101 protein-coding genes and 1 tRNA gene (1 of these 102 running past the window's edge) are annotated in these 95,146 nt (G+C 64.0%); 55 read left to right on the forward strand and 47 right to left on the reverse strand.

What is annotated here, in order from left to right:
• Positions 1-58 carry the end of an SRPBCC family protein gene (locus tag MUB52_RS09845; protein ID WP_263844043.1) on the forward strand. 410 nt of this gene lie to the left of the window's left edge, so the window shows 58 of its 468 coding nt (coding positions 411-468); the start codon falls outside the window, past its left edge; its stop codon occupies positions 56-58.
• Positions 59-84: 26 nt separating this feature from the next.
• Here MUB52_RS09845 and MUB52_RS09850 read toward each other — a convergent pair whose 3' ends face one another.
• Complete coding sequence (locus tag MUB52_RS09850) at positions 85-930, reverse strand: prephenate dehydratase (protein ID WP_263844044.1); 846 nt, start codon at positions 928-930, stop codon at positions 85-87.
• 119 nt (positions 931-1,049) lie between these two features.
• On the opposite strand from MUB52_RS09850, the gene MUB52_RS09855 reads away from it, so the two are divergent.
• The 5 genes from MUB52_RS09855 (at position 1,050) to MUB52_RS09875 (ending at position 7,445) form a co-directional block, all read left to right on the forward strand.
• On the forward strand, positions 1,050-1,553 hold the full coding sequence (locus MUB52_RS09855) for a c-type cytochrome (protein ID WP_263844045.1): 504 nt from the start codon (positions 1,050-1,052) through the stop codon (positions 1,551-1,553).
• 181 nt (positions 1,554-1,734) lie between these two features.
• Entirely contained in the window at positions 1,735-3,663 is a 1,929-nt protein-coding gene (locus MUB52_RS09860; RefSeq protein ID WP_263844046.1) for an extracellular solute-binding protein, read from the forward strand.
• A gap of 7 nt (positions 3,664-3,670) precedes the next feature.
• On the forward strand, positions 3,671-4,762 hold the full coding sequence (locus MUB52_RS09865) for a microcin C ABC transporter permease YejB (RefSeq protein ID WP_263844047.1): 1,092 nt from the start codon (positions 3,671-3,673) through the stop codon (positions 4,760-4,762).
• Positions 4,762-5,868 carry an ABC transporter permease gene (locus MUB52_RS09870; RefSeq protein ID WP_263844048.1) on the forward strand — a complete coding sequence of 369 codons (1,107 nt, stop codon included), beginning with the start codon at positions 4,762-4,764 and terminating at the stop codon, positions 5,866-5,868. Before MUB52_RS09865 ends, MUB52_RS09870 begins: the two co-directional genes overlap by 1 nt.
• Positions 5,865-7,445, forward strand: coding sequence for an ABC transporter ATP-binding protein (locus tag MUB52_RS09875; protein WP_263844049.1), 1,581 nt, complete (start codon positions 5,865-5,867; stop codon positions 7,443-7,445). The genes MUB52_RS09870 and MUB52_RS09875 overlap by 4 nt, the downstream gene beginning before the upstream one ends.
• Positions 7,446-7,501: 56 nt before the next feature.
• Here MUB52_RS09875 and hemN read toward each other — a convergent pair whose 3' ends face one another.
• Positions 7,502-8,857, reverse strand: coding sequence for an oxygen-independent coproporphyrinogen III oxidase (gene hemN, locus MUB52_RS09880; RefSeq protein ID WP_263844050.1), 1,356 nt, complete (start codon positions 8,855-8,857; stop codon positions 7,502-7,504).
• 63 nt (positions 8,858-8,920) lie between these two features.
• Here hemN and fnrL point away from each other — a divergent pair, with 63 nt between their 5' ends.
• On the forward strand, positions 8,921-9,664 hold the full coding sequence (gene fnrL / locus MUB52_RS09885; protein ID WP_263844051.1) for a transcriptional regulator FnrL: 744 nt from the start codon (positions 8,921-8,923) through the stop codon (positions 9,662-9,664).
• A 15-nt stretch (positions 9,665-9,679) separates the two neighbouring features.
• On the opposite strand, the gene MUB52_RS09890 is transcribed toward fnrL, so the two are convergent.
• Complete coding sequence (locus tag MUB52_RS09890; RefSeq protein ID WP_263844052.1) at positions 9,680-10,516, reverse strand: universal stress protein; 837 nt, start codon at positions 10,514-10,516, stop codon at positions 9,680-9,682.
• Positions 10,517-10,709: 193 nt separating this feature from the next.
• On the opposite strand from MUB52_RS09890, the gene ccoN reads away from it, so the two are divergent.
• The 8 genes from ccoN (at position 10,710) to ccoS (ending at position 18,456) form a co-directional block, all read left to right on the forward strand.
• Entirely contained in the window at positions 10,710-12,323 is a 1,614-nt protein-coding gene (gene ccoN / locus MUB52_RS09895; protein ID WP_263844053.1) for a cytochrome-c oxidase, cbb3-type subunit I, read from the forward strand.
• 12 nt (positions 12,324-12,335) lie between these two features.
• A complete protein-coding gene (gene ccoO, locus MUB52_RS09900; RefSeq protein WP_263844054.1) occupies positions 12,336-13,061 on the forward strand; it encodes a cytochrome-c oxidase, cbb3-type subunit II in 726 nt (241 codons plus the stop codon).
• Positions 13,062-13,075: 14 nt separating this feature from the next.
• A complete protein-coding gene (locus MUB52_RS09905) occupies positions 13,076-13,261 on the forward strand; it encodes a cbb3-type cytochrome c oxidase subunit 3 (RefSeq protein WP_263844055.1) in 186 nt (61 codons plus the stop codon).
• Positions 13,258-14,121: a cytochrome-c oxidase, cbb3-type subunit III gene (ccoP, locus tag MUB52_RS09910; protein WP_263844056.1), complete on the forward strand. Its 864-nt coding sequence runs from the start codon at positions 13,258-13,260 to the stop codon at positions 14,119-14,121. Before MUB52_RS09905 ends, ccoP begins: the two co-directional genes overlap by 4 nt.
• An 87-nt stretch (positions 14,122-14,208) precedes the next feature.
• Positions 14,209-15,642: a cytochrome c oxidase accessory protein CcoG gene (ccoG, locus tag MUB52_RS09915; protein ID WP_263844057.1), complete on the forward strand. Its 1,434-nt coding sequence runs from the start codon at positions 14,209-14,211 to the stop codon at positions 15,640-15,642.
• Positions 15,639-16,112, forward strand: coding sequence for a FixH family protein (locus tag MUB52_RS09920; protein WP_263844058.1), 474 nt, complete (start codon positions 15,639-15,641; stop codon positions 16,110-16,112). The genes ccoG and MUB52_RS09920 overlap by 4 nt, the downstream gene beginning before the upstream one ends.
• Complete coding sequence (locus tag MUB52_RS09925) at positions 16,109-18,298, forward strand: heavy metal translocating P-type ATPase (RefSeq protein ID WP_263844059.1); 2,190 nt, start codon at positions 16,109-16,111, stop codon at positions 18,296-18,298. Before MUB52_RS09920 ends, MUB52_RS09925 begins: the two co-directional genes overlap by 4 nt.
• Positions 18,295-18,456, forward strand: a complete 162-nt coding sequence (gene ccoS / locus MUB52_RS09930; RefSeq protein WP_263844060.1) for a cbb3-type cytochrome oxidase assembly protein CcoS — start codon at positions 18,295-18,297, stop codon at positions 18,454-18,456. Before MUB52_RS09925 ends, ccoS begins: the two co-directional genes overlap by 4 nt.
• 111 nt (positions 18,457-18,567) lie before the next feature.
• Here ccoS and MUB52_RS09935 read toward each other — a convergent pair whose 3' ends face one another.
• Together MUB52_RS09935 and MUB52_RS09940 are read right to left on the reverse strand one after the other, a co-directional pair.
• Positions 18,568-20,028: a D-alanyl-D-alanine carboxypeptidase family protein gene (locus MUB52_RS09935; RefSeq protein ID WP_263844061.1), complete on the reverse strand. Its 1,461-nt coding sequence runs from the start codon at positions 20,026-20,028 to the stop codon at positions 18,568-18,570.
• 221 nt (positions 20,029-20,249) lie between these two features.
• The gene (locus tag MUB52_RS09940) at positions 20,250-20,957 is read right to left on the reverse strand and encodes an HAD family hydrolase (RefSeq protein ID WP_263844062.1); all 708 of its coding nucleotides are present in this window, start codon (positions 20,955-20,957) and stop codon (positions 20,250-20,252) included.
• 87 nt (positions 20,958-21,044) lie between these two features.
• On the opposite strand from MUB52_RS09940, the gene clpS reads away from it, so the two are divergent.
• From clpS to hemF, 4 genes are all read left to right on the forward strand, one after another.
• Positions 21,045-21,386 carry an ATP-dependent Clp protease adapter ClpS gene (gene clpS / locus MUB52_RS09945; RefSeq protein WP_263844063.1) on the forward strand — a complete coding sequence of 114 codons (342 nt, stop codon included), beginning with the start codon at positions 21,045-21,047 and terminating at the stop codon, positions 21,384-21,386.
• A 4-nt stretch (positions 21,387-21,390) separates the two neighbouring features.
• On the forward strand, positions 21,391-22,398 hold the full coding sequence (locus tag MUB52_RS09950; protein ID WP_263844064.1) for a class I SAM-dependent methyltransferase: 1,008 nt from the start codon (positions 21,391-21,393) through the stop codon (positions 22,396-22,398).
• 21 nt (positions 22,399-22,419) lie between these two features.
• The gene (locus MUB52_RS09955; RefSeq protein WP_263844065.1) at positions 22,420-23,220 is read left to right on the forward strand and encodes an SDR family NAD(P)-dependent oxidoreductase; all 801 of its coding nucleotides are present in this window, start codon (positions 22,420-22,422) and stop codon (positions 23,218-23,220) included.
• A gap of 74 nt (positions 23,221-23,294) precedes the next feature.
• A complete protein-coding gene (gene hemF / locus MUB52_RS09960) occupies positions 23,295-24,188 on the forward strand; it encodes an oxygen-dependent coproporphyrinogen oxidase (protein ID WP_263844066.1) in 894 nt (297 codons plus the stop codon).
• 13 nt (positions 24,189-24,201) lie between these two features.
• On the opposite strand, the gene hemC is transcribed toward hemF, so the two are convergent.
• Entirely contained in the window at positions 24,202-25,155 is a 954-nt protein-coding gene (gene hemC / locus MUB52_RS09965; protein ID WP_263844067.1) for a hydroxymethylbilane synthase, read from the reverse strand.
• Between the two features lie 80 nt (positions 25,156-25,235).
• Here hemC and hemE point away from each other — a divergent pair, with 80 nt between their 5' ends.
• From hemE to MUB52_RS10030, 13 genes are all read left to right on the forward strand, one after another.
• Positions 25,236-26,291, forward strand: coding sequence for a uroporphyrinogen decarboxylase (gene hemE, locus MUB52_RS09970; RefSeq protein WP_263844068.1), 1,056 nt, complete (start codon positions 25,236-25,238; stop codon positions 26,289-26,291).
• A gap of 53 nt (positions 26,292-26,344) precedes the next feature.
• Positions 26,345-26,421 (forward strand) — tRNA-Met (locus MUB52_RS09975).
• A 185-nt stretch (positions 26,422-26,606) separates the two neighbouring features.
• Positions 26,607-27,647: a TRAP transporter substrate-binding protein gene (locus MUB52_RS09980; RefSeq protein ID WP_263844069.1), complete on the forward strand. Its 1,041-nt coding sequence runs from the start codon at positions 26,607-26,609 to the stop codon at positions 27,645-27,647.
• Positions 27,648-27,711: 64 nt separating this feature from the next.
• Positions 27,712-28,212, forward strand: coding sequence for a TRAP transporter small permease (locus MUB52_RS09985; RefSeq protein ID WP_263844070.1), 501 nt, complete (start codon positions 27,712-27,714; stop codon positions 28,210-28,212).
• A 9-nt stretch (positions 28,213-28,221) separates the two neighbouring features.
• Positions 28,222-29,541, forward strand: coding sequence for a TRAP transporter large permease (locus MUB52_RS09990; RefSeq protein ID WP_263844071.1), 1,320 nt, complete (start codon positions 28,222-28,224; stop codon positions 29,539-29,541).
• A gap of 103 nt (positions 29,542-29,644) precedes the next feature.
• Entirely contained in the window at positions 29,645-31,189 is a 1,545-nt protein-coding gene (locus MUB52_RS09995; RefSeq protein ID WP_404818215.1) for a benzoate-CoA ligase family protein, read from the forward strand.
• Positions 31,186-32,007, forward strand: a complete 822-nt coding sequence (locus MUB52_RS10000; protein ID WP_263844072.1) for an alpha/beta fold hydrolase — start codon at positions 31,186-31,188, stop codon at positions 32,005-32,007. Before MUB52_RS09995 ends, MUB52_RS10000 begins: the two co-directional genes overlap by 4 nt.
• On the forward strand, positions 31,991-32,455 hold the full coding sequence (locus MUB52_RS10005; RefSeq protein ID WP_263844073.1) for a DUF309 domain-containing protein: 465 nt from the start codon (positions 31,991-31,993) through the stop codon (positions 32,453-32,455). Before MUB52_RS10000 ends, MUB52_RS10005 begins: the two co-directional genes overlap by 17 nt.
• Positions 32,456-32,567: 112 nt before the next feature.
• Entirely contained in the window at positions 32,568-34,226 is a 1,659-nt protein-coding gene (boxC, locus tag MUB52_RS10010; RefSeq protein WP_263844074.1) for a 2,3-epoxybenzoyl-CoA dihydrolase, read from the forward strand.
• 99 nt (positions 34,227-34,325) lie between these two features.
• Positions 34,326-35,777 (forward strand): benzoyl-CoA 2,3-epoxidase subunit BoxB, encoded by a 1,452-nt coding sequence (gene boxB, locus MUB52_RS10015; RefSeq protein WP_263844075.1) that lies wholly within the window; start codon positions 34,326-34,328, stop codon positions 35,775-35,777.
• 225 nt (positions 35,778-36,002) lie between these two features.
• Entirely contained in the window at positions 36,003-37,199 is a 1,197-nt protein-coding gene (gene boxA, locus MUB52_RS10020) for a benzoyl-CoA 2,3-epoxidase subunit BoxA (RefSeq protein WP_263844076.1), read from the forward strand.
• Positions 37,200-37,238: 39 nt separating this feature from the next.
• A complete protein-coding gene (locus MUB52_RS10025; RefSeq protein WP_263844077.1) occupies positions 37,239-38,132 on the forward strand; it encodes a helix-turn-helix transcriptional regulator in 894 nt (297 codons plus the stop codon).
• Positions 38,129-38,725 carry a 3-hydroxyacyl-CoA dehydrogenase family protein gene (locus MUB52_RS10030; protein WP_263844078.1) on the forward strand — a complete coding sequence of 199 codons (597 nt, stop codon included), beginning with the start codon at positions 38,129-38,131 and terminating at the stop codon, positions 38,723-38,725. The genes MUB52_RS10025 and MUB52_RS10030 overlap by 4 nt, the downstream gene beginning before the upstream one ends.
• On the opposite strand, the gene MUB52_RS10035 is transcribed toward MUB52_RS10030, so the two are convergent.
• The gene (locus tag MUB52_RS10035; RefSeq protein WP_263844079.1) at positions 38,716-39,204 is read right to left on the reverse strand and encodes a DUF2165 domain-containing protein; all 489 of its coding nucleotides are present in this window, start codon (positions 39,202-39,204) and stop codon (positions 38,716-38,718) included. The two genes, MUB52_RS10030 and MUB52_RS10035, sit on opposite strands and share 10 nt — an antisense overlap.
• A gap of 70 nt (positions 39,205-39,274) precedes the next feature.
• Positions 39,275-40,939, reverse strand: a complete 1,665-nt coding sequence (locus MUB52_RS10040) for an ABC transporter substrate-binding protein (protein WP_263844080.1) — start codon at positions 40,937-40,939, stop codon at positions 39,275-39,277.
• Positions 40,940-41,516: 577 nt separating this feature from the next.
• Here MUB52_RS10040 and MUB52_RS10045 point away from each other — a divergent pair.
• Positions 41,517-41,909 (forward strand): RidA family protein, encoded by a 393-nt coding sequence (locus MUB52_RS10045; protein WP_263844081.1) that lies wholly within the window; start codon positions 41,517-41,519, stop codon positions 41,907-41,909.
• Here MUB52_RS10045 and MUB52_RS10050 read toward each other — a convergent pair.
• The 5 genes from MUB52_RS10050 to MUB52_RS10070 all read right to left on the reverse strand — a co-directional run bounded on the left by MUB52_RS10050 (position 41,903) and on the right by MUB52_RS10070 (position 44,717).
• Entirely contained in the window at positions 41,903-42,124 is a 222-nt protein-coding gene (locus tag MUB52_RS10050; protein ID WP_263844082.1) for a hypothetical protein, read from the reverse strand. The genes MUB52_RS10045 and MUB52_RS10050 overlap by 7 nt on opposite strands.
• Entirely contained in the window at positions 42,121-42,657 is a 537-nt protein-coding gene (locus MUB52_RS10055; RefSeq protein WP_263844083.1) for a DinB family protein, read from the reverse strand. The genes MUB52_RS10050 and MUB52_RS10055 overlap by 4 nt, the downstream gene beginning before the upstream one ends.
• On the reverse strand, positions 42,654-42,782 hold the full coding sequence (locus tag MUB52_RS10060) for a hypothetical protein (RefSeq protein WP_263844084.1): 129 nt from the start codon (positions 42,780-42,782) through the stop codon (positions 42,654-42,656). Before MUB52_RS10060 ends, MUB52_RS10055 begins: the two co-directional genes overlap by 4 nt.
• Before the next feature lie 145 nt (positions 42,783-42,927).
• Positions 42,928-43,761 carry a spondin domain-containing protein gene (locus MUB52_RS10065; RefSeq protein ID WP_263844085.1) on the reverse strand — a complete coding sequence of 278 codons (834 nt, stop codon included), beginning with the start codon at positions 43,759-43,761 and terminating at the stop codon, positions 42,928-42,930.
• A 146-nt stretch (positions 43,762-43,907) separates the two neighbouring features.
• Positions 43,908-44,717, reverse strand: a complete 810-nt coding sequence (locus MUB52_RS10070) for a division plane positioning ATPase MipZ (protein ID WP_263844086.1) — start codon at positions 44,715-44,717, stop codon at positions 43,908-43,910.
• A gap of 234 nt (positions 44,718-44,951) precedes the next feature.
• Between MUB52_RS10070 and MUB52_RS10075 the strand changes: the two genes are divergently transcribed.
• Positions 44,952-45,251, forward strand: a complete 300-nt coding sequence (locus tag MUB52_RS10075; protein WP_263844087.1) for a hypothetical protein — start codon at positions 44,952-44,954, stop codon at positions 45,249-45,251.
• A gap of 61 nt (positions 45,252-45,312) precedes the next feature.
• Positions 45,313-47,085, forward strand: a complete 1,773-nt coding sequence (locus tag MUB52_RS10080) for a methyl-accepting chemotaxis protein (RefSeq protein ID WP_263844088.1) — start codon at positions 45,313-45,315, stop codon at positions 47,083-47,085.
• A gap of 102 nt (positions 47,086-47,187) precedes the next feature.
• On the opposite strand, the gene rpmE is transcribed toward MUB52_RS10080, so the two are convergent.
• Together rpmE and rplS are read right to left on the reverse strand one after the other, a co-directional pair.
• Positions 47,188-47,409, reverse strand: a complete 222-nt coding sequence (gene rpmE, locus MUB52_RS10085; protein WP_263844089.1) for a 50S ribosomal protein L31 — start codon at positions 47,407-47,409, stop codon at positions 47,188-47,190.
• A gap of 11 nt (positions 47,410-47,420) precedes the next feature.
• Complete coding sequence (gene rplS / locus MUB52_RS10090) at positions 47,421-47,804, reverse strand: 50S ribosomal protein L19 (RefSeq protein WP_263844090.1); 384 nt, start codon at positions 47,802-47,804, stop codon at positions 47,421-47,423.
• 355 nt (positions 47,805-48,159) lie between these two features.
• On the opposite strand from rplS, the gene MUB52_RS10095 reads away from it, so the two are divergent.
• Positions 48,160-48,705, forward strand: coding sequence for a hypothetical protein (locus MUB52_RS10095; protein WP_263844091.1), 546 nt, complete (start codon positions 48,160-48,162; stop codon positions 48,703-48,705).
• A gap of 39 nt (positions 48,706-48,744) precedes the next feature.
• On the opposite strand, the gene MUB52_RS10100 is transcribed toward MUB52_RS10095, so the two are convergent.
• The 16 genes from MUB52_RS10100 to MUB52_RS10175 all read right to left on the reverse strand — a co-directional run bounded on the left by MUB52_RS10100 (position 48,745) and on the right by MUB52_RS10175 (position 58,400).
• Complete coding sequence (locus MUB52_RS10100) at positions 48,745-49,047, reverse strand: hypothetical protein (RefSeq protein WP_263844092.1); 303 nt, start codon at positions 49,045-49,047, stop codon at positions 48,745-48,747.
• A gap of 139 nt (positions 49,048-49,186) precedes the next feature.
• Positions 49,187-49,978, reverse strand: coding sequence for a tRNA (guanosine(37)-N1)-methyltransferase TrmD (gene trmD, locus MUB52_RS10105; protein WP_263844215.1), 792 nt, complete (start codon positions 49,976-49,978; stop codon positions 49,187-49,189).
• Between the two features lies 1 nt (position 49,979).
• Complete coding sequence (rimM, locus tag MUB52_RS10110) at positions 49,980-50,486, reverse strand: ribosome maturation factor RimM (RefSeq protein ID WP_263844093.1); 507 nt, start codon at positions 50,484-50,486, stop codon at positions 49,980-49,982.
• Positions 50,483-50,626 (reverse strand): hypothetical protein, encoded by a 144-nt coding sequence (locus tag MUB52_RS10115; protein WP_263844094.1) that lies wholly within the window; start codon positions 50,624-50,626, stop codon positions 50,483-50,485. Before MUB52_RS10115 ends, rimM begins: the two co-directional genes overlap by 4 nt.
• 86 nt (positions 50,627-50,712) lie before the next feature.
• Positions 50,713-51,123 carry a 30S ribosomal protein S16 gene (gene rpsP, locus MUB52_RS10120; RefSeq protein WP_263844095.1) on the reverse strand — a complete coding sequence of 137 codons (411 nt, stop codon included), beginning with the start codon at positions 51,121-51,123 and terminating at the stop codon, positions 50,713-50,715.
• Positions 51,124-51,171: 48 nt separating this feature from the next.
• On the reverse strand, positions 51,172-51,468 hold the full coding sequence (locus MUB52_RS10125) for a chorismate mutase (protein WP_263844096.1): 297 nt from the start codon (positions 51,466-51,468) through the stop codon (positions 51,172-51,174).
• 93 nt (positions 51,469-51,561) lie between these two features.
• A complete protein-coding gene (locus tag MUB52_RS10130) occupies positions 51,562-52,164 on the reverse strand; it encodes a GNAT family N-acetyltransferase (RefSeq protein ID WP_263844097.1) in 603 nt (200 codons plus the stop codon).
• 88 nt (positions 52,165-52,252) lie between these two features.
• Positions 52,253-52,783 carry a GNAT family N-acetyltransferase gene (locus MUB52_RS10135; protein ID WP_263844098.1) on the reverse strand — a complete coding sequence of 177 codons (531 nt, stop codon included), beginning with the start codon at positions 52,781-52,783 and terminating at the stop codon, positions 52,253-52,255.
• Complete coding sequence (locus MUB52_RS10140) at positions 52,780-53,337, reverse strand: GNAT family N-acetyltransferase (RefSeq protein ID WP_263844099.1); 558 nt, start codon at positions 53,335-53,337, stop codon at positions 52,780-52,782. The genes MUB52_RS10135 and MUB52_RS10140 overlap by 4 nt, the downstream gene beginning before the upstream one ends.
• A complete protein-coding gene (locus MUB52_RS10145) occupies positions 53,334-53,834 on the reverse strand; it encodes a GNAT family N-acetyltransferase (RefSeq protein ID WP_263844100.1) in 501 nt (166 codons plus the stop codon). Before MUB52_RS10145 ends, MUB52_RS10140 begins: the two co-directional genes overlap by 4 nt.
• A complete protein-coding gene (locus tag MUB52_RS10150) occupies positions 53,831-54,343 on the reverse strand; it encodes a GNAT family N-acetyltransferase (RefSeq protein WP_263844101.1) in 513 nt (170 codons plus the stop codon). Before MUB52_RS10150 ends, MUB52_RS10145 begins: the two co-directional genes overlap by 4 nt.
• A 4-nt stretch (positions 54,344-54,347) precedes the next feature.
• Positions 54,348-54,683 carry an NIPSNAP family protein gene (locus tag MUB52_RS10155; protein WP_263844102.1) on the reverse strand — a complete coding sequence of 112 codons (336 nt, stop codon included), beginning with the start codon at positions 54,681-54,683 and terminating at the stop codon, positions 54,348-54,350.
• Positions 54,680-55,219, reverse strand: coding sequence for a GNAT family N-acetyltransferase (locus MUB52_RS10160; protein ID WP_263844103.1), 540 nt, complete (start codon positions 55,217-55,219; stop codon positions 54,680-54,682). Before MUB52_RS10160 ends, MUB52_RS10155 begins: the two co-directional genes overlap by 4 nt.
• Positions 55,216-56,724: a signal recognition particle protein gene (gene ffh / locus MUB52_RS10165; RefSeq protein WP_263844104.1), complete on the reverse strand. Its 1,509-nt coding sequence runs from the start codon at positions 56,722-56,724 to the stop codon at positions 55,216-55,218. The genes MUB52_RS10160 and ffh overlap by 4 nt, the downstream gene beginning before the upstream one ends.
• 158 nt (positions 56,725-56,882) lie before the next feature.
• Positions 56,883-57,374, reverse strand: a complete 492-nt coding sequence (locus MUB52_RS10170; RefSeq protein ID WP_263844105.1) for a hypothetical protein — start codon at positions 57,372-57,374, stop codon at positions 56,883-56,885.
• Positions 57,375-57,821: 447 nt separating this feature from the next.
• Positions 57,822-58,400, reverse strand: a complete 579-nt coding sequence (locus MUB52_RS10175) for an FMN-dependent NADH-azoreductase (protein ID WP_263844106.1) — start codon at positions 58,398-58,400, stop codon at positions 57,822-57,824.
• Positions 58,401-58,527: 127 nt separating this feature from the next.
• Here MUB52_RS10175 and MUB52_RS10180 point away from each other — a divergent pair, with 127 nt between their 5' ends.
• Both MUB52_RS10180 and MUB52_RS10185 read left to right on the forward strand, forming a co-directional pair.
• The gene (locus MUB52_RS10180; protein ID WP_263844107.1) at positions 58,528-59,406 is read left to right on the forward strand and encodes a LysR family transcriptional regulator; all 879 of its coding nucleotides are present in this window, start codon (positions 58,528-58,530) and stop codon (positions 59,404-59,406) included.
• Positions 59,403-60,320 carry a DMT family transporter gene (locus tag MUB52_RS10185; RefSeq protein WP_263844108.1) on the forward strand — a complete coding sequence of 306 codons (918 nt, stop codon included), beginning with the start codon at positions 59,403-59,405 and terminating at the stop codon, positions 60,318-60,320. Before MUB52_RS10180 ends, MUB52_RS10185 begins: the two co-directional genes overlap by 4 nt.
• Before the next feature lie 104 nt (positions 60,321-60,424).
• Here the strand turns inward: MUB52_RS10185 and MUB52_RS10190 are convergent, their stop codons facing one another.
• Together MUB52_RS10190 and MUB52_RS10195 are read right to left on the reverse strand one after the other, a co-directional pair.
• Positions 60,425-60,757, reverse strand: a complete 333-nt coding sequence (locus tag MUB52_RS10190) for an ArsR/SmtB family transcription factor (protein ID WP_263844109.1) — start codon at positions 60,755-60,757, stop codon at positions 60,425-60,427.
• Between the two features lie 39 nt (positions 60,758-60,796).
• A complete protein-coding gene (locus tag MUB52_RS10195; RefSeq protein ID WP_263844110.1) occupies positions 60,797-61,018 on the reverse strand; it encodes a hypothetical protein in 222 nt (73 codons plus the stop codon).
• Positions 61,019-61,121: 103 nt separating this feature from the next.
• Between MUB52_RS10195 and MUB52_RS10200 the strand changes: the two genes are divergently transcribed.
• The 6 genes from MUB52_RS10200 to MUB52_RS10225 all read left to right on the forward strand — a co-directional run bounded on the left by MUB52_RS10200 (position 61,122) and on the right by MUB52_RS10225 (position 64,768).
• Positions 61,122-62,015 carry a LysR substrate-binding domain-containing protein gene (locus MUB52_RS10200; RefSeq protein ID WP_263844111.1) on the forward strand — a complete coding sequence of 298 codons (894 nt, stop codon included), beginning with the start codon at positions 61,122-61,124 and terminating at the stop codon, positions 62,013-62,015.
• 207 nt (positions 62,016-62,222) lie between these two features.
• The gene (locus tag MUB52_RS10205; protein WP_263844112.1) at positions 62,223-62,552 is read left to right on the forward strand and encodes an AtpZ/AtpI family protein; all 330 of its coding nucleotides are present in this window, start codon (positions 62,223-62,225) and stop codon (positions 62,550-62,552) included.
• A gap of 1 nt (position 62,553) precedes the next feature.
• Complete coding sequence (locus MUB52_RS10210; RefSeq protein ID WP_263844113.1) at positions 62,554-63,300, forward strand: F0F1 ATP synthase subunit A; 747 nt, start codon at positions 62,554-62,556, stop codon at positions 63,298-63,300.
• A 55-nt stretch (positions 63,301-63,355) separates the two neighbouring features.
• Complete coding sequence (locus MUB52_RS10215; RefSeq protein WP_011567586.1) at positions 63,356-63,580, forward strand: F0F1 ATP synthase subunit C; 225 nt, start codon at positions 63,356-63,358, stop codon at positions 63,578-63,580.
• Positions 63,581-63,662: 82 nt separating this feature from the next.
• Entirely contained in the window at positions 63,663-64,190 is a 528-nt protein-coding gene (locus tag MUB52_RS10220) for a F0F1 ATP synthase subunit B' (protein ID WP_263844114.1), read from the forward strand.
• A gap of 5 nt (positions 64,191-64,195) precedes the next feature.
• A complete protein-coding gene (locus tag MUB52_RS10225) occupies positions 64,196-64,768 on the forward strand; it encodes a F0F1 ATP synthase subunit B (RefSeq protein WP_263844115.1) in 573 nt (190 codons plus the stop codon).
• 246 nt (positions 64,769-65,014) lie between these two features.
• On the opposite strand, the gene MUB52_RS10230 is transcribed toward MUB52_RS10225, so the two are convergent.
• On the reverse strand, positions 65,015-65,785 hold the full coding sequence (locus tag MUB52_RS10230) for a FadR/GntR family transcriptional regulator (RefSeq protein ID WP_263844116.1): 771 nt from the start codon (positions 65,783-65,785) through the stop codon (positions 65,015-65,017).
• Between the two features lie 218 nt (positions 65,786-66,003).
• Here MUB52_RS10230 and smc point away from each other — a divergent pair, with 218 nt between their 5' ends.
• Positions 66,004-69,459 carry a chromosome segregation protein SMC gene (gene smc / locus MUB52_RS10235; RefSeq protein WP_263844117.1) on the forward strand — a complete coding sequence of 1,152 codons (3,456 nt, stop codon included), beginning with the start codon at positions 66,004-66,006 and terminating at the stop codon, positions 69,457-69,459.
• Positions 69,460-69,553: 94 nt separating this feature from the next.
• Positions 69,554-69,922: a hypothetical protein gene (locus MUB52_RS10240; protein ID WP_263844118.1), complete on the forward strand. Its 369-nt coding sequence runs from the start codon at positions 69,554-69,556 to the stop codon at positions 69,920-69,922.
• Between the two features lie 125 nt (positions 69,923-70,047).
• Here MUB52_RS10240 and MUB52_RS10245 read toward each other — a convergent pair whose 3' ends face one another.
• The 3 genes from MUB52_RS10245 to MUB52_RS10255 are packed head-to-tail and all read right to left on the reverse strand — an operon-like array spanning position 70,048 to position 73,084.
• The gene (locus MUB52_RS10245) at positions 70,048-71,211 is read right to left on the reverse strand and encodes a lytic murein transglycosylase (protein ID WP_263844119.1); all 1,164 of its coding nucleotides are present in this window, start codon (positions 71,209-71,211) and stop codon (positions 70,048-70,050) included.
• On the reverse strand, positions 71,211-72,134 hold the full coding sequence (gene cbiB / locus MUB52_RS10250; RefSeq protein ID WP_263844120.1) for an adenosylcobinamide-phosphate synthase CbiB: 924 nt from the start codon (positions 72,132-72,134) through the stop codon (positions 71,211-71,213). Before cbiB ends, MUB52_RS10245 begins: the two co-directional genes overlap by 1 nt.
• Positions 72,131-73,084 carry a threonine-phosphate decarboxylase gene (locus tag MUB52_RS10255; protein ID WP_263844121.1) on the reverse strand — a complete coding sequence of 318 codons (954 nt, stop codon included), beginning with the start codon at positions 73,082-73,084 and terminating at the stop codon, positions 72,131-72,133. Before MUB52_RS10255 ends, cbiB begins: the two co-directional genes overlap by 4 nt.
• A gap of 196 nt (positions 73,085-73,280) precedes the next feature.
• Between MUB52_RS10255 and MUB52_RS10260 the strand changes: the two genes are divergently transcribed.
• Positions 73,281-73,661 carry a response regulator gene (locus MUB52_RS10260; RefSeq protein ID WP_263844122.1) on the forward strand — a complete coding sequence of 127 codons (381 nt, stop codon included), beginning with the start codon at positions 73,281-73,283 and terminating at the stop codon, positions 73,659-73,661.
• Positions 73,662-73,675: 14 nt separating this feature from the next.
• On the opposite strand, the gene MUB52_RS10265 is transcribed toward MUB52_RS10260, so the two are convergent.
• A complete protein-coding gene (locus MUB52_RS10265) occupies positions 73,676-74,650 on the reverse strand; it encodes a glutathione S-transferase family protein (protein WP_263844123.1) in 975 nt (324 codons plus the stop codon).
• Positions 74,651-74,833: 183 nt separating this feature from the next.
• Here MUB52_RS10265 and MUB52_RS10270 point away from each other — a divergent pair, with 183 nt between their 5' ends.
• The gene (locus MUB52_RS10270) at positions 74,834-75,196 is read left to right on the forward strand and encodes a hypothetical protein (protein ID WP_263844124.1); all 363 of its coding nucleotides are present in this window, start codon (positions 74,834-74,836) and stop codon (positions 75,194-75,196) included.
• Between the two features lie 114 nt (positions 75,197-75,310).
• Here the strand turns inward: MUB52_RS10270 and MUB52_RS10275 are convergent, their stop codons facing one another.
• On the reverse strand, positions 75,311-76,504 hold the full coding sequence (locus MUB52_RS10275) for a MalY/PatB family protein (RefSeq protein WP_263844125.1): 1,194 nt from the start codon (positions 76,502-76,504) through the stop codon (positions 75,311-75,313).
• Positions 76,505-76,602: 98 nt separating this feature from the next.
• On the opposite strand from MUB52_RS10275, the gene def (MUB52_RS10280) reads away from it, so the two are divergent.
• The 4 genes from def (MUB52_RS10280) (at position 76,603) to MUB52_RS10295 (ending at position 78,865) form a co-directional block, all read left to right on the forward strand.
• Positions 76,603-77,121, forward strand: coding sequence for a peptide deformylase (gene def / locus MUB52_RS10280; RefSeq protein ID WP_263844126.1), 519 nt, complete (start codon positions 76,603-76,605; stop codon positions 77,119-77,121).
• Positions 77,118-77,615: a peptide deformylase gene (gene def, locus MUB52_RS10285; protein ID WP_263844127.1), complete on the forward strand. Its 498-nt coding sequence runs from the start codon at positions 77,118-77,120 to the stop codon at positions 77,613-77,615. Before def (MUB52_RS10280) ends, def (MUB52_RS10285) begins: the two co-directional genes overlap by 4 nt.
• A 94-nt stretch (positions 77,616-77,709) precedes the next feature.
• Complete coding sequence (gene fmt, locus MUB52_RS10290) at positions 77,710-78,615, forward strand: methionyl-tRNA formyltransferase (RefSeq protein WP_263844128.1); 906 nt, start codon at positions 77,710-77,712, stop codon at positions 78,613-78,615.
• A gap of 13 nt (positions 78,616-78,628) precedes the next feature.
• On the forward strand, positions 78,629-78,865 hold the full coding sequence (locus MUB52_RS10295; protein WP_263844129.1) for a hypothetical protein: 237 nt from the start codon (positions 78,629-78,631) through the stop codon (positions 78,863-78,865).
• A gap of 2 nt (positions 78,866-78,867) precedes the next feature.
• Here MUB52_RS10295 and MUB52_RS10300 read toward each other — a convergent pair whose 3' ends face one another.
• The 6 genes from MUB52_RS10300 to MUB52_RS10325 form a co-directional block, all read right to left on the reverse strand.
• A complete protein-coding gene (locus MUB52_RS10300) occupies positions 78,868-82,032 on the reverse strand; it encodes an efflux RND transporter permease subunit (protein ID WP_263844130.1) in 3,165 nt (1,054 codons plus the stop codon).
• A 1-nt stretch (position 82,033) separates the two neighbouring features.
• Positions 82,034-83,164, reverse strand: a complete 1,131-nt coding sequence (locus MUB52_RS10305) for an efflux RND transporter periplasmic adaptor subunit (RefSeq protein ID WP_263844131.1) — start codon at positions 83,162-83,164, stop codon at positions 82,034-82,036.
• Between the two features lie 117 nt (positions 83,165-83,281).
• Complete coding sequence (locus tag MUB52_RS10310) at positions 83,282-83,941, reverse strand: TetR/AcrR family transcriptional regulator (protein ID WP_263844132.1); 660 nt, start codon at positions 83,939-83,941, stop codon at positions 83,282-83,284.
• 1 nt (position 83,942) lies between these two features.
• Positions 83,943-85,484: a trimethylamine methyltransferase family protein gene (locus MUB52_RS10315; protein ID WP_263844133.1), complete on the reverse strand. Its 1,542-nt coding sequence runs from the start codon at positions 85,482-85,484 to the stop codon at positions 83,943-83,945.
• Positions 85,481-87,883, reverse strand: a complete 2,403-nt coding sequence (locus MUB52_RS10320; protein ID WP_263844134.1) for a GcvT family protein — start codon at positions 87,881-87,883, stop codon at positions 85,481-85,483. The genes MUB52_RS10315 and MUB52_RS10320 overlap by 4 nt, the downstream gene beginning before the upstream one ends.
• Before the next feature lie 110 nt (positions 87,884-87,993).
• On the reverse strand, positions 87,994-88,647 hold the full coding sequence (locus MUB52_RS10325) for a class I SAM-dependent methyltransferase (RefSeq protein ID WP_263844135.1): 654 nt from the start codon (positions 88,645-88,647) through the stop codon (positions 87,994-87,996).
• 93 nt (positions 88,648-88,740) lie between these two features.
• Between MUB52_RS10325 and MUB52_RS10330 the strand changes: the two genes are divergently transcribed.
• Entirely contained in the window at positions 88,741-89,643 is a 903-nt protein-coding gene (locus tag MUB52_RS10330) for a LysR family transcriptional regulator (RefSeq protein ID WP_263844136.1), read from the forward strand.
• Positions 89,644-89,720: 77 nt separating this feature from the next.
• Here MUB52_RS10330 and MUB52_RS10335 read toward each other — a convergent pair whose 3' ends face one another.
• The gene (locus MUB52_RS10335; protein WP_263844137.1) at positions 89,721-91,733 is read right to left on the reverse strand and encodes a peroxidase family protein; all 2,013 of its coding nucleotides are present in this window, start codon (positions 91,731-91,733) and stop codon (positions 89,721-89,723) included.
• 260 nt (positions 91,734-91,993) lie between these two features.
• On the opposite strand from MUB52_RS10335, the gene MUB52_RS10340 reads away from it, so the two are divergent.
• Entirely contained in the window at positions 91,994-92,779 is a 786-nt protein-coding gene (locus tag MUB52_RS10340) for a FadR/GntR family transcriptional regulator (protein WP_263844138.1), read from the forward strand.
• Here the strand turns inward: MUB52_RS10340 and MUB52_RS10345 are convergent.
• Positions 92,765-93,430 (reverse strand): DUF1028 domain-containing protein, encoded by a 666-nt coding sequence (locus MUB52_RS10345; RefSeq protein ID WP_263844139.1) that lies wholly within the window; start codon positions 93,428-93,430, stop codon positions 92,765-92,767. The two genes, MUB52_RS10340 and MUB52_RS10345, sit on opposite strands and share 15 nt — an antisense overlap.
• Before the next feature lie 104 nt (positions 93,431-93,534).
• Between MUB52_RS10345 and MUB52_RS10350 the strand changes: the two genes are divergently transcribed.
• A complete protein-coding gene (locus tag MUB52_RS10350) occupies positions 93,535-95,112 on the forward strand; it encodes an ABC transporter substrate-binding protein (protein ID WP_263844140.1) in 1,578 nt (525 codons plus the stop codon).
• Positions 95,113-95,146: the final 34 nt, after the last annotated feature.

Consider the following 95,146-nt stretch of genomic DNA (forward strand, 5'->3'; position numbering starts at 1 on the left):
GGTCCGCGTCGGCCAGCATATCGAAGAGATGGAACAACAGCACCGAGGGGCGGTCTGATCCTTTCGCCGCTCGGGCTCCGCTGGCTAGTGACGTCCTGGGTCGGCCGGGTAGACGCCAAGGACCTCTACCATATTCGTGAAATAGTCCAGCTCGTCCAGCGCGCGGCGCACGCCAGGATCATCGGGATGACCTTCGATATCGGCATAGAACTGCGTCGCCGTGAACGACCCGCCGACCATGTAGCTTTCCAGCTTCGTCATGTTGATGCCATTGGTCGCGAAGCCGCCCATGGCCTTGTAGAGCGCGGCCGGGATGTTGCGGACCTCGAAGACAAAACTGGTGATCATGCCGTGGCTGCCGCGGCGGGAATGATCGGCCTCCGGCGACATCAGCAGGAAGCGCGTGGTGTTGTTGCCCTCGTCCTCGATATGGCGGGCCAGCATATCGAGCCCGTAGATCTCGCCCGCCAATTCGCTTGCGAGTGCCGCCATCCCCGGCACGCCCTGGGCCGCGACTTCCCTGGCCGATCCGGCGGTATCGGCACCGGTCACCCGGGCGATCCCGTGTTGCGACAGGAACGCCTTGCACTGCCCCAGGAGCACGGTATGGCTCATGGCCGACTTCACGTCCTCCAGACGTGTGCCTGGCACCGCCAGCAGGTTGATATGCACCCGGACAAAGGCCTCCTCAATGATGTGAAGGCCCGACTTCGGCAGCAGCGAGTGAATGTCGGCGACCCGGCCATAGGTGGAATTCTCGACCGGCAACATCGCGAGTTCGGCTTTACCGCTGCGCACGGCGTCGATCGCGTCCTCGAACGTCGCGCAGGGAACCGGGGTCATATCGGGCCGGGCGACGCGGCAGGCTTCATGGCTGTAGGCCCCCAGTTCGCCCTGAAATGCGATGCGGGCGGAGGATGCGGTCGTCATTAAACGTTCCTTGGGTGTTTTCTTCTATGTGGGGTCGATTGGTCGCGGTAACTACACCTTGCCACCGCCAAGGTGAAGCAATAGATAGCGCGCAAACGCGCAGAAATGGATCGAAGAGAATGCTCGACACTATGACCTTCACTAAGGCAGCTGGCGCCGTCTGCGGCGCGCTGCTCGTGTTCCTGCTTGGCAAATGGGCCGCCGAAGAGCTTTACCACGTCGAAAGCCATGGCGAGGCTGCCTATGTGATCGCGGTCGAAGGCGGGGAAGAGGTTGCGGAAGTCGAAGAGGTGGATTTCGCCACGGTTCTGGCGTCGGCGGATCCCGAGGCGGGCGCGCGCGTGTTCCGTAAATGCTCTGCCTGTCACAAACTGGCGGATGGCGAAAACGGCACCGGCCCGCACCTCTATGCTGTCGTGGGACGTGAGAAGGGTGCCGTTGACGGGTTCAACTATTCCGACACGCTGGCCTCGATGGACGGTGCCTGGACGGCCGAAAACCTGAACGGCTTTCTGGAGCGTCCGTCGTCCTATGCGCCGGGTACCTCGATGAGTTTTGCGGGTCTGAGCAAGGTCGAGGAGCGGGCGGACCTGATCGCTTATCTCGACAGCCTCGACGACTGATCTTAACCACAAATTAACCAAAGAAGCCGCTTGTTAAGGAACAGGCGGCTTCTTTTATGGGCGAGATCCGGTCAGCGCGATCACATTTTCGCAACTTGTAACTTGGCGCGCTGTTCCGTTAGCTTACATGGTTAACGACGAAGATGCCGACAGGCACGGCACAAGACCGGAGGTATTCCAGATGACAGCGCTCCAGGCCCGAGCAGCCATATCATCCTGCATTGCTGATTTTCGCAGGATCGGCCTGGGTGCGCTGACCGCCCTATCAGCAGCCATATTGGCGCCGTCCGCGCAGGCCGAGGAAGAGACCATCGTCAGCCACGGCTATTCGTTCTATGGCGATCTGACCTATCCGGAGGACTACACGCACTTCAACTACGTGAATCCCGATGCACCCAAGGGGGGCGAGTTGTCGATCTCCTTTGTCGGGACGCTCGACTCAATGAACCCCTACGCACGCCAGGGCCGGGCACATGCGTTCTCGGTCTTCATGTATGAAAGTCTTTTGGGTGAGGGCGGTGCCGGCACGGCGGCCCCGGCAGACGTATATGGTGAATACTACGGCCTTCTGGCAGAGCGCCTGGAATACCCGCCCAGCAAGGACTGGGTCATCTTCTACATGCGGCCCGAGGCGCGGTTCTCCGACGGGACGCCGGTGACGGCGCATGACATCGCCTTCAGCCACAATTTGCTGCTCGATCAGGGCTTCAAATCCTACGCGGACAGCGTGCGCCGTGCGATCCCCAAGGTCGAGGTGATCGACGACCACACCATCAAATTCTACTTCGCGGAAGGCATCTCGCGCCGCAGCCTGATCGAACAGGTGGGCACAGTGCCGGCCTGGTCGAAGAAATGGTACGAGGAAACCGGCGCGCGCCTCGATGAAAGCCGGCTGGAGACGCCAACCGGGTCCGGGCCCTATGTGGTGGAAAGCGTGGATATCGCCCGCAGGATCGTGCTCAAACGCAACCCGGACTACTGGGGCAAGGATTTGCCGTTCAACCGCGGGCGGCACAATTTCGACCGTCTGCGTCTGGAAATCTTCGGGGATGACACCGCAGCCTTCGAGGCGTTCAAGGCGGGCGAGTACACCTTCCGAGCCGAGGCGGATCCAAAACGCTGGGCCACGGGGTACGATTTCCCCAAGACGCGCGAAGGCCAGGTGGTTCAGAAAGAACTGCCCAACGGCAATCCGCCGGTGCCCACGGGCATCGTCTTCAACCTTGCAAGCCCCGTGCTGCAGGACAAGCGGGTCCGTGAAGCGGTGGCTTTGGCCTACAATTTCGAATGGACCAATGAGAGCCTGCAATACGGGCTCTACAGACAGCGCGCCTCCTTCACGCAAGGATCACCACTGATGGCCGAAGGCGCGCCGACAGGCGCTGAACTTGAGCTGCTGACGTCTCTGGGCGATCTTGTGCCGCCGGACATGCTCACCCAGCAGGCGCGCATTCCGCATGTGTCAAACGCCGAACGGCTCTTCGACAGGCGTCAGGCGCGGATCGCCATGCGGCTTCTCGATGACGCTGGCTGGACGGTCGGGGACGACGGCGTGCGGCGCAACGCGGAAGGAACCGCGCTGACACTCAACTTCCTGTTCAATTCCGCAGCCGGCGCAACGCTCACCGCGGTGATGGAAAACTTCGTGTCGAATGCCCAGAAACTGGGGATCGACGTGACCTTCGAAAAGGTCGACCCGTCGCAATTCACCGCCCGCGAGCGCGACCGGGACTACGACCTGCTCTATGACAGCTATGCGGCTTTCCTAGCCGCGGGGACGGGGCTCACGCAGCGCTTTGGATCCGAGGATGCGGCCTTTTCGCTCTTTAACCCCGCAGGCCTCGCCAGTCCGCTCGTCGATGCTCTGATCGATGCGGCGCTGGACGCCGAGACACGGGAAGAGGAAACAGCGGCGCTGATGGGGCTGGACCGCGCGTTGCGTTATGAACTCATCATGATCCCTCTGTGGTACAACCCCTCTCATTGGGTGGCGTACTACGACCAGTACGAGCATCCCGATATCCCGCCCTACAATTTGGGCTACCTCGATTTCTGGTGGTACAATCAGGACAAGGCCGAGGCGCTGCGCGATGCAGGGGCGCTGAGGTAACCGCGCTATGGGCGCCTATATTGTCCGACGGCTTCTGCTGATCATTCCGACCCTGCTCGGGATCATGCTGATCAACTTCGCGCTCGTGCAGTTCGTCCCCGGCGGCCCTGTCGAGCAGGCGATCGCGCGCGCGCAGGGCGGCGGCGATGTCTTCGGCGGGTTTGCGGGCACGAACAACGATCCGGGCGCGGACGATCTCAATACCGCCTCCGACAGCCGGTACGTCGGCGCGCGAGGCCTGCCGCCGGAATTCATCGCGGAGTTGGAACGCGAGTTCGGCTTCGACAAACCCCCTGTCGAGCGCTTCCTGAACATGATCTGGAACTACATGCGGTTCGACTTCGGAGAGAGCTATTTCCGCTCGATCTCGGTCATTGATCTGATCAAGGAAAAACTGCCCGTCTCGATCACGCTGGGGCTCTGGTCCACCCTGATTGCCTATCTGGTGTCGATCCCGCTCGGCATCCGCAAGGCGGTGAAGGACGGCACCAGCTTCGACACCTGGACCTCGGGTGCCATCATCGCCGCCTATGCGATCCCCGGCTTTCTCTTTGCGATCCTGTTGCTGGTGCTCTTCGCGGGCGGCTCTTACTGGCAGATCTTCCCGCTGCGGGGGCTGACCTCGGACAACTTCGATCAACTGAGCCCGCTGGGCAAGGTCGCGGATTACTTCTGGCACATCACGCTGCCGGTGCTGGCCTCGACCATTTCCGCCTTTGCCACGCTGACGCTGCTGACCAAGAACAGTTTTCTCGATGAGATCAAGAAGCAGTACGTGATCACTGCCCGCGCAAAGGGCCTCGCCGAAGGGCGGGTGCTTTACGGTCACGTCTTCCGCAACGCGATGCTGATTGTGATCGCGGGCTTTCCGGCGGTCTTCATCGGCGTTTTCTTTGGCGGATCACTGATCATCGAGACGATCTTCAGCCTCGACGGTCTGGGGCGCCTCGGCTTCGAGGCCGCCGTGGCTCGCGACTATCCGGTGGTCTTCGGCACGCTCTTCATCTTCGGCCTGATCGGTCTGATCGTGGGGATCCTGTCGGATCTGATGTATGTGCTCGTCGACCCGCGCATCGACTTCGAGCGGAGGGAGGGCTGATGGCTCTGTCGCCGCTCAATCAACGGCGCTGGCGCAATTTCAAGCGCAACAGGCGCGCCTATTGGTCGCTATGGATTTTCGCGGTGCTTTTCGGGATTTCGCTGATGGCGGAGTTCGTGGCCTACGACAAGCCGATCCTCGTGCAGTACCGCGGCAGCTATTACACACCGATCTGGACCTTCTACCCCGAGACGGAATTCGGTGGGGATTTCCAGACCGAAGCCGTCTATCGCGATCCGGAAGTGCAGTGCCTGATCGCAACCGGGGGGTTGGATCTGTGCTTCGACGACCCCGAGGGCTATATCGAAGATGCTGAAGACGGCATCATCGAAGGTGAACCGATCCAGCGGGGGTGGACGATCTGGCCGCTGATCCCCTACTCCTTCGACACCGCGGTGGACCGGCCCGGCGCAGCCCCGTTGCCACCCAACGGCGAGAACCTTCTGGGCACCGATGGCACCAAGCGCGACGTTCTGGCCCGCGTCATTCACGGGTTCCGACTGTCGATCATCTTCACCCTGATCGTCACGGGGGCCGCCAGCCTCATCGGCATCATCGCCGGGGCCGTCCAGGGGTTCTTCGGCGGCAAGACTGACCTTATCTTCCAGCGGATCATCGAGATCTGGTCCTCGACCCCATCGCTTTACGTGATCATCATCATGTTCGCGATCCTGGGGCGCAGTTTCTGGCTCTTGGTGATCCTGCTGGTGCTCTTCAGTTGGACCTCGCTTGTCGGGGTTGTGCGGGCGGAGTTCCTGCGCGCGCGCAACCTCGAATATGTGCGTGCCGCCCGTGCGCTGGGTGTGAGCAACATGACCATCATGTTCCGCCATATGTTGCCCAACGCCATGGTCGCCACCTTGACGATGCTGCCCTTCATCGTCACCGGCACGATCTCGACGCTGGCGATCCTCGACTTTCTGGGTTTCGGGCTGCCGTCGTCCGCGCCGTCGCTGGGCGAGCTGACCCTCCAGGCCAAGCAGAACCTGCAGGCCCCGTGGCTCGCCTTCACCGCCTTCTTCACCTTCGCGATCATGCTGTCGCTGCTGATCTTCATCTTCGAGGGCATCCGCGACGCCTTTGACCCAAGAAAGACATTCACGTGACCGCGCTGCTCGAGGTGAAAGACCTGCGCGTGAGCTTCCGGCAGGATGGCGCGCTGACCGAAGCCGTGAAGGGCGTGAGCTTTGCCGTCGAACGTGGCGAGACGGTCGCGCTGGTGGGCGAGTCCGGCTCGGGCAAATCCGTCTCCGCGCTTTCGACCGTGTCGCTGCTGGGTGACAGCGCCGAGGTCTCCGGCTCGGTCACCTACGATGGCCAGCAGATGATCGGCGCGGGCGAGCAGCTGTTGCGCAAGGTGCGCGGCAACGACATCAGCTTCATCTTTCAGGAGCCGATGACCTCGCTCAACCCGCTGCACACCATCGAGAAGCAATTGGCCGAAAGTCTCGCGCTGCACCAGGGGCTCGCCGGTGCAGCGGCCCGTGCGCGCATTCTGGAGCTGCTCGATCAGGTCGGCATCGCGGATCCCGAGACACGGCTGACAAGCTATCCGCATCAGCTGTCGGGCGGGCAGCGGCAGCGGGTGATGATCGCGATGGCGCTGGCCAACGAGCCGGACGTCCTGATCGCCGATGAACCGACGACCGCGCTGGACGTGACGATCCAGGCGCAGATCCTCGATCTGCTGAAGGAGCTCAAGGATCGGATGGGAATGGGGCTCTTGTTCATCACCCACGACCTCGGCATCGTGCGCCGCATTGCGGATCGCGTCTGCGTGATGCAGCAGGGCGAGATCGTGGAGACCGGTCCCGTGGCCCGGATCTTTGATGCGCCGCAACATCCCTACACGCAGAAGCTGCTCAGCGCCGAACCCTCCGGCGCGCCGAGGCCGGTGGCGTCCGACGCGGAACGGGTGGCGGAGACCGAACATCTGAAGGTCTGGTTCCCGATCCATGCGGGGCTGTTGCGCCGCACGGTGGGGCACGTGAAGGCCGTGAACGATGCGAGCCTCTCGGTCCGTGCCGGCGAGACCATCGGGATCGTGGGCGAGTCAGGCTCGGGCAAGACGACGCTGGCCCTTGCCATGATGCGCCTCATTGCGTCCGAGGGCCAGATTGTCTTTCTGGGGCAGGACGTGCGCAAATGGTCCACGCGCGCGCTGCGCTCCTTGCGCAAGGACATGCAGATCGTCTTTCAGGACCCCTATGGGTCGCTCTCGCCGCGGATGACCTGCGCCCAGATCATCTCCGAAGGCCTTGGCATCCACAAGGTGGATGCTGACCGCGACCCGCGGGATCTGGTGCGCGAGGTGATGGTGGAGGTGGGGCTCGATCCCGCCACGATGGACCGCTACCCGCATGAGTTCTCGGGTGGACAGCGGCAGCGGATCGCGATTGCCCGCGCCATGGTGCTCCGCCCTCGCCTGCTGGTGCTCGATGAGCCGACCTCGGCACTGGACATGACCGTGCAGGTGCAGATCGTCGATCTGTTGCGCGACCTGCAGGCCAAATACGGGCTGGCCTATATCTTCATCAGTCACGACCTGAAGGTCGTGCGTGCCATGTCGCACCGGGTGCTGGTGATGAAACGCGGCGATGTGGTCGAGATGGGCGATGTCGATGCCATCTTCGACGCGCCGCAGCACGACTACACCCGCACGCTCCTGCAGGCTGCCGTCTGATCATCGGTCGGGCGGTTGTGACCGGCAGGTGGGGTGGGCCTTGGGCCACCCCCTGCTCAGATCGCCGAGGCGTGCCCCGCGCCTGACATGTCGTAGGCGTCGAAGAACCGCGCGATGATCCGGGTGAGCGGCCGGCCTTCGGGTCTGATCCGCAAGCCCGTCTCGCCCAGATGCACCATCTCGCCGAACTGGTCCGCGGCCGATTGCAGCAACTCGGCCAGATGCCGCGTCGCGCCGGGGAACCGCAGGGCCATATCGTCGAAGCGGACCTCGAAATCGCACATCAGTGCTTCGATGATCCGCGCGCGCAGAAGATCCTCGCCCGCAAAGGCGTGCCCCCGCGCGGCAGCAAACCGGCCCGACTGGATCGCCTTTGCGTAAGCGGATGTGGCGGAGGCGTTCTGCGTGTACCCTTGGCGGAAGCGTGAGATGGCAGAGGCGCCAAGACCCACGAGTGTCTCTGCCGGATCATCGGTGTAGCCCTGGAAATTGCGGCGCAACAGCCCTGCGCGCGCCGCGACCGCGAGGCTGTCATGTGGCGCGGCAAAGTGATCGATGCCAATCTGCGTATAGCCATCCCATTCGAAAAGCCGCGCCGCGGTCTCGAAGAGGCTCAGGCGCCGCTCGGGCGCGGGCAGCGCATCGCTCGGGATCATCGACTGGCGCCGCGCCATCCATGGCACATGCGCATAGCCATAAAGCGCCACGCGATCCGGGTTCAGCGTCAGCAGTTTCTGCACCGAGGCCGCGATCCGCGTCTCGTCCTGATGCGGCAATCCGAAGAGGATGTCGGCGTTCAGCGAAGTGATGTTTGATGCGCGCAGCATGTCGGCTGCATCGCGCGTGACCTCGAAGCTCTGGATCCGGCCGATGGTGGTCTGAACCTCGGGATCGAAATCCTGCACGCCGATGGAGGCGCGCGTCATGCCGACCCGGGCCAGCGCATCGACCCGCGCCGAATCGATTTCGTTCGGATCGACCTCGACCGAGAATTCCGCACCCGACGCGAGCGGTGCCACATCCGCCACCGCACCGGCAAGCTCGTCGATCATCCCGGACGAGAGCAGTGTCGGCGTGCCGCCGCCCCAGTGCATCCGGCTCAGCGTCACACCGTCGGGCAGCATCTGCCCCAGCATTTCGATTTCCTGGATCAGGGTTTCGAGATATCCGGCGACGGGCGTGAGCGTCTGCGTCCCTTGTGTCCGGCAGGCACAGAACCAGCAAAGCCGTCGGCAAAAGGGGACGTGCAGATAGAGCGAGATCTGCCCGCCGGGAGGAATGGCGCGCACCCAACTCTCCATCTGCGCGCCACCGATCTCGGGTTTGAACTGAGGCGCGGTCGGGTAGCTGGTGTACCGTGGCACCATCGCGTCAAAAAGACCCAGCTTTGCTAATTTGGATGTCATGTGCATACTGCTCGCATAAAGTGCGCTGTGTCACCTTTCCTTGACACAGATCAAAAGAGGAGCCTCAAGATGCAGCAGGTGGCAAGCCCTGCCTTCAAGTCCTGTTCGGACTGTCCAATCCGCCATCGGGCCGTATGTGCCAAATGCGACAGTGACGAACTCGAGCTGCTCGAGGATATCAAGTACTATCGAAGTTTCAGCGCCGGGCAGACAGTCATGTGGGCCGGCGATCATATGGATTTCGTCGCCTCCGTCGTCTCCGGTGTCGCAACGCTGACACAGACGATGGAAGACGGTCGGACGCAGATGGTGGGCCTGCTGCTGCCCTCGGATTTCGTGGGGCGCCCCGGCCGGGGCGAGGCGGCCTATACGGTGACGGCGACATCGGATCTGGTGATGTGCTGTTTCCGGCGCAAACCTTTCGAGCAGATGATCGGTACGACACCGCATATTGCGCATCGCCTGCTGGAGATGACGCTGGACGAGTTGGATGCCGCGCGCGAGTGGATGCTTGTTTTGGGACGCAAAACAGCGCGGGAGAAGATCGCGAGCCTGCTTTCGATCATCGCGCGGCGCGATGCGTTGCTCGGTCTGGCGCCGCCTGGCAAGGAGCTGCAGTTCGAACTGCCGCTGACCCGCGAGGCCATGGCCGACTATCTGGGACTGACGCTGGAGACGGTCAGCCGCCAGATGTCTGCGCTGAAGCGGGACGGTGTGATCATTCTCGCCGGCAAGCGTGTGGTGACGGTGCCCGACATGGACCGGCTGATGACCGAGGCCGGCGACGACAGCGACGGCGGCTACCTCGTGTAAACTGCGGCGTGCAGCTCAATGCGCCATGAAGACGGGCACCTTCGCGTGTTCCAGCGTCTCGCGGGTGGCGCCCCCGAGGATCGCCTCGCGAAAACGGGAGTGACCGTAGGCGCCCATCACCAGCATCTCGGCCCCCATTTCGGTGACGTGGCGCTGCAACCGCTCGCTGACCCGCGCGCCGTTGCGGGACATCACCTGTATATCGCAGTTGACACCATGGCGAGAGAGCATCACCGCCAGCGCGCCGCCCGGATCGGACCGGTTCGCGGCGTGTTCGGGCGGGTCGATGATCGCGATATGCACCTCCTTCGCCGCCATCAGGAAGGGCAGCGCGGAGCGGATCGCCCGCAGGGCTTCGGTGCTTTCGTTCCACCCGATGACGATGCGCTCGGGCCGTGCGATGGGCTCGACATCGGGCATCACAACCGTGGGGCAGGCCGCGTCGAACAGCATCGCTTCGAGGATCAGTGTCTCTTCGGGGCTGCTGTCCTTGCGGTAGGGCAGGGGCGCGACCCCGAGGTCTGCAAACCGCGCGGCCAGCGCCAGGGGCCGCCCCGCATCAGCGAGCGTTGCAACCGCATCGACCGCCGTCCACCGCAGCTTTGCGGTTTGCAGCCACGCCTCCACCTCGCCCCGTGTCTCTTCGGCCTTGCGGTGCGCCTCTTCGAGGGCCGTCTGCACCAGGATCGCATTCGCGCCGACCTCGTAGTAGTTGCTCCGCGACCGGTCCATGCCCACGCACATCACGTCGAGATGCGCATCTAGCGCTTCGGTCAGGGCCGCCGCCTGCGCGAGCGCGGCCGTGCTGGGGTCGAAGGAGGTCATCGCGGTGAAGATCGTCTTGAAGGTCATGACGCCGGTCCTTTGCAGTGGTCTTGCCGAAAACCCTAGCCTTCGCGTGTCGCGCGAACCTTGATCCGCATCAGTCAAAAACGGGCCGATGCTTGATGCAGATCAAAGCGCGCGCAGGGCCAAACCGGCACACCCGGATCATTGAGACGTTCCCACGCCCCGCGTGGGGCTAACCGGAAGGGAACCCGGAACAATGAATACCGGAACATCAAATTACATAAAGCTGGTGGTCCTGGCACTCGCCACGCTGTTTACGATGATCGCGGCGAGCTACGCCCGCGATCTGGCTTATCAGGTTCATATGATCATCTTCATGATCGTGGCGGCAGGGTTGTTTCTGACAACGCTGCGCGCAACGGACGAACCTGTCAAACCCATACCCACCAACGAATATTTCGACAGCGTCGTGCGCGCGGGCGTGATCGCGACCGCCTTCTGGGGCGTTGTCGGTTTCCTCGTTGGCGTTGTCATTGCCTTTCAGCTGGCGTTTCCGCAGTTGAACTTTGAATGGACGCAAGGGTATGGGAATTTCGGCCGCTTGCGTCCGCTGCACACCTCGGCAGTGATCTTTGCCTTCGGAGGCAATGCGCTGATCGCAAGCTCGTTCTACATCGTGCAGCGCACCTCGGCGGCCCGGCTCTGGGGCGGCAACCTCGGCTGGTTCGTGTTCTGGGGCTATCAGCTCTTCATCGTGCTTGCGGCCACCGGGTACCTTCTGGGCGGTACGCAATCGAAGGAATACGCCGAGCCTGAATGGTACGTCGACATCTGGCTGACCATCGTCTGGGTTGCCTTCCTCGCCTGTTTCCTTGGCACGATAATCCGGCGGAAAGAGCCGCATATCTACGTGGCGAACTGGTTCCTTCTGTCCTTCATCGTGACGGTGGCGATGCTGCATATCGTCAATAACATCTCGATCCCCGTCTCGATCTGGGGCAGCAAGTCGGTGCAGGTCTTCTCGGGTGTGCAGGATGCGATGGTGCAGTGGTGGTATGGCCACAACGCCGTTGGCTTCTTTCTGACCGCAGGGTTCCTCGGCATGATGTACTACTTCGTGCCCAAGCAAGCCGAACGCCCGGTGTTCTCCTATAAGCTGTCGATCATTCACTTCTGGGCGCTGATCTTCCTCTATATCTGGGCTGGTCCGCACCACCTGCATTACACCGCACTCCCCGACTGGGCGTCCACGCTTGGCATGGTCTTCTCGATCATCCTGTGGATGCCCAGCTGGGGCGGTATGATCAACGGCCTGATGACGCTGCAAGGGGCCTGGGACAAGCTGCGCACCGACCCGGTGCTGCGGATGATGGTCACCAGCCTTGCCTTCTACGGCATGTCCACCTTCGAGGGCCCGATGATGTCCATTCGCTCGGTCAACAGCCTCAGCCACTACACCGACTGGACCATTGGCCACGTGCATTCCGGTGCCCTGGGCTGGAACGGGTTGATCACCTTCGGCGCACTCTACTACCTGGTGCCCGTGCTCTGGAAGCGGGAGCGGCTTTACAGCCTCAGCCTTGTCAGCTGGCACTTCTGGCTCGCCACCATCGGCATCGTGCTCTACGCGGCCTCGATGTGGGTGACCGGGATCATGGAGGGCCTGATGTGGCGCGAAGTGGATGCCAACGGCTTCCTCGTGAACAGCTTTGCCGACACCGTGAGCGCCAAGTTCCCCATGTATGTGGTGCGCGGTCTGGGCGGCGTGCTGTTCCTCGCTGGTTCCATCATCATGTGCTACAACCTGTGGATGACTGTCCGCGCGGCGCCTGCCAAGGCTTCGCTCGGCACAGCCGTCCCTGCGGAATAGGGAGGGGCAACAATGTCGATCCTCAGCAAACATAAGATCCTCGAGACCAACGCCACCCTCCTGCTGATCTTCAGCTTCCTGGTGGTGACCATCGGGGGCATCGTGCAGATCGTGCCGCTCTTCTACCTCGAAAACACCATCGAGGAAGTGGAAGGGATGCGCCCCTACTCTCCGCTGGAGCTGGCTGGCCGTGACATCTACATCCGCGAGGGCTGCTATGTCTGCCACAGCCAGATGATCCGACCCATGCGGGACGAGGTCGAGCGCTACGGCCACTACAGCCTCGCCGCGGAGTCGATGTACGACCACCCGTTCCAGTGGGGCTCCAAGCGGACCGGGCCGGATCTGGCCCGTGTGGGCGGGCGCTACTCGGATGACTGGCACATCGACCATTTGCGGAACCCCAAGGCGGTCGTGCCGGAATCGATCATGCCGCCCTACGCCTTCCTTGAGGAAACGCTGATCGACGCGGATCACATCGAGGACCTGCTGCGCACGCATCGCATCGTGGGCGTGCCCTACACTGATGAGATGATCGAGCAGGCCGCGGCGGACTTCCGTGCCCAGGCCGACCCCGACAGCGATTTTGACGGGCTGCTCGAACGCTATCCGGGTGCGCAGGTGCGCAACTTCGACGGCCAGCCGGGCATTTCCGAGGCCGATGCGATGATCGCTTATCTGCAAATGCTGGGCACGCTGGTCGACTTCTCGACCTTCACGCCCGACGCAAGCCGCTAAGGGAGGGAGACAGCATGGAAACCTATTCGCTCCTGCGTGAATTCGCTGACAGCTGGATGCTTCTGGTTCTGTTCTGCATCTTCGTGGGCATCTGGTTCTGGGTCATTCGGCCCGGCTCCAGCGCCGCGCACGACGAGGCCAAGAACATGATCTTCCGCAATGACGACCGACCCGCGCCCCGAGAGGAGGCAGAGAAATGAGTAAAGTACCGCCGAAACAAGAGGGCGATCCGAACACCACCGGCCACAGCTGGGACGGGATCGAGGAGTTCGACAACCCGATGCCGCGCTGGTGGCTCTGGACCTTCTACGCCACAATTGTCTGGGGTGTGGCCTACACGATCGCCTATCCGGCCTGGCCACTGGTTTCCTCTGCGACCTCGGGTCTTCTGGGGTATTCCACCCGGGGAGAGGTGGCCGTCGACATCGCAGCGGTCGAGGAGGCCAACGCAGGCATCAATGCGCGGCTTGCCGAAGCGGAGCTCACCGAGATTTCCGCAGATGCCGAGTTGAACGGCTATGCCGTGTCCGCTGGTGCCGCCGTCTTCCGCACCTGGTGTGCCCAATGCCATGGCTCTGGCGCGGCAGGCTTCGTGGGCTACCCCAACCTGCTCGACGACGATTGGCTCTGGGGGGGCGACATCGAGGCCATTCACACCACGATCGCTCACGGGATCCGCAACGAGGACGACCCGGATGCCCGGTATTCCGAGATGCCCGCCTACGGTGACATCTTCGAGCCTCAGGAGATCTCCCAGGTCGTGAACTATGTCATGTCGCTCTCCGGCAGCGATCACGATGCTGGCCTGGCCGAACCGGGCGCCGAGCTCTTCGCCGACAATTGCGCGGCCTGTCATGGGGACGACGGTCTTGGAAACACCGAGCTCGGAGCTCCGAATCTCGCCGACGCGATCTGGCTCTACGGCGGTGATGAAGAAACGCTGACCGAGACTGTGACCTATAGCCGCTATGGCGTCATGCCACCTTGGACACAGCGCTTAGGCGAGGCAGAGATCAGGGCAGTCGCACTCTACGTGCACCAGCTGGGTGGCGGCGAGTAGCCGCTGCCCATCGGGCCGGGGGGCGCGGCAATCGCTGCAAACTCCCGTCGGCCCGGACCGCTTCAGAGTACATCCGCAAGGACAATCGTGACAGATCAAGCGCCGCCTCCCAGCCTCTACGCCGCCCGCGAGCCGATTTTTCCGCGGCGTGTCTCAGGCCAGTTTCGGAACCTCAAATGGGTGATCCTCGTGATCACCCTTGGTATCTATTACCTCGTGCCCTGGATCCGTTGGGATCGGGGGCCCGCGCTGCCCGATCAGGCGGTCCTGCTCGATCTGGCGAACCGCCGTTTCTATTTCTTCTGGATCGAGATCTGGAGCCACGAGTTCTACTTCGTCGCCGGTTTGCTGATCATGGCGGGGCTGGGGCTCTTCCTTTTCACGTCCGCCCTGGGGCGGGTCTGGTGCGGCTATGCCTGCCCGCAGACCGTCTGGACGGATCTCTTCATCCTCGTGGAGCGCTGGGTCGAGGGCGACCGCAACGCACGGCTCCGCCTGCACCGGCAAGAGAAGATGGACCTGCGCAAGCTGCGGCTGCGGCTCACCAAGTGGCTGCTCTGGCTGCTGATCGCGGTTGCGACCGGCGGCGCCTGGGTCTTCTACTTCGCCGATGCGCCCACGCTCTTCGTCGATCTCTTCACCGGGCAGGCCCATGCGGTTGCCTACATCACCGTCGCAATCCTGACCGCGACGACCTTCGTTTTCGGTGGCTTCATGCGCGAGCAGATCTGCATCTATGCCTGCCCTTGGCCGCGCATCCAGGCGGCGATGATGGACGAAGACACGCTGACGGTCGCCTACCGCGAGTGGCGGGGGGAACCCCGCAAACACAGCCAGGATGCGAAAACGCAGGAGCAGGGCGACTGCATCGACTGCATGGCCTGCGTGAACGTCTGCCCAATGGGCATCGATATCCGTGACGGGCAGCAGCTGGAATGCATCACCTGCGCGCTCTGCATCGACGCATGTGACGATGTAATGGAGCGCATCGGCAAGCCTCGGGGGCTCATCGACTACATCGCCCTGTCCGACGAGGAGCGCGAGCGTGCGGGCGCAGAACCCCGGGCGGTCTGGAAGCATATCTTCCGCCCCCGCACGATGCTTTACACTGCGCTCTGGAGCGGTGTGGGTGTGGCCCTGCTTGTCGCACTGTTCATCCGGGCCGAGATCGAGATGACGGTGGCCGCTGTGCGCAACCCGACGTTTGTCACCCTCTCGGATGGCTCGATCCGGAACACCTATGACATCCGGCTGCGCAACAAGAATAACGACGAGCGGCTGTTCCGCCTCTCTGTCGCGGGCGATCCCGCCTTGCGCATCCAGCTTGAAGGCACGCCCTATGGCTCGGTCGACGTACCGGCCGATACGTCCCTCTTGCAGAGGGTCTACGTGATCGCACCGCCGGGATCGACTCCCGCGGAAGCTGCCCGCACCGATCTTCGCTTCTGGGTCGAAGATCTCTCAAACGGCGATCGCGCCTACAAGGACAGTAGTTTTACCGGCACAGGAGATGAAGAATGACGACCGCACCCAAGCAATTGACCGGCCGCCATGTGGCCCTGATTTTCGTCTCGGCCTTTACCGTGATCATCGCGGTCAATCTGACGCTGGCTTACAGCGCGCTCAGCACCTTTCCGGGCCTCGAGGTCAAGAATTCCTACGTCGCGAGCCAGCACTTCGACAAGAACCGTGCCGCCCAGCAGGCCCTGGGCTGGTCAGTGCTGGCCCAAGCGCGGGGTGACGAGGTTGTGCTGTCGATCACGGATACCGCGGGGCGCCCTGTTCAGGTCGCGGAGCTTGACGCGACCCTTGGGCGGGCAACCCATGTGCGCGACGATCGGATCCCGGCCTTCGTCTACGATGGGGCCGATTATGTTGCACCGGCCGAGCTTGCACCCGGCAACTGGAACCTGCGGATGAAGGCGGTGGCAGCGGACGGGACCGTGTTCCAGCAGCGCGTCATCCTGCGCGTGCCAAAGGGCGCTTCGTGACGACGGCCAGCACAAATACGCCGGTGGGGTGCGCCGGATGCGTTGCGGCGGCGGCCCAGCCCGTTGCCGCGCCGCCTCGGGATGCGCGGATCATGCTGTCCTTGCCGACGATCCATTGCCAGGCCTGCATCGCGAAGGTCGAACGGGCGCTCAACGCGCACCCTGGCGTGACGTCCGCGCGGGTTAACCTCACTTTGAAACGCGCCCTGATTGACGCGGCACCCGATGTGACGCCCGCGGCATTGGCGGAGCTTATGATGCGCGAGGGGTTCGAGGCGCATGAGCTCGATCCCGCTGCGCTGAACGAAACCGCGACGGGCAGCGCGGGCCGCGATCTGCTGATGCGTCTGGCGGTGGCCGGCTTTGCCTCGATGAACGTGATGCTTCTGTCGGTCGCGGTCTGGTCCGGGGCCGAGGATGCAACGCGCGATCTCTTCCACTGGATTTCCGCCGCGATTGCCTTGCCTGCGATCGCCTTCTCGGCGCAGCCGTTCTTCGTGAACGCCTGGCATGCGCTGAAGGCCGGGCGGCTGAACATGGACGTGCCCATCAGCCTGGCGATTCTGCTCGCCTTGGTGACCTCCCTCTGGGAGACCTGGCTGTCCGGGCATCACGCCTACTTCGATGCGGCGCTGACGCTGACCTTCTTCCTGCTGGCAGGCCGCTGGCTGGACGCACGTGCCAGATCGGCGGCGCGGTCGGCGGCGGAGGAATTGACTGCCCTGGAGGTCCCCCGCGCGTGGCGTGTGACCGAGGAGGGGCCTGTCGAAGTCCCTGTCTCCGAGTTGCGGCTCGGCGATCACGTGCTCGTCCGCCCAGGAGGCCGCGCACCCGTCGACGGCCTTGTCATCGAAGGGCGGTCGGAAGTGGACCGGGCGCTGCTGACCGGTGAGACCTTGCCCGAAACGAAGGGGCCTGGCGACGCCATGAGTGCCGGCGAGGTCAATCTGACCGGCCCGCTCACGCTGCAGGCGACGGCGGTTGGTCAGGACACATCGTTGCAGCGCATGGCGGCGCTTGTCGCCATCGCCGAAAGCGGCCGGTCACGGTACACCTCTCTCGCGGATCGGGCGGCGAAGCTCTATGCGCCGGGCGTGCATATCCTGGCGGCGCTGGCGTTTCTGGGTTGGCTGATCTGGTCGGGGGACATGCGGGTCTCGCTGAACATCGCGGCGGCGGTGCTGATCATCACCTGTCCCTGTGCCCTGGGGCTGGCGGTTCCGGCGGTGACGACGGCCGCGTCTGGCAGGCTCTTCGGAAAGGGACTTCTGATCAAGAACGCAAACGCGCTGGAGCGGCTTGCGGAGATCGATACGGTGGTCTTCGACAAGACGGGCACGCTGACGACCGGGCAGCCCCGGCTGACCAATTGGGATGATCTCGATCCCACGCAGAAGGCGATTGCTCATGCGCTGGCGAGCGGGTCGCATCACCCGCTTTCGCAGGCCATCTGCGCAGCGGCGCAGGCGGAGGGGATGCTGCCTGCGGATCTCACGGACCGTGCCGAGCGACCGGGATATGGCGCCGAGGCTCGGCTTGGCGATCGGCCGGTGCGTCTGGGGCGCCCGGACTGGATCGGGCTGTCGTGCGGTGGATATGATATCTGCACTGCCCTGCAGGGTCCGGAGGGGGCGCCGGTTCTGCTGCGCTTCACCGACGCGGCCCGGAAAGGAGCATCGGATACGCTCGCGGCGCTCAAGGCCCAAGGATTGGACATAGTTCTGCTGTCCGGCGATCGGCCAGCGGCTGTCTCGACCTTCGCGGACCGGCTGGGCATCGCGGATTGGCACGCGGGGATGCTCCCCGACGCCAAGGCGCGGTTTGTCGGCGGGCTCGCAGATGAAGGGCGCAATGTGCTGATGATCGGCGATGGTCTGAACGATACAGCCGCGCTGGCTTCCGCGCATGTCTCGATCAGCCCGGCACAGGCGCTTGATGCCGCGCGCGCGGCATCCGACATGGTGTTGCTCGGCCAGGATCTGTCGCCCATCGCTGATGCGGTGGCCATGGCCCGCCGTGCAACCCGTCGAATTCGCGAAAACTTCCAGATCGCGACGCTCTACAACGTCGTCGCTGTCCCTCTGGCCGTAGCGGGCTTCGCCACACCGCTGATCGCGGCACTGGCCATGTCGACGTCTTCGATTTCCGTATCCCTGAATGCCTTGAGACTCGGAGGGCGCCGATGAACGTGCTGGCCTACCTGATCCCGATCTCGCTGGCCCTTGGCGGCCTCGGGCTGCTGGGTTTTCTCTATACCTTGAAGACCCGGCAGTACGACGACCCCGAAGGCGACAGCCGCCGGATCCTCAGCGACACCTGGGACGACCGGCCGAAGAGCGACTAGAACGTTTCGCCTTTAGCTTGAAACTAGATGTATCGCCTATGGCGTCAATTTTCATTGAAATCAGGCAGCGATAGGTGATTCAAGTTCAAGGCGAATTGTTTTGGCGCCTCGTTACGACGGGCCGACCATCTCGCAGTCGATGTTGCGGGCGGTCAGCCGGCGGCAGGCCAGATCCGCGCTGTCGCGGGTCATGCCGAGGAAGTTCGCCTCGAACCCGGTCGGCTTCTTGACGACCTTGCGCAATGTACCTTCCAGGGTCGTCATCTCTGCCAGAGCGGTCGTCACGAGAGCGCGTTCGGCATTGTACCGTGTGGTATAGCGCCCGACGTTGACGCCCCACTGATGCCCACCGGAGGTGGAAAGGCGTGTGACCACCTCATTTTCCGGCAAAGCCTCCGCGATGGCCCGCTCGATCGCACTGCCGGGCCGCATGACGGGGCGGACGTCGAGACCTGCGAGACTGCTGTTGGACAGCGCGGCGGTATCGTCGGCGACCGCCGGGGTCTCGCTTGTCTCTTGCGCGGCAACGAGCGCCATCTGAATATCAGACGACAGCACGCCGCTCGTGCTCGCGTGGGCGGCGGCCGGCGGCGGCGTCGCGGGCGTTTGCACCGAGGCGATCAGAGGCGTCGTGCCGGCCCGCATCCGGGGGCGGAGGCTGGTCCGCGTGATCCCGCTCACCCGCACTGTCTTCCCCGTTCCTCCAGCCACATAGGCAGGTTTTTTCGGTTTGCGCAGCGCGACGCGCGACGGTGCGCGCTTGAAGCCCATGTCGAGCAGTTCGGCAACGCGGGCATTTCGCGCGCTGGTGGAGGTGCCTCCGAACACAGTCGCGATGATCCGTTCGCGGCCACGCTCGGCGGACGCAACGAGATTGAACCCGGCCGCGCGGGTGTAGCCCGTCTTGATGCCATCCGCACCGCGATAGGCCGAGAGCAGCCGGCGGTTCGTATTCGCAACTTCGCGCACGCCGGCGTTGGTGGAGCGGCGCGAGAAGAGGTTGTAGTACTCCGGATAGTCGTAAAGCACGTGGCGGCCGAGTATCGACATGTCCCGCGCCGTCGAAAGATGTCCCGACTCGGTCAGCCCGTGCGCGTTCTTGAAGGTCGTCCGGGTCATGCCCATGGCTTTGGCGGTCCGGTTCATGCGGCGGGCAAAGGCGGCCTCGGACCCCTCCAGCGCTTCGGCGATGGCCGTCGCTGCGTCATTGGCCGATTTCACGGCGGCCGCACGGATCAGATAGCGAAGCGCAATGCGCTGGCCTGGTTTCAGCCCCAGCTTGGACGGAACCTCGGATGCTGCATGACGCGATATCTTCACCTTGGTGTCGAGCGTGATCTCGCCCCGCTCCACGGCCTGGAAGGCGACGTACAGCGTCATCATCTTGGTGAGCGATGCCGGATGCAGCCGCGTATCCGCATTGCGGGAGTGCAGCACTTCGCCCGATCGCGCATCCATGACAAAGGCGGCGTAAGGTGCCGCGAGCGCGCTGATCGGCACAATGACCAACATCCACAACGCTGCCAGAACAAATAGCCCGTACCGGGCCGGCACATAACGCCGAACCTTCATGATAACCTGCCTTTTCTGCCTCTCGCCGCCGATTTGTCCGACTGGCTGTTTTTGTCTGTGCGAGACTAACACAGCTTTGGATATCTATAAAGTCTTTGAATAAAGGTATTTGCGTTAAGTTTTGGTAACCAAGATCCACATATGGTGACCGTGTGGGGCCCAACACCCAGGCGGGCGGGTGTGACCAGAGTGCAAAGCGCCCGTTCCGCCTGCCGAGGGTATCAGAGCGACTCGATGTGTCCGATCAACGGCGCTAGATCTGCCAGAGATGGTAGCGCCTTGTAGCGTGCGTCATCCCGCGGCGGCGCGGCCTGCTCCAGATCCCAGGCATGCTCATGCGGGACAAAGACACCCCAACCGCCCGCCTCGATCATTGGCAGCACATCCGAACGCAGGGAGTTGCCGACCATCATGCCCTTGTCCGGTCCCGCGCCGTGACGAGCAAAGATGTCGACATAGGTTTCCGCGGTCTTGTCCGAGACGATCTCGACGCCGTCGAACAAATCCCCGAGGCCCGATTGTGCCAGCTTGCGCTCTTGGTCGAGCAGGTCGCCCTTTGTGATGAGAACGATCCGGTGGGTCTGACGGGCGCATTCCACGGCTTCGCGCGCATGGGGCAGCAGATCAACGGGATGGCGCAGCATCTCGCGCCCGGCGTCCAGGATTTCGGCGATCACCGGGGTCGCGACCTGTCCATCGGTGACATCGATGGCGGTCTCGATCATGGAGAGAGTAAAGCCCTTCACGCCGAAACCATAATGCTCGATATTGCGTTTCTCCGCGGCGAGCAGGCGCTCCATCAGGCTGGTCTTGTCGGTGAACTCGGACAGAAGCTCAGCGAAATGCGCCTGGGTCATCTGGAAGAAGCGCTCGTTGTGCCAGAGCGTGTCGTCGGCATCGAACCCGATGGTGGTGAGCCTCTGTGCCATTCCGACGGCCCCCTTTTCTAAATGTTCAGACAGTTTATATAGAGCGCTCAACGACTCACCACGACTTAACGCAGATCAGGAGCAGAAATGCACCGCGACGCAGTGATGATGGCGAACCGATCCGAGGACGACGGCGATACCTCGATCCTGACCGCGACCAAGCCGAAGACCAAGCGCCCTCCGCTCTATAAGGTCTTGTTGCTCAACGATGACTTCACGCCGATGGAGTTCGTGGTGCATGTGCTCGAGCGGTTCTTCGGCCTGAATCACGCGCAAGCCTTCGAGATCATGCTGACCGTGCACAAGAAGGGCGTGGCCGTCGTTGGCGTGTTTAGCCACGAGATCGCCGAGACCAAGGTGGCGCAGGTGATGGATTTCGCCCGCCGGCATCAGCACCCCTTGCAATGCACGATGGAAAAAGAAGACTGAGCGCGTGATCGACGCTCGACTTCCGCTCGCCCTGGATGGGGGCGGGCTGGTTTTTCCATCCGACGGCCGGATCGCCGTGTTTCATCCCACACCTGATGCTGCCCTGCCCGATCTGCCCAAGGACCGGCTCCAGATTGTCAGCGATTTCAAGCCGCATGTCGACGTGTGGCGCAGCCGTGGCTATGCCTGCGATGTCACCGCCGAGGACCGTTATGCCGCTGCAATTGTCTTGCTGCCGCGCGCGAAGGCCGAGGCGCGCGCCCTGATCGCCGAGGCTGCGGCCCGGACGCAAGGGCTGCTCGTGATCGACGGGCAGAAAACCGATGGGGTCGAGGGGCTGCTGCGCGAGATAAGGCGCGTGGCGACAGTGCGCGGGCCGGTGACCAAGGCACATGGCAAACTCTTCTGGCTGGAGCAGGCGGAGGCCGCCTTGTTTTCGGACTGGTCGGCCGGCCCGGCGCTGACCGAAGGCGGATTCTGGACGGCGCCGGGCGTTTTCTCGGCCGATGCGATTGATCCGGCGTCGGCGCTTTTGGCCGAGGCGCTGCCGGATGCGCTGGGGCGTCACGTGGCCGATCTGGGTGCGGGTTGGGGCTTCCTCTCGGCCCATGTGCTGACCCGCCCCGACGTGGAGGCTGCGCACCTGGTGGAGGCTGGCCATATGGCACTGGAGTGCGCGCGCCACAATGTCACCGACACCCGTGCGCAGTTTCATTGGGCTGACGCGACAACATGGCGACCGGATCAGCCGCTGGACACGGTTGTGATGAACCCGCCCTTCCACGGTGGGCGAGTTGCCGATCCAGCGCTCGGGCAGGCCTTCATCCGGGCCGCCGCTCGGATGCTGCACCGGCACGGGCAGCTTTGGATGGTGGCCAACCGGCACTTGCCTTATGAGGTGAGCTTGCAGAGCTTGTTCGCCACTGTGAAAGACTGCGGCGGCGACCGGCGCTTCAAGCTCTTTTGCGCGAGCCGCCCGCATCGCCAACCGGGCCGAAACCGGATAGACTAGACCGCGCGACAGGGGATCCAGATGTCATTTTCGATCAACGGCAAAACCGCAATCGTGACCGGCGCGGCCAACGGCATCGGCCTCGCGATCGCCCGGCAATTCGCCGACCGCGGCGCCAACGTGATGTGCGCCGACATGGACGAGAAGAAATTGGTCAGCGAATGGGGCGACCAGGCGGAAGACGGCAACCTGCGCTACTTTGCCGGCGATCTGCGGCAGCGCCTGACGATCGCCAACCTGGTCTCGGCCACGATTGATGCTTTCGAGCGCGTCGATATCCTGGTGAACGGATCGCGGCAGGTGATGCAGACCGATGCGCTGGATGTCGAAGACACGTCGGTCTCGGTTCTGCTGGATCAGAACCTCATCACCTCGCTGAGCCTCACACAGCAGGTTGCGAAGCGCATGATCAAGCAGGGCGCGGATCAGGCGGAGGGGCAGCTGGGCTCGATCATCAATCTCAGTTCCATTGCCGCGCAGCGCACCCGGCCCGAACTGATGGGCTATTCGATCGCCTGTGCGGCGCTGGAACAGATGACCCGCTCCATGGCGCTGGCCTTGGCGCCAAAGCGGATCCGCGTGAATGCTGTTTCTTTCGGGTCGGTGATGAGCGCCTCGCTCAAGTCCTCCATGATCGAGCATGGCGACTGGCGAGAAGACATCGTGGACCATACGCCGCTGGGGCGCATCGCCAGCCCGTCCGAGCTTGCCGATACGGTCCAGTTCCTGGCCTCTGAAGGATCGGGCTTCATGACCGGCGAGGTGATCACCGTCGATGGCGGCCGCAGCCTTCTCGATGTGGTGACGGCACCCGCGCACTGACGATTCCCGCTTTTCGTCCAGCTGCGTTCCGCGCTAGATATGGTGTCAGGACAGATTGACACATTGGACGACGGATGACCGACAGCCTTGAAACCGAAAAATCACGTGCGGCCGCATGGTTCCGCAGCCTGCGTGACGATATCGTCGCCGCCTTCGAGGCGCTTGAACAGGATCACACGGAGGGCCCGCTGTCGGAGGCGGCACCAAGCCGCTTCGAAGTGACCGAAACCAAGCGCACCAGCGATGACGGGTCCGATGCCGGGGGCGGTTTGATGAGCGTGATGCGCGGCGGCCGGGTTTTCGAGAAAGTCGGTGTGAATGTCTCCACGGTCTACGGCACGCTTGGAGAGCGTGCGCAGATGGCGATGGCCGCGCGGAAGGGTATCCCGGGAATGAAGGAGGATCCGCGATTCTGGGCCTCGGGCATCAGCCTCGTGGCGCATATGCAGAACCCGCATGTGCCCGCCGTGCACATGAACACGCGGATGTTCTGGACGCCGCACGCCTGGTGGTTCGGTGGCGGTTCGGATCTGAACCCCTGCATCGAGTACGACGAGGATACCGCGCATTTTCACGCCCAACAGCGCGAGAAGCTGGACCCGCACGGGGCGGAGTTCTACCCGCGCCTTAAGGACTGGGCCGATGAGTACTTCTTCATCCCCCATCGCAAGCGGGCCCGCGGCGTGGGCGGCATCTTCATGGATGATCATTGCACGGGCGATTGGGAGGCTGACTTCAGTCTCACCCAGGACATCGGCCGCGCGTTCCTGCCCGCCTTTGTGCCGCTGGTGCGCAAGCGCCGGGTGCAGGCGTGGAACGAGGCTGACAAGGATGCGCAGCTGGTGCACCGCGGGCTCTATGCCGAGTACAACCTCGTCTACGACCGTGGCACCAAGTTCGGGCTGGAAACCGGGCACGATGCGAATGCGGTGCTGATGAGCCTGCCGCCGCTGGCCAAATGGGTCTAGCCGGTCGCCGGTCTCACGACGCCTGGTGCCAATCGAAGAAGTCGGCGCCAGCCCTGGCCAGCAGTTCTTCAGCGAGATCCCGGCCCATGCGCTGACCATCCGAGATAGGGCCACGCCGTTCGCCAAAGATCGCCTCCGATCCGTCCGGGCGCAGCACTTCGCCGCGCAGATGCAACTGGCCGTCGTGGAGCTCCGCAAGCCCCGCAATTGGCGTCTCGCACGAGCCGTCCAGCGTCAGTAGGAAGCTGCGTTCGGCGACCAGTCGTTGCCCCGTCGGACCGTGGTGAATGGCGTCGAGCAGTGCGGCGGTGCGTTCATCCCCGATGCGGCGCTCGATCCCGATGGCGCCCTGTGCCACGGCGGGCAGCATGTCTTCCGCCGCGATCGGCGTTGCTGGAACGTCGGTCATCTTCAGCCGGTTGAGGCCGGCTGTCGCCAGGAATGTGCACTCCGCCACGCCGTCGCTCAGCTTCTTCAGCCGGGTCTGGACGTTGCCGCGAAACTCGACCACCTGAAGGTCGGGCCGCCGGTTGAGAAGCTGGGCCCGGCGTCTCAGGCTGGAGGTGCCGACGACAGCACCGGTTGCAAGATCGTCAAGTGTGCGCAGCCGCGGCGAGACGAAGGCGTCGCGCACGTCCTCGCGCGGCAGATAGGTCCCCAGAACCAGCCCCTCCGGCTGGACCGTCGGCATGTCCTTCATCGAATGCACGGCAATGTCGATTTTTCCCGACAGAAGATCTTCTTCGATCTCGCGGGTGAAGAGCCCCTTGCCGCCGATGTCCTTGAGCGGACGGTCCTGAATGGCATCTCCGGTGACTTTGATGACCACGATCTGAAACGCACCCTCCGGCAGATCAAAGGCCGACATCAACCGGGCGCGGGTTTCATGAGCCTGGGCCAGCGCGAGCGGCGAGCCGCGTGTGCCGATCTTGAGGGGCGAGTCGGGTGAAGGGAGATGCACTGTCATGGGTTTATCTTTTAGGTGTGTCAACTTAAGCTGACAACTGGAATGATCGGGATTCTCCAACTAGAAGCAGGACGTGCGCCATGAAAGATGGACCAGACGTGACAAGCGAGACCAAGACCATCCTGCGGGCCCTCGCAGGGGAAACGCTGCCGACGCCGCCGATCTGGATGATGCGCCAGGCCGGGCGATACCTTCCGGAGTACCGCGCGACCCGCGCGCAGGCGGGGGACTTCCTGTCCTTGTGCTACAACCCGGAACTGGCTGCGGAGGTCACTTTGCAGCCGATCCGCCGCTACGGGTTCGACGCGGCGATCCTCTTCGCCGACATCCTGCTGCTGCCGCAGGCTCTGGGCGCCGATCTGTGGTTCGTGACGGGCGAAGGGCCGCGGCTGTCAACGATCCAGACGCAGGCGGATTTCGACAAGCTGGGACCGGCGGAGGATATCCACGCCACGCTCAACCCGATCTACGAGACCGTGCGCATTCTGCGGCGGGAACTGCCAGCAGAGACAACGCTGATCGGTTTTGCCGGCGCACCCTGGACGGTCGCGACCTACATGATCGCGGGGCGCGGCACGCCGGATCAGGGCCCCGCCCACGCCCTGATGCAAGAGAACACTCCGCTTTTCGAAGCGCTGATCAGGCGCATCACTCAAGGCACAATCGACTACCTGGCGGCCCAGATCGACGCCGGTGCCGAGGTGGTCAAGATTTTCGACAGCTGGGCCGGGTCGCTCAAGGGCGATGCGTTCCGGAAATACGCGCTGGAGCCTGCACGCGAGATCACAGCGGCGCTCAAGGCGAGATACCCGGATATTCCGGTGATCGGCTTTCCGCGCGAGGCGGGCGACAACTATATCGGCTTTGCCAAGGCAACGGGCGTGGATTGCGTGGCGCTGGACAATTCGGTGAGTGCGACATGGGCCGCGCAGCACGTTCAGGTCGACGGCTGCGTCCAGGGCAACCTGGCCAGCCGTCACATGGTGACAGGTGGGCCGGCCCTGGTCGATGAGACCCGCGCCATCGTAAAGGCCTTCTCGAAAGGGCCGCATATCTTCAACCTCGGCCACGGGATCACGCCCGACGCCGACCCCGACAATGTGCAGCGCATGATTGATGCCGTCCGGGGGCAATAACCTCGATTTCAGCCTTGACGGCAGAAGCCTGCTATCCTAATTCACGCGCTCGTGGCGTTATAGCTCAGTTGGTTAGAGCGAACGACTCATAATCGTTAGGTCGGTGGTTCAAGTCCACCTAACGCCACCAACCTCCCTTCTTGTCCAGGCTGTGATCTGACTGCCTCGAGTAGGCTTTTGCGCCCGCCAATAGCGGTCAATTGATGACAAACACGGGTGACATCCCCCCTGATCTGCAATAGCAATTTGTCAGGGAAGACGAGTCCGGAGCCGCAACACAAGCGGCCCGGTGACGTTCAAAAGGGAGGATACGTAATGACGATCTCACGCAAGACATTTCTCGGCATGGCCGCTGCGGCGGCGCTGGCCGTGGGCTTCGGCGCGGCCCCGGCGGTTGCGCAGGATGTGACGCTGCGCCTGCACCAGTTCCTGCCACCGCAAGCCAATGTGCCAAAGCTGGTCCTGGATGTCTGGGCGGACAATGTCGAGGAAGACAGCGGCGGCCGGATCAAGGTCGAGCGGTATCCCTCGATGCAGCTGGGCGGCAAGCCGCCCGAGCTGATGGATCAGGCGATCGACGGTGTGGCCGATATCGTCTGGACGGTGGTGGGCTACACGCCCGGGCGGTTCCCCTCGACCGAGGTTTTCGAGCTTCCGTTCATGATGACGAATGCCCGTGCCGCTTCGCGCGCCTATTGGGAAATGTTCGAAAAGCACATGAAGGACACGGAGTTCAAGGATGTGCACATCCTGGGCACCTGGGTGCACGGGCCGGGCCTGATCCACGCCAACAAGGAGATCCGCACGCCCGCGGACATGGAAGGCCTCAAGATCCGTGGCGGCTCGCGGCTGGCCAATGCGCTGCTTGAGAAGATGGGCGCAACACCGGTTGGCATGCCGGTCCCGGCGGTGCCTGAAGGCCTGTCCAAGGGCGTGATCGACGGGACCACGATCCCCTGGGAAGTGACCGCGGCGCTGAAAATTCCTGAACTGGTCGACAATCACACCGAGTTCAGCGGCAATGCACTCTATGTGCTGACCTTCGTTCTGGCGATGAACAAGGATCGCTACGAGAGCCTGCCGGACGATCTGAAGAAGGTCATCGATGACAACTCCGGCCTTGAATTCTCGGTCTTTGCGGGCGGCACGCAAGCAGACAGTGACGGACCGGCACGCGAGGCGGCCGCGGCGCGGGGCAACAACATCGTGACCTTGACCGAGGAAGAGACCGCCGAATGGCGCGCCGTGTCGCAACCGATCTACGACGAATGGGTGGCCGAGATGAACGAGCGGGGCATCGATGGACAGGCCCTGATCGACGAAGCCCGCATGCTGATCGACAAATACACTGAGTAACAGCACCAAACAGGGCCCGCCGCACCACAAGCGGCGGGCCCTTTTTCCTGAAACGGAGCGTCTCATGCATCAGGCCGTGCATCTGCTTGCCCGCACCACCGCGATCATCGGCGGGCTGGTTCTTGTGGGGCTGGTGATCCTGACCACGGTCTCGACCGCGGGGCGTGAGATCGGGATCGGTGAGGTCAACGGCAGCTACGAGATACTCGAAGCCGGCGTCGCCTTCGCGATCTTCTCCTTCTTTCCGATTTGCCAGTTGCACGGCGCCCATGCGACAGTGGACATCTTCACGTCGCAACTGCCCAAGCGCATCAACCGTGCGATCATCGCCTTCTGGGAGGTGGTCCTGACGGCGGCGCTGATCCTGATCAGCTGGCGGCTCTACGAGGGAATGCAGCGCTATATCGGCAATGGCGAAACCACGTTCTTCCTGCAGTTTCCGGTCTGGTGGGGCTATGCGTTCAGCTTTGCCGCCTGCGTGGTCACCTGCCTTGTCGCGGTCTACTGCGCGGTCATGCGGGTGCGCGAGTGCCTGTCCGGCCGTGCCCTGTTGCCCACCGCCTAGGGACTGATCGTGAGCAACCTCGAGCTAGGTTTTCTATCCTTCCCGATCCTGCTGCTCATGGTGTTCCTGCGCGCGCCGATTGGCCTCGCGATGCTGCTCTGCGGGTTTGCGGGCTGGTACTTCGCGATGGGCGGCAACCCGAATGTGCTCCTCAACAAGCTGAAATCCGAGACCTACACGCAGTTCTCCAGCTATTCGCTGTCGATCATCCCGATGTTTCTGCTCATGGGGCAGTTCGCGACGCTCTCGGGTATGTCGTCGGCACTCTTCAAGGCGGCCGAGAGCTTTCTCGGGCATCGCCGTGGTGGTGTCGCCATGGCCTCCGTAGGCGCCTGTGCGGGCTTCGGCGCGATCTGCGGCTCGTCGCTGGCCACGGCTGCCACCATGTCGAAGGTCGCCTTGCCGGAGCTGCGGCGCTATGGCTATTCGGGCGGGTTTTCGACCGCCACCCTGGCAGCGGGCGGCACGCTTGGCATTCTGATCCCGCCCTCCGTCATCCTTGTGATCTACGCGATCCTGACCGAACAGAACATTGCCAAGCTGTTCCTCGCCGCTTTCATTCCGGGGATCATGGCGGCCTTGGGATACATGCTGACGATCTCGATCTACGTGCGGCTCTACCCCAAATCCGCCGGTACCCGCCCGGCCCAGCCGATGTCCGAACGCTGGGCCGCGCTGGCCGGGTGCTGGCCGGTGCTGCTGATCTTCGGCCTCGTTGTGGGCGGCATCTACCTGGGCTGGTTCACACCCACCGAAGGCTCGGCCATCGGAGCGGCGGGCACCGGGCTGGTGGCGCTGCTTTCGGGCAGCCTCAATTGGGCGGTGTTCCGCGACAGCCTGTTCGGGACCGCCCGCACCACGGCGATGATCTTCTTCATCGTCTTGGGTGCGAGCTTCTACAACAGCTTCCTCGCGCTCTCGGGCGTGCCGCAATTCATGGCGGACTGGGTGCTGACCCAGGGCTTCAGCCCGTGGCTGGTTCTGTCGGTGATCCTGATCTTCTACCTGATCTTCGGCTGCCTGATGGACAGCCTCTCGATGATCCTGCTGACCGTGCCGATCTTCTTTCCGGTGATCTCGGCGATGGATTTCGGCATGTCGCCCGAGCATCTGGCGATCTGGTTCGGCATCCTTGTGCTGATCGTGGTCGAAGTCGGGCTGATCACGCCGCCTGTGGGCATGAATCTCTTCATCATCAATGCAATGGACCGCGAGACACCGATGACCGAGACCTACAAGGCGGTCCTGTTCTTCGTCGGCTCCGACATTGTCCGGGTCATCATTCTCGTCATGTTCCCGGCCATCACCCTCTTCCTGCTGCCCGCCTGACGCACGGCGTGCACTATCGTGCAGCGTGCCCCGCCAGCGCTTGCGGCGCGCCTGAGGCCGTGCACTATGGCGCAGAGCTTTTGGTGTTTCGTGGGAGGGACAGGTGATCAGCACCTCGATGAACGCGGCCAGCTACTTTGTCGATCGTCACCTCGACGAAGGGCGGGGTGAAAGGGTTGCCTATCGCGAGGCGGGGTCTGGGCGCGAGATGACGTTTCAGCAGCTGGCCGAGGACGCGGGGCAATGGGCCGGTGCGCTGATCCGTGCAGGCCTTCGGCCGGAAGAACGCGTTGCCATGCTCATGCTGGATACGCTGGAGTTTCCATCTGTGTTTTTCGGCGCCCTGAAGTGCGGGGTCGTTCCGATCCCGATCAACACCTTGCTCGCAGCGCCGATCTACGCCGCCATACTGCAAGACAGTCGGGCCGTGACACTTGTGGTCTCGGCCGAGCTTTACGACGCGGTGAAGCCAGCCCTCGCCGAAGCGCCCCACCTGCGCAGGGTCGTTGTTATCGGTGGCGCGGCCCCGGACGGAACCCAGAGCCATACGCAGTTCCTGTCTGGTGCAGAGAGGCATCCGACTGCGCCGGTCTCATCCGATGACATTGCCTTCTGGCTATATTCTTCGGGGTCGACCGGCCAGCCGAAAGGTGTCCAGCATGTGCATTCCAGCATGCAGGCGACAGCGGACACCTATGGCGCCCATGTGCTCGGCCTGACGGAGGACGACACAGTTTTCTCCGCAGCCAAGCTCTTCTTTGCCTACGGGCTTGGTAATGCGATGACCTTCCCGCTGGCCGTGGGCGCCAAGACGATCCTCTTCGCAGGGCGTCCGACCCCGAGTGATATGATCGCCACGATCGAGGCCGAACAGCCGACGCTCTTCGGCGGGGTGCCGACGCTCTATGCCGCGATGGTGGCCCAGATGGATAGGACGGGCGCCCCGAGGGCGCCGTTGCGGCGGTGCATCTCAGCGGGTGAGGCGCTGCCGGAAGATGTGGGCAGGCGCTGGCAGGCGCTCACCGGCGTGGATATCCTCGACGGTGTAGGCTCCACCGAGATGCTGCACATCTTCCTCAGCAACAGCGCGGACAATCTGGCCTATGGCACCTCCGGTACGCCGGTGCCGGGATATGACGTGCGCCTCGTTGATGATGCGGGCCGGGATGTGGCCGACAACGAGATCGGTGAGATGCTGGTCAATGGCGCCTCGGCCGCCGCAGGCTACTGGAACCAGCGGGAGAAGTCGCGCCGGACCTTCGAAGGCGTATGGACGCGCACGGGCGACAAATACGAACGCCGCCCCGATGGGCGGTACGTCTATTGCGGGCGGACGGACGACATGTTCAAGGTCTCGGGCATCTGGGTCTCGCCCTTCGAAGTCGAACAGGCGCTGGCCAGCCACCCGGCGGTTCTGGAAGCGGCTGTTGTCTCTGCCCGGGATGACGCCGGGCTCGAGAAGCCGAAGGCCTTCATCGTGCTCGAGACTGACGCGCCGCCCGACCTCGAGGCGCAGCTGATCACACACGTGAAGTCACGGGTCGGTAAGTGGAAGTATCCGCGCTGGATCGAGATCGTGGACGACCTGCCCAAGACCGCAACCGGCAAGATCCAGCGGTTCAAGCTGCGGGAGATGGAGGCGTCGTGATCGACTGGAGCGTCACACCTGAGACGCGGCTGGCCGTGGGGGGTGTGTCGCTCGAATATGCCTGTCATGGCCCGCCACCGGGGCAAGGGCCGACGTTCGTCCTCCTCCATGAGGGCTTGGGGTCTGTGGCCCTCTGGCGCGATGTCCCGGCCGCGCTGGCGGCGCGCACCGGTCTTGGCGTCTTTGCCTACTCGCGGCACGGCTATGGCAGGTCGGACCCTGCGCGCCTGCCGCGCCCGCTGGACTACATGACGCGCGAGGCCAAGGCGGTTCTCGGCCCCTTAATGGATGCTGCGGGTCTGGGTGACGTGATCCTGCTGGGGCACTCCGATGGGGCAACGATCGTGGGGGAATACGCCGGATCTGTCAGTGACCAGCGGGTGCGTGGGCTGGTGCTGATCGCGCCGCATTTCTTTGTCGAGCCGAAGGGGATCGCGGCGATCAGGGCCGCCGGCACGGCCTTTGCCTCCGGTGACCTGCGCGCCCGGCTGGCACCCTATCACGACGATGTGGATGGCGCGTTTCGCGGGTGGCACGATGCCTGGACGGATCCTTCCTTCGCGGAGTGGAATGTGGCCGATGTGATTGAGTATTGGCGCATCCCGGCTCTGGTGGTCCAGGGCACGGAGGACGCTTACGGCAGCCTGGCGCAGGTCGATGAAATCGCGGCACGTGCCTATTCCCCGGTCGAGACACTTATCCTCGAGGGCTGCGGCCACACCCCGCACCTGGAGCAAACAGAGGCCACGCTCGAGGCGGTGCAGGACTTCGCCGCGCGACTTCTCCGGCTGGAGCGGGCCCATGTTGCGCTGGCCTGAGCTGTCGGCCGATCTGCGCCCTCCGCATGCCTACGTCCCCGGTCGGACGGCGCGCCACCCGGAGGGCTGGTTCGATCACATCAAGGCCTCTGCCCAAGACACTGCAACCCCGGACGCGCTGCGGCACACCGCGGCCTTCCGCACCGGTCTGGCTTATCTCGGAGCCGGATACTTCTGGGAGTGCCACGAGGTGCTAGAGGCGATCTGGCTCCGAACGCCTGACCCAAGTCCGGAACGTGAGCTTGTGCAGGCGCTCATCCAACTGGCCAACGCGCGGCTGAAGCTTGCGATGCGCCGCCCAAAGGCGGCAGGGCGGCTCTGCGACATGAGCGCGGCGCATCTGAGCAGGTGCGCAGGCCAAGCGACGGTTCTCGGCGTCGGAATCGTCGATCTTCAAGCCGAAGTCGATCAGACCCGATATGACCTAAATATGCACTATAAATTATAATTTGGATGTATCCGATCAATATCTTGGCATTATGATCGGTTTTCGATGCCCGGAAAATGTACTATAGTTCCCATGAGTGCTGCGTGATGTGGTGCGACGATAGAGGCCAGCCGTGAGCAAGCGCATAGATTTCCAAGTTGATCCGGCCGGGATGAAGCACTGGACCGTCGAGCATGACGGGCCAGTGGCTTATCTTTACATGGATGTGGACGAAGACGCCGGGCTCTTCGAGGGGTATCAACTCAAACTGAATTCATACGATCTCGGCGTCGACATCGAACTGGCGGATGTGGTGCAGCGCATGCGCTTCGAACACCCGGAGGTGAAGGTCGTCGTTCTGACGTCGGCCAAGGACAAGGTGTTCTGCGCCGGTGCGAACATCCGCATGTTGGGCAGCGCGAGCCATGCCCACAAGGTGAACTTCTGCAAGTTCACCAATGAGACGCGGAACACCCTGGAGGCGGCGCTGGAAGACAGCGGCCAGAACTACATCTGTGCGGTGCGTGGCGCCTGCGCGGGCGGCGGCTATGAGCTTGCGCTTGCGTGCAACCACATCATGCTGACGGATGACAGCACCTCCTCGGTGGCGCTGCCCGAGGTGCCGTTGCTTGCAGTGCTGCCCGGCACCGGCGGGCTGACGCGCGTGACCGACAAGCGCAAGGTGCGCCGCGATCTGGCCGATGTCTTCTGCTCGGTCGAGGAGGGGGTGAAGGGCAAGCGTGCGCAGGAGTGGCGGCTGGTCGACGAGGTGATCCCCAATTCACAGTTCGATGCGGGCGTGCGCGCCCGTGCCGAGGCCTTTGCTGCCACCTCTCGCAAGCCCGATGTCACGCAGGGGATTGAGCTCAAGCCCTTGCAGCGGCAGTTCTTGGCCGATGCGGTGATCTATTCGACGATCGATGTGGCGCTGGACCGGCCGGGGCGCCGCGCGGTGATTACCATCAAGGGGCCGGAGACGGATGCGCCCGCCGATGTGGCGGCTCTCACGGCCGAGGGCTCGGAGACCTGGATGCTGCGGTGCGCGCGCGAATTGGACGATGCCATTCTGCATCTGAGGACCAATGAAGATGCGCTGGGGCTGATCGAATTCCAGACCGCGGGCGATCCGGCGCGCGTTGTCGCCCATGAGGCGCTGCTGCTTGCCCACGCGGATCATTGGCTGGCGAATGAGGTACTGTGTCTGTGGAAGCGCGTGCTCAAGCGGGTCGACATGACCTCGCGCAGTCTCGTCGCAATGGTAGAGCATGGCTCCTGCTACGCGGGCGTTCTGGCCGAGCTGCTCTGGTCGGTGGACCGCAGCTACATGATGTTGGAACCTTTCGAGGAGGACGACCGGCCTCTGGCCTCTGTTCAGCTGACCGACGCGAACTTCGGACAGTATCGCATGGGCAATGGTTTGAGCCGGCTCGAGACCCGTTTTCTGGGTGCGCCCGATGACATCGCCGGTTTACGCGCGCAGATCGGAACGCCGCTGGACGCCGCCAAGGCGGAGACGCTGGGGCTTGTCACCTACGCCTATGACGACATCGACTGGGAGGATGAAATCCGCTTGTTCCGTGAGGAACGGGCGAGTTTCTCGCCGGATGCAATGACCGGGATGGAGGCCAACCTGCGCTTTGCCGGCCCGGAGACGATGGAGACGCGCATTTTCGGGCGTCTGACGGCCTGGCAGAACTGGATCTTCCAGCGGCCCAACGCGGTGGGCCCCGAGGGTGCGCTGCAACGGTACGGAACAGGAGTGCGGGGGGTGTTTGACATGCAACGTGTCTAGCACGGGTGGCCTGAAAGCCCACCCTACCTGCCAGCACGAACGGTCTGGACCGGCAGGTCGGGTGGGCTTTCAGGCCACCCCATCCGACAGGAGGACGGAATGCTCGATCTGATCAACGTGAGCTACGACAGCCAAATTCCCAACAACGTCGGCCTGAGTTCCGACAAGAAGGTGCTGAAGGCGCTTGAGAAATGGCACCCGGGCTACATCAACTGGTGGAATGACCTCATTCCGCAGAACTTCCAGGAGAGCATGGTCTATCTGCGCACCGCGGTCTCCGTAGACCCGAAAGGCTGGGCCAAGTTCGACTACGTGAAGATGCCGGAGTATCGATGGGGCGTTCTGCTGGCCCCTGCGGTCGAGGATCGGCGCATTGCCATGGGCGAGCATCTGGGCGAGCCGGCCTGGCAGGAGGTGCCGGGCGAATACCGCAATATGCTCAAACGCCTGATCGTGATCCAGGGCGACACCGAGCCCGGCTCGGTCGAGCAGCAGCGGTTTCTCGGGCTCACGGCGCCCTCGCTCTACGACATGCGGAACCTCTTCCAGGTCAATGTTGAGGAAGGCCGACACCTCTGGGCGATGGTCTACCTACTTCAGAAATACTTCGGGCGTGATGGGCGGGAGGAGGCGGATGATCTGCTGGTGCGCTCCTCGGGCTCGGAGGAGGCGCCGCGCATGCTTGGCGCCTTCAACGAAGAGACGCCCGATTGGCTCAGCTTCTTCATGTTCACCTATTTCACCGATCGCGACGGCAAAATGCAGCTGGAGAGCCTCGCGCAATCGGGCTTCGACCCGCTGAGCCGCACCTGCCGCTTCATGCTGACGGAGGAGGCGCATCACATGTTCGTCGGCGAGACCGGTGTCGGCCGCACCATTCAGGCGACGCTGGAGGCGATGACCAAGGCCGGCATCACAGACCCCACCGATATCAACAAGATCCGCGATCTTGGCGTGATCGACCTGCCCACGATCCAGAAGAAGCTCAACCTGCACTACACGCTCAGCCTTGATCTCTTCGGGCAGGAGGTCTCGACCAACGCCGCCAATGCCTTCAACGCCGGCATCAAGGGGCGCTACATGGAGCAGCGGATCGATGACGATCACAAGCTGCAAAACGACACATATCCGGTGACGTCGATCAAGGACGGCAAGATCCTGACGGAGGATGTGCCTGCGCTTACCGCCATCAACATGCGGCTGCGCGACGACTATGTGCGGGATGCCGCGGGCGGTATCGGGCGTTGGAACAAGATGATCGCCAAGGCGGGTATCGAGTATGAATTGAAACTGCCACACGAGGGCTTTCACCGTCAGATCGGCGTGTTTTCGACCGTCGCGGTGGATCCCGATGGGAACATCGTCTCCGCCGAGGAGTGGGCCAAACGGCGGGAGGACTGGCTGCCCACCAAGGCGGATGGGGATTTCATCCAGTCGCTGATGGTGCCCTGCTACGAGCCTGGAGAGTACGCCTCATGGATCGCGCCGCCGAAGGTCGGCATCGACAACAAGCCGGGTGATTTCGAATACGTGAAACTGCACATGGCTTGACCTGAATCAAAGCGCGCGGCGGTCGGGCCAGTTTCACTGGCCCGCATCACCGAACCCATCCCGATCACCGAGAGGAGACAGGACCATGAAGACGCAACCCGCAAAACCCCCCGCTTTCCCCAGCCTGAACTGCATCGGCTGTACCGATTGCAAAGGCTTGTGCCGTGACATCGTGGATCTCGCCGTATTGCCCGAGACGTTTCTGAGACGCGCCACCGCCAGCCCATGACGACACCTGTCAAACAGCATCTGATCGATCCGGAAATCTGCATCCGCTGCTACACCTGCGAGATGACCTGCCCTATCGGGGCGATCCAGCATGACGACACCAATGTCGTGGTCGATCCGGACATCTGCAATTTCTGCATGGACTGCATCCCGGTCTGCCCCACGGGCTCCATCGACGAATGGCGCGTGGTCGAGACACCCTACACGCTGGAGCAGCAGTACGCCTTCGATGAGCTGCCCGAGCAAGACGACATCGCGCTGCCGGAAGACGCCGGCGGCGAGGAGATCGAGGCGCATGACGATGTCGTCGTAGCGCTGTTGGCAGAGGCGCACAAGGGCACGGGCGGCAAGGCCCGGGCACCTGCGACGGCCTCCAAACCCACCATCAACCTCTATTCTCTGTCGAACCCGGCCAAAGCGACGGTGCAGGGCAACTACCGCCTGACCGATGCGGCGGGCGACAACGACGTGCGGCATATCATTCTCGATCTCGGCCGGGTGCCGTTTCCCGTCCTCGAGGGCCAGAGCATCGGCATTGTTCCACCGGGTGTCGATGCGGAGGGCAAGGCGCATCTTCCGCGGCTCTACTCGGTCTCGAGCCCGCGCGATGGCGAGCGGCCCGGCTTCAACAATGTCTCGCTGACGGTCAAGCGCGAGAAGATGGGGCTCTGCTCGAACTACGTCTGCGATCTTGCCAAAGGCGATGAGGTTCAGGTCACGGGACCCTTCGGGTCAACCTTCCTGCTCCCGTCCGACCCGGAGGCCCATCTTCTGATGATCTGTACCGGGACCGGCTCGGCCCCGTTCCGCGGGTTCACGATGCGGCGTCAGCGCGAAACGCCCGGTGCGCGGGACAGTCTGACATTGGTCTTCGGTGCCCGCAGCGCGCGCGACCTGCCCTACTTCGGTCCGCTCAAGAAGGTGCCGGATCAGTTCATGCGCAAAACCTTCGCCTTCAGCCGCGCCGAGGATCAGCCCCGCCAATACGTGCAGGACAAGCTGCGCGAAGAGGCCGATACGGTGGGCGCGCTTCTCAAAACAGAAAAGGCGCATGTCTACATCTGCGGGCTGAAGGCGATGGAAACCGGCGTCGAAGAGGCCCTTGGCGAGATCGCCGCTTCGGCTGGGCAGGACTGGGCAGAGCTGCGCAACAGGATGCGCGAAGAAGGCCGCTATCATGTCGAAACCTACTGAGACCGACCTGCGGCTCTCTCTGCTCCCAGGCGCGATTGCATGACCGAGACACCGCTGGCTGCTGCTGATCGATCTCGGCAACTGAAGGAGCGCGTGGCGGCCCGTGTGCGCAGCCAGCGCAAGGCGCAAAAGCTGCCCCGGCGCGTCCTGTCCGACAGGTCCGGGGTCTCGCCGCGTTATCTGGCACAATTGGAGGCGGGAGCGGGCAATATCTCCATCGCCTTGCTGCACCGCATCGCGGTCGCTCTCGACGTGCCGATCGAAAGTTTTCTGTCGGAGGACGCACCCGAGGATCGCGAGATCCAGCGGATCGCGTCCCTCTACCGCGACGCGCCGCAGGAGGTTCAGCGCGAGGTGCGCAGGCTGCTCGCCCCGCAAAACCCGGCCCTTCTGCGGGCCGGTCGCATCTGTCTGATCGGTCTGCGCGGTGCGGGCAAATCAACCCTGGGCAAGCTGGCCAGCGAGGCCTTGGGCCTGCCCTTCGTCGAGCTCAACCGCGAGATCGAACAGGAGACGGGCATGCCGCTCGCCGAGGTGATGGCGTTCTACGGTCAGGATGGGTATCGCGCGCTCGAAGCCGATGCGGTGTCGCGCGTGGTGGCAACCCACGACCGGCTGATCCTCGCCGTCGCCGGCGGGCTTGTGACTGAGGAGCCGACCTATCAACAGGTGTTGGAACGATTTCATACGATCTGGCTGCGGACCTCTGCCGCCGAGCATATGCGGCGGGTCCGCGCGCAGGGCGATCTGCGCCCCATGCGCGGCAATCCCGCCGCGATGGAACAGCTTCAGTCGCTGCTGGAGGCGCGCAGTCCGCTCTACGAGCGCGCGGACGCCGACATCGACACGTCGAACCGTACGGTCAAGGGCTCGCTCAACGATCTCATCAAGCTGATTGCCGCCAGAGGGTTCCTCAACGGGGCAGTGGGGTGACCAGCGATATCGCCGCCCGGCTGGCAGCTGGTCTCGACGGTGCTGCCGATCAATTGCTTTTCGAGGCGACGACCCCGTGGGACCTCGATGCGGCCATGACAGATTTCGGGTTCGAAACCGGTGTCTGCGCCGCACAGGACATCGCGGGTCTGGATCGCGTGCACGCGCGCATTCGCGCGGCCGGCGAAACCGCCACCCCGGTCCTGCCGCGCATGGTCGCCGAAGGGCGTCTTGGTCGGACGGCCGGTGTCGGGTGGTATCGCTATCCGGGCGGGGGCGGGTTGGTGATCGACCCGCTGGTCGAGGATCTTTTGCGGGAGGAAGCCCGGTTTGCCGGAGTGTCGCGCAGAGACCTTTCGGATGACATCTTGATCGCGCGCCTCCTACTCGGTCTTGCGAAGGCCGCCTTGGCGTTGCTGCGCGCGGGGGCGGACGCGGCCCTGATCGATCGCGTGAGCCAGCGCGCGCTGGGCTTTCCCGCGGCGCATGGGGGTGTTCTGAGTTACCTGCGAACAGCGGCCGCCAGGCTGCCGGAGACGGTGCTCGGACGGCTGTCAGAAGACGAGCGTGCAGGTCTGCTTCATCAGCCCTGACAGAGCAGCACCATGGTCGCGAGGCCCCAGAGCGTCATCTGGAAATGTGTGTTCTGCGCGCCCTCATGGCAGAACCAATAGCAGAAGTGATTGCCCACGATCAGGAAGGTGGCCCAGACGGTCGTGAAGCTCAAGGCGCCGAGCAGGGCGAGCATCCGCCCGGTTTCGGGCAAAGCGGTCCCGGCGAGCGCCATCAGCAACCCGATGGTCCCGATCCACAGCATCAGACAGGCGACGCTCTCGGCGAGGACCACGAGTTTGAAGGCGAGCGATTGCAGTCGGCGGTCGGTGATGGCGCGATGCGCGACCTGCTGGAACTCCTCGGGGTAGTCCGCCTGCATCCGGGTCATGGCGAGCACCTGGGCTGTGTAGGTCTCGTTCACCGACGGGTAGAGCAGGTTGTCCCGCAGACCCAGGGACAGCCACGCCGCGATGAGCCCGGTTGCGAGGGCCTGCGCGACCAACACTGCAGTTTCCATGCCGGAGCCTCCTGGCGGCACCACAAAGAAAAAGGGCCGCGCAATGCGCGACCCTCGATATCGGTTTGGGTCAGGTCCAGGCCATGCGGGCCGGATGGTACTCGAAGGCGATATGGTGTTCCGCGCCGACGAGCCCCTCCTTCGTGAAGTTGTAGAGCGAGCGCCAGTAGGGCTGGATCGTCACGCCCTCCTCCTGGATCAGCGCCTGCATGTCCTTCATCAGCTTGCGCCGTTCGTCGACGTCCGCGGTTGCAAGAGCCACGTCGAGCATCTTGTCGAACTCTTCGTTCGACCAGCCGAACTCGTTCCAGGCTTCGCCCGACCGGTAGGCGAGCGCCCAGATCTGCACGCCCAGCGGGCGGTGGTTCCAGTTGGTCGAGGAGAAGGGATACTTGACCCAGTCGTTCCAGAAGGTCGAGCCGGGCAGGATCGTCCGCTTGACGTTGATACCGGCGTCGCGCAGCTGGGCTGCGACCGCATCGGTGGTGTCCTTCCGCCAGGCGTCGTCGATCGAGATCAGCTCGTGCTCGAAGTCGCCCATGCCGGCCTCGTCCATCAGCGCCTTCGCCGCCGCGGGATCCACCTTGCGCGGGGGCAGCTCTGCGTAGTCGGGGTGCATCGGGCCCACGTGATGGTTTTCGGCTTCGATGCCGCGCCCGCCATAGCCGAGCTCCAGCAGCACGGCATTGTCCACCGCCATGGTCAGCGCCTGGCGAACGCGCTTGTCCGCGTAGGGTTTCATGCCATCGACCTCCGCCAGTTGGTTGGGGCGGATGACGATGGTCGCCGCAGTGGCGATGGAGTTTTCCACCCAGCCGTCCAATGTCGCGAAGATGTCGATGAAGTCGCCCTCGATGGAATAGATCGCGTCGATTTCTTCAGCCTCGGCAGCGGACACGAAGGCGGAGGGGTCGGTGCCGTAGTCGATGTACTCCAGCCGGTCGATGTAAGGCCCGCCAAAGACGTCAGTGCCCCACCAAGTGTGTTCGGTGTTCTTCACCAGCACGCCCTTGACGCCCACTTCCAGCGACTCGGGCAGGTAGGGCCCGGTGCCGATCGGGTTCTCGAGCATGGTGGCGGCATCGAAGCCGGCCGGCGTGATGGCAGCGGGATAGTCCGCCATGCCCGCGATGAGCGAGATATCCGGCTGCGGAAGGGTGAGTTTCACCGTATGGCTGTCGACGACGGTGACCGCACCGTCGATGGCCTGCCCGGTTTCTTCGTCGATCAGCACCGCGAAGCGGCCCGCCATCGAGTTCCCCTCAAGGCTCTTGTCGCACCAGCCGGAGATGTTGCGCGCCACATCCTCTGCCGTAAAGTCGCTGCCGTCGTTCCACTTCACACCCTGGCGCACATTCAGCGTGTATTCGGTCGCATTGTCATTGATCTCCCAGCTTTCCAGCAGGGCGGGCGAGAAGGTGCCGTCGTTTTCGTAAATCACGAGGTACTCAAGCCATCCACGCGAGAAATTCGCGATCTGCGACCAGTCGTAGGTGCGCGGATCCTTCAGCGCGCGCACTTCCATCTGCATGCGGACAACGCCGCCCTCCTGATGGCCTGCCGCGCGGGCGGGGGCGGCCATGCCGATCATCGAATAGGCTGTGGCCGTGGTTGCGCCGAATGCACTGGCGATGGCCAGAAACTCACGACGGTTGACCGGGTCGGTGCCGACCTTGGCCGCGGAGTCCACCACGGTCTTCGGCAAGGGTTTGCCGGTACGTGTGAAAAATGTCATTTTCTTCCTCTCTGTTTTTGCACGTCTTCCTGGCGTGCGGTTGCCGGACGATTGCCGGCGCGGTGATGCAGTTTGTCTGCTTTTTTGCAGGCCCTCACGGGGACGCCGAGAGTTTCAGGTGTCGTAGGCGTGGCGTCAACCCTTTCTCCGGGGCTCGCTGAGTGCCCACCTGCCGGTCGTCGGCGGTGCTGCCGCTTCTCGACATGCAACGTTCCGCGACCGCCGTGCCGTGCTCCAGCCAAATCGCTTTGGAAAACCGGCGAGACGGCCCAACTGTGCCGAATTCTTGACGTCTGATGTCGCTAACGCACAAAGCTTTTGCGTTTCGATGTGGCAGGCCGCCTCGCCGCGCCCTCTGGGCCGCACACGAAAAACGCCCCTGCCGGTGCGGCAACTTTTTTCCCGCGCGCGGTTTTGGCCCGCCCGATCCTGTGGCAAAGGGCTGCATCAGGGCCGGCATCCGAGGTTTCGCGAATCTTGCCCGTGGCTGGTCTAGGTGCGCCGCTTCGACATCGGCCGCTTGCGATGCGCGGTGCATCGGCGATCATGCGCCCGTTGAACGTGGAGGATAGAGCCCATGAAACCGCTGCAGCCGACAAGCATCGCTCCGCCCTTCGCGCGTTATTCCCACGGTGTCGAGCTGCCCGCCGGCGCGCGCCTGGTGCGCACCTCCGGTCAACTGGGGCTCGCCGGAGACGGCAGCGTCCCCGACGGCGCAGACGCGCAAGCCGAGATCTGCTTTCAGAACATCGCGGCCATCCTGGCCGAGGCTAACATGACTCCGGCGCATGTCTGTCACCTCAGCGCATATGTCACGGCCCGCGAGCATATGCAGGGGTACATGGCGGCTCGGGATGCCTTCCTGCGAGATGTGCCGGTTCTGCCGAGTTCAACCCTTGTGATCGTGTCGGGCTTCACCCGCCCAGAGTTCGTTGTCGAGGTCGAGGTCTGGGCCGCGTCGAATCAGTGATCGGAGGCGTCGGAATACTCCTTTCGGATCAGCTTCTTCAGGCTCCACAGGAACGTGCCGCCAAAGAACGCGCCCGCGATCCCGATGGTCTCGAACATGGCTGGGCCCTGAGGCATTCCGCGATAGGCGATGGCAGCGGCCATAAAGGCAAGCCCTGCGATGGAGACGTAGAGCCGGAACTTCAACTCCTTCCGGCCGGGTCCGTATCTGTTCATCTCCAGTAAGCCTCCGCTGTTGGGGCGCGTTCGAAAGAGAGGTGGAAGTCGTCAAGCTGTGGCGGGGCGATCCCGAGTGTCTGAAGCTGCACATGCGCCTGCCCGCGATGATGGACCTGATGCTGGAAGAGGTGCAGCAACAAGGCCTGGACGTTTTCCCGGATGGTTGTGCCCGGGCGCTCGGTGTCGCGCATCTCGATCAGCTTGTCCGCGGTCAGCGCCTGACAGAAGGCGATCAGGCGGCGGTCGAGGCTCGCTTGCAGCGCTGCAAGTGCGTCGAGTGATGTCACCTCTTCGCGCTCGAAAACGGTGTACCCTTTCCCGCCCTGTTCCAGAGCGTCCACGTAGTAGAGATCGACCTCGTAGATGTGGTTGAGCGTGGCCGCGAGTGTCGGGAAGAAACCGGGCACGGGATCTGTCTGCCGACCGTCCGGCAATCTGCGCGCTGCGTCGTAGAACGTGGCATTGGCCCAGGCATTGTTCTCGGCCATTCGCCGGAACGCATCGGCCGGTTGCGGGGCCTGCGCCGTCATCCCGCCTGATCGTCGGGGGGCGGGGCGCCGTTCCGCTTCTTGCGGGCCTGCAGCCAGCGGAACAGGAAAAACAGGGCGATGAAGAGCCCGGTCCAGAATAGCAGATCGATCAAAGCTGTGCCCATGCGGTACATGTAAGGCGCACCGGGCGGCCCGTCGAATGTTTTTTGGTGTCGCGGCGGGGAGAGGCCAGTTACGACCTGCACAAGCGGCGCGATGATCGACGGTCGGAACGCGAAAGGCCCGCGAAAGGCCTTTCGCGGGCAAGTATCAGCGGTGCGCCTTGCGGCGATGACGCCAGCCGAGGAAGCCCAGGGCCCCGAGCAGAAGCGGCGCGCTGGCCGGCAGTGGAACCGGCGCCACCTCCGAGATCTGGATGGTCAAAAGGCCGAACGCCGCCGGATCCGTGGTGAAATCGATCAGCGCCGGATCCAGCGTGTCGCCCGTGGCGAGCAGCACACCCGGTGCAACGAGCTCATTGGACAGTGGGATGCCCTGCTGGATGCTGCCTTCGCCAGCGGGGCTGTCGGCGATGTCAACACCCTGGATAAAGGCGGCACCTTCCAGACCGTTGGCTTCCGTGCCAGCATCGTAGATCTGGGCGCCGGTCACGCTGATCGTGCGATCACCGGTGAAATTGCCGCTGTCGTCGAAGATCTGGTAGGCGAGCGGATTGTCGTTGCCGATGAAATGATCGTTCGACGGCAACAGCATCGACAGAAAAGTGAAGAACAGCGGGCCGGTCGCGGTCACGTCGATTGTGTCCGTGACGATCTCTCCCGGCTGGATCGGAGGCGGGCCGCTGGGCGATGCCAAAACCAGAGGTTGCGAGTCCGGATCGACGGCGCGGCGCTCGGCCGCAACCGTGCCCGGCATTCCGGTTTCCGCGATCAATTCGATGCCCGGCGAGGCCATGCCGCCGAGGTCGAAGGCGTCAAAGCTGCCATCATGGAATGCGGTGTAGAGCGGCGTGATCGAAAGCCCGCCCTCGGCCTGAGTGTTCGTGACCGTGATTTTTAGGGTTGTCGCCTGCGCGGAAAGGCCCGCGCTGGCGCCAATGGCGGTCACCGCCAGAGCCAGCAGGTGTCTGGTTGCTGATTTCATGTCTTACTCCTGTCAGATTGGCCTCCGGACCCGGAGGCTGGCGCACCTTAGGAACAGGGCGCGATCAACAGGGACTCACACCTGCGTGAGAAGGCGGCGGCTCTGCAGGTTGTGAAAAAAACTGAAATTTCCGTGATTTGGCCGTGTCAGAACTCGATCGAGACACCGGGTAGGTTCAGCGCCTTCATCAGATCGCGCAGCTCTTGCCGCGCTGCGATGTTGGAGATGTTGAGCTGCTTGACCCCAATGTCCTTCAGATCGAGCAGTGTCAGCCCGCGCGGGAACAACTCGCGAAAGATGACCCGTTCCGAAAAGCCCGGCGCGACCCGAAAGCCGATCCGCTTGCTGAGGTTCTTGATGGCGCGCTCCATCTTCTCCTTGTTGACCATGCGCTGCGCGCCCATCCGGTTCCGCACGACCACCCAGTCGATGGGCGTCAGGCCGGCCTGGGCGCGCAACTGCCGGGCGTTCCACACCATCTCGGAATAGACTGAGGGGCCGAGGATCTTGTCGCCCGTGGAATCCGTCCGTGCCAGCAGGTCGAAATCGACAAAGCTGTCATTCAGCGGCGTAATCAGCGTGTCGGCCAATGAATGTGCCACCTGGCTGAGCCGGGTGTGCGAGCCAGGGCAGTCGATCAGGATGAAATCGTTGTCCGGCTCGAGCGAGGCGACAGCGGCGGAGAGGCGATGGTCATAGATGTTTTCGCCGGGTTTCAGGCTCTCGGGGGGGATTTCGGGCAGCTCCCGGGTGCTGGGGCTCGCAAGATCGAGACCGGCGCCGTCAAGAAAGGCTCTGCGGTTCTCGGTGTAGCGACCGAAGGTGCGCTGGCGCAGGTCGAGATCAAGCGCGCTGACCTTATGCCCCATCCGGGCCAGCGCAGTCGCCACATGCATCGAAACGGTGGATTTGCCGGCACCGCCCTTCTCATTCCCGACGACGATAATGTGCGCCATGGCCCGATCCTTTGCCCCGGCCGCTTTCTGCGGCTTATCTATTTGGCGGCACTATATGTAGTGTTTGGTACTTTGGGAAGGCGTGCAGCGGCCAAATCGCGTTGACGCCGACGAGGTGTTGCCTCGATGCCGGACCGGGGTCCGAAAGTGTCTCGTGATCCTGACATCTGATGTGTCTTAGGGGCTTGCAAACGCCCCACTGGTAAAGCCGCAGAAAGACCAGCAGGGGGAGCTATGCCGGTCTTCATCCATGTCTTCGCATTTGCCTTCGCGGCCCTCGCTGGGCCGGTGCTGGCGCTGGCGAGCGCCAAACCCGTCCCCGGCGAGATCATGTTGGCCATCGGCCCTGCGGCGGTGCTGCACGAGGCCGTCGCATTGTCGCACAGCGGACGCGTGCTGGGACCCGAACTCGCCCGTTTTGGGGTCTTGGTTCAGTCGGATCAGACGAATTTTGCACCGGTGCTCCTTGAGAATGGAGACTGGTTTGTGGTCGACGGCAGACGCATTGCCGCGATTTGTGGAGTAGACATATGATTACCCCCTGACCTTCCGTGATGAGGCGTGGAACGCGGCTGCAGACAAGGCAGCGCTTCAGGTGGCCCTTGGCAGCCTCGCGCTGGTGCCCTGCGTGCTGGTTGCCGCCTGGATCGCCGGCACATCCCTGCTGCTGCCTGGCGGTGTGTCCCTTGCCTTTGCTGGCATGGCTGTTCTTGGCGCGCGCATGCTCAACACGCAGGGTCGGATCCTGGCGACCGTCGGGCTCATCGGGCAGGCGATCTGCCTCACCGCGGCCCTGTCCGGCCATCCGTGGCAGCTGGACAGCCACATGCTGTTCTTTGCGTTGCTGGCGGTCTGCATGATCATATCGGAACCCATCGTAATCCTTGCCGCGGCTGGGGTCATCGCGGTGCACCACCTGAGCCTGTCCATCGCCCTGCCGGCGCTGGTCTACCCCTCGGTTGATCTTCTCACCAACCTCAAACGCACCGCACTCCATGGCGTCATCGTTGTGATCGAAGCGGCGGTGCTGTGGTTTGCTCTGCGCAACCGAAATCGCGCCTATGCCGAGACCCTTCACCAGAATGCGACGATTCTTGCCTCGGCGGAGGAAACGCGGGCGGCGCTGGCTAAGGCCGAAACTGCCCGGATCGAAACGGAAGGCGCATTGAATGACGCAAAGCTCGCTCAGGAAGAGGCTCTGGCTGCCCGAAAAACGGCTGAGCAGGAGACTCAGAACGCGATTGAAACAGATCGCAAGGCGCGCGAGGCCGAAGAATTGGCGCGTGAGAGAAGCGCCAAGGTCGAAGCCGAGCAATCGCACGTGGTCGAGACGCTGCGCGATGCGCTTCGCAGTCTTTCAGCGGGCGACCTCTGCAAGGAAATCGACACCCCTCTTCCCGAGAAATACGAAGAACTTCGTAAGGATTTCAACAGTGCGTTGACCGCGCTGCGGGAGGCGATGACAGTCGTCGATCAGAATGCGGAAACCATCGTTGAGGATGTGGCGTCTATCGAAGACGCGGCTGACACGCTTGCGAAACGGACCGAGGCGCAAGCCTCAACCTTGGAAGAGACTACCGCCGCCATTTCGCAGATCGCCACCAATTCGGGGAATTCGGCCCAAAGTGCGCGGCAGGCCAGCGATGCCGTTCTGACGGCGAAGTCCAATGCGGAGTCCTCTGATCAGATCGTGCAGAACGCCATTGCCGCCATGGCGGAGATCGAAGCCTTCTCCGGGCAGATCGCCAAGATCGTCGACGTGATCGAGGAAATTGCGTTCCAAACCAACCTTTTGGCGCTCAATGCGGGGGTCGAAGCGGCACGGGCTGGCGAGAGCGGGCGGGGCTTCTCGGTGGTCGCCTCGGAGGTCCGCGAGCTGGCGCGGCGGTCCTCCGAAGCGGCGCGGGAGATCGGCGGGCTGATCGAAGCGAGCGGCAAGCAGGTCGCAAACGGTGTGGAACTGGTCAGCGGGACCGGGTCGGCCTTGCAGAGCATCAACGCGGCGGTCGATGACATTGCGAGCTTCGTCTCGGTGATTGCCGCGGCGGCCGAGGAGCAATCGCTCAGCATCTCGGAATCGAATGACGCCATGCAGCAGCTCGAGGGCGTGACACAGCAAAACGCGGCCATGTTCGAGGAAACGAATGGGGTGACGCAGTCGCTGGCGCGGCAGGCGGAGAGCCTGAAGGCGGCCGTGGCGCGTTTCAGCATCGGCGCGGTACGGGACCGAGCGCCGCAGCCTGCGGCGCGGTCTGCCATGCCGGTCGGCGGTGAGAGGGCAAAACCAGTGTCGATGCCTGTCGCTGCGACACATGGCAACGCGGCGGCGGCAATGCCAGCGCAGGAGACCGGTTGGGAGGAGTTCTAGAGTCGCTCCGACGCCCTGCGCAGAAGGGCTATCAAAGACCGTTCGGCGAACAAAAAAGCCACCCGCACATGTGGGTGGCTTTCGGCGTTTCGGCGGTTGATCTTAGAACCCAAGACCGGCGTATTTGTTCTTGAACTTGGAAACACGGCCGCCGGTGTCCATCAGGCGGGACGATCCGCCAGTCCATGCGGGGTGCACGGTGGGGTCGATGTCCAGCGCGAGCTGGTCGCCTTCCTTGCCCCAGGTGGATTTCATCTGAACCACGGTGCCATCGGTCATCTTGACATCGATGATGTGATAGTCGGGATGTGTATCGGCTTTCATCGGTCAGATCCTTACGCTTCGGCGCCCGACTTGGGCTTGTAGTTGGTGTTCTCGGTGATCCGGGCGGATTTGCCCCGGCGGCTGCGCAGGTAGTAGAGCTTGGCGCGGCGCACGCGCCCCCGGCGCACGACGGTGATGCTGTCGATATTGGTCGAATGCAGCGGAAAGACGCGCTCCACACCTTCGCCGAACGAAATCTTCCGCACCGTGAAAGAGCCCGCAATGCCCGAGCCGTTGTTGCGCGCGATGCACACGCCTTCATAGTTCTGCACGCGCGTCCGCGTGCCTTCCGTGACCTTGAAGCCAACGCGGACGGTGTCGCCCGCACGAAAATCGGGAATATCCTTTCCCAGAGCGGCAATCTGTTCCGCCTCGATCTCTGCAATCAGATCCATCTGATCGTCTCCTATTCTGCTCGTGGTTGGTCCACGAAGGTTGTGCCGCGTCTCAGAGCTTCCGGTCTGTCGTCGGGTCCGCCTCTTGCGCCCGCCGGGAGGATTCAAACGTCATTCCTTGATGTCCGCCCCGCATCGGCGCCGACAGAGAGAGGCGCAGTGATCCACGAAGGACGGGTCCGGGGCCGCGTCGCAGCACCGAACCCGCGCCGTATAAGCGGGATCGATCTGGGGATCAAGGGGGCAAAACGACCTTCAATACTTCGTTAATGGTTTGAAGCGTAGCCTGTGCGCCGGCGCCCCGTGCGGAGAGCTGCGCGGAGTGTTTTGGTATAGGTACAAGGGTCGTTGGGTCATGGCACAGACGCAGGCATCGGGCAGAGGTCAGTCTCCTGAGCAGGAAGATCGCGCGCTCTTCAGAACATACGGCGGGCCGATCGAGGTCGAGCTCGTGCCCCGGCTCAGCCGAACGGCAGACGGCGATGTCATCATCAGTGGCTTTTTCAAGCGATCGACGGAGATTTCGGTGCTCTTTCCCGGACGGCGCGCCCGGGAGATCGGCCCGCTCGATGCGCATCTGCGCTGGATCGACAGTCAGGCCCGACGGGCGGCGGTCGCGGCGCGACGCCCGTCCCCGAACCCCGACCTGATCCGGTTGCCGGTAAAGATCAAGGGCGCGTGGCGGCAACGGTTCTGGCGTGATGCCGACGACAACGAGACCGGGATCTACCAGCTGGTGGCGGCCCGCTGGGCCTTCACCGATCAGACCGGAACGCTGGTGCAGTTCGGCGAGGCTCCGGCTTATGATGTGAGCGCCCGCCAGCGCCCGAAATCCTACATTCTGACCGCGCGGGAGATCGATGCCGTGCCGCGGTCCGCGCCCGCGACCCACTTGGAGTGACCCGCTGGCCCGCCGGGCCGGAACCTTTCGCAGGTCCGGTCAGCGGTTTTCGGCAAACCTCTGGGGCAAGGCGTTGCGCAGCACCGCCGTGGAGACACCGGCCTCCGAGTAGAGGTGCGCGTTCTCGTCAATGGGTGGCGCGACCGGTCTGGCAGTGGCCTGCATGGGACGCTCCGCCTGCGCGGGAACAGCGCCCAGACTGGTCTCATCCGCGGGTGTTCTGAACTCTTCCGCGGCGCCCTTTCGCGTCTTGTCGTGCCCGAACCGCGTGTACCGCAGGTCACTGGTTGCGTGACGACTCCGTCTGGAGGACGGCCCGAACGCCCCAAATAGTTTCATCATATCCCATCACCCCTGATTGACGCTGCCTGTCTCGTCGAGGGTCACTGTCGCAATGCGCCATCAAAAATGAAGGGTTTTGCCGGGATCCTGGGGTGGTTGGCGAAGAAAGGCCGACCGGTGCGCGAGGTTTCGCCGCCGATCAGTCCTTCTGCTCGAGTTTTGACCACAAATCCGGTCGCCGGCTGCGAGTGAGCGCTTCGGCCTGCGCTCGGCGCCAGGCCTCGATCTCGCCGTGGTGGCCCGACATCAGGACATCGGGGATAGCTCTGCCTTCCCAGGTTGCCGGGCGGGTGTACTGGGGATGTTCGAGGAGCCCGCGCGCATGGCTTTCGTCGGCGATGCTTTCGGCATTGCCCAGCACGCCCGGCAAGAGCCGCACGGTGGCATCGACCATCGCTTGCGCGGCAAGCTCTCCGCCTGTCATGACGAAGTCGCCGAGAGAGACCTCGGTTACCTGAAAATGCTCGAGCACCCGCTCATCAACACCCTCGAACCGCCCGCACAAGATCGTCACGCCGTCACAGCGTGCCAGGTCTCGGGCCATGCCCTGGTCGAACGGCTGTCCGCGTGGGGACATGTAGAGGATCGGCCACCGCCCGCGGGCGTGCTGTTGTGCATCCGCAAGCGCCGGACCGACCACATCGGCCCGCATCACCATGCCGGCGCCACCGCCCGCCGGCGTATCGTCAACATTGCGGTGCTTGCCGATGCCGAAGTGGCGCAGATCGTGCGTGTGCAGCTGCCAGCGCCCCTCCTGCAGTGCCTTGCCGGTCAGCGAGAGGCCCAGCACGCCGGGAAAGGCCTCCGGGAACAGCGTGACGATCCGGACCTGCCAGGCGCGCGCAAGCGTCTCTGCCTCGTCCATCAGGGATCGCGGTGTCAGCGTCGGGCGGAGGCTCTTGCGACCGTGGCTCTTGGGCGGGCGGGACATGTCAGAAGAGGCCATCCGGCGGGTCCGCCACGATCCGGCCGGCGCCGAGATCTACCGTCGGTACCGCCGCACGTGTGAAGGGCAATAGCACGGTTTCGGAGGAACCGGGGCGCTGAACTTCCAGCAGATCGCCAGCGCCGTGGTCGAGCACCGACTTCACCCGGCCCAGGGTCGTCCCGCCGGTGTCGAAGACCTCCAGCCCGATCAGATCGGCGTAATAGTATTCGTCATCCGGCAGGCTCGGCAGCTGATCGCGAAGCGCAAAGAGCTGCGTGCCTTTCAGCCCGTCCGCCTCTTCCTTGGTTGCCACCTCGGCGATGCGCGCGACAAAGCCATTCTTGATCGGACGAATGAGCGCAAGGTGAAAGGACCGCTCGCCCGTTTCGCTGGTCAGCGGGACGTAGGTTTCGATGTCTTCGGGGACGGCGCAGAAGCTCTTGACGCGCAGCTCGCCGCGCACCCCATAGGCGCCGCCGATCGCGCCGACACAGATCTTCTCTGCGCTCATTCCTCCACTCCTATACAGAGACCTTCTGACATCGCCCCGCCGCGATCAAGGCAGCCGTCGCGCTGGTTGGCCCGCTCGACGAAAAGGCCAGCGAGGAACGCGACAACCACCAGCATCAGTGTGCGGATCGGGCGGAACATGGGACACCTTTGCGCGGGTCGGCAGTATCGCCGCGCCAAGAGGAGCGTGGGCTGCCCGGTGATCGAGCAGCCCGAAACGCGGAGGCTTACTCGGCGGTTTCCTCGGTCGTCTCTTCTGCAGGTGCCTCTTCCGTGGGCTCCTCTGCAGGTGCCGCGGCGTCGGCAGCCTTCGCGGCCTTTTCCTCGGCGCGTTCCTGAGCTTTCTTGCCAGGTGTGCCCTTCTTGGGGTTGTTGCGCTCGGCTTTGTCTTTCAGGCCAGCGGCTTCCAGCATGCGGGCGACCCGGTCGGTGGGCTGGGCGCCCTGGCCCAGCCAGTGCTGGATGCGCTCGACATCCATCTTCACCCGCTCTTCGCTGTCTTTCGGCAGGAGCGGGTTGTAGGTGCCCAGCTTCTCGATGTAGCGCCCGTCGCGCGGCATCCGGCTGTCGGCCGCTACGATCCGGTAGAACGGGCGTTTCTTGGAGCCCCCGCGGGCAAGACGAATTTTCATAGCCATGGTGTATTTCCTTTTCAGTCGGCAGGTGGGGTGGGCTTTCAGGCCACCCTATTTCTGGTGTTGATGGTGGTGCTGAATGACTTCAGCGATGATGAAGTTGAGAAACTTCTTGGCGAATTCCGGGTCCAGATCGGCCCGCTTCGCCAGATCTTCGAGCCGCTCGATCTGTGCCGCTTCGCGGGCGGGATCGGACGGGGGAAGGTCGTGTGTGGCCTTGAGTTTCCCCACGGCCTGCGTGTGTTTGAAGCGCTCGCCCAGCGTATAGACCAGAATCGCATCGAGACGGTCGATGGAAGCGCGGTGCTCTTTGAGCACCTCTGCGGCGCGGGTGGTGGTGTCGATCATCAAAGGTCTCCAAACGGGCGCCGGCGGTCACCCGGTCTCGCGCCGGTCATGCGTCGGGGTGATGCCGGCGCGCGGCAGGTGTTGGGGTGGCACCTAGTCAATGGCCCAGCCTTTCGGTTTAAAGAGCGGATCGGCGTAGTGGCTGATCTCCATTTCGATCCCATGGGCCAGCTGTGAGCCGCGCAGATCATCGGGCGCAGGGTGGCGGTAGACCGCATCGTTGCCGTCGATGGTGGCGGCCTCGTGGTCCTTGACGGCGCCCAGGCGCTCGGCCAGCCGGATGCTGTCAAGGTTCTTGGGGTCGATGTAGCTCACCGCGGTGTCCCAACCCCGCTGGTCGTAGAGATATCCGCGCACGCGGTGGGTGGCCTCGAGCGCATAGCCCTTGCCGCCCCGGTCGGGCCAGATCACCCATGCAATTTCGGCTTCGGGCCATTTCGCGGGTTTCCAGCCGCCCGCCATGCCGAGCGTCTCGTCGCTCGCCTTGTCGTGGATCATCCACATGCCGTAGCCGCGGATCTGCCAGTGGCCGATCTCGGCGGCGTAGAGCATCCAGGCTTCATAGGCATTGAGCGGCCCGCCCATGAAGCGCGCGCGGTAGCTGGTGAAGGTGGCCTTGAAGTTCGGATAGTCCTCGGGCTCGGGGCCGCGCAGGACCAGGCGCCGGGTCTCCAGTGTCGGGATCTGCGTGGTCATGGCGCAGCTCGCTGATCGACGGCCGCGCGGGCTGTGAGCGCGGACCGCCTCCGGCGGGAGTATTTGCAGACGGGTGAAGGGGCCAGGCTCATGCCAGACCCTCCGGGCGCGGGTGGCGGTAGACGTAGCCGGGGGTGTCAGGTTTGGGCTGTTGGGCCGTTTCGTCGAGCGTGGCGCCGAGGCGTTTGGCCAGCGCCACGGAGGCGTCGTTGCCATGGGCGATGTAGCTGACGATGGTCGGCCAGTTCAGCACGTGCCAGGCGTGGTCGATACAGGCTTGCGCCGCCTCGAAGGCGATGCCCTGGCCTTCGCTCGCCGCGTCAAAGAGCACCCAGCCTACTTCTTTTTCGGGCCAGCCCCAGGGGTACCAGTGGCCGACGATGCCCAAGGGTGCGTCCGATCCTTTCTGTGTGACGACAAACATGCCAAAGCCGTGGATCGCCCAGTGGCCGATCTCGGTGCCGAAGAAGTTCCAGGCCTGCCGCGGCGCCATCGGCCCGCCCGTATATTGCGACCGGTCGGTGGCGTAGAACGCCATGAAGGCTTCGGCGTCCGAAGCCTTCGGGCCGCGCAGGACCAGGCGCTCGGTTTCGAGTGTCGGGAAGGTCGTTAGGTTCATGTCGCAAGCCCCGCGGTGCCATAGCGCCAGACCTGGGCGTCCTCGACCATGCCGTCCCGGACGCCTCCGAGCCGGTCGGCAAGGCGTTGCGCGCGCGTATTCGCCGGGTCGATGTAGCTGACCAGCGCGGTCCAGCCGAGGCTGTCGAAGGCATGGCTGCGCGCGGCGGTTGCAGCCTCGAACGCGATGCCTTCGCCCTCCGCTTCCGGCAACAGAAGGAAGCCCAGTTCCGGATCCAGATCACCCGGCTCGAAGCCCAGAAGCACGAAACCTGCAATCTCTCCGCTGCGTCCGATGGTCCAGACACCATGCCCGTGCAGCAGCCAGGTTGCGGTCATCTGGGTGAAATCGCTCCAAGCGTCTTCGCGCGTCATCGGACCGCCGAGGTACTGGCCGCGCGCGCTGCAGGCGATCCGGGCGAAGGCTTCGAAATCCTCGACCTTCGGCGCGCGCAGCAGCAGCCGATCTGTGACAAGCAGCGGCAATTCACCTTGCAGCTGCAATGCGAAGGCGGCGGCCGGGCCGGGGCGTGGTGTTTCGCAGGCAAATCTCACGCCGCCACCTCGTAGCGATAGACCACGTCGTCGGCGTCGTGGGTCTTGCCCGCGGGGTCGTGGGTCCCGCCGAGGCGCTTGGCAAGAGCGATGGAGCGGGTGTTGTCGCGGTGGATGTAGCTGACCAGCGAGGCCGGTTTCAGGTGGTTGCGTGCATAGTCGAGCGCGAGGCGCGCGGCCTCGAACCCGATGCCCTTGCCCTCAAAGCCTTCAAGCAGGAACCAACCCAGTTCCGTCTCCTCAAAATGCGGTGGGTGAATGATGGCGATCTGGCCTGCGAATGCGCCCTCCACGTCGATACCCCAGCCGCCCATGCCGGTGAGCGTCCAGGACCCCACTTCAGAGGCGAAGCCGTACCAGAGGTGGGTACGGTTGTTCGGACGATCCATGAACTGGGCGCGTGGGCTCTGATAGAAGGCCCAGAAGGCCTCCATGTCATCGATGACATGGGGGCGCAGGCGCACGCGGTCGCCGGTTATGACGGGGGCGGCACTCATGCGGCGACAGTCGCCTCCAGGCGGTAGGTGAGGCAGCCGGGGTACCATGCGGGCGCGTCTTCGTCCGTTTTCCGGGCGCCGACTTTCTCCGCAATTCGGCGGGAGCCGATGTTCTCGGGTTGTACAAGCACCAGCATCTCGGGCCAGCCCAGGTCTTCGAAGAGATGGGTTTTTACGGCCTGCGCCGCTTCGGTCGCGAAGCCACGTCCTTCGAAGGTGCCATCCCACAGCGTCCAGGTGAGTTCAGGCGGCGTGTCGGTGACGACGGCGAGAGGACCGACATGGCCGATGGCGCGGCCTTCGTATTCCATCACGTAGCGCCCGAAGCCGCGCAGGGTCCAGTGGCCGATGATGGCGGCGAATTTGTCGAAAGCTTCCTGCGCCGTGAACGGCCCGCGCACGAACCGCGAGCGCTCGCTGGCGCAATAAGCCGTGTAGGCGGGCAGGTCTGTCGCCTTCGGCATACGCAGCGTCAGCCGCGCGGTGGTGAGGGTGGGGGCCGCTTGCATCACATCATGCCCAGTTCAGTTCTGCGGGCGTCTGGCCTTCAAAGACCGGGCGGGTGAAAGAGCGGTCATAGCGGCGGATGCACTGCGTTTTGGCTGCGAAGGCGTAGGCGGCCTTGCATTCGTCATCCTCCCACATGCGGGTGCGGTAATCCTCATAGGCCGCGAGCGACGGGAAGGAAAAGTGGCAATAGGCGATGTCATTCGGCCCTTCATGCGGCATGTGATAGCCGTGATGCGTGCCGCCCAAGGCCGGGACCTTGTAAATCCAGAACCGCGCATAGCGCTCGAAGGCGTCGAGCTTGGCCGGGTCGATTTCGTATCGGACAGTGCAGGTGATCATCCGACGCTGCTTGCGGGTTGGTGGCGGTAGATCAGGAGTTCGCCAAGATCTTCATGCACGAAACTGCCCTCACGTGTGGCGGCCATCCGTGTGGCCAGAGCCTGGCTGCGGGTGTTGTCGGGCGGTATGCAGCTGATCACTGTGGACCATCCCAGCACGTCATAGGCATAGGTGCGCGCGGCCAGCGCGGCCTCGTAGGCCACACCCTTGCCCTCGGCGCCGCCAAAAACCGACCACGCGATTTCCGGCTCGGGCCAGGTGGGGGTGTTCATCAGGCCCACGACGCCCAACGGTGCGTCGTCTTCATCGGCCACCATCCAGCGGCCATAGCCCTCGACTTGCCAGTGGCCGACCAGCCCGCAGAGGCTTTCGTGGGCGTGCTCGCGCGAATAGGGCCCGCCAACGCCCACGGCGCGATCAGACGCCCGGAAGGCGGCATAGGCCTCGAAATCCGACGCCTTCGGGGCGCGCATCACAAAGCGCTCCGTCCGCAGGGTCGGAATGCGGATGAGGGTATGATCCTCGACCTGCATCATTTCTTCTTGCCGAAACCTGAGAGACCGGGAGGCAGTTGCATGCCGCCGCCCATCCCACCCAGACCGCCGGGGAGTTTGCCGCCCATGGCCTTGGCTGCGGCTTCGAGTTGCTTCGGATCCATCTGGCTGGGGTCCATGCCGGGGGGCATCCCGCCCTTGCCGAACATGCCCTTCATGGCCTGTTTCAACATGCCGCCTTTACCCATGCGGCCCATCTTCTTCATCATGTCACCCATCTGGCGCTGCATCTTCAGCAGCTTGTTGAGCTCGGAGACCTCGAGGCCCGCACCGGCAGCAATGCGTTTCTTGCGCGAGGCCTGCAGGATCTGCGGGTTGGCGCGCTCCTTCTTCGTCATCGACTGAATCAGCGCGATCTGGCGCTTCAGGATGGAGTCGTCGAAGCCCGCCTCCTGCACCTGTTTGGCCATCTTGCCCATGCCGGGCATCATGCCCATCATGCCTTCCATCCCGCCCATCTTGAGCATCTGTTCGAGCTGCATCTTGAGGTCGTTCATGTTGAACTGACCCTTGGCCATGCGCTTCATCATGCGCTCGGACTGTTCGAGCTCGAGCGTTTCCTGCGCCTTTTCGACGAGGGCCACGATGTCGCCCATGCCCAGGATGCGGCCCGCGATGCGCTCGGGCTCGAAGGTCTCGATGGCGTCCATCTTTTCGCCGAGGCCCACGAATTTGATCGGCTTGCCGGTGACCGCACGCATCGACAGCGCCGCACCGCCGCGCCCGTCGCCGTCCATCCGGGTCAGCACGACGCCGCTCACACCGATCTTGTCGTCGAACTCGGTCGCGACGTTCACCGCGTCCTGACCGGTGAGGCCGTCGACCACCAGCAAGGTCTCGCGCGGGTTGGCCACGTCGCGCACCGCCGCCGCCTGGGCGATCAGTTCCTGGTCGATGTGCAGCCGACCGGCGGTGTCGAGCATGTAGACGTCGTACCCGCCCAAGCCCGCCTGCGTCTTGGCGCGTTTGGCGATGGCCACGGGGTCCTCGCCCTTGACGATGGGCAGGGTGTCGACGCCGATCTGAGTGCCGAGGATGGCGAGCTGCTCCATCGCCGCGGGGCGGTTCACATCGAGCGAAGCCATGAGCACGCGCTTGCCCTCGCGGTCGGTCAGGCGCTTGGCGAGTTTGGCGGTGGTGGTTGTCTTGCCCGAGCCCTGCAGGCCGACCATGAGGATCGGTGCGGGCGGGTTGTCGATCTTCAAGGCCCCCGGTTCGCCTTCGCCTTTCAGCACGTCGATCAGTGCATCGTGCACGATCTTCACGACCTGCTGGCCGGGGGTCACCGATTTGGTCACGGCCTGACCGGTCGCCTTCTCTTGCACGGCTTTCACGAAGTCTCGGGCGACCGGCAGCGAGACGTCAGCTTCCAGCAGGGCCACGCGGACCTCGCGCAGGGCTGTCGCCACATCCTCTTCGGAGAGCGCGCCCTGTTTCGTGAGCCGGTCAAAGACGCCGCCAAGGCGTTCGCTGAGGTTTTCAAACATGGGCTTTTGGCCCCCTTCGATGTCGGTTGCGGGATGCTCCTGATGTAGGCGGCCCGCCGTGAATGCACAAACGCCTCCGTGGGCGCAACGCGCTGACGGAGGGCGATCCCGATGGGTTCGGGACCGGAAGGCTGGTGCTTCCGGATGTTGAAGGGCGTTTAGGGTGTGGCCCGGGCGGAGTCAAGCCACCTGTTGATCTGCCCGACGATCCGCTCGGCCTGGGGGCCACTGCGATAGCTGCGGGTCAGGCCTTGGCGATTTTCCCAGCGGTCCGCGCCGAGGACAAGCGCGACGCGATGAGTATCCGAGCTGTCGTGATCGCCCTTGCGGGTCTGGAGCATGGCGCGGGTCACCTGATCGAGCGAATACGTTTCGACCCGGTCGCCCGAGAGGCGCCGCACGCGCCATGTCACAGTGCCCGCGTGCCGGTCAAAGGTGACCTGCACGCGCTCCACTGCGAACCAGAAGGCTGGGCCCATGAGCGCGGCTGTAATGAAGAACACGAAGTGCCCGGTGGCGGCCCGGCCCTCGGCGTAGTGGATCATTGCGGCGTAGACCAAAAGCAGTGTCAGCGCCACAAGCCCTAATCCGAACAGAATGGGCCGATGCTCGAGCACGAGGCGGTCGGGGGTGTCGATCAGAACCTTCATGCGCCGAAAGCTGCCGCAAAAGAATGGTGGTATTGCGGCAGCATCCGAGCAGGAGGGTGGCGGTGGCGCCGCGTGGCCCGCGGCGTATTTGAGTATTTGGGGACGGGTGAAGGCAGGCGCCTCGCGAGAACGCAACTTGTGTTGATCTGGCTCAAGGCGGGGCGTCGCGATGCTCGTCAGAGTGAGCCCCGCGAACAGTGAGCTTTGGCGACGAGGGATAGGATGATTGGAAGACTGACCTTGGCCGCGGTCATTTGGGCCGCGACGTCAGCATGTGCGGGTCTGGCGGATCCGCCGCGCCCGGACAACACGGAAATCTCGCATGGGGGCGGGTGCCGCAAAAGCTCGCCGCCGGGGCAGTGCTGCCACGGCGGGTCGCAACCCTATCATTGCCACTGAGCCGGGACATCGGGGGTGCTGTTGTCCACCCCCGATCATCGTGACGTATCAGGCAGCGAGCGCGGCGACCTGGGCTGTGGCGTCGGCCATGGCTTTCTCTGCATCCGCCATCACCCGGTCTGCCGCGATGATCTCGACATCGGTGATGCCGATGAAGCCCATGATGTGGCGCAGATAGCCGCTTGCGAAGTCAATCTCGGACCCCACGGGCGTGCCGCCGGTGGCCAGGGCGATCACAGCGCGTTTGCCGTGCAGCAATCCAACGGGTCCGTTCTCGGTATATTGAAAGGTCAGCCCGGCGCGCGCGATCTGGTCGACCCAGGCTTTGAGCGCCGCGGGTACACCGAAGTTGTAGACCGGCACGCCGATCACGATGACATCGGCCGCCTTGACCTCCTCGACTAGGGTATCAGAGAGGGCCAGCGCGTCGCGTTGTGCCTGGCTGCGCTGATCGACGGGGGTGAAATTGGCGTTCACCCACGCCTCGTCAATCTGCGGAATGGCCTCGGTCAGATCGCGGCGGATGACGGTGCCGCCAAACTTGTCCACGATGGCGGCGGAGAGCTGGCGGGTGTTGGACCCGTCGAACCGGGCCGAGCTGTCGATGTGCAGGATGGTCTGTGTCATGTCGGGTGTCCTTTGCGGAGGCTGAAATCTCTTTGGCCTCGAATATGAGCATTGCAATTTCGAACGCAATTGGGGATGTTCCACATCAAGTGTGCGGTCTTGCACAGGGGGCGTGGAGCGGGGTCGGATGGAAAACTGGGACGAGATCAAGACCGCCTATCAGGTGGCGCGTCTGGGCACGGTCAGCGGGGCGGCGGATGTGCTGGGCGTGCACCACGCGACCGTCATCCGCCACATCGACGCGCTGGAGGGGCGGCTCGGCGTGAAGCTCTTTCAGCGGCACGCGCGGGGGTATACGGCCACCGAAGCCGGGCAGGACCTGCTGCGCGTCGCACAAGCGACGGATGACCAGTTCAGCCAGCTCGCAGGGCGCATCAAGGGGCTGGGTGACGAGGTCTCGGGCGATCTGGTGATCACCTCGCTGATCAGCCTCGCGCCCCGGATGGTGCCGCTGCTGGCGCAGTTCCAAGAGCAATATCCGGATGTCGTCGTGCGCTATCTGACGGGCGAGCGGCTCTTCCGGCTGGAATACGGCGAGGCGCATGTGGCGGTGCGCGCAGGCAGCGCCCCGGACCAGCCCGACAATGTGGTGCAGCGGTTTCACCAGCAGCACATGGGGCTTTACGCGACCCGTGGCTACCTGGCGGCGCATGGCACGCCGAGTTCGATCGCCGATCTCAAGCACCACCGCTTTGTCGGGCATGACAGCGACCAGAGCCGCGCGCCCTTCTACCGCTGGCTGCGGGCCACGGTGCCGGTCGAGGCGATCACCTTCCGCTCGACCGACACGCGCGCGCTCGATGTGGCGGTGACATCGGGTGCGGGTATCGGCTTCATGGCGGTGCTCGATGCGCGCGACGATCCTGATCTCGTTGAGGTGATCCCGCGGCAGGCGGACTGGTCGGCGCCGCTGTGGCTCGTGACCCATGTGGACCTGCACCGGACCACCAAGGTGCAGGCGTTCTTGAGCTTTCTGAAGGAGCAGGCGAAAGACTGGGAGGTATGAGCCCGGGCGCGCAGGGCCATCTGGCAATGCTGGCGTTCTCGGGGCTCGTGGCGGGTTCGTTTTCGCTTGGGGCCCAGGCGGCGAATGCGATCGACCCTGCGGTTATCAATGCCGTGCGCTTCGTCATTGCAGCAGCTGTGATCGGTGCGGCGGCGCTGGCCACAACCGGCCTGCCGCGCAGCGCGTTCCGCGCGCCCTGGCGCTATGCGGTGCTGGGCGGCACGTTCGCGATCTACTTCGTGCTGATGTTCGAGGGGTTGAAGACAGCGCCGCCGGTGAGTGCCGCGGCGGTCTTCACGCTGACACCGGTGATGGCGGCGGGCTTCGGCTGGCTGCTCTTGCGCCAAATCACCACGCCGCGCATGGCGCTGGCGCTGAGCATCGGCGCTGCGGGGGCGCTTTGGGTGATCTTTCGGGCCGATTGGGCCGCATTCCGTGCTTTTGAGATCGGGCGGGGCGAAGCGATCTATTTCGTCGGCTGTGTCGCCCATGCGGTCTATACGCCGATGGTGCGCAAGCTGAACCGGGGCGAACCGGCGGTGGTTTTCACCTTCGGGATGCTGGTGGCTGGGGCGCTCCTGCTCAGCGTGATCGCCTGGCGCGATGTCGTGGCTACGGAGTGGCGCGCGCTGCCCGGCATCGTTTGGATCACGCTGATCTACGTGGCGCTCTTCGCCTCAGCCGCCACGTTCGTGCTGTTGCAATTCGCCACGCTGCGGCTGCCGAGCGCGAAGGTCATGGCCTACACCTACCTTACGCCCAGCTGGGTGATCCTTTGGGAGATCGCCTTTGGAAACGGCGCGCCGCCGGCGCTGGTGTTGGGTGGCGTGGCGCTGACGATTGTCGCGCTCGGGATGCTGATACGCGACGACACGCGGTCGATTCGGGAACAAAACGCGCTGCGGCCACGTTGACCTCTCAAGCAATTGGAGAGGATTGACCATGTTGAACAGCATTATTTATCTCGTCGGCCTTGTGGTGATCGTGATGGCGGTGATCAACCTCGCCACCTGAGCGCTCACGCGCCTGCATCCGGGAGTTCGGCCGCGAGGAACCGCTCGAAGGCATCGAGGTTCACCGGCTCGAACTGCCCGAAACCCTGCATCCAGACCGAGGCGGCGCGCAGCGCGTCCGGCTCAAGCTTGCACCATTTCACCCGCCCGCGCTTTTCCTGAGAGATCAGCCCCGCGGCGGTCAGAACACCCAAATGCTTCGAGATCGCGGCAAGCGACATCTCGAAAGGCTCGGCCACATCCGTTACAGCCATATCGTCTTCCAGCAGCATCGTCAGAATGGCCCGCCGGGTCGGATCCGCCAGCGCGGCGAAAGCCTGATCGAGATCGCGTGTCATGCCCTGTCATAACGCCGCGCGCGGAGCAGGAAAAGCCTTTCAACCCCGCGGGTGGTAGGTGGTCTCGGACGGCAGCTTCAGCCTGTAGCGCTCGATTTGGGCTTTGGAGAGCCCGATGTCGCGCGCGAGGTGATCGCTGATCCGGCTGAGATCCGGGTTCTTCGGCGCGGGTTTTAACCAGCGCAGCCACTCCCACAGCAGGTTTTTCTGTGATTTTGAGGCAAAAGTCTGGCTTTCGCGCGAACGCGTCACATCGGCCATCTGCCGCACTCCTCTTCAGGTATGCTTGGATTCTTCTCGATTTGCGGCGTTCATTCAAATTCAATTGCTTGACGAAACCTGTGCAGAAAAGCCACATATCTGTATGAGCCGACAGCTTCCGCCCTTGAACGCCCTGCGCGCCTTCGAGGCTGCCGGGCGTCACGAGAGCTTCTCGCGCGCCGCCGAGGAGCTGGGCGTGAGCCATTCCGCCATCAGCCGTCACGTGCGCGGGCTCGAAGACCGGCTGAACACGCGGCTCTTCCGCGAGGCGTCGCGGGGCGTGGAATTGACGCGGGACGGGGCTGCCTATCTGGCCCGGGTCACCCCGGCCCTCGACACCATCGCGGAGGCCACCGACCGGGTCACAGAGCGCCCGGCGGGCGTTGTCGTTGTAACCTGCGAGCCACTTCTGGCCGCCAAGTGGTTGGTCCCGCGGCTCTCCGACTTCATGGCGCAGCAGCCCGACATCGACATCCGGCTCGAGGCGTCGGACAGTCTGGTCGATGTCAACCGCTACGAGGCGGATGTGGCGATCCGGTTCCTGTCGGTGGCCGGCTCCGATCCGGATGCGCTGCTGGTCAGCGACGCGCCGCTCTACCCCTTCGCAGCCCCCGGGCTGGTCCGAGACGACAGGCTGGAGCCCGCGGCGCTTGACCAATACAAGCTGCTTCGCGACCGCGCGCGCGACACCTGGGCAATCTGGAGCGCGTGCGCGGGCGTTGCCCCGGATGTGATCCGCCCGATGGCGGCGTGGCGGCTGCGCGCACCTCTCGCCCATGCCGCAACCTTGGCTGGGCAGGGTGTCTTGCTGACATCGCAAGAGATCGTGTTCGACGATGTCGCCGCGGGCCGGTTGCTGCAGGTGTCGGATGTGGGGTTCCGTGACGGAGGATACTACACGCTGCTGGGAGAGAACGCGCGCCGGCGCCGGCCGGTGCGGCTCTTTCGCGACTGGCTGCTCGAGACAAGTGGCGTGCATCGCGGGCAGCTGATCTGACAAAGATCAACCAGATGGTTGAATGAGCCTTGCCGGCGAAACCGCGCGAAACCGGGATGCGGCAAAGCGCACCGCGTCCCTTCACCCGTCCAAAAATACTCATTTTTCCAGTGGGTTGCGACATCATATCCGTTGCATGCTGGGCGCTTGACTCACCCCGCCCCGCGCAATAGCAACAGCGCAACCATCCAGCGGGGTGTTTTGCGCGTGACTGACCCGGACGAGAAGCGGCGACTCGAGCAGCTTGAGGCCCGGATCAAGGCGGCAAAGGAGGGCCAGGCGCCCAAACCTCGGCAGGATGAGCACTATTCCCAGGCACAGTTGGCCTGGCGCATGGTGATCGAATTGGTAGCCGGTTTGGGGATCGGTTTCGGCATGGGATACGGGCTTGATAGCCTCTTCGGGACACTCCCGATCTTCCTGGTGCTGTTCACGCTTCTGGGCCTCGCGGCGGGCATCAAAACGATGCTGCGGTCTGCGCAGGAGGTGCAGGACAAGAAGTTGGCCGAAGAGGCCGAAAAGAAGGATGGAGCCTGAGATGGCGGAGAGTGCAGAAGAAGGCGGCCTGGTCTTCCACCCGATGGATCAGTTCATCATCCAGCCGCTGTTTGGCGGCGATGTGACCTGGTACACGCCGACGAATGCGGCGCTTTGGATGGGCTTCTCGATCATCGCCATCATCGTCCTGCTGGTTCTGGGCAGCCGCCACCGCGCCATCGTCCCGAGCCGGTCGCAGTCGATCGCCGAGCTGGCCTACGGGTTCATCTACAAGATGGTCGAGGACATCTGCGGCAAGGAAGGCCTGCGCTACTTCCCCTACATCATGACGCTCTTCATGTTCATTGTCTGCGCGAACTTCCTCGGGCTGATTCCGACCGCTTTCACACCGACCTCGCATTTTGCTGTCACGGTCGTGCTGGCGCTCGCGGTTTTCATCACTGTCACGGTGCTGGGCTTCGTCAAGAATGGCGCGGGTTTTCTGAGCCTCTTCTGGGTGTCTTCGGCGCCGCTCGCTCTGCGACCCATCCTCGCGGTGATCGAACTGATTTCCTATTTCGTACGGCCCGTGAGCCACTCCATTCGTCTCGCGGGGAACGTGATGGCCGGCCACGCGGTGATCAAGGTCTTCGCCGGTTTCGCCGCGCTGACCGCCGTAAGCCCTATCGCCGTGCTCGGCATCACCGCGATGTACGGACTGGAGGTGTTGGTGTCCTTCATCCAGGCCTACGTCTTCACGATCCTCACATGCGTGTACCTCAAAGACGCGCTGCACCCGCATCACTAATTCGGACGGGACAGTCCGTTCAACAACGCAACTTCCAACGCACAGGAGAATTCACATGGAAGGCGAACTCGCACATATCGGCGCAGGTCTGGCGGCAATCGGCTCTGGCGCTGCGGCCATCGGGGTGGGCAACGTGGCTGGCAACTACCTGGCCGGCGCTCTGCGCAACCCTTCTGCCGCGGCCAGCCAGACCGCGACCCTCTTCATCGGCATCGCCTTCGCAGAAGCTCTGGGGATCTTCGCGTTCCTCGTCGCCCTGCTGCTGATGTTTGCCGTCTAAGCTCTAGAGACGATTTTCCTGATGCTCGGGCGGCGCGGCAACGCGCTGTCCGATGTATGGAACCGCCTCGAAGGAGACCACCATGGCAACAGAAACACCCGGCGCAGACGCCGCCTCCTCGGGGGGCATGCCACAGCTCGATTTCTCGACCTGGGGCAACCAGATCTTCTGGTTGGTTCTGACGCTCATTGTCATTTACTTCGTGCTGGCGCGCATCGCCCTGCCGCGCATCGCGGCCATCCTGGCGGAGCGGCAGGGTACGATCACGAGTGATCTTGCCGCCGCGGAAGACCTGAAAGCCAAGGCCGAAGAGGCCGAGGCGGCCTATGAAAAGGCGCTGATCGACGCCCGCGCCGAGGCACATCGGATCGTCGCCGAAGCCAAGGCCGAAATTCAGGGCGATCTGGACGCGGCCATAGCGAAAGCCGATGCGGAGATCGCCGCCAAGGCCGCTGAATCCGAGAAAGCGATTGCCGAAATCCGCGCCGGTGCGCTGGAGGCGGTGAAAGAGGTCGCTGGCGAGACTGCACAGGAAATCGTGGCCGCGATGGGTGGTCAGGCGGACGCCTCCGCCATCGCCACTGCTGTTGATGCCCGGGTGAAAGGATGATTGCCGTGCGGACACTCACTGGACGGATATCGCTGGCGCTGGGGCTGCTGATGGCAAGCCCCGCCTTCGCTGCGGGAGACAAGCCGTTTTTCTCGCTGAAGAATACGGATTTCGTGGTGCTTCTCGGGCTGATCGTGTTCGTGGCGATCCTGGTCTACTTCAAGGTGCCGGGGATGATCGGCGGCATGCTCGACAAGCGCGCGGACGGCATCAAGTCCGAGCTCGAAGAGGCCCGCAGCCTGCGCGATGAGGCGCAGGCACTGCTGGCAAGCTACGAGCGCAAGCAGCGCGAAGTGCAGGAGCAGGCGGACCGCATCGTCGCCGCGGCCAAGGAAGAAGCGAGCGTTGCCGCCGAGGAAGCGCGCGCGGATCTGGCCAAATCGCTTGAGCGGCGGATGGCTGCTGCCGAAGAGCAGATCGCCAATGCGCAGAGCGCGGCGATCAAGGAGGTGCGCGACCAGTCCGTGACCGTGGCGATGTCGGTCGCGCGCGAGCTGATCGCCAAGCAGATGAGTGCGACGCAAGCCAACAGCCTGATAGACGAGGCGATTGCCGAGGTGGACGCCAAGCTGCATTGAGCGGCCACATGCACACGAACTCGAAAACCCGGCCATGTGCCGGGCTTTTTCGTGCGACCCCGTTTGTGACGTGTCCGTGACGATATGGCGATCCGGTGTCTGATGACGGCCCGAAATGGAGCGGACCGTTCCAAGGTCTGGCATCAACGCGGCGCGCCAAGGACCAGCATGTGGCAGCCTGCCCACGTCGCGTGCGAGTTTGCCACGTGAGGAAGGGCTGCATCCGACCTCAGGTCATCGCGGCGCTCAGCGCTGGTGCACCTCATGATCCAGGCGCTGTTGTGCCACTTCTTCGTTGCGCTGAGCCTTGATCTGGTCTTGCAGGCAAAGCTCGACATAGTCGAGATGCGCCTCGACGGCAGCCCGCGCGCCTGTCGCATCCCGCGCCTGCAGGCTGTCGTTGATCGCGCGATGCTGGTCGAGCAGGGTCTGCCGGGTGGCGCGCTGTTTGAACATGATCTGCCGGTTGTAGAAGACGCCTTCGCGCAGCAACTCGTACATCGAGCGCATCATGTGCAGCATGACCACGTTGTGGCTGGCCTCGATGATCGCCATGTGGAATTGCGCGTCCAGCCGGGCCTCGTCTTCCGGACTTCGCTTCGTGTGGGCGGCCTCCATCTTGTCGAAGATGGTCTGGACCACGCGCAGATCGGTATCGGAAGCGAGGCGCGCCGCGCGTTCCGCAGCCAGGCCTTCCAGGTCGCGGCGGAATGACAGGTAGTCGAAGACCGCATCGTCGTGGCGCGCAAAGAGCTGCACAAGAGCCGGTGCGAAGGCCGAGCCCAGCACCTCTGCCACATAGACACCCGCGCCCGCGCGGGAGGTCAGCAGGCCCTGCGATTGCAATGTGCTGATTGCATCCCGCAGGCTCGGGCGCGAGACGCCCAGGCGCTCGGCCAACTCGCGCTCTGCGGGCAGCCGCTCGCCTGGCCGCAGAATGCCGCGCAGGATCAGCTGTTCGATCTGGCGCACCACGGCGGTGGAGAGTTTTTCGGATTGCACGGGACGGAAGGGCATGATGGCTCCATTTTGGTCAAATTATATGACCAAACAGCGCGATCCGTAAACTCCTTTTCCACCAAGACCTTGGGGGTTGCGCGGCCGGTTTCTGCTCGGGCTGGAACAATATGTTGTGGATAACTGGGGCCTCCCCGCATCCTGTGGTGTGTTTCGGTTGACACACCCTGCTGCCGCTCGCAGGCTGGGGCACCACGGGAATCATCGGGCGGACGGCTTTGCGCTTCTCCAAACTCAGACTGACAGGCTTCAAGAGCTTCGTGGACCCAACCGATCTGATCATCGCGGACGGTCTCACGGGTGTGGTCGGGCCGAATGGCTGCGGCAAATCCAACCTGCTCGAGGCTCTGCGCTGGGTGATGGGGGAAAACCGGCCCACGGCCATGCGCGGCGGCGGTATGGAAGATGTGATCTTCGCTGGGGCCGCGACCCGGCCGGCGCGCAATTTTGCCGAAGTGGCCTTGCATATCGACAATGCCGAGAGGCTAGCGCCCGCGGGGTTCAACGATCACGATCAGCTGGAAATCGTGCGGCGCATCACCCGCGACGTGGGCAGCGCCTACAAGGTCGGAGCCAAGGACGTCCGGGCGCGCGATGTGCAGATGCTCTTTGCGGACGCCTCGACCGGCGCACACAGCCCCGCCCTTGTCCGGCAGGGGCAGATTGCGGAGCTGATCAACGCCAAGCCCAAAAGTCGTCGCCGGATCCTGGAGGAGGCCGCGGGCATCAGCGGGCTCTACCAGCGCCGGCATGAGGCGGAGCTCAAGCTCAAGGGGGCCGAGACCAACCTCGCGCGCGTCGACGATGTGATCGAGCAACTTGCCAACCAGCTCGGTCAACTGGCGCGGCAGGCGCGGCAAGCGGCACGGTATCGCGAGATCGGTACGGCGCTGCGGCGTGCCGAGGGCATGCTGCTGTATCGCCGCTGGCGCGAGGCGGATGAGGCGCGGGAGTTGGCCGAACAGGCGCTGCGCGGTCGGGTGACAGAGGCGGCTCAGGCCGAAGCAGCGGTTCGGCAGGCAGCGAAGGCCCGCGAAACGGCGGAGGCGGCGCTGCCGCACCTGCGCGAAGAAGAGTCGATTGCCGCAGCGGTTTTGCAGCGGCTGACGGTGGAGCGCGACACGCTTAACGATCAGGAGACGCGGGCGCTGGCCCTCATTGAAACACTGACCGGGCGGATTGCGCAGCTGGGCCATGACATCGCGCGCGAGGGCGGGCTGAACCGCGATGCCGGCGACACGATTGAGCGGCTCGAGTGGGAAGCGGCCGAGCTGGCCAAGGCGTCCGAGGGGCACGAGGCGCTGCTCGCCGAGGCGGCCGAGGCTGCGCGCGAGGCAGCGGCAGTGCTTCAGGCGCGCGAGGAGGACATGTCGACCCAGACCGAGGACATGGCCCGGCTGTCGGCGCGCCACGCTTCGGCGCAGCGGTTGTTGGAGGACAGCCGGACGACCCAGGACAAATCCGAAGCCGAGGCCGCGCGGGCGCGCGAAGCGGTGGCCGCGAGCGAGGCGGCGCTGGCCAAGGCGCGGGCCGACTTCACTGCCGCGGAGGCGGCCGAGAAAGAGGCCGTGACCACATCCAAAGCCGCCGATGCAGCCCTCATCGCAGCGGAAGAAGCCCGCGCCGAGACACAGGCCAGAGAGGCTGAAGCGCGCGCGCAACGCTCCGAGGCCGAGGGTGAGATGAATGCGCTGCGGGCCGAAGCCGGAGCTTTGGCAAAGCTGGTCGATCGCGATACGGCGGAAGGCGGGCAGGTGCTCGACCGGCTGCATGTGACATCGGGCTACGAGAAGGCCCTCGGAGCGGCGCTCGCAGATGACCTGCGCGCGCCCGAGGTGGCGGCCGACGGGCCGTCGGGCTGGGCTGTTCTGCCCGCCTATACGGCGCATCAGCCGTTGCCCGAGGGTGCAAAGCCGCTGTCGCTCTTTGTCGAGGTGCCGGAGGTTCTGGCGCGCCGGATCAGCCAGATCGGGCTGGTCGAACCCGATGACGGGCCGCGGCTCCAAGCGGCGCTGAAGCCCGGGCAGCGGCTGGTCTCGGCCGAGGGTGACCTTTGGCGCTGGGACGGGTTTCGCGCCTGGGCCGAGGATGCGCCATCCGCGGCGGCGCTGCGGTTGCAGCAGTTGAACCGCCTCGAGGAGTTGAAACAAGGGCTCGAGGCCGCGACGCAGCGCGCAGACGGCGCGCGGGCGGCGCATGTGCGACTGGGCGCGCAGCTCGAAGACCTGACCCGTGCCGACAAGACGGCCCGCGAGGCACGGCGGGCCGCGGACAAGCTGATGGCCGAGGCGGGCCGGCAATTGAGCCGCGCCGAGGCGGACCGGAACCTCGCGGAAGGCCGGCTGGAATCCCTCGGGCTCGCGGTGGCGCGGCACGAAGAGGAGGCGATGGGCGCGCGCACGCGCCTGAAAGAGGCCGAGCGCGCGCTTGAAGAGCTGGGCGATCTGGACGAGGCACGCGCCCTGGTCGAGCAGGTCCGCATGGCTGTGGAAGCCGCCCGGATCACGATGATGTCGCGCCGCTCCGCGCATGATGAATTGCGCCGCGAGGGCGAAGCACGGACCAGACGCGCGCAGGAGGTGATCAAGGAAATCAGCGGCTGGCGGCAACGGTTGGAAACGGCCGAGAAGCGCTCTGCCGAGCTGGTCGCCCGCAAGACCTCGGCGGAGGAAGAGCTGGATCTGGCCCAGGCAGCGCCTGCGGAGATTGCGGCGAAGCGGGCCGAGATGAGCGATGCGATCTCGGTGGCCGAGGTGCGCAAGGCCCAAAGTGCAGATGCGCTTTCCGAGGCGGAGGCTGCCCTGCGCAATGCGGCACAAGCCGAGCGCGAAGCCGAGCGCGTGGCATCAGAGGCACGGGAAGCGCGTGCCGGAGCCGAGGCGCGCAGCGACGCCGCGCGCGAGACGGTGGCCCAAGCCGCGGAACGGATCGCGGATGAGGCGCAGGTCACGCCCAGCCAGCTTCTGGGTCAACTCGAGGTCACGCCGGACGATATGCCGAAGGCGGACGCGCTGGAGGCGGACGTGAACCGGCTCAAGCGCCAGCGTGATGCTCTGGGCGCGGTCAACCTGCGCGCCGAGGAAGACGCCGCCGAAGTGCAGACCGAGCATGACACGCTGACGCGCGAGAAAGCGGATCTGGAAGAGGCGATCAAGACCCTGCGCGGCGGCATCGCAAGCCTCAACAAGGAAGGCCGCGAGCGCCTGCTCACGGCTTTCGAGCAGGTGAACGCAAACTTCTCGATGCTGTTCACCCATCTCTTCGGCGGTGGTGAGGCCAATCTGGTCATGGTGGAGAGCGATGATCCGCTTGAAGCGGGGCTGGAGATCATGTGCCAGCCGCCAGGCAAGAAGCTGTCGACGCTGAGCCTGCTGTCGGGCGGTGAACAAACGCTGACCGCGATGGCCTTGATCTTTGCCGTGTTCCTCGCCAATCCGGCACCGATCTGCGTGCTCGACGAGGTCGATGCGCCGCTGGACGACGCCAATGTGACGCGCTTCTGCGATCTGCTCGACGAGATGTGCCGCCAGACCGAAACACGGTTCCTGATCATCACGCACCATGCGGTGACCATGGCGCGGATGGACCGTCTCTTCGGCGTGACGATGGCGGAGCAGGGGGTGAGCCAGCTGGTCTCGGTCGATCTGAAGAAGGCCGAGACGCTGGTGGCGTGACACGAGGCCGGGCGATGGCCTGCAACCGTGATGAATGGGGCGCGGTCACTGGAACGTGTCTTGGCTGCGGGATGCGAGCCGTTAGGGTGGCCCTATGGTTCGGATTTTCTGTCTCGCGGTGCTCTGGTCGTTGCCTACCGTTGCGGTGGCCCAAGACTGGGCGTTGCGTGCGGATGATCGGCTTCTGACGCGGGACGAGGTGGCCCAGCTCACCGAGGGGCAGACACTGGTGTTCTATGACGATGGGCGGTCCAAATTCTCAGCCGGTGGCGCCTATTCCTATACATATGCGAGCGGCCAATCCGCCTTTGGGCGCTACCGGGTCGAGGTGGATGGCACGGTGTGCATCGACTATCGCAACGGGTTCAGCCGCTGCGATCGCTATGTCGAAAGCGGCAGCCGCATCGTGATGCTGACGGAGAAGGGCGAGCGCTTTCCGATCCGTCCGTCTGCTTCAGACTAGCAGTGCCCGGAAAGAAAAGACCCTGCGGCACGCAGCGCGCAGGGTCGTAGAGTGGCAAACCTGAATGAATGTTGCACTGGGAAGATTAGATGCCCGCCGGTAAAGAAAGGTAAACGCGACGACCGTCAAAGCCGTGACAGCAGCGCCGGCGTGGGCCAGGCGTCAGCGGGCAGGCCGAGGCGTTTCTGCTCGGCCTGTACCGCGGCGCGGCTGCGAGCCCCGAGGATCCCATCGACTTTGCCTACGTCATGGCCACGTGCCTGAAGTTTGCGCTGAAGCTCCTTGATCTGTGCACCGCTGAGCCCCGGATCGGGATTGCCGGCGTCGTAGACCGGTGCGCCCTCGAGCCGCGTGCCGAAGTAGGCGGCCGTCAGAACATAGGTAAAGCTTTGATTCCATTCGAAATAGACGCGGAAATTTGGATAGGCCAAGAAGGCCGGGCCTTTGTGTCCCTGCGGCAGCAGGAGCGAGGCGGGCAGACCGCGCGCGAGGCTGCCATTGCGCGCACGCACACCGAGCGCTTCCCATTCTGCGGCGGACTTCTGCGTTCGCAGACCGCTTTGCGACCAGTCCATGTCAGCGGGTACCGTGACTTCCTGCAGCCAGGGCTCACCGGCGCGCCAGCCCAGGCTTTGCAGCATCTTGCCGCCGGACATCAGCGCATCGACTGCCGAGGTCTTTAACGAAACCTTACCGTCGCCGTCGCCATCGACCCCGTTTTCGATAATGTCGCGAGGCAGCATCTGCACCATGCCGATCTCCCCGGCCCAGGCGCCGGTCGTCCTGCGCGGATCGAGCGCGCCCTGTTCAAAGAGCTCCAACGCCGCGAAGACCTGCGGGCGGAAAAGGTGCGGGCGCCGGCAATCATGCGACAGGGTCACCAGCGCGTTGACAGTGTTGAAATCGCCCTGAAACCCGCCGTAATCGGTCTCAAAGGCCCAAAAGGCAAGAAGGACACCGCGGCTCACGCCATAGGTTTGCTCGATCCGGTCGAAGACTGCGTCGTATTTCTGCGCGTTGCTCTGGCCGCGCCGCAAGCGATCCGCCGAGATGAGGCGCTGAGAGAAATCGAGGAACGGGCGCTGAAAGACGCCCTGCGCCCGGTCGGCCTTCAGTACCGCGGGATCCTGACGCACGCCGGAGAAGAATTGCTCCACCGCGGCGCGCGCATGGCCTTTTTGGACCGCCTCTGCCTTAAGATCGTTGACGAAACCGGAGAACGACCCACCGCAGGCCTGCGCGAGGCCGGGCAGGAGGACGGCAAGAGCAGCGATCAGGGGTAGGCGCATCAGAGGTCTCCAACGAGTTGCAACACAAGAACAACGACGCAGAGCGCGACGAACAGCGCCCATGCGCGCCACAGCATCGCGATACTTGCGTCGATGTCCACAGGCGTCAGCAGTTTACGGCCGGTCGCGTTAACAAAGGGGAAATCGCGCAGCGTGCCGTCATAGGCACGTGGTCCGGCCAGTGCGATGCCGAGCGCACGCGCCATCGCCGCTTCGGGCCACCCGGCATTGGGCGAGCGGTGCCGGCGCGCGTCGGACCTGATGCCGCGGGCCTCAGTCGCACGACCCGTCAGGGCGATGAGCCCGGCCGTCAACCGGGCCGGAATGAGGTTCAGAAGATCGTCCAGCCGTGCAACCGCCCAACCGAAATCCTCGTGGCGTGGCGTGCGGTAGCCGATCATGCTGTCGCCGGTGTTGATGAGCTTGTAGGTGATCACGCCTGGCAGCCCAGCGAGCAAGAACCAGAAGGCAGGCGCGATGACCCCATCGGAGAGGTTTTCCGCAGCACTTTCGATGGCGGCTCGGGCGGTCTGGCTCTCATCCATGGCGGCGGTGTCCCGGCTGACGATCCGGGCCACGGCGCGGCGGCCTTCGGGGAGTGAGACGCGCAACCCATCCGCGACCTCGGCCACATGTTCGACCAGAGAGCGCTGCGCCAGCAGCACAGCGGTGGCCAGAACTTCTGCGAGCGGCCCCAGCCAGCTCAGAGCAGTGCCGATCAGGAGGCCGGTGAGGACGAGCAGGACGGCACAAAGCGCGCCCTTAGCGCGCCGGGCGGCGCCTGCGTTGAGCAGGCGCTCGAGGCCGCCCACGAGGCGACCCATCAGCACGGCCGGGTGCGGCACCCGATCCCACAGCCAGCGCGGCTCGCCCAGGACGGCGTCGAGCAGCAGGGCGCCGATCAGCAGTGCGGCTGTCGTCATGCCAGTGCGGCCTCGAGGCGCGGCCAGTGTAAGCTATGCGGCAGGCCGAGGCGCAGCCAACGTGGATTGTAGGGGAAGATCCGGCTCCAGATCCGATGGGTGGCGAGCCGCTCCTGCCAGATGGCGGCATCCTCGACCTCGTAGAGCCGAAAGAGCGTGGTGCCGCCACGGACTCGGGCGCCGGCGATCTGCATCAGCGCATCAAGACGCGCCGCATCCTCGGCGAGCCGGGCGCGGGTCTCTCGCGCCCAGTCCACATCGGTGAGGGCGGCAGTGCCGATGTGCAATGCCGGTCCGGAAACGGGCCAGGGGCCCAAGGCTTCGCGCAGCATGTCGATGAGGCCCGGGTCGCCTGCGACAAAGCCGAGACGCATCCCCGCGAGGCCCCAGAATTTGCCAAAGCTCTTCAGGATCAGGATGCCAGGCTGTGTGGCGAGCGTCATCAGCGAACAGGTCGGCGCGACGTCGCAAAAGCTTTCGTCGATCAGGGTGAGGTCTGCATCGGGCGAGGGCAGCGTCTCCGCCGTCATAAGCTTGCCATCGGGGTTGTTCGGATGCACCACCACCCGCGCAGCGGCAGGCGTATCCTCCACCTGTCGCCAGCCATGGGCGGCGAAGGCGGCCGCGTGCTCGTTGTAGGTGGGCCCCGGAATGCAGACCGTGGCCGGAGGCCGCAGCTGCGGGACCCGCGCGATGAGTGCCGAGGCACCGGGCGCAGCGAGCAGATCAGCGGTGTCGGGGACGCCCCAGAATGCTCGGGCGGCATCGATCAGAGCCGCTTCAGCGGCGCGATCGGGCAGGGCCGTCCAGGCGTCGGCCGGTAACACAGGAACCGGGTAGGGATGCGGATTGATACCTGTCGACAGGTCGATCCAGCCGATTCGTTTTCCCCCGAACCGAGCGATTGCAGCATCGAGGCCGCCGCCATGGTCGCGTTTACATTTCGTCAACAATCAGCCCCAAACCCAAGGAACGTGGCGCAAAACCGCAGTTTTGCCCCTCGCAGAAAGCGGAAATCAGCCGGTTAATCAAGTCTGACCGCAAATCATAAAGTTGTCGTGGATTGCTTAATCGTTTGTTAACCTTTGAGGCAGACCAAGATGTTACAGAGTGCAACAATTCCGGATCATCCGGGATGGAGGACAGATGAAGGTTCTGATTGTCGAGAGCCAAAACGATCTGGCTCAAATCTGGCAGAAGCATTTGGAGCGCATGGGCATGAGCGTGTCGCTTGCGCTTGGCCAAACCGAGGCCATTCGCCATCTCAGCACCCATGGCACGGACATCATCATCATGGATCTCGTTCTCACGGATGGGTCCGCACTCGCCGTAGCGGATTATGCGAGTTATCGCCAACCCGAGGCGAAGGTGATCTTCGTCACCAATACGTCCTTCTTTTCGGATGGCTCGATCTTCTCGCATGCCACAAACGCCTGTGCCTTCGTGCAAAGCGCAACCCCGCCCGAAGACCTCGCGGCGATGGTCGAACACTACGGTGCGCCGACGCAGCAGTCCGGCGCGGCCTGAGGCGCTGGCGCACGCTAGCCGCGCCCATGCGGTTCGGTGAAATCGAGGTCCGGCCCGATGGGGACGATGCGGTGCGGGTTAATCGTTTCGTGACTGTAGTGATAGTGGCGGATGATATGCGCGAAGTTGACGGTCTCGGCCACGCCGGGGGTCTGATATAGTTCGCGCGTATAAGCCCAAAGATGCGGGTGGTCGACAAGGCGCTTGCGGTTGCATTTGAAATGCCCGTGATAGACCGGATCGAAGCGGACCAGCGTGGTAAAGAGACGCCAGTCAGCTTCGGTGAGCCGGTCACCCATGAGATAGCGGTTGCCGGCGAGCCGGCCCTCGAGCCAGTCAAGTGTTTCGAACAGCGGGGTGATAGCCGCGTCATATGCCTCTTGGGTGGTGGCGAAGCCGGCTTTGTAGACGCCGTTGTTCACGGTGTCATAAATACGGTCGTTCACCGGTGCGATGGCGTCGCGCAACTCTTCCGGCCAGTAGTCATCGGTGTTGCCGGTGAGCCCGTCGAAGGCGGAGTTGAACATGCGGATGATCTCGGAGCTTTCGTTGCTCACGATGGTTTCGCGCTCCTTGTCCCAGAGGATGGGCACGGTCACGCGACCGGAGATCTGCGGGTCGGCCTTGAGGTAGATATCCCGGGCGAACGGCAGTCCATAGAGCTTATCTCCGGTGGCGCCGTGATCATCGGTTTCGAATGTCCAGCCGTCGCCCAGCATGTCGGGATGCACGACGGAGACCGAGATATGATCGGTCAGTTCCTTGAGATGCCGGAAGATCAACGTACGGTGTGCCCAGGGGCAGGCATGGCTGACATAGAGGTGATAGCGCCCCGAATCGGGTGTGAACCCGCCGATGCCCGAGGGGCCAGCGGCACCGTTTGCCGTGATCCAGTTGCGGAATTTCGCCTCCGAGCGCTTGAATTTTCCACCTGTCGATGCCGTGTCATACCACTTGTCACGCCAGACGCCGTCTACGAGTAAGCCCACCCGCATTCTCCTTCATTGCTTGGCCGAAACCTACGGGTCCGACGCACGCCGTACCAGCCCGGCAGATGCGCAGCCCCTCTGCGCTGCCGCACAAGGTCGGTGCTGTGCCATAAAAACTTAACTTGATTTTTAAGGACTGCGGGCATCATCTAGGAGCAGGGGGTGCTGTAAGGTTGTAACGATATGGAAGCGATTTTTTCCAAAGAGATTCAAGCAGGTCTGGATCAAGCCCGACTGGACGCGTTGAAGAAGTCAGCGCGGTTGCGGGTCTCTGCAGACGGTGCGATCCACCCGGTTTTGCGCATGTGGAAGACGGGGTTTGTGCTGGAAAGCGAAGCGCCCCCTCTGCGCGGTCTGGTGGATCTTTACGATGGAAGTATCCATCTGTTTCAGTGCCTGATCGTCACCAGCGATGACGAGGATGGCGAGCGACGCTACGAGTTCAAACGTGCCACGGCCGTGTCGGAAAAGCCGGCGGTCGATTTCGAGATACCTGACGACACGCCGGCAGGGCTGATCGAAGACACGCGCGAGCACGGCACCTAGAGCATCCCAGCCACGCCCGCTCGGGATCGGATGCCCCGCCTCGTCCCAGGGCGGGTCGGCCCGGAGCTGGGTGCGACAGTGTGCTTCAGATTTTCCGGACGGGGCTGACGCGGATTACTGCAGATCTCCGAAGGCGCGGGCGAGCCGCGCACAGGCGTCCTTCACGCGTGCGCGCTGGGTGCCGATGTTGAAACGCATGAAGCTCTCGCCGCCGCTGCCGAAACTGGTGCCGTGATTGGCGGCGATCTCGGCGCCCTCCTGAATGCGCCGGATCACTTCGGCTTGCTCCATGCCGGTGCCCGAAAAATCCACCCAGGCGAGATAGGTGCTTTCCAGTGCCATCGACCGCAGACCGGGGATGGCATTGACCTCGGCGTCGAAGAGTTGGCGGTTGCCGTCGATATAGGCGACCAGATCATCCACCCAGGCGGCCCCCTCGGGGCTGTAGGCGGCGCGCGCCATGACCAGTCCGAAGGAGTTGGCCGACAGACCCAGGCCCGCCATGCGGCGCCCAAACTGCGCGCGCAGGTCCGGGTCTTCGATGATGACGTTGCCCGTGTGATGGCCTGCCAGATTGAACGTCTTGCTGGTGGCGGTCATCATGATCAGCCGGTCGGTGATCCCCTCGATCAGTGCGGCCGGGATATGGCTGTGGCCCGGCATGACCAGATCGTGGTGGATCTCGTCCGAGACGAGGATCAGGTCGTGGCGGCGCGCAAAGGCTGCAAGCGCGTCCAACTCGCTCCGGCTCCAGACCCGGCCGCCCGGATTGTGCGGCGAGCAGAGAATGATCATCTTCTCTGCGCCGGTCATCTGCGCATCGTAGGAATCGAAGTCCATTTCGTAGCGCCCGTCTGCGTTGACCAGCTTGCATTCGACGACCTCACGCTCCGCGGCTTTGATGACGCGGGCAAAGGCGTGATAGACGGGCGTGAAGAGGATCACCCCGTCACCGGGCTCGGTGAAGGCGTCGATGCAGAGCCCGGTGCCGTTCACCAGCCCGTGGGTGTTGAAGATCCACTCCTTCTCGATGTGCCAGCCGTGCCGCGTCTGCATCCACCACTGGATCGCATCACGATAGCTGCCTTCGTCGCCGTAGTAGCCATAGACCCCGTGGTCGATCATGCCTTGCAGAGCCTGCTGCACGCAGTCTGGCGGGTGAAAGTCCATATCGGCCACCCACATCGACAGGCCGGTGTCCGGCGACACGCCGTAAAGGCTCTGCATGCTGTCCCACTTGGCGCAATCGGTGCCGCAGCGGTCGATCAGCGTGTCAAAGCGGGTATCGAAGGGGGTGTCTAGGCTCATCGGGCTCTCCTGCTTCTGGCGCGCAAGCTAGCGGGAATCTCCGGCGCTGCAAGCCCGGTCGAGTTGCAGACGCTGTCCGGCTGACATACATCCGTTGCATGAAGAGAAAGATTCTGCTGCATCCCGATCCGCGCCTCAAGAAGGTGTCCGCGCCGGTCCCAGATCTGAGTGACGATCTGCGCGCTTTGGCCGATGACATGCTGGAGACCATGTATGACGCGCCCGGCGTCGGGCTGGCCGCACCCCAGGTCGGGATCTTGCAGCGCCTCGTGGTGATGGATTGCGTGAAGGGCGAGAATGAAGCACCCCGCCCGCTGATCATGTTCAACCCCGAGATCGTGTCGTCTTCGGACGAGACAAATGTCTACGAAGAGGGGTGTCTCTCGTTGCCCGAGCAGTTCGCCGATGTGACGCGTCCTGCGGAGGTCGAGGTGCGCTGGATCGATCGCGAGGGCAAGGCGCAGCAGGAGGTGTTCACCGGGCTCTGGGCCACCTGCGCGCAGCATGAGATCGACCATCTGGAGGGCAAGCTCTTCATCGACTATCTGAAGCCGCTCAAGCGCCAGATGATCACCCGCAAGATGGTCAAGATGAAGCGCGAGCTGGCGCGCACGTGAGCAGGCGCGCTTTGCTGCAATGGCCGGACGCGCGGTTGCGCGCCACGGCCGATCCGGTCGATGAAATCACCGATGAGATCCGTACCCTCTGGGAGGAGATGATCGAGACGATGGACGCGATGCCGGGGGTCGGCCTGGCCGCACCTCAGATCGGAGTGATGCTGCAGGTGGCCGTGGTGGATGCCTCCGACGCGCGCAACCGGCGGATCCGTCTGGCCAACCCCGAGATCCTCGATACCTCGGCCGTCATGAACGTGCATGACGAAGCGAGCCCCAATCTGCCGGGTGTCTCGGCCAAAGTGTCTCGCCCACGTGGCGTGGCGGTGCGCTATATGGATGAGACGGGGATGTACGTGCGGCGCGATTTCGCCGGTTTGGAGGCGACCAGCGTGCAGCACCAGATAGACCATCTTCAGGGACGGATGTATTTCGACCGGCTGAGCAAGGTGAAACGCGACATGCTGCTGCGCAAGGCCCGCAAGCTGCAGCGGTAAGGTGGCCTGAAAGCCCACCTCACCTGCCGGTGGCTGACCTCTGGGCTGGCAGGTGGGGTGGGCTTTCAGGCCACCCCGGGTAAGGAGTAACGATATGCGCGTGATCTTCATGGGAACGCCGGCATTTTCGGTTCCGGTGCTGGACGCCCTGGTGGCGGCGGGGCATGAGATCGCCTGTGTCTATTGCCAGCCGCCGCGCCCGGCCGGACGTGGCAAGCAGGAACGGCCGAGCCCCGTCCACCAGCGCGCGTTGGAGCTGGACCTGCCGGTGCGTACGCCCACGAACCTGAGAGATCCTGACGCGCAGGCTGCCTTTCGGGCGGTCAACGCCGATGTTGCGGTGGTCGTCGCCTACGGGCTGATCCTGCCGCGCGCGATCCTTGAAGCCCCCGCGCATGGCTGCCTCAACATCCATGCGAGCCTCTTGCCGCGCTGGCGCGGTGCGGCCCCGATCCACCGGGCCATCCTGGCGGGCGATGCGCAGACCGGTGTCTGCATCATGCAGATGGAGGCGGGTCTCGACACCGGTCCGGTGGTGCTGCGCGCTGCCGTCGACATCGGGCCGGAGGAAACCACCGCAGAGTTGCACGACCGGCTGAGCGCCCTCGGGGCTGGTCTGATCGTCGACGCGCTCTCGCAGATCAACGAGCTCGTGCCCGAGCCGCAACCCGACGACGGCGTGACCTACGCGGACAAGATCGAGAAGGCGGAGGCCCGCGTGGACTGGCACCGCCGCGCTCAGGACGTGGACCGCCTGATCCGCGGGCTCTCGCCCTTTCCGGGCGCCTGGACACTGGATGGCGAGACGCGCATCAAGCTGCTGGCCTCCCGCCTTGCCGAAGGTGAGGCGCCTGCGGGCACCGTCTTGACCGATCCGCTGCGCGTGGCCTGTGGTGAGGGGGCGGTCGAACTCCTCCGCTTGCAGCGCGCGGGCAAAGGGGTGCAGGATGCCGAAGATTTCCTGCGCGGCTGGCCCATGCCCGCGGGCAAGCAGTTGTAGAGGAGCACGCCCCATGTTTCCAACGATCATCGGCACCGTGGTGATTGCGGGCATCGTCGGCTATCTCTGCGAGAAGACCGGCTTCACGCACAACGGCGTGCTGCAGAGCATCGTGATCTGCGTCGGCGGTGCCTTCGTCTTCTACTTCATCACGCTCATGTTCGGCATCGGCTTCCGCAGCCCAGGCGTGAACGCCATCGTCGCTTCAGTCGGCGCACTGATCATCGTACCGTTTCACTGGCGGAGGTAGCGTTACTCCGCCGGGCTCTTGCTGAGCGCGGCGTCCTCGTCGGTGCGCGGCGCTCGCACGCAGAGCCGCAACAGCGGTGGCACCGTGAGAAGCGTCAGAAAGGCTGACATCGATAGCCCGCCGACAACCACGGCGCCCAAGCCGCGATAGAGCTCGGAACCCTCACCGGGGATCAGTACCAGTGGCAGCATCCCGAAGACGGACGTCAACGTCGACATGAAGATCGGCCGGATCCGGTTGCTTGTCGCCTCCTCGATGGCGGCGATGGGGGCCATGCCTTCCTCGCGTAGATGATAGAGCGTCTGGTGCACGATCAGGATTGCGTTGTTCACCACGATGCCCACGAGGATGATGAAGCCAAGCAAGGTGAGCATATCCAGCGGCTGGGTCTGGTAGGTGTTCAAGAGTGCGAGCCCGCCCACACCGCCGGCCGCAGCGACCGGGACCGAAATCAAAATCACCAGCGGCAGCACGAAGCTCTCGAAGAGGATCGCCATCACCAGGAACACGATTATCAGCGCCACGGCGAGGTTGATCTGGATCGCGTCCCAGGTCTGGCTGAGCTGGTCTGCCGTGCCGGAGACGCTCATGCGGATACCATTCGGCAGGCCCTGTTCTTCGAGCACATCGACCACTTCGGTCTGCAAGAGCTCCACGGCTGCTTCCAGTGGCAGCGCGTCGGACGGACGGACCTCCAGCGTGACGGTCCGCAGCCGGTCGCGGTGACGGATCTCGGTCGGCCCGGCGGTGACAATCACATCGGCGAGTGCCGTGACAGGGACGATCTGGCCCGAGGGGGTGACCACGGGGTAGTTGCCGATATCCTGCGTGCGCTGCGCCAGCTGCAGCCCCGGATCGCCCTTGAGCATCAGGTTCAGACGTTCGGCGCCTACGGTGATCTCGGCGATGCGCAGCCCGTCGTTGAAGGCGTCCACTGTCACTGCCAGATCGGAGGCCGTGAGCCCCGCATCGGCCAGCCGCAGCCGGTCGGGGACCAAACGCACTTCCGGCGCACCCAGCTCGAGGCCAGGGATGGGCCGGAATTGGTGCCCTTCCGAGCGCGGCAGCAGGCCGGAAATCGTGCCGGCGGCCTGGCCAGCCACGGAGAGGATGTCATCGAGATCCTGGCCCGAGATATTGAGCTCGATCGTGCGCCCACCGCCCACACCGCGCCCGAAGAGGGAGGGTTGCGTCATGAAGCCGAAGGTGCCAGGCTCGGCGAAGATGGGGCCGGAGAGCACGGGAATGAGCTCGCCCGCGCGGGTGCCATCCACGGCGGCAGCACCCACGAAGCTGGTGCCTGTCAGCGCCACGAAGAAGAAGTTCTCGATGGTCGGCGTGCCGTCCTCCATCGCCGGCTCGGGGGCTGCTTCCCAGAGCGGGCGTGCGACATTCTCGATGCGCTGTGCGATGGTCTCGGTGGTATCGAGATTGTAGCCAGGCGGTGGGATGATCAGCCCGAAGACGAGATTGCGGTTGCCTTCCGGCAGGTACTCGAGGCGCGGCAGGAACAAGACGCTGGCGATGGCGGCCCCGCCTGCGATGGCGGCAACCATCATCAGGCCGATGGCGCGGAAGCGGACGGTCATGCGCACGTAGCGCATGACCAGCCCGTGAAACCCGCGTGCGAGATGGTCCAGCCCCCAGATGCGCATCGTCACCTGCTGGCCCTGCTTCAGCAGCCGGCTGGCCAGCGCGGGGATCACCGTGACAGCAACGACAAGCGACAGCAGCACGGAAACGGAGATTGCCACGGCGATATCGCGGAAGAGCTGGCCCGCTTCCAATTGCATGATCAGGATCGGGATGAAGACCAGCACGGTGGTCAGGGCGGAAACGAGGATCGCGCCCCAAACCTGCTTGGCGCCTTTGTAAGCCGCCTCGCGACGCGTCAGCCCCTGTTCGCGCAATCGGTAGATGTTTTCCAGCACAACGATGGCGGCATCGACGATCATGCCAACGGCAAAGGCGATGCCCGCAAGCGAGATCACATTCAGCGTGCGCCCGGTTGCGGCCATGGCCACGAAGGTGGCGACGATACTGACGGGGATGGCCAGGCTGACGACCACGGTCGCCCTCAGACTGCGCAGAAACGCCATCAGTACGATGGCCGCGAGCACGCCACCGATCCAGATGTTCTGGGTCACCAGGCTGATGGCGCCGTTGATGTAGACCGTCTCGTCATAAACCTGCCGCATCTTCAGGCCCGCCTCGGCAACTGGGCCCTCATCAAGCTGGGTCAGCACAGCGCGCACCGCGTCCATGGTCTCGATGACGTTGGCGCCAGGCTCGCGCACGATGTTGAACGCAAGCCCCGGTTCGCCGCGGAACCGCAGGCGCGCGCGCGGCTCTTGGAAGGAGAAGCTGACCTCCGCGACATCGCCCACGCGCACCCGTCCCGAGCCGCCTGTGCCGATCTCGGAGCGCAGCACCACCTCCTCAATGGCGGCAACGGTGTTGAGATTGCCCTCGGCGCGCACGACGTATCGGCGCTTGCCCTCTTCCACATCGCCGGCGGAGAGCGAGATGTTCTCGTTGCGCAAGATGCGCACAACATCGGGAACCGTGAGATCGAAGCGCGCAAGTTGTCTCGGGTCGACCACCACCTGCAGTTCCTGCGTGACACCGCCGAAGACATTGACCGCCGAGACGCCTTCGATGCGCTCGATGCGGTCCTGGATCACGTCCTCGACGAAATCGCCGTAGGTGGGCATGGCGCGGGTGTTGCCCTCCTGCGCGGTCAGCAGCACCCAGGCGATGGGGCTGTCGTCCGATCCGGAGGTATCGAGCGACGGCTCGCCCGCCTCATCCGGGTAGTCGCCCACCCGGTCAAGCCGGTTCGAGACCAGCAGCAGCGACTGGCTCATATCGGTGCCAATGCCGAACTCCAGCGTGACCTCGGCCTCGCCGGTCTGCGCGCGCGACGTCATCACGTCGAGCCCTTCGAGCCCGCGCAGCGCCTCTTCCTGCGGGTTGATGATCTCGCGCTCGATCTCGGAGGGCGCGGCCCCGGGCCAGTTGGTGGTGATCACCACGATGGGTTTGCGCACATCGGGTGCAAGCTGAATGGGGATGCGGGTGACGGCGATGACGCCGAATAGAACGGCCATGACAACCGCGGCCATGACGGCGACGGGTCGGTCGATTGCAAAGCGAATGATATCCACGTCAGCCTCCGTTCGTCGGATCGCCCATCGGTGCGATGGGCTGGCCAGGGCGCAGCCGTTCGTTGCCGCGGGTTACAACCGTGTCTCCCTCGGCAAGTCCGCTGAGCACCTCGAAGCGGTCTCCCAGCGCCACCCCGATCTGCACCGGGCGCGGCTGGGCCTGACCGTCTTCGGCGACAAAGACCGTCCAGCCGCCGCGCGCCTGCACCAGCGCGTCCTTGGGCACGGACAGCACCTCGCGGGGCGCGCTGATCGGGATGGAGACGGTGACGGACTGGCCAATGGCGGTCGTTTGCAGCCCGGTCAGTTGATCTGAGGTGAAGCGGACGGGTCGCGTCCGCGTCGCGGTTTCCTCAACCGGCAGCAGCACCCGGACGGTCAGCGCCAGCTCTTCACCCGCGTCGGTCACGCCCTCGACCGCGAGACCTGGCTTTAGAACGCGGATGTATCTCGAGGGCACGCTCGCCTCGATCTCGAAGGAGGTGGTGTCGAGCAGTGAGACCACCGGCGCGCCGGCGCTGATGAATTCACCGGGGTTCACGTTGACCTCGAGCACGATGCCGGAGAAGGGCGCGCGGATCAGGGCCCGGTCGAGCTCGTAGCTTGCTTCAGCGGCATTGGCCTCGGCCGTCTTCAAGCGCGCTTCGGCCTCGGCGAGCTGGCCCTGAGCCTCCAAGAAGTCGCTTTGCGCCTCGTCGAACCGGCTCGATGAGAAGGAGGTGGTGCCGCGCAGCCCCTCGATCCGGGCCAGAGCCTTGGTCGTGCGGTCGACCTGGGCTTCGGCGGTGGCAATGCCGGCGCGCGCCTCGGCAAGGCCGGCCTCGGATTGGCGCGCAAGGATTTCCAGCAGTTCGGTGTCGAGCTCGGCCAGGATGTCACCTTGGGAAACTGCAACACCTTCGAGGACATGCACGGTATCGACTGTGCCCGCAATGCGACTGGCGACGGTGCCTTCACGCGAGGTCACCACCTCGGCAAAGAGCGGCACGGTCTCGGCGATGGTCTTGATTTCGACGGTTTCAACGCCCACCGACGCGGGGCCGCCCTGCGCCATCGCTGGTTGAATAGTGGCGCAGACTGCGACTGCGGCGGTCAGCAGACGCAGCAGGCGGAGGAGGGCGGTCGCAGTCATGGAAGGGCCTTTCCGTGCGGGGCGCTGCTGGTTGCGGCAGGATGTAGCGCGCGTCGGGTGCTTTCAAATAACACTTAAGTGCGCGGAGGTATTCGCAAAAGTGCGCATCGCAAAAGCCTATTTCGGATTTTCGCCAGCATCGACCGCACGTGCATAAGCGATAAGCGCATCCACCTCGCTTTGCAATGGCGCCTGCCCGGTGAATCCGATGAGATAGCTGGGCACGAGGCGGTTGCGCGCCTCCATCGGCTCGTTCAGCTGCGCGTCGTCGTAGCCGATCTGCATGTAATAGAGGATGCGCGCGCGGGCGATGGCTTCCAGTTCGGGGCACCCGAAGCGCGCGAACATGGCGCGCAAGGCCTCGAGCCGCTCTGCTTCGGAGGCCTGCAGGACTGCCCGCACATCCGGCGCGCGGCGCGCCCAGTCGCGGATCGCGAAATCCAGCCGCGTGTCGAAGAGGGCGGGGTTGATCACACAGCGAAAGACATTGCCGACCGCTTCGGTGATTGTCTGGGCAGGTCGTTCGGCCATGGCGACAATTGCCGCGGTGTTGGTGCGTTGCCAGTGTTCCAAAAGCGCGCGCAGCAGGTCCTTGCGGGACGTAAAATACCAGTAGAAGCTGGACCGTGAGACCTGGAGCTGCACGCCCAGCGGCTGAATCTTGACGCCTTCCACCCCGCTCTTCAGAAGCGCGGCCAGGGCCGCGTCGAGCCAGTCTTGGCGGGTCACCTTCACATTGCCGGTCGGTTCGGCGGCTTTGTCCTGTGTCGCGTTCACCTCAGCTCTCCGGCGGGGCGCCGCCCGCCTCGGACCGGGTGCGGATGTCCGCGCGCAAGCGGGCAAGCGCGTCCGCGTCGACGGTGGGGCCGGAGGTCTCGGCCAGGATCTGCTTCCAGATGCCGGTGGCACGGCTCGTGGTGTCGATGGCGCCGCGCTCCTGCCAAGTGCCGAAATTCGAAAGCTCCGCGACGAGCGGCTGGTAGAACGCTGTCTGGTAGCGGTCCATCGTGTGAGCCGTGCCGAAGAAGTGGCCCCCGGGTTGGACATCTTCGAGCGCGTCAAGGGCGATCTCTGCCTCCTCGGCCGGCGTTTCGGCGCAAAGCTCGGCCACCATCTGCACGACTTCCAGATCCGTGATCAGCTTTTCATAAGAGACTGTCAGCCCGCCTTCGAGCCATCCCGCGGCGTGGATCACCACCGTGGCCCCCGCGAGCAGGCAGCCCCAGGTGCCGAACTGGGTCTCATTGGCGGCCTGCACGTCATTGAGGTTGGCGACCGAGCCGCTGGCGCCGCGCCAAGGCAGGCCGATGAACCGCGCGAGCTGCCCTGCGGCGAGGCTCGCCTTGAAGTGTTCCGGCGTGCCGAAGGCGGGCGCGCCCGATTTCATGTCGACGTTGGAGGTGAAGGTGCCATAGCAGACAGGTGCCCCGGGGCGCACGAGCTGGGTCAGGGTGATCGCCGCGAGCGCCTCGGCGTGACTGAGCGTGATTGCACCGGCCACGGTGATTGGCGCCATCGCACCCATGAGCGTGAAAGGGGTTACGATGCTGACCTGCCCCGCCTTGGCGAAGTCCATGAGCCCCTGCGCCATGGGTCGGTCGAGCGTGCGCGGCGAGTTGGTGTTGATGATCGTGTAGCAGTGGCTTTCCGCGGCGAACTCCGCATCCGACAGCCCGCGGAAATCGCGCAGCATCTCGAAGCTTTGCGCAACCTGTGGGCTTCCGCGCGCGAAGATGAAGGGTACCTTGTCCGAGAGCGAGAGCTGCGCATCCAGCGTCGCATAGTGGCGCATGTGCATGGGCACATCCTGAGGCTCGATCAGCGGCGGCACCATGTGCAGCACGTCGAAATGCTGGGTGAGCTGCACCAGCTCGCGAAAGTCGCGTTCGGTGCCCGGACGGCGCCCGCGCTCGAGATCAGTGGCATGAGGAGCGCCGGCACCGGGCTGGAAGACCAGGTTGCCAAGCTCGAGCATGATGTCGCGCTCGCGCACCGCGCCGCGCACCGGGATCTGTCGCGGCGCGCTGGCCAGTGCCGCGAACACCATCTCGCGCCCGATATGCACCATCTCGGTGTTCTCATGGACGGTGGCGCCACCGGATTTGTAGGCCTTGCGCGCGTCGGGCAACAGCACCTTGGTGCCGAGCCGCTCCAGCACATCCAGTGCAGCCTCGTGGATCGCTTCGATCCTGTCGTCCGAGAACACCGGCATGGGCGGGAACGGGTTGCGCAGGCGGCGATAGTCAACCTTACGCTTAGCAGGCGGGCTTCCACCGCCCCGGCGTGTGCGCCGCCGCCCGGTTGTCTCGGCGACGGTCATACGCGCATGACCCGGCCCTCCGGATCGTAGGGCGACGGCGGGATGACCTTGGCCGCGCGCTCGACACCCACCACATGCACGCTCAGTGCCGTATCCGGCTTGGCATGTTCGGTGTTCACCAGTGCCATGGCCAGCGATTTGCCCAGGGTGTGACCGTAGGCGCCGGACGTCACGAACCCCACCTTCTCCTCCCCCGCCCAGATCGGTTCATAGCCGCTGGCATCCGCGTCTTCGGCCTCGATCTCCAGCGTCACCTGGATTTGCGCCGGACCGTTCCCGTCGCGCTCGGCACGTGCTGCGGTTTTGCCGACGAAGTCTTTCTCCCAGTCGATCCAGCGGTCCATGGCGGTCATGCCCGGTGTGTAGCCTTGCGTGAATTCCGCGTTCCAGATGCCGAAGCTCTTCTCGATCCGCAGGCTGAGGAGCGCGTTGAAGCCGATCTCGCGGATGCCCTCGCCGGCACCGGCCTCCAGCAGGATGCGGCGCAGGGTGGCGTGATCGCCCGCGCGGCAGTGGATCTCGTAGCCGAGCTCGCCCGTGACCGAGAGACGCCCCACCTTGCAGCGCAGCGGGCCGATGTCGAAGGCCCCGCAGCCCATGAAGGGCAGCTCGCCCACCGGCCCGTCTGTCAGCTTCTCGATCACTGTTTTCGAAGCCGGCCCCGAAAGCGAGAAGCCCGCCGTGTCTTCACCCAGATCGCGGACGGTGACGCCCTCGTCCATGTGGTCGTTGAACCAGCGCAGGTGCCAGGCGCGGAGGTAATAGCTGCCCATGATCCACCAGGTTCCGTCGCCCCAGTTGAAGATGGTGAGGTCGCCCTTCAGACGGCCATCCTCGGCCAGCATGGGCGCCAGTCGGGCCCGGCCCGGTTTTGGCAGTTTCGAGGCCATGATCCGGTCGAGCCAGCTTTCCGCATTCGGGCCGGACACCTCGAAACGCGAGAATCCGGTGATGTCCAGAAGCCCCACCGCCTCCCGGACCGCCTTGCACTCTGTCGCGACGATGTCATGCGCGTTGGAGCGTTTCAGAGAGGGGGTCTCCGCAAAGCCCGGCTCGGCAAAGTAGAGCGGCACCTCCAGATCCCAGCTCTGACCCCATTGGCAGCCCACCGCCGTCATATCCGCGTAGGCGCCTGCGGTTTTCAGCGGGCGGCCCGCGGGCAGTTGCTCGTTCGGATAGGTCATCACGAAACGGCGGGAGTAGAACTGGCCCGTGGTCTCCTTGATGTATTGCTTGTTCTCGGCCCAGACACCGTAGCGGGCCACATCCATGCCGTAGACATCCGCCTCGGGCGCACCGTGGATCATCCACTCGGCCAGCGATTTGCCGACCCCGCCGCCTTGCAGGAAACCGGCCATCACCGCGCAGGCAGACCAGTAACCGCGCTTGCCCGGCACCGGACCCACCAGCGGGTTGCCATCAGGCGAGAAGGTGAAGGCGCCGTTGACCCAGGTCTTGACGCCGACCTCCTGCAGGCACGGGTAGCGCTCGAACCCGAGGGTCAACTCGTGCTCGATCCGGTCTGGGTCCTCCTGCTGGAGTTCGAACCCGTACTCCCAGGGTGCGCCATCCATCATCCAGTGCTGGTGGTCGATCTCGTAGATGCCCAGCAACACGCCCTTCTGATCCTGCCGCAAATAGGTGAACCCTTCGAGATCCACCGTCATGGGCACCTCGAAGTCGATGTCTTCCAACTGCGGAATGGTGTCGGAAATCAGGTAGTGGTGATTGAGCGGCGAGACCGGCAGCTCGATGCCCGCCATCCGCCCGACCTGCTTGGCCCAGAGACCAGCAGCGTTGACCACATGTTCGCAGGTCACGGTGCCTTTCTCGGTCACCACCTCCCAGCCCTGCAGGGTCTGGTTCAGCTCCAGCACGCGGTTGTGCTCGATCACCTCGGCGCCGTGTTTCTTGGCGGCCCCGGCATAAGCGTGCACCGTGCCTGTGGTGTCGATATAGCCTTCGCGGTCGGCCCACATGCCGCCCAGCAGGCCGTCACCCGACATGATCGGGTTGAGCGCGATCGCCTCTTCGACCGTGACAAGCCGGCAATCCTCGATCCCGATGGACTGGAAGGTGCGGTAGGCCGACTGCAGCCACGCCCACCGGTCGGGCGTGCCTGCCATAGTCAGACCGCCGGTCATGTGCAGCCCGATGTTCTGGCCGCTCTCCGCCTCGATGTCGCTCAGCAGGTCGATGGTATAGGCCTGAAGGGCTGCGATGTTCGGGTCCGCATTCAGCGCGTGGATGCCGCCTGCCGCGTGCCAACTGGACCCTGCGGTCAGAACCGAACGTTCGATTAAGCAGACATCGCTCCAGCCCAGCTTGGCCAGATGGTAGAGCACGGAGGCGCCGACAACGCCGCCTCCGATCACAACAACGCGGTACTGCGACTTCATGGCGACCCCTCCCGACGATCCCGATCCGAGCACTGGACAGTGCTGTACATTACTCTCCAAACGTTAAGAGTAACTGTGGCGATCCGTCAAGATGTTCCTGTCGCGGCGGGTCAGCCTGGCTTGCGGGCGACGATGAAAATCGCGATTTTCTTACCCGGTTGCCAGGATGTCTCGATCTCGAAGCCGGCCTCGCGCACCATTCGCTCCAGGTCGTGCGGCCCCAGGAACAAGACGTGCGGCAGCAGTCCGAGAGCCTTGCCGAGCCGTGCTATGGGCCAGAACCACCACATGCCGGTCTTCAGGCAAACCGTACTAGAGTGGAAGGTGCCGCCGGGTGTGAGCATCTCGAAGCTCTTGTTGACGGCGGCCCGCGGGTCCTTCAGCAGATGCAGGATGCTCATGGCGAGCACCGCGTCATAGCGGCCCTCGGGCGGCTCGAAATCCTCGATCCGGTTCTGCACGAAGGTCACATTCTCAACGCCTTGCGCCTGCGCCTTGTCTTCGGCGATGGCGATCATCTGGGCCGAGACATCGAAGGCCAGCACGTGCCTGACGTGGGCTGCGTGGGTCAGCGCCGTCGTACCGGTCCCGCAGCCGAATTCGAGCATCTCCATCTCGGGGCGCAGATGGGATTGCGTGATCTCCAGCTTGCGCGCGTAGGCGGCCGGATCGGCGACCGGACGCTTGGCATAGCCCGGCGCAACCCGGTCCCAGAAGCGCGCGTCGCGCGCGCTGCTCGTCTGAAGGGGGTTTGAATAGGTCATCTCTGTCACCGTGGATCATTCTGCGCCCTCGTGTACCTCTGCATGATACGTGAATAAATTGACGAAATGCGCTTATTTGATATGCATTTTTGCATGGACTGGCGATCAATGAAGTTCGACTGGAATCGCGCCCGCGCCTTTCTGGTCACGGCCGAAGAGGGCTCGCTTTCTGCCGCAGCACGTGCGCTGGGGCTCACGCAGCCGACGCTCGGGCGGCAAGTTGCCGCGCTGGAGGAAGAGCTTGGCGTGCTGCTCTTTGATCGGGCGGGGCGTGGTCTGACGCTGACGGACAACGGGCTCGAGCTGGTTGATCACGTGCGCGCGATGGGCGAGGCGGCCAGCCATGTGTCCATGACCGCTTCGGGCCAGTCGAGGTCGGTGGAGGGCACGGTGCGGATCACCGCGACCGAGGTGGCGTCGGCTTTCATGTTGCCCGCGATGATCGACCGGTTGCGCGCGGCGCATCCGGGTATCGAGGTGGAGCTTGTGGCAACCAACCTGCTGCGGGATCTGCGTCGGCGCGAAGCGGATATCGCGATCCGCACAGTGCGCCCGACAGACCCGCAACTCATCGCGCGGAAACTGCCGTCCGAAGTGGCGCGACTCTATGCCAGCCGGACCTACCTGGACACGCACGGGCCCTTCGACGCGCCGGAAGATCTCTCCGAGGCGCAATTCATCGGGTTCGAGGACAATGTGCCCTTCATCGAGTTTCTCAACGGGATGGGTCTTGGCCTCGCCGAGCGACAGTTTGCGGTGCGCACGGCCGTGCATCTGGTGCACTGGGAGATGGTACGTCAGGGCCTTGGCATCGGCGTCATGCTCTCCCGTGTGGGGGACGCCGATCCGACGGTCGCGCGGGTGGTGTCCTGGCTCGATCCCTTTGAATTCGAAGTCTGGCTGGTCGCCCACCGGGAGGTGAACTCTAGCCGCCGGGTGCGTCTCGTGTTCGACTGGCTCGTGAAGGAATTTTGCGCACTGCCGCCTGCAGTCTGATCCCCGAGGCGCAACGCGTGCCTGCTGCGTCGCCCGCCGGGCCAGGCGCCCGAGGCGGGCGCCTGGCCCGGCGGGCGCTACTCCCGGACCCAGCCGGGTTGCGTCATACCGACGAAACCAAGCGTTTCCGGCGCCGGCACATTGCGCAGCACCAGATCGCGCATGGACCTGCAGGTGGCGATCTGCTCCCAGCCGTAGTTCGAGAAAGTCGGGTGCTCGGCCTCCGGATCCTGCGGTGGCTTGAAGACATGTTCCGACAGCAACGGGTTCGTCAGCGCCTGCGAAAACGCATCGAGGGCCACGAAGGAGAGGATAGTCCGGGGCAGCGGCGCATTCTTGACCCGGTCTTCACAGAAAAGGCCGACGAAGAAGTCGACCTTGTCCACATCGCCGTAGGTCTCCATGAGGATGCGGGCGACTTCGGGGTCCGAGGAGATCTCGGCCATGCTCTCGATGGGCAGTCTCTTGAGGTATTCCAGATAATCGGCGAAGGGGCGCAGGCGGCAGGCGCGCCCCTGCCGGACCGAGGCCTCCTCGACATGCATCAGGAACGTCGTGGTGTTGCGTGGTCCAAGCTCGCCGGTGGCCTGGGCGCTCATGTCTTCGAACGCCTGGGCCAGGCCGCCGTCGAGCAGCGGTTTCATCTCCATGAAGTACGACGGGTTGGTCTTGTGGGTGGTCTCGCCCCAGCGGATTTCGTCTGGGATCAGCGCATGCCAGCGGTAGAGCAGGCTGAACTCGGTGGTGATCCAGTTCGGCCGGTTCCAGGTCGCGCCCCATGCAGCCTTTGGGTCGGCCTTGAGCCGAAATTCGGTCGGCGCGATGTGGTTGATGTAGTCCTCGACCACGATCTTGATGAACTGCACGATCACGATGTTCCGGGCCGTCTCGAAGACGCGGTCGTCATCCCAGTCAGGGTAACGTTCGCCCAATGCGCTGGCGAGGCGGTTGTGCTCGCGCAGCAGAACCGTGTTGATCATCGCCGTCTGAGGGACGGAATTGGCCCGGTCTCCGCCAAAGGCAAAGAGCCGCCCGCGCTTGGCGCGCACCTTCTCGGCCACATCCCGCTTGCCCTCGGCGTCGGCCTTTTCGATGGCCTTGTCGAGGTTGTCGAGCCCGAGCGGCTTGTCGAGCACCTCGAACTCGGGCTTGATCTTGTCGCCGTCGAAGAGGAAGGGGGCAAACTCCCCATCTTCCAGCATCTGGGACTTGAGCTTGCCGCGGTCTTCCGGCGTGGGCTCCTTCACCCGCAGTGCCAGCGTCTGGTCTTCCGTGCGACCATAGAGCGGGCAGAGATCGATATTATGGTTCGAGGTGTTCTTCTTGAGCCGATCCTCGACCGTCTCATCCGTCTGGGTTCGGATGAAGCCATCGGTCAGATACTGGGCGAAGGAGGGAAAGAGGCAGGTCGACTTCGGGCACATGCGCTGCGTGCCGGAGGTGCGCTCGAACAGCGGGCTGATGTCCTCCCATGCGGGCAGGCTCTCCTGATCGAGCGGTGAGACGCCGAGATGCCGCGCGCTCCATTCCGTGTCCGTGAGACTGGCCCAGGAGGTATAGTCGCTGCGGGTCGAGAAGGGATGCGGGCGATTGCGGACTTGCTTGACGATCCGGTTGATCACGATCCGGTTGATCAGGGCATCGAGCGGCGGCACCTTCTCGATCAGCCCCACGAGCCAGGGCACATTGAGCAACCCCATAAGCAGGTCACCGATCTGGCCGGTCAGACGGCGCAGAAAGAGCTCGACCGTGCGGGATTTCTTCAACTGGCCGTAGAAAGCGCGGAAGATCAGCGGAAAGACCAGGATGTACCAGAGCTGGCCTTGCCAGGGCTGATCCAGCACGACGATCGACCACAGACCGACGATCACGCTGGATATCGTAAAAATCCACCAGCCGTGCTGGCGGCCGCGCCACATCTTGAAGATACCGAAGAGGCTGGCCAGAAAGACGGGCACCAGCAAGAGCCGCGCGCCGTCCCCCGGAAACTGGGTGAGATGGCGCATCATCTGGTAGAGCATCACTGCTCCGATGAGAGCGCAGGCGGCTGTGAGAAAGGTTTTTTGCTGCGATTGAGCGCGCGTTGCCATGATCAATCCTCCGGCACGGTCTAAAATGGGTCACTAAAATACCGGCTATTTCACACCAAAACGACGCGTTTTTCTAGTTTTGATTGAGGTTGTCGATCCGCCAGGGCGCGTGGCGCTCTGTCTGGCTCTGCGCTCGGGGTGGCGCTGGCGTGCTGAGATCGGCCAGGCGCGCTGGGTTTATCATGATCGATTATTGGTTCAATCCCGGCGCGCTTGGCGGTACAACGTCGGCAGCGTACCCAACAGGATCTGTCCCGCCCATGCCGCCGTCCTCGCCTCAATCCATGACCCGCGCACCGCGCCGCAGCAGACCGGTGCGCGTGGCGGATGAGATCAAGCAGTGGGTGGTCGAGCAGGATCTCCAGCGCGGCGATCGCCTGCCCGCCGAGCCCGAGATGATCGAGCGGTTCGGCATGGCCAAGGGCACGATTCGCGAGGCCATGCGCATTCTCGAAGCGCAAGGGCTGATCGAAACCCGCACAGGGCCGGGCGGCGGCAGCTTTGTGGGCGAAGTCTCGGCCGAGCGGGCGCGGGCGCTTCTTGGAAATTACTTCTACTTCAAAAATCTTACGATCGCCGATATCTATCAGGTGCGCCGGGTTCTGGAGCCCGAACTTGCGGCCTCGCTGGCGGGCAAGCTGACGGATGCGCAACTGGCCGAGCTTGAGGAGCTGGCCGACCAGTTTCCCGACCCGCCGCGATCTGCCGCGGGCGAGCGCGCGCATCACGTGGGTTCACTTGAGGTGCATGCGCGGCTGGCGTCCTTTGCGGACAACGAGCTTCTGGGATTTCTGATCGGTTTCATGTCGCAGATCCTGTCGGATTTGACGATCTATCGCCGTCTCTACAACCCGCCAAACATCGAGCTCTGGCGCAAGGGGCGGGAGTGCCATCAGCGGTTGCTGGTCGCGCTGCGCGATGGCGCCGCCGAGGAGGCGCGCGAGATCATGTTGGAGCATATGGAGGCTGCCGAGGCGATGATGATCACGCAAGAGGCCGAGGTGCAGCGCCGCTTCATGGCCGAGCAGCGTCTAGGCCGTCTTTGATCGGTAGGGGTCGTTGCGCGTGGGCACCACTTCGGTCCAGCTGACGTAGGGTTGCGAGGTGGCGCGGTCATAGAGCGCCTGCATGGCCTCGAGCGGATTTTCGGCATAGTCGATCCGCAGCGAGAGCGGCGCGTGATCGGCGTGCAGTTGCAGGAGTGCCGCGGATTTCAGGCCGCGAAGGTCACCGCCCGCTGCTGCGGCAGCCCTCAGGCCGGACAAAAGGCGCACGGCCATCGGGCCGTGGCCTTCGCGATACCCATCGCGGGCTGCCGTCAGAACTTTGGCACTTACCAGCATGTTGCCGCTGACCACAAGGCAGTCGGCGTCCAGCGCGCCTGCGTAAGCGATGCTGTCTGCGCCGGTGAAGCTTGCGGTGCCGCCTGTGCCGTCCAACACGCTGAGCTGCCGATGACTGCGCCCCGGATCGTCCTTGGTCAGCCGTGCGACGGTGTCTCGCGCCGAGAGCCCGGTGCCCATCAGGCTGAGCGCGTCTTCGCCCCAAAGCGTGCTGGGCGAGCTTCCCTGCGAGGCCGACAGACCGGACCGGACATCGCCGCGCAGCACCCATCCACCGACGCAAAGGCTGCCCGTTGTCGCGGCGCCTCCGAAAGTGCCCGAATTTACATCAAACGCGAGGAGGGAAATCGTCATATACTGACCTCGAGTGATTTTCCTTGTATTTATCATGAAAATTTGCAGCACTGCAATTAATCATGATAATTTCTAACCGGCATTCAACAGAGAGGACAACAGAAATGACAGTTTTGACATGGACGCGTCGCGGCGTACTGGCTGCGTTGGCTGCCCTCGGCCTGGCTTTCGGCGTCGCTGCGCCGCTCCTGGCGCAAACGCCGCCCGGTGTGCTGATCGTCGGACAGATCGCCGAGCCCAAGGCGCTCGATCCGGCGGCGGTCACGGCAGTGAATGACTTTCGCATTCTGATGAATGTCTATGACGGCCTGGTGCGCTACAAGGACGGCACGCTCGAGGTGGAACCGGCGCTCGCCACAGCCTGGGAGATCAGCGAGGACGGGACGGTCTATACCTTCACGCTGCGCGAGGGCGTGAGTTTTCACGATGGAAGCACCTTCGACGCCGAAGCCGTAAAGTTCAACTTCGACCGGATGCTGAAGGAGGATCATCCCTACCACGACACCGGACCCTTCCCCTTGGCCTTTTTCTTCTCCGCCGTGGAAGACGTCGCGGTCATTGACCCGCTGACTGTGCAATTCACGCTGAACGCCCCCTATGCGCCGTTCCTGTCAAATCTGGCTTATCCCACGGGGCTTATCGTCTCGCCGGCAGCCGTCATGCAACACGGTTCGGAGTTCGGCCGCAACCCCTCGGGCACCGGTCCCTTCACCTTTTCCGAATGGCGTAGCAATGAGGCCGTGGTGATCGAGGCCAACCCGGACTATTGGGATGGCGCGCCGGCGAGCCAAGCCGTCGTCTTCCGCCCGATCTCCGATGCGAACACCCGCACGGCCGAGATGCTGGCCGGCGGGATCGACCTGATGGTCGAGGTGCCGCCCGTGGCGCTTTCGGAGTTCGCAGGAGAGGCTTACACGCTGCATGAACAGGCGGGGCCGCATGTCTGGTTTCTGATCCTGAACGCCAAAGAAGGGCCCTTTGCCGATGTCCGCGTACGCCAGGCTGCGAACTATGCGATCAACAAATCGGCGATCGTGAACGATGTGCTGGAAGGTACCGCGGCGGTGGCGGCGGGCCCCACGCCGCCGGCCTTCGCATGGGCCTACAACGAGAGCTTGGAGCCTTATCCTTACGATCCCGAGAAGGCCAAGGCGTTGATTGCAGAAGCGGGCGCCGAGGGGGCGGAGCTGACATTCTATGTGACCGAAGGCGGCTCCGGCATGCTCGATCCAGTGGCCATGGGGACGGCGATCCAGGCCGATCTGAAGGCGGTGGGGTTCGATGTGACCATCGAAACCTACGAGTGGAATACTTTTCTCGGTGAAGTGAACCCGGGCCTGGAAGGCAAGGCCGACATGGCGCAGATGGCCTGGATGACGAACGATCCCGATACGCTGCCGTATCTGGCGCTGCGAACGGAGGCTTGGCCGGACAAGGGCGGGTTCAATTCGGGCTATTACTCCAATCCGGAGGTGGATAAGCTGCTGGAGGACGCGCGGTCTTCCACGGATCAGGCGCAGCGCGCGGCGCTCTATCAGGAAATGCAGAGCATCGTGCAGCAGGACGCGCCCTGGGTCTTTGTGGCCAACTGGAAGCAGAATGCGGTGACCTCGGACCGGGTTGAGAACTTTGCCCTTCAGCCATCTTTCTTTCTGCTGCTGAAGGACGTGGTGAAGAACTGAATTGGTTTCGGACCGGGCTGAGCCCGGTCCGACC

It is taken from the genome of Roseobacter sinensis, assembly GCF_025755255.1.
Lineage (GTDB): Bacteria > Pseudomonadota > Alphaproteobacteria > Rhodobacterales > Rhodobacteraceae > Roseobacter > Roseobacter sinensis.

Coding starts and splice junctions, on each gene's coding strand:
- MUB52_RS09850 (WP_263844044.1), bottom strand. CDS start 930: ATGACGACCGCATCCTCCGCCCGCATCGCATTTCAGGGCGAACTGGGG.
- MUB52_RS09855 (WP_263844045.1), top strand. CDS start 1,050: ATGCTCGACACTATGACCTTCACTAAGGCAGCTGGCGCCGTCTGCGGC.
- MUB52_RS09860 (WP_263844046.1), top strand. CDS start 1,735: ATGACAGCGCTCCAGGCCCGAGCAGCCATATCATCCTGCATTGCTGAT.
- MUB52_RS09865 (WP_263844047.1), top strand. CDS start 3,671: ATGGGCGCCTATATTGTCCGACGGCTTCTGCTGATCATTCCGACCCTG.
- MUB52_RS09870 (WP_263844048.1), top strand. CDS start 4,762: ATGGCTCTGTCGCCGCTCAATCAACGGCGCTGGCGCAATTTCAAGCGC.
- hemN (WP_263844050.1), bottom strand. CDS start 8,857: ATGCACATGACATCCAAATTAGCAAAGCTGGGTCTTTTTGACGCGATG.
- fnrL (WP_263844051.1), top strand. CDS start 8,921: ATGCAGCAGGTGGCAAGCCCTGCCTTCAAGTCCTGTTCGGACTGTCCA.
- MUB52_RS09890 (WP_263844052.1), bottom strand. CDS start 10,516: ATGACCTTCAAGACGATCTTCACCGCGATGACCTCCTTCGACCCCAGC.
- ccoN (WP_263844053.1), top strand. CDS start 10,710: ATGAATACCGGAACATCAAATTACATAAAGCTGGTGGTCCTGGCACTC.
- ccoO (WP_263844054.1), top strand. CDS start 12,336: ATGTCGATCCTCAGCAAACATAAGATCCTCGAGACCAACGCCACCCTC.
- MUB52_RS09905 (WP_263844055.1), top strand. CDS start 13,076: ATGGAAACCTATTCGCTCCTGCGTGAATTCGCTGACAGCTGGATGCTT.
- ccoP (WP_263844056.1), top strand. CDS start 13,258: ATGAGTAAAGTACCGCCGAAACAAGAGGGCGATCCGAACACCACCGGC.
- MUB52_RS09920 (WP_263844058.1), top strand. CDS start 15,639: ATGACGACCGCACCCAAGCAATTGACCGGCCGCCATGTGGCCCTGATT.
- ccoS (WP_263844060.1), top strand. CDS start 18,295: ATGAACGTGCTGGCCTACCTGATCCCGATCTCGCTGGCCCTTGGCGGC.
- MUB52_RS09935 (WP_263844061.1), bottom strand. CDS start 20,028: ATGAAGGTTCGGCGTTATGTGCCGGCCCGGTACGGGCTATTTGTTCTG.
- MUB52_RS09940 (WP_263844062.1), bottom strand. CDS start 20,957: ATGGCACAGAGGCTCACCACCATCGGGTTCGATGCCGACGACACGCTC.
- clpS (WP_263844063.1), top strand. CDS start 21,045: ATGCACCGCGACGCAGTGATGATGGCGAACCGATCCGAGGACGACGGC.
- MUB52_RS09955 (WP_263844065.1), top strand. CDS start 22,420: ATGTCATTTTCGATCAACGGCAAAACCGCAATCGTGACCGGCGCGGCC.
- hemF (WP_263844066.1), top strand. CDS start 23,295: ATGACCGACAGCCTTGAAACCGAAAAATCACGTGCGGCCGCATGGTTC.
- hemC (WP_263844067.1), bottom strand. CDS start 25,155: ATGACAGTGCATCTCCCTTCACCCGACTCGCCCCTCAAGATCGGCACA.
- hemE (WP_263844068.1), top strand. CDS start 25,236: ATGAAAGATGGACCAGACGTGACAAGCGAGACCAAGACCATCCTGCGG.
- MUB52_RS09980 (WP_263844069.1), top strand. CDS start 26,607: ATGACGATCTCACGCAAGACATTTCTCGGCATGGCCGCTGCGGCGGCG.
- MUB52_RS09985 (WP_263844070.1), top strand. CDS start 27,712: ATGCATCAGGCCGTGCATCTGCTTGCCCGCACCACCGCGATCATCGGC.
- MUB52_RS10005 (WP_263844073.1), top strand. CDS start 31,991: ATGTTGCGCTGGCCTGAGCTGTCGGCCGATCTGCGCCCTCCGCATGCC.
- boxB (WP_263844075.1), top strand. CDS start 34,326: ATGCTCGATCTGATCAACGTGAGCTACGACAGCCAAATTCCCAACAAC.
- boxA (WP_263844076.1), top strand. CDS start 36,003: ATGACGACACCTGTCAAACAGCATCTGATCGATCCGGAAATCTGCATC.
- MUB52_RS10025 (WP_263844077.1), top strand. CDS start 37,239: ATGACCGAGACACCGCTGGCTGCTGCTGATCGATCTCGGCAACTGAAG.
- MUB52_RS10035 (WP_263844079.1), bottom strand. CDS start 39,204: ATGGAAACTGCAGTGTTGGTCGCGCAGGCCCTCGCAACCGGGCTCATC.
- MUB52_RS10040 (WP_263844080.1), bottom strand. CDS start 40,939: ATGACATTTTTCACACGTACCGGCAAACCCTTGCCGAAGACCGTGGTG.
- MUB52_RS10045 (WP_263844081.1), top strand. CDS start 41,517: ATGAAACCGCTGCAGCCGACAAGCATCGCTCCGCCCTTCGCGCGTTAT.
- MUB52_RS10050 (WP_263844082.1), bottom strand. CDS start 42,124: ATGAACAGATACGGACCCGGCCGGAAGGAGTTGAAGTTCCGGCTCTAC.
- MUB52_RS10055 (WP_263844083.1), bottom strand. CDS start 42,657: ATGACGGCGCAGGCCCCGCAACCGGCCGATGCGTTCCGGCGAATGGCC.
- MUB52_RS10060 (WP_263844084.1), bottom strand. CDS start 42,782: ATGGGCACAGCTTTGATCGATCTGCTATTCTGGACCGGGCTCTTCATC.
- MUB52_RS10065 (WP_263844085.1), bottom strand. CDS start 43,761: ATGAAATCAGCAACCAGACACCTGCTGGCTCTGGCGGTGACCGCCATT.
- MUB52_RS10070 (WP_263844086.1), bottom strand. CDS start 44,717: ATGGCGCACATTATCGTCGTCGGGAATGAGAAGGGCGGTGCCGGCAAA.
- MUB52_RS10075 (WP_263844087.1), top strand. CDS start 44,952: ATGCCGGTCTTCATCCATGTCTTCGCATTTGCCTTCGCGGCCCTCGCT.
- rpmE (WP_263844089.1), bottom strand. CDS start 47,409: ATGAAAGCCGATACACATCCCGACTATCACATCATCGATGTCAAGATG.
- rplS (WP_263844090.1), bottom strand. CDS start 47,804: ATGGATCTGATTGCAGAGATCGAGGCGGAACAGATTGCCGCTCTGGGA.
- MUB52_RS10095 (WP_263844091.1), top strand. CDS start 48,160: ATGGCACAGACGCAGGCATCGGGCAGAGGTCAGTCTCCTGAGCAGGAA.
- MUB52_RS10100 (WP_263844092.1), bottom strand. CDS start 49,047: ATGATGAAACTATTTGGGGCGTTCGGGCCGTCCTCCAGACGGAGTCGT.
- trmD (WP_263844215.1), bottom strand. CDS start 49,978: ATGTCCCGCCCGCCCAAGAGCCACGGTCGCAAGAGCCTCCGCCCGACG.
- rimM (WP_263844093.1), bottom strand. CDS start 50,486: ATGAGCGCAGAGAAGATCTGTGTCGGCGCGATCGGCGGCGCCTATGGG.
- MUB52_RS10115 (WP_263844094.1), bottom strand. CDS start 50,626: ATGTTCCGCCCGATCCGCACACTGATGCTGGTGGTTGTCGCGTTCCTC.
- rpsP (WP_263844095.1), bottom strand. CDS start 51,123: ATGGCTATGAAAATTCGTCTTGCCCGCGGGGGCTCCAAGAAACGCCCG.
- MUB52_RS10125 (WP_263844096.1), bottom strand. CDS start 51,468: ATGATCGACACCACCACCCGCGCCGCAGAGGTGCTCAAAGAGCACCGC.
- MUB52_RS10130 (WP_263844097.1), bottom strand. CDS start 52,164: ATGACCACGCAGATCCCGACACTGGAGACCCGGCGCCTGGTCCTGCGC.
- MUB52_RS10135 (WP_263844098.1), bottom strand. CDS start 52,783: ATGAACCTAACGACCTTCCCGACACTCGAAACCGAGCGCCTGGTCCTG.
- MUB52_RS10145 (WP_263844100.1), bottom strand. CDS start 53,834: ATGAGTGCCGCCCCCGTCATAACCGGCGACCGCGTGCGCCTGCGCCCC.
- MUB52_RS10150 (WP_263844101.1), bottom strand. CDS start 54,343: ATGCAAGCGGCCCCCACCCTCACCACCGCGCGGCTGACGCTGCGTATG.
- MUB52_RS10155 (WP_263844102.1), bottom strand. CDS start 54,683: ATGATCACCTGCACTGTCCGATACGAAATCGACCCGGCCAAGCTCGAC.
- MUB52_RS10160 (WP_263844103.1), bottom strand. CDS start 55,219: ATGATGCAGGTCGAGGATCATACCCTCATCCGCATTCCGACCCTGCGG.
- ffh (WP_263844104.1), bottom strand. CDS start 56,724: ATGTTTGAAAACCTCAGCGAACGCCTTGGCGGCGTCTTTGACCGGCTC.
- MUB52_RS10170 (WP_263844105.1), bottom strand. CDS start 57,374: ATGAAGGTTCTGATCGACACCCCCGACCGCCTCGTGCTCGAGCATCGG.
- MUB52_RS10175 (WP_263844106.1), bottom strand. CDS start 58,400: ATGACACAGACCATCCTGCACATCGACAGCTCGGCCCGGTTCGACGGG.
- MUB52_RS10180 (WP_263844107.1), top strand. CDS start 58,528: ATGGAAAACTGGGACGAGATCAAGACCGCCTATCAGGTGGCGCGTCTG.
- MUB52_RS10185 (WP_263844108.1), top strand. CDS start 59,403: ATGAGCCCGGGCGCGCAGGGCCATCTGGCAATGCTGGCGTTCTCGGGG.
- MUB52_RS10190 (WP_263844109.1), bottom strand. CDS start 60,757: ATGACACGCGATCTCGATCAGGCTTTCGCCGCGCTGGCGGATCCGACC.
- MUB52_RS10195 (WP_263844110.1), bottom strand. CDS start 61,018: ATGGCCGATGTGACGCGTTCGCGCGAAAGCCAGACTTTTGCCTCAAAA.
- MUB52_RS10200 (WP_263844111.1), top strand. CDS start 61,122: ATGAGCCGACAGCTTCCGCCCTTGAACGCCCTGCGCGCCTTCGAGGCT.
- MUB52_RS10210 (WP_263844113.1), top strand. CDS start 62,554: ATGGCGGAGAGTGCAGAAGAAGGCGGCCTGGTCTTCCACCCGATGGAT.
- MUB52_RS10215 (WP_011567586.1), top strand. CDS start 63,356: ATGGAAGGCGAACTCGCACATATCGGCGCAGGTCTGGCGGCAATCGGC.
- MUB52_RS10220 (WP_263844114.1), top strand. CDS start 63,663: ATGGCAACAGAAACACCCGGCGCAGACGCCGCCTCCTCGGGGGGCATG.
- MUB52_RS10230 (WP_263844116.1), bottom strand. CDS start 65,785: ATGCCCTTCCGTCCCGTGCAATCCGAAAAACTCTCCACCGCCGTGGTG.
- MUB52_RS10240 (WP_263844118.1), top strand. CDS start 69,554: ATGGTTCGGATTTTCTGTCTCGCGGTGCTCTGGTCGTTGCCTACCGTT.
- MUB52_RS10245 (WP_263844119.1), bottom strand. CDS start 71,211: ATGCGCCTACCCCTGATCGCTGCTCTTGCCGTCCTCCTGCCCGGCCTC.
- cbiB (WP_263844120.1), bottom strand. CDS start 72,134: ATGACGACAGCCGCACTGCTGATCGGCGCCCTGCTGCTCGACGCCGTC.
- MUB52_RS10260 (WP_263844122.1), top strand. CDS start 73,281: ATGAAGGTTCTGATTGTCGAGAGCCAAAACGATCTGGCTCAAATCTGG.
- MUB52_RS10270 (WP_263844124.1), top strand. CDS start 74,834: ATGGAAGCGATTTTTTCCAAAGAGATTCAAGCAGGTCTGGATCAAGCC.
- MUB52_RS10275 (WP_263844125.1), bottom strand. CDS start 76,504: ATGAGCCTAGACACCCCCTTCGATACCCGCTTTGACACGCTGATCGAC.
- def (WP_263844126.1), top strand. CDS start 76,603: ATGAAGAGAAAGATTCTGCTGCATCCCGATCCGCGCCTCAAGAAGGTG.
- fmt (WP_263844128.1), top strand. CDS start 77,710: ATGCGCGTGATCTTCATGGGAACGCCGGCATTTTCGGTTCCGGTGCTG.
- MUB52_RS10295 (WP_263844129.1), top strand. CDS start 78,629: ATGTTTCCAACGATCATCGGCACCGTGGTGATTGCGGGCATCGTCGGC.
- MUB52_RS10305 (WP_263844131.1), bottom strand. CDS start 83,164: ATGACTGCGACCGCCCTCCTCCGCCTGCTGCGTCTGCTGACCGCCGCA.
- MUB52_RS10315 (WP_263844133.1), bottom strand. CDS start 85,484: ATGACCGTCGCCGAGACAACCGGGCGGCGGCGCACACGCCGGGGCGGT.
- MUB52_RS10320 (WP_263844134.1), bottom strand. CDS start 87,883: ATGAAGTCGCAGTACCGCGTTGTTGTGATCGGAGGCGGCGTTGTCGGC.
- MUB52_RS10325 (WP_263844135.1), bottom strand. CDS start 88,647: ATGACCTATTCAAACCCCCTTCAGACGAGCAGCGCGCGCGACGCGCGC.
- MUB52_RS10330 (WP_263844136.1), top strand. CDS start 88,741: ATGGACTGGCGATCAATGAAGTTCGACTGGAATCGCGCCCGCGCCTTT.
- MUB52_RS10335 (WP_263844137.1), bottom strand. CDS start 91,733: ATGGCAACGCGCGCTCAATCGCAGCAAAAAACCTTTCTCACAGCCGCC.
- MUB52_RS10340 (WP_263844138.1), top strand. CDS start 91,994: ATGCCGCCGTCCTCGCCTCAATCCATGACCCGCGCACCGCGCCGCAGC.
- MUB52_RS10345 (WP_263844139.1), bottom strand. CDS start 93,430: ATGACGATTTCCCTCCTCGCGTTTGATGTAAATTCGGGCACTTTCGGA.
- MUB52_RS10350 (WP_263844140.1), top strand. CDS start 93,535: ATGACAGTTTTGACATGGACGCGTCGCGGCGTACTGGCTGCGTTGGCT.